The sequence below is a fragment of the Alteromonas sp. 76-1 genome (assembly GCF_900654235.1).
Classification (GTDB): Bacteria; Pseudomonadota; Gammaproteobacteria; order Enterobacterales; family Alteromonadaceae; genus Alteromonas; species Alteromonas naphthalenivorans.
Window position 1 is genome coordinate 2,767,653 of record NZ_LR136958.1, and the last position, 115,343, is coordinate 2,882,995.

101 protein-coding genes (2 of these 101 cut by a window edge) are annotated in these 115,343 nt (G+C 43.5%); 48 read left to right on the plus strand and 53 right to left on the minus strand.

What is annotated here, in order from left to right; genetic code table 11:
* The 3 genes from ALT761_RS11985 to ALT761_RS11995 all read right to left on the minus strand — a co-directional run.
* On the minus strand, positions 1 to 903 hold the 5' portion of the coding sequence (locus ALT761_RS11985; RefSeq protein ID WP_129738987.1) for an AMP-binding protein. The gene continues 777 nt to the left of window position 1, outside the view; the window shows 903 of its 1,680 coding nt (coding positions 1–903); it begins with the start codon at positions 901 to 903; the stop codon falls past the left edge of the window.
* Between the two features lie 266 nt (positions 904 to 1,169).
* The gene (locus ALT761_RS11990; protein WP_129738989.1) at positions 1,170 to 5,351 is read right to left on the minus strand and encodes an EAL domain-containing protein; all 4,182 of its coding nucleotides are present in this window, start codon (positions 5,349 to 5,351) and stop codon (positions 1,170 to 1,172) included.
* A 112-nt stretch (positions 5,352 to 5,463) separates the two neighbouring features.
* Positions 5,464 to 6,771 (minus strand): ribonuclease J, encoded by a 1,308-nt coding sequence (locus ALT761_RS11995; RefSeq protein WP_442858127.1) that lies wholly within the window; start codon positions 6,769 to 6,771, stop codon positions 5,464 to 5,466.
* A 166-nt stretch (positions 6,772 to 6,937) separates the two neighbouring features.
* Here ALT761_RS11995 and ALT761_RS12000 point away from each other — a divergent pair, with 166 nt between their 5' ends.
* On the plus strand, positions 6,938 to 7,585 hold the full coding sequence (locus ALT761_RS12000) for a YceH family protein (protein WP_129738993.1): 648 nt from the start codon (positions 6,938 to 6,940) through the stop codon (positions 7,583 to 7,585).
* Here ALT761_RS12000 and ALT761_RS12005 read toward each other — a convergent pair.
* The 4 genes from ALT761_RS12005 to ALT761_RS20635 all read right to left on the minus strand — a co-directional run bounded on the left by ALT761_RS12005 (position 7,582) and on the right by ALT761_RS20635 (position 9,377).
* Positions 7,582 to 7,812 (minus strand): DUF2789 domain-containing protein, encoded by a 231-nt coding sequence (locus ALT761_RS12005; protein ID WP_013783682.1) that lies wholly within the window; start codon positions 7,810 to 7,812, stop codon positions 7,582 to 7,584. The genes ALT761_RS12000 and ALT761_RS12005 overlap by 4 nt on opposite strands.
* Before the next feature lie 65 nt (positions 7,813 to 7,877).
* Positions 7,878 to 8,228 (minus strand): DUF2750 domain-containing protein, encoded by a 351-nt coding sequence (locus tag ALT761_RS12010; protein WP_057791259.1) that lies wholly within the window; start codon positions 8,226 to 8,228, stop codon positions 7,878 to 7,880.
* 13 nt (positions 8,229 to 8,241) lie between these two features.
* Positions 8,242 to 9,081 (minus strand): LysR family transcriptional regulator, encoded by an 840-nt coding sequence (locus ALT761_RS12015; protein ID WP_013783680.1) that lies wholly within the window; start codon positions 9,079 to 9,081, stop codon positions 8,242 to 8,244.
* Positions 9,082 to 9,209: 128 nt separating this feature from the next.
* Positions 9,210 to 9,377, minus strand: coding sequence for a hypothetical protein (locus tag ALT761_RS20635; protein WP_172602882.1), 168 nt, complete (start codon positions 9,375 to 9,377; stop codon positions 9,210 to 9,212).
* A 387-nt stretch (positions 9,378 to 9,764) separates the two neighbouring features.
* On the opposite strand from ALT761_RS20635, the gene maoP reads away from it, so the two are divergent.
* The gene (gene maoP, locus ALT761_RS12020) at positions 9,765 to 10,124 is read left to right on the plus strand and encodes a DUF413 domain-containing protein (RefSeq protein WP_126873397.1); all 360 of its coding nucleotides are present in this window, start codon (positions 9,765 to 9,767) and stop codon (positions 10,122 to 10,124) included.
* 269 nt (positions 10,125 to 10,393) lie between these two features.
* Positions 10,394 to 11,137: a PRC-barrel domain-containing protein gene (locus ALT761_RS12025; RefSeq protein WP_129738995.1), complete on the plus strand. Its 744-nt coding sequence runs from the start codon at positions 10,394 to 10,396 to the stop codon at positions 11,135 to 11,137.
* An 85-nt stretch (positions 11,138 to 11,222) separates the two neighbouring features.
* Here the strand turns inward: ALT761_RS12025 and ALT761_RS12030 are convergent, their stop codons facing one another.
* Positions 11,223 to 11,558 (minus strand): ArsR/SmtB family transcription factor, encoded by a 336-nt coding sequence (locus ALT761_RS12030; protein ID WP_172602883.1) that lies wholly within the window; start codon positions 11,556 to 11,558, stop codon positions 11,223 to 11,225.
* A 188-nt stretch (positions 11,559 to 11,746) separates the two neighbouring features.
* Between ALT761_RS12030 and ALT761_RS12035 the strand changes: the two genes are divergently transcribed.
* Together ALT761_RS12035 and ALT761_RS12040 are read left to right on the plus strand one after the other, a co-directional pair.
* Positions 11,747 to 12,097, plus strand: coding sequence for a rhodanese-like domain-containing protein (locus tag ALT761_RS12035; RefSeq protein ID WP_129738997.1), 351 nt, complete (start codon positions 11,747 to 11,749; stop codon positions 12,095 to 12,097).
* Positions 12,098 to 12,170: 73 nt separating this feature from the next.
* Positions 12,171 to 13,106, plus strand: a complete 936-nt coding sequence (locus tag ALT761_RS12040) for a LysR family transcriptional regulator (protein ID WP_129738999.1) — start codon at positions 12,171 to 12,173, stop codon at positions 13,104 to 13,106.
* Between the two features lie 73 nt (positions 13,107 to 13,179).
* Here the strand turns inward: ALT761_RS12040 and ALT761_RS12045 are convergent, their stop codons facing one another.
* Complete coding sequence (locus tag ALT761_RS12045; RefSeq protein WP_129739001.1) at positions 13,180 to 13,785, minus strand: exopolysaccharide biosynthesis protein; 606 nt, start codon at positions 13,783 to 13,785, stop codon at positions 13,180 to 13,182.
* A 9-nt stretch (positions 13,786 to 13,794) separates the two neighbouring features.
* A complete protein-coding gene (locus ALT761_RS20640; protein WP_172602884.1) occupies positions 13,795 to 13,938 on the minus strand; it encodes a hypothetical protein in 144 nt (47 codons plus the stop codon).
* 422 nt (positions 13,939 to 14,360) lie between these two features.
* Between ALT761_RS20640 and ALT761_RS12050 the strand changes: the two genes are divergently transcribed.
* The 9 genes from ALT761_RS12050 to ALT761_RS12090 all read left to right on the plus strand — a co-directional run bounded on the left by ALT761_RS12050 (position 14,361) and on the right by ALT761_RS12090 (position 22,023).
* A complete protein-coding gene (locus tag ALT761_RS12050; RefSeq protein ID WP_129739003.1) occupies positions 14,361 to 15,692 on the plus strand; it encodes a sigma-54-dependent transcriptional regulator in 1,332 nt (443 codons plus the stop codon).
* Positions 15,693 to 15,710: 18 nt separating this feature from the next.
* On the plus strand, positions 15,711 to 15,935 hold the full coding sequence (locus tag ALT761_RS12055; RefSeq protein ID WP_126873402.1) for a hypothetical protein: 225 nt from the start codon (positions 15,711 to 15,713) through the stop codon (positions 15,933 to 15,935).
* 4 nt (positions 15,936 to 15,939) lie between these two features.
* Entirely contained in the window at positions 15,940 to 17,454 is a 1,515-nt protein-coding gene (locus ALT761_RS12060) for a sensor histidine kinase (RefSeq protein ID WP_129739005.1), read from the plus strand.
* The gene (locus ALT761_RS12065) at positions 17,444 to 17,896 is read left to right on the plus strand and encodes a response regulator (protein WP_013783668.1); all 453 of its coding nucleotides are present in this window, start codon (positions 17,444 to 17,446) and stop codon (positions 17,894 to 17,896) included. The genes ALT761_RS12060 and ALT761_RS12065 overlap by 11 nt, the downstream gene beginning before the upstream one ends.
* A gap of 156 nt (positions 17,897 to 18,052) precedes the next feature.
* Entirely contained in the window at positions 18,053 to 20,038 is a 1,986-nt protein-coding gene (locus ALT761_RS12070; RefSeq protein ID WP_129739007.1) for a response regulator, read from the plus strand.
* A gap of 255 nt (positions 20,039 to 20,293) precedes the next feature.
* A complete protein-coding gene (locus ALT761_RS12075) occupies positions 20,294 to 20,611 on the plus strand; it encodes a hypothetical protein (protein ID WP_013783666.1) in 318 nt (105 codons plus the stop codon).
* A 3-nt stretch (positions 20,612 to 20,614) separates the two neighbouring features.
* The gene (locus ALT761_RS12080; RefSeq protein WP_129739009.1) at positions 20,615 to 21,127 is read left to right on the plus strand and encodes a hypothetical protein; all 513 of its coding nucleotides are present in this window, start codon (positions 20,615 to 20,617) and stop codon (positions 21,125 to 21,127) included.
* A 56-nt stretch (positions 21,128 to 21,183) separates the two neighbouring features.
* Positions 21,184 to 21,441, plus strand: coding sequence for a hypothetical protein (locus ALT761_RS12085; protein ID WP_129739011.1), 258 nt, complete (start codon positions 21,184 to 21,186; stop codon positions 21,439 to 21,441).
* Positions 21,442 to 21,471: 30 nt separating this feature from the next.
* Complete coding sequence (locus ALT761_RS12090; RefSeq protein WP_129739013.1) at positions 21,472 to 22,023, plus strand: CC0125/CC1285 family lipoprotein; 552 nt, start codon at positions 21,472 to 21,474, stop codon at positions 22,021 to 22,023.
* A gap of 80 nt (positions 22,024 to 22,103) precedes the next feature.
* On the opposite strand, the gene yfbR is transcribed toward ALT761_RS12090, so the two are convergent.
* Positions 22,104 to 22,757: a 5'-deoxynucleotidase gene (gene yfbR, locus ALT761_RS12095; RefSeq protein ID WP_129739015.1), complete on the minus strand. Its 654-nt coding sequence runs from the start codon at positions 22,755 to 22,757 to the stop codon at positions 22,104 to 22,106.
* A 255-nt stretch (positions 22,758 to 23,012) separates the two neighbouring features.
* On the opposite strand from yfbR, the gene ALT761_RS12100 reads away from it, so the two are divergent.
* Both ALT761_RS12100 and ALT761_RS12105 read left to right on the plus strand, forming a co-directional pair.
* Positions 23,013 to 23,189 (plus strand): DUF1328 domain-containing protein, encoded by a 177-nt coding sequence (locus tag ALT761_RS12100; RefSeq protein WP_041452796.1) that lies wholly within the window; start codon positions 23,013 to 23,015, stop codon positions 23,187 to 23,189.
* A gap of 54 nt (positions 23,190 to 23,243) precedes the next feature.
* A complete protein-coding gene (locus ALT761_RS12105; protein ID WP_083820183.1) occupies positions 23,244 to 23,438 on the plus strand; it encodes a hypothetical protein in 195 nt (64 codons plus the stop codon).
* Between the two features lie 63 nt (positions 23,439 to 23,501).
* On the opposite strand, the gene ALT761_RS12110 is transcribed toward ALT761_RS12105, so the two are convergent.
* The 7 genes from ALT761_RS12110 to ALT761_RS12140 all read right to left on the minus strand — a co-directional run bounded on the left by ALT761_RS12110 (position 23,502) and on the right by ALT761_RS12140 (position 32,047).
* Complete coding sequence (locus tag ALT761_RS12110) at positions 23,502 to 23,717, minus strand: hypothetical protein (RefSeq protein ID WP_013783659.1); 216 nt, start codon at positions 23,715 to 23,717, stop codon at positions 23,502 to 23,504.
* A 1-nt stretch (position 23,718) separates the two neighbouring features.
* Complete coding sequence (locus tag ALT761_RS12115) at positions 23,719 to 26,745, minus strand: DUF349 domain-containing protein (protein WP_129739017.1); 3,027 nt, start codon at positions 26,743 to 26,745, stop codon at positions 23,719 to 23,721.
* Positions 26,735 to 27,028: a YeaC family protein gene (locus ALT761_RS12120; protein WP_129739019.1), complete on the minus strand. Its 294-nt coding sequence runs from the start codon at positions 27,026 to 27,028 to the stop codon at positions 26,735 to 26,737. The genes ALT761_RS12115 and ALT761_RS12120 overlap by 11 nt, the downstream gene beginning before the upstream one ends.
* A complete protein-coding gene (locus tag ALT761_RS12125) occupies positions 27,025 to 27,354 on the minus strand; it encodes a zinc ribbon domain-containing protein (RefSeq protein ID WP_013783656.1) in 330 nt (109 codons plus the stop codon). The genes ALT761_RS12120 and ALT761_RS12125 overlap by 4 nt, the downstream gene beginning before the upstream one ends.
* 198 nt (positions 27,355 to 27,552) lie before the next feature.
* The gene (locus ALT761_RS12130; protein WP_129739021.1) at positions 27,553 to 29,211 is read right to left on the minus strand and encodes an alanine/glycine:cation symporter family protein; all 1,659 of its coding nucleotides are present in this window, start codon (positions 29,209 to 29,211) and stop codon (positions 27,553 to 27,555) included.
* Positions 29,212 to 29,312: 101 nt separating this feature from the next.
* On the minus strand, positions 29,313 to 30,443 hold the full coding sequence (locus ALT761_RS12135; protein WP_129739023.1) for a M14 family metallopeptidase: 1,131 nt from the start codon (positions 30,441 to 30,443) through the stop codon (positions 29,313 to 29,315).
* Positions 30,444 to 30,601: 158 nt separating this feature from the next.
* Positions 30,602 to 32,047, minus strand: coding sequence for a glyceraldehyde-3-phosphate dehydrogenase (locus tag ALT761_RS12140; RefSeq protein ID WP_013783653.1), 1,446 nt, complete (start codon positions 32,045 to 32,047; stop codon positions 30,602 to 30,604).
* 147 nt (positions 32,048 to 32,194) lie between these two features.
* Between ALT761_RS12140 and ALT761_RS12145 the strand changes: the two genes are divergently transcribed.
* Positions 32,195 to 33,064: a DUF2989 domain-containing protein gene (locus tag ALT761_RS12145; RefSeq protein ID WP_232043445.1), complete on the plus strand. Its 870-nt coding sequence runs from the start codon at positions 32,195 to 32,197 to the stop codon at positions 33,062 to 33,064.
* Positions 33,065 to 33,244: 180 nt separating this feature from the next.
* Here ALT761_RS12145 and msrB read toward each other — a convergent pair whose 3' ends face one another.
* The 5 genes from msrB to malQ all read right to left on the minus strand — a co-directional run bounded on the left by msrB (position 33,245) and on the right by malQ (position 42,003).
* The gene (msrB, locus tag ALT761_RS12150; protein WP_129739027.1) at positions 33,245 to 33,643 is read right to left on the minus strand and encodes a peptide-methionine (R)-S-oxide reductase MsrB; all 399 of its coding nucleotides are present in this window, start codon (positions 33,641 to 33,643) and stop codon (positions 33,245 to 33,247) included.
* 86 nt (positions 33,644 to 33,729) lie between these two features.
* Positions 33,730 to 35,283 (minus strand): NADP-dependent phosphogluconate dehydrogenase, encoded by a 1,554-nt coding sequence (gene gndA / locus ALT761_RS12155; RefSeq protein WP_129739029.1) that lies wholly within the window; start codon positions 35,281 to 35,283, stop codon positions 33,730 to 33,732.
* Positions 35,284 to 35,395: 112 nt separating this feature from the next.
* Positions 35,396 to 37,483, minus strand: a complete 2,088-nt coding sequence (gene glgX / locus ALT761_RS12160; protein WP_013783649.1) for a glycogen debranching protein GlgX — start codon at positions 37,481 to 37,483, stop codon at positions 35,396 to 35,398.
* 8 nt (positions 37,484 to 37,491) lie between these two features.
* Positions 37,492 to 39,693, minus strand: coding sequence for a 1,4-alpha-glucan branching protein GlgB (gene glgB, locus ALT761_RS12165; RefSeq protein ID WP_129739031.1), 2,202 nt, complete (start codon positions 39,691 to 39,693; stop codon positions 37,492 to 37,494).
* 114 nt (positions 39,694 to 39,807) lie between these two features.
* The gene (gene malQ / locus ALT761_RS12170; protein ID WP_129739033.1) at positions 39,808 to 42,003 is read right to left on the minus strand and encodes a 4-alpha-glucanotransferase; all 2,196 of its coding nucleotides are present in this window, start codon (positions 42,001 to 42,003) and stop codon (positions 39,808 to 39,810) included.
* A gap of 240 nt (positions 42,004 to 42,243) precedes the next feature.
* Here malQ and gap point away from each other — a divergent pair, with 240 nt between their 5' ends.
* Both gap and ALT761_RS12180 read left to right on the plus strand, forming a co-directional pair.
* A complete protein-coding gene (gap, locus tag ALT761_RS12175; RefSeq protein WP_013783646.1) occupies positions 42,244 to 43,239 on the plus strand; it encodes a type I glyceraldehyde-3-phosphate dehydrogenase in 996 nt (331 codons plus the stop codon).
* A 191-nt stretch (positions 43,240 to 43,430) separates the two neighbouring features.
* Positions 43,431 to 44,285, plus strand: coding sequence for a D-hexose-6-phosphate mutarotase (locus tag ALT761_RS12180; RefSeq protein WP_129739035.1), 855 nt, complete (start codon positions 43,431 to 43,433; stop codon positions 44,283 to 44,285).
* A 129-nt stretch (positions 44,286 to 44,414) separates the two neighbouring features.
* Here ALT761_RS12180 and ALT761_RS12185 read toward each other — a convergent pair whose 3' ends face one another.
* The 5 genes from ALT761_RS12185 to zwf are packed head-to-tail and all read right to left on the minus strand — an operon-like array spanning position 44,415 to position 50,045.
* Entirely contained in the window at positions 44,415 to 45,062 is a 648-nt protein-coding gene (locus tag ALT761_RS12185) for a bifunctional 4-hydroxy-2-oxoglutarate aldolase/2-dehydro-3-deoxy-phosphogluconate aldolase (protein ID WP_129739037.1), read from the minus strand.
* Between the two features lie 3 nt (positions 45,063 to 45,065).
* Positions 45,066 to 46,019, minus strand: a complete 954-nt coding sequence (locus tag ALT761_RS12190) for a glucokinase (protein ID WP_129739039.1) — start codon at positions 46,017 to 46,019, stop codon at positions 45,066 to 45,068.
* Positions 46,016 to 47,845: a phosphogluconate dehydratase gene (gene edd, locus ALT761_RS12195; protein ID WP_126873423.1), complete on the minus strand. Its 1,830-nt coding sequence runs from the start codon at positions 47,843 to 47,845 to the stop codon at positions 46,016 to 46,018. Before edd ends, ALT761_RS12190 begins: the two co-directional genes overlap by 4 nt.
* Positions 47,846 to 47,854: 9 nt before the next feature.
* The gene (pgl, locus tag ALT761_RS12200) at positions 47,855 to 48,547 is read right to left on the minus strand and encodes a 6-phosphogluconolactonase (protein ID WP_013783641.1); all 693 of its coding nucleotides are present in this window, start codon (positions 48,545 to 48,547) and stop codon (positions 47,855 to 47,857) included.
* A gap of 1 nt (position 48,548) precedes the next feature.
* The gene (zwf, locus tag ALT761_RS12205) at positions 48,549 to 50,045 is read right to left on the minus strand and encodes a glucose-6-phosphate dehydrogenase (protein ID WP_126873413.1); all 1,497 of its coding nucleotides are present in this window, start codon (positions 50,043 to 50,045) and stop codon (positions 48,549 to 48,551) included.
* 297 nt (positions 50,046 to 50,342) lie between these two features.
* Here zwf and ALT761_RS12210 point away from each other — a divergent pair, with 297 nt between their 5' ends.
* From ALT761_RS12210 to ALT761_RS12225, 4 genes are all read left to right on the plus strand, one after another.
* Positions 50,343 to 51,194 carry a MurR/RpiR family transcriptional regulator gene (locus ALT761_RS12210; RefSeq protein ID WP_126873424.1) on the plus strand — a complete coding sequence of 284 codons (852 nt, stop codon included), beginning with the start codon at positions 50,343 to 50,345 and terminating at the stop codon, positions 51,192 to 51,194.
* Positions 51,195 to 51,610: 416 nt separating this feature from the next.
* Positions 51,611 to 53,047, plus strand: a complete 1,437-nt coding sequence (gene pyk, locus ALT761_RS12215) for a pyruvate kinase (RefSeq protein WP_062087417.1) — start codon at positions 51,611 to 51,613, stop codon at positions 53,045 to 53,047.
* Positions 53,048 to 53,233: 186 nt separating this feature from the next.
* Positions 53,234 to 54,118 (plus strand): 5'-methylthioadenosine/S-adenosylhomocysteine nucleosidase, encoded by an 885-nt coding sequence (locus ALT761_RS12220; protein WP_129739041.1) that lies wholly within the window; start codon positions 53,234 to 53,236, stop codon positions 54,116 to 54,118.
* 159 nt (positions 54,119 to 54,277) lie between these two features.
* Entirely contained in the window at positions 54,278 to 55,330 is a 1,053-nt protein-coding gene (locus ALT761_RS12225; RefSeq protein ID WP_129740629.1) for a DUF2891 domain-containing protein, read from the plus strand.
* Positions 55,331 to 55,373: 43 nt separating this feature from the next.
* On the opposite strand, the gene ALT761_RS12230 is transcribed toward ALT761_RS12225, so the two are convergent.
* Positions 55,374 to 55,736: a hypothetical protein gene (locus ALT761_RS12230; RefSeq protein WP_232043446.1), complete on the minus strand. Its 363-nt coding sequence runs from the start codon at positions 55,734 to 55,736 to the stop codon at positions 55,374 to 55,376.
* 370 nt (positions 55,737 to 56,106) lie between these two features.
* Entirely contained in the window at positions 56,107 to 56,718 is a 612-nt protein-coding gene (locus tag ALT761_RS12235; protein ID WP_129739043.1) for a BON domain-containing protein, read from the minus strand.
* Between the two features lie 294 nt (positions 56,719 to 57,012).
* On the opposite strand from ALT761_RS12235, the gene ALT761_RS12240 reads away from it, so the two are divergent.
* The gene (locus ALT761_RS12240; protein ID WP_129739045.1) at positions 57,013 to 57,999 is read left to right on the plus strand and encodes an endonuclease/exonuclease/phosphatase family protein; all 987 of its coding nucleotides are present in this window, start codon (positions 57,013 to 57,015) and stop codon (positions 57,997 to 57,999) included.
* Positions 58,000 to 58,053: 54 nt separating this feature from the next.
* On the opposite strand, the gene ALT761_RS12245 is transcribed toward ALT761_RS12240, so the two are convergent.
* From ALT761_RS12245 to ALT761_RS12255, 3 genes are all read right to left on the minus strand, one after another.
* Positions 58,054 to 58,635 (minus strand): hypothetical protein, encoded by a 582-nt coding sequence (locus tag ALT761_RS12245; protein WP_129739047.1) that lies wholly within the window; start codon positions 58,633 to 58,635, stop codon positions 58,054 to 58,056.
* 85 nt (positions 58,636 to 58,720) lie between these two features.
* Positions 58,721 to 59,311, minus strand: a complete 591-nt coding sequence (locus ALT761_RS12250; RefSeq protein WP_129739049.1) for a hypothetical protein — start codon at positions 59,309 to 59,311, stop codon at positions 58,721 to 58,723.
* A gap of 214 nt (positions 59,312 to 59,525) precedes the next feature.
* Positions 59,526 to 59,762 carry a hypothetical protein gene (locus ALT761_RS12255; protein WP_129739051.1) on the minus strand — a complete coding sequence of 79 codons (237 nt, stop codon included), beginning with the start codon at positions 59,760 to 59,762 and terminating at the stop codon, positions 59,526 to 59,528.
* Between the two features lie 141 nt (positions 59,763 to 59,903).
* Here ALT761_RS12255 and ALT761_RS12260 point away from each other — a divergent pair, with 141 nt between their 5' ends.
* The 8 genes from ALT761_RS12260 (at position 59,904) to ALT761_RS12300 (ending at position 68,383) form a co-directional block, all read left to right on the plus strand.
* Positions 59,904 to 61,313, plus strand: coding sequence for an ATP-binding protein (locus tag ALT761_RS12260; RefSeq protein ID WP_129739053.1), 1,410 nt, complete (start codon positions 59,904 to 59,906; stop codon positions 61,311 to 61,313).
* Positions 61,313 to 62,002 (plus strand): response regulator, encoded by a 690-nt coding sequence (locus tag ALT761_RS12265; RefSeq protein ID WP_126873418.1) that lies wholly within the window; start codon positions 61,313 to 61,315, stop codon positions 62,000 to 62,002. The genes ALT761_RS12260 and ALT761_RS12265 overlap by 1 nt, the downstream gene beginning before the upstream one ends.
* 122 nt (positions 62,003 to 62,124) lie before the next feature.
* A complete protein-coding gene (locus ALT761_RS12270; RefSeq protein WP_129739055.1) occupies positions 62,125 to 63,129 on the plus strand; it encodes a YHYH protein in 1,005 nt (334 codons plus the stop codon).
* Entirely contained in the window at positions 63,129 to 63,524 is a 396-nt protein-coding gene (locus ALT761_RS12275; protein ID WP_129739057.1) for a hypothetical protein, read from the plus strand. The genes ALT761_RS12270 and ALT761_RS12275 overlap by 1 nt, the downstream gene beginning before the upstream one ends.
* Before the next feature lie 270 nt (positions 63,525 to 63,794).
* Complete coding sequence (locus ALT761_RS12280; protein ID WP_129739059.1) at positions 63,795 to 64,697, plus strand: glycosyltransferase family 2 protein; 903 nt, start codon at positions 63,795 to 63,797, stop codon at positions 64,695 to 64,697.
* A 31-nt stretch (positions 64,698 to 64,728) separates the two neighbouring features.
* The gene (gene gntA, locus ALT761_RS12290; RefSeq protein ID WP_129739061.1) at positions 64,729 to 65,394 is read left to right on the plus strand and encodes a guanitoxin biosynthesis heme-dependent pre-guanitoxin N-hydroxylase GntA; all 666 of its coding nucleotides are present in this window, start codon (positions 64,729 to 64,731) and stop codon (positions 65,392 to 65,394) included.
* Between the two features lie 37 nt (positions 65,395 to 65,431).
* Positions 65,432 to 66,019, plus strand: coding sequence for a DUF1989 domain-containing protein (locus ALT761_RS12295; protein ID WP_129739063.1), 588 nt, complete (start codon positions 65,432 to 65,434; stop codon positions 66,017 to 66,019).
* 231 nt (positions 66,020 to 66,250) lie between these two features.
* Positions 66,251 to 68,383 carry a response regulator gene (locus tag ALT761_RS12300; RefSeq protein ID WP_129739065.1) on the plus strand — a complete coding sequence of 711 codons (2,133 nt, stop codon included), beginning with the start codon at positions 66,251 to 66,253 and terminating at the stop codon, positions 68,381 to 68,383.
* Positions 68,384 to 68,503: 120 nt separating this feature from the next.
* Here ALT761_RS12300 and ALT761_RS12305 read toward each other — a convergent pair whose 3' ends face one another.
* The 4 genes from ALT761_RS12305 to ALT761_RS12320 all read right to left on the minus strand — a co-directional run bounded on the left by ALT761_RS12305 (position 68,504) and on the right by ALT761_RS12320 (position 77,215).
* A complete protein-coding gene (locus ALT761_RS12305; protein ID WP_232043447.1) occupies positions 68,504 to 69,463 on the minus strand; it encodes a WYL domain-containing protein in 960 nt (319 codons plus the stop codon).
* A gap of 209 nt (positions 69,464 to 69,672) precedes the next feature.
* Positions 69,673 to 70,260, minus strand: a complete 588-nt coding sequence (locus ALT761_RS12310) for a hypothetical protein (RefSeq protein ID WP_129739067.1) — start codon at positions 70,258 to 70,260, stop codon at positions 69,673 to 69,675.
* A gap of 14 nt (positions 70,261 to 70,274) precedes the next feature.
* A complete protein-coding gene (locus ALT761_RS12315; protein WP_129739069.1) occupies positions 70,275 to 74,297 on the minus strand; it encodes an ExeM/NucH family extracellular endonuclease in 4,023 nt (1,340 codons plus the stop codon).
* A gap of 347 nt (positions 74,298 to 74,644) precedes the next feature.
* On the minus strand, positions 74,645 to 77,215 hold the full coding sequence (locus ALT761_RS12320) for a M1 family metallopeptidase (protein ID WP_129739071.1): 2,571 nt from the start codon (positions 77,213 to 77,215) through the stop codon (positions 74,645 to 74,647).
* Positions 77,216 to 77,706: 491 nt separating this feature from the next.
* Between ALT761_RS12320 and ALT761_RS12325 the strand changes: the two genes are divergently transcribed.
* A complete protein-coding gene (locus ALT761_RS12325; protein ID WP_129739073.1) occupies positions 77,707 to 77,949 on the plus strand; it encodes a YdcH family protein in 243 nt (80 codons plus the stop codon).
* A 96-nt stretch (positions 77,950 to 78,045) separates the two neighbouring features.
* Here the strand turns inward: ALT761_RS12325 and ALT761_RS20800 are convergent, their stop codons facing one another.
* The gene (locus ALT761_RS20800; RefSeq protein ID WP_129739075.1) at positions 78,046 to 78,297 is read right to left on the minus strand and encodes a hypothetical protein; all 252 of its coding nucleotides are present in this window, start codon (positions 78,295 to 78,297) and stop codon (positions 78,046 to 78,048) included.
* A gap of 568 nt (positions 78,298 to 78,865) precedes the next feature.
* Between ALT761_RS20800 and ALT761_RS12335 the strand changes: the two genes are divergently transcribed.
* Positions 78,866 to 79,243 carry a phosphate ABC transporter substrate-binding protein gene (locus ALT761_RS12335; protein WP_129740633.1) on the plus strand — a complete coding sequence of 126 codons (378 nt, stop codon included), beginning with the start codon at positions 78,866 to 78,868 and terminating at the stop codon, positions 79,241 to 79,243.
* A gap of 118 nt (positions 79,244 to 79,361) precedes the next feature.
* Here ALT761_RS12335 and ALT761_RS12340 read toward each other — a convergent pair whose 3' ends face one another.
* The gene (locus tag ALT761_RS12340; RefSeq protein ID WP_129739077.1) at positions 79,362 to 80,387 is read right to left on the minus strand and encodes a LacI family DNA-binding transcriptional regulator; all 1,026 of its coding nucleotides are present in this window, start codon (positions 80,385 to 80,387) and stop codon (positions 79,362 to 79,364) included.
* A gap of 138 nt (positions 80,388 to 80,525) precedes the next feature.
* Between ALT761_RS12340 and manD the strand changes: the two genes are divergently transcribed.
* The 5 genes from manD (at position 80,526) to ALT761_RS12365 (ending at position 87,701) form a co-directional block, all read left to right on the plus strand.
* The gene (gene manD, locus ALT761_RS12345) at positions 80,526 to 81,743 is read left to right on the plus strand and encodes a D-mannonate dehydratase ManD (protein ID WP_129739079.1); all 1,218 of its coding nucleotides are present in this window, start codon (positions 80,526 to 80,528) and stop codon (positions 81,741 to 81,743) included.
* A gap of 43 nt (positions 81,744 to 81,786) precedes the next feature.
* Entirely contained in the window at positions 81,787 to 82,923 is a 1,137-nt protein-coding gene (locus ALT761_RS12350) for a Gfo/Idh/MocA family protein (RefSeq protein ID WP_129739081.1), read from the plus strand.
* A 14-nt stretch (positions 82,924 to 82,937) separates the two neighbouring features.
* A complete protein-coding gene (locus ALT761_RS12355; protein WP_129739083.1) occupies positions 82,938 to 84,728 on the plus strand; it encodes a sodium:solute symporter family transporter in 1,791 nt (596 codons plus the stop codon).
* Positions 84,725 to 85,609 carry a hypothetical protein gene (locus tag ALT761_RS12360; RefSeq protein WP_129740634.1) on the plus strand — a complete coding sequence of 295 codons (885 nt, stop codon included), beginning with the start codon at positions 84,725 to 84,727 and terminating at the stop codon, positions 85,607 to 85,609. The genes ALT761_RS12355 and ALT761_RS12360 overlap by 4 nt, the downstream gene beginning before the upstream one ends.
* A 316-nt stretch (positions 85,610 to 85,925) precedes the next feature.
* Positions 85,926 to 87,701, plus strand: a complete 1,776-nt coding sequence (locus ALT761_RS12365) for a putative bifunctional diguanylate cyclase/phosphodiesterase (RefSeq protein ID WP_129739085.1) — start codon at positions 85,926 to 85,928, stop codon at positions 87,699 to 87,701.
* A gap of 74 nt (positions 87,702 to 87,775) precedes the next feature.
* Here the strand turns inward: ALT761_RS12365 and ALT761_RS12370 are convergent, their stop codons facing one another.
* The 5 genes from ALT761_RS12370 to msrA all read right to left on the minus strand — a co-directional run bounded on the left by ALT761_RS12370 (position 87,776) and on the right by msrA (position 92,758).
* Positions 87,776 to 88,813 carry an alpha/beta hydrolase gene (locus ALT761_RS12370; protein ID WP_129739087.1) on the minus strand — a complete coding sequence of 346 codons (1,038 nt, stop codon included), beginning with the start codon at positions 88,811 to 88,813 and terminating at the stop codon, positions 87,776 to 87,778.
* Positions 88,814 to 88,933: 120 nt separating this feature from the next.
* On the minus strand, positions 88,934 to 90,247 hold the full coding sequence (locus tag ALT761_RS12375; protein ID WP_129739089.1) for a beta-propeller fold lactonase family protein: 1,314 nt from the start codon (positions 90,245 to 90,247) through the stop codon (positions 88,934 to 88,936).
* A 180-nt stretch (positions 90,248 to 90,427) separates the two neighbouring features.
* The gene (gene mobA, locus ALT761_RS12380; protein WP_129739091.1) at positions 90,428 to 91,060 is read right to left on the minus strand and encodes a molybdenum cofactor guanylyltransferase; all 633 of its coding nucleotides are present in this window, start codon (positions 91,058 to 91,060) and stop codon (positions 90,428 to 90,430) included.
* Between the two features lie 128 nt (positions 91,061 to 91,188).
* Positions 91,189 to 91,977 carry a substrate-binding periplasmic protein gene (locus ALT761_RS12385; RefSeq protein ID WP_129739093.1) on the minus strand — a complete coding sequence of 263 codons (789 nt, stop codon included), beginning with the start codon at positions 91,975 to 91,977 and terminating at the stop codon, positions 91,189 to 91,191.
* A 187-nt stretch (positions 91,978 to 92,164) separates the two neighbouring features.
* Positions 92,165 to 92,758, minus strand: coding sequence for a peptide-methionine (S)-S-oxide reductase MsrA (gene msrA, locus ALT761_RS12390; RefSeq protein WP_129739095.1), 594 nt, complete (start codon positions 92,756 to 92,758; stop codon positions 92,165 to 92,167).
* 314 nt (positions 92,759 to 93,072) lie between these two features.
* On the opposite strand from msrA, the gene ALT761_RS12395 reads away from it, so the two are divergent.
* Positions 93,073 to 93,501: an OsmC family protein gene (locus tag ALT761_RS12395; RefSeq protein WP_013783601.1), complete on the plus strand. Its 429-nt coding sequence runs from the start codon at positions 93,073 to 93,075 to the stop codon at positions 93,499 to 93,501.
* A 125-nt stretch (positions 93,502 to 93,626) separates the two neighbouring features.
* Here the strand turns inward: ALT761_RS12395 and ALT761_RS12400 are convergent, their stop codons facing one another.
* Both ALT761_RS12400 and sodC read right to left on the minus strand, forming a co-directional pair.
* On the minus strand, positions 93,627 to 94,130 hold the full coding sequence (locus tag ALT761_RS12400; RefSeq protein ID WP_129739097.1) for a thioredoxin family protein: 504 nt from the start codon (positions 94,128 to 94,130) through the stop codon (positions 93,627 to 93,629).
* A gap of 191 nt (positions 94,131 to 94,321) precedes the next feature.
* The gene (sodC, locus tag ALT761_RS12405; RefSeq protein ID WP_129739099.1) at positions 94,322 to 94,867 is read right to left on the minus strand and encodes a superoxide dismutase family protein; all 546 of its coding nucleotides are present in this window, start codon (positions 94,865 to 94,867) and stop codon (positions 94,322 to 94,324) included.
* A gap of 385 nt (positions 94,868 to 95,252) precedes the next feature.
* Between sodC and ALT761_RS12410 the strand changes: the two genes are divergently transcribed.
* Positions 95,253 to 98,399: a ligand-binding sensor domain-containing diguanylate cyclase gene (locus ALT761_RS12410; protein ID WP_129739101.1), complete on the plus strand. Its 3,147-nt coding sequence runs from the start codon at positions 95,253 to 95,255 to the stop codon at positions 98,397 to 98,399.
* Between the two features lie 115 nt (positions 98,400 to 98,514).
* Here the strand turns inward: ALT761_RS12410 and ALT761_RS12415 are convergent, their stop codons facing one another.
* Positions 98,515 to 98,967: a Spy/CpxP family protein refolding chaperone gene (locus tag ALT761_RS12415; RefSeq protein WP_013783597.1), complete on the minus strand. Its 453-nt coding sequence runs from the start codon at positions 98,965 to 98,967 to the stop codon at positions 98,515 to 98,517.
* A 181-nt stretch (positions 98,968 to 99,148) separates the two neighbouring features.
* On the opposite strand from ALT761_RS12415, the gene ALT761_RS12420 reads away from it, so the two are divergent.
* The 4 genes from ALT761_RS12420 (at position 99,149) to ALT761_RS12435 (ending at position 103,978) form a co-directional block, all read left to right on the plus strand.
* Positions 99,149 to 99,862 (plus strand): response regulator transcription factor, encoded by a 714-nt coding sequence (locus ALT761_RS12420; protein WP_013783596.1) that lies wholly within the window; start codon positions 99,149 to 99,151, stop codon positions 99,860 to 99,862.
* An 8-nt stretch (positions 99,863 to 99,870) separates the two neighbouring features.
* Positions 99,871 to 101,214, plus strand: coding sequence for a sensor histidine kinase (locus tag ALT761_RS12425; RefSeq protein ID WP_129739103.1), 1,344 nt, complete (start codon positions 99,871 to 99,873; stop codon positions 101,212 to 101,214).
* A 297-nt stretch (positions 101,215 to 101,511) separates the two neighbouring features.
* Entirely contained in the window at positions 101,512 to 103,383 is a 1,872-nt protein-coding gene (locus ALT761_RS12430; RefSeq protein ID WP_129739105.1) for an FAD/NAD(P)-binding protein, read from the plus strand.
* A gap of 127 nt (positions 103,384 to 103,510) precedes the next feature.
* Positions 103,511 to 103,978: a CreA family protein gene (locus ALT761_RS12435; protein ID WP_126873011.1), complete on the plus strand. Its 468-nt coding sequence runs from the start codon at positions 103,511 to 103,513 to the stop codon at positions 103,976 to 103,978.
* A gap of 72 nt (positions 103,979 to 104,050) precedes the next feature.
* Here ALT761_RS12435 and ALT761_RS12440 read toward each other — a convergent pair whose 3' ends face one another.
* A complete protein-coding gene (locus ALT761_RS12440) occupies positions 104,051 to 104,722 on the minus strand; it encodes a nitroreductase (protein ID WP_126873010.1) in 672 nt (223 codons plus the stop codon).
* A gap of 186 nt (positions 104,723 to 104,908) precedes the next feature.
* Positions 104,909 to 105,841: an exopolyphosphatase gene (locus ALT761_RS12445; RefSeq protein ID WP_126873009.1), complete on the minus strand. Its 933-nt coding sequence runs from the start codon at positions 105,839 to 105,841 to the stop codon at positions 104,909 to 104,911.
* Positions 105,842 to 106,122: 281 nt separating this feature from the next.
* On the opposite strand from ALT761_RS12445, the gene ALT761_RS12450 reads away from it, so the two are divergent.
* On the plus strand, positions 106,123 to 107,532 hold the full coding sequence (locus ALT761_RS12450; protein ID WP_197724978.1) for an 8-oxoguanine deaminase: 1,410 nt from the start codon (positions 106,123 to 106,125) through the stop codon (positions 107,530 to 107,532).
* A gap of 36 nt (positions 107,533 to 107,568) precedes the next feature.
* Here ALT761_RS12450 and ALT761_RS12455 read toward each other — a convergent pair whose 3' ends face one another.
* The 4 genes from ALT761_RS12455 to ALT761_RS12470 form a co-directional block, all read right to left on the minus strand.
* A complete protein-coding gene (locus ALT761_RS12455; protein ID WP_129739107.1) occupies positions 107,569 to 108,531 on the minus strand; it encodes a nucleoside hydrolase in 963 nt (320 codons plus the stop codon).
* Between the two features lie 10 nt (positions 108,532 to 108,541).
* Positions 108,542 to 109,723: an MFS transporter TsgA gene (tsgA, locus tag ALT761_RS12460; protein ID WP_197724979.1), complete on the minus strand. Its 1,182-nt coding sequence runs from the start codon at positions 109,721 to 109,723 to the stop codon at positions 108,542 to 108,544.
* A gap of 100 nt (positions 109,724 to 109,823) precedes the next feature.
* Entirely contained in the window at positions 109,824 to 110,879 is a 1,056-nt protein-coding gene (locus tag ALT761_RS12465) for an MBL fold metallo-hydrolase (RefSeq protein ID WP_129739109.1), read from the minus strand.
* 117 nt (positions 110,880 to 110,996) lie between these two features.
* The gene (locus tag ALT761_RS12470; protein WP_129739111.1) at positions 110,997 to 112,136 is read right to left on the minus strand and encodes an FAD-dependent oxidoreductase; all 1,140 of its coding nucleotides are present in this window, start codon (positions 112,134 to 112,136) and stop codon (positions 110,997 to 110,999) included.
* A 333-nt stretch (positions 112,137 to 112,469) separates the two neighbouring features.
* On the opposite strand from ALT761_RS12470, the gene ALT761_RS12475 reads away from it, so the two are divergent.
* The gene (locus ALT761_RS12475) at positions 112,470 to 114,404 is read left to right on the plus strand and encodes a methyl-accepting chemotaxis protein (RefSeq protein ID WP_129739113.1); all 1,935 of its coding nucleotides are present in this window, start codon (positions 112,470 to 112,472) and stop codon (positions 114,402 to 114,404) included.
* A gap of 85 nt (positions 114,405 to 114,489) precedes the next feature.
* A protein-coding gene (locus ALT761_RS12480) for a hypothetical protein (protein ID WP_232043449.1) crosses the window boundary here: on the plus strand, positions 114,490 to 115,343 show its 5' portion. The gene runs 661 nt beyond the window's last position; 854 of the gene's 1,515 nt are visible here — the first part of the coding sequence; the start codon lies at positions 114,490 to 114,492; its stop codon lies beyond the right edge, outside the window.

The following is a 115,343-nucleotide window of genomic DNA, read 5'->3' on the forward strand; positions in this document are numbered from 1 at the left end:
TACCAGCTTATTAATAATAGGAATTTTCAGTAAGGTATCGAGCTTTTTCTGTGGCATTTTAGCCAACACGCCCATCTGGAACTTAGTCCAAAGGCGAGGTACAGAAATAAACAAGGTAGGTTCGCAGTGAAGTACATCACGTTGGAACGACGATAACGTTTCAACAAAGTGAATTTTGCCACCACTGTAATAACTTGCCAATTCAACCAGTACACGTTCGGTGATGTGAGCAAGAGGAAGATAGCTTAGAAGCCTATCGTCACGGTTGACGTTAAGTTGCTCTAACGATTGCTGTGCAGCCCAACAAATAGTGTAATAACTATGTACTACCCCTTTCGGCTGACCCGTACTGCCTGACGTATAAATAATTGTCATGATGCTATTCATATCTTGAACAGGCGAGTCATCTATTGGCGAACAATCGATAAACTCTTTCCATTGCTGCTTAGTAGCGATATTCGGATAAGGAAAGGCAACAGTATTATATTCAGCTGGAATAGAGGCTACTTGCTCTGCAGTATTATCTAATTTGCCTACGAATAATAATTGAACGTCGGCGTGCTTGAGGACGTATTGTACGGTATCAGGGCCAGCAGTAGAGAAAATTGGCACGGAGACGTGCCCTGCCATCATAATACCTAAATCGGTAATGAACCATTCGGCACAATTTTTCGAGAAAATACCGATACGGCTACCCGCAGGCAATGCCATTTCTTCAAGGCGTTTTGCCACGCGGCGAGCTAGGTTACCCACCTGCTTCCACGTATAATTTTGATATTCACCATTAACAGGCTGAGTAAGGAAAACGTCGTCCCCACTGGTTTGTTCCCAGTGGTACAACATACTTAATGGCGATTTAATCACTTCAGTGCTGTTTGCATTTGCTGTCATGTCTAGCGGCATAGGTCACTCATATGTTGTTATAATGTAGCTTATTTTTACAATCATTTCACAGATCTCTAATAAGCCTTATTTTCAGATGAATAACAAGCTTTTTAAACGGACGTTTACATTTCATGCGATGAATGACGTGGCATAGCGCCTGAAATTTAGATTTCTTATAGTTTAGACTTAACTTCTATGATGATCTAATACGCGTTAATTTTAAGCAAACACGCATCTCCTCATCACTTTAAAAGTTAACAATGCACTTAATCAGCAAAATGCACTCACCATTTTTTATTCAGGTAGGGGAATAGTTCGCTGCTAGGCATAGGTTTAGCGTAAAAGTAGCCTTGGTGTAAAACACATCCTTTCTCAGACAAACTTAACGCCTGCTCTTGAGTTTCTACACCCTCAGCAACACTCAGCATATTTAAGCTACTAGCAAGGGTTATAGTGGTGGTTACCAAAGCATCATTCGCATTGCCTGGCGCCATATCGTCAACGAAGCTTTTATCAATTTTAAGTACCGATAGTGGGTAACGTTTAAGATAACTTAGCGACGAGTAGCCAGTGCCAAAATCATCTAACGCTAGAATAAAACCTGCATCAACAAAGCGCTCAATTTGACGCAGCGCATTGTCACTATCATCCATCAACACACCTTCTGTAATTTCAAAACGAAACGCTTCTTTTGGCAGATTGAATTCTTTTAGTAACGAAAAAACACCTTCTAAATCAAATTCGGTTTTAAAATGAAGGGCGGATAAATTGATTGAAACGAAACCGGTGAAGCCGTCTTCATACCATGTAGCAAGGTCTTCGGCAGCCCTGCGCATCGCCGCTCGAGTGACTTCAATGATATACCTTAGCTCTTCTAGTACAGGAATAAAGACGTCAGGGTAAATGGGGTTACCATCAAGCTCACCACGCAGTAAAAGTTCAACCCCTACCGTGTTTTTGTCATGGGTATTAATGATTGGCTGGTAGCAATTGAAAAAACTGTCTTCAGAGTAAGCCCGTTTTATTAAGTTCTCTGTGATGAGCCTTTGTTTAGCCCTATCGTTCATGTCTTTTGTGAAATATGTGAAGCCACTTAGCGTGTCTTTCTTTGCAGAATACATGGCCACATCAGCTTGCTTAATAAGTTCGGCGGGCTCTGTGGCATCGTCGGGGTAAAAGGCAATACCCACACTGCATGACACTCGAAGCACTTCGTTAGCCAGCGAGATAGGTGTTTCAACCGACTCGATTAACTGTGCCACAAAGGAGGTTAGCCCATCCGTGGTTTCCATGTCTTCAATGACGATTACAAACTCGTCGCCGCCCAAACGCGCTACAGTACCTGCATCAGATGCTAGGTTACGCATTCTATTCGCCACGACTTTAAGTAGCTTATCGCCATAATCATGACCAAGTGAGTCGTTAATACCTTTGAAGCGGTCTAAATCGACAAATAACACTGCTACATGGGCACTTTGTTGACGCGCCCCAGCAATAGCATGTTCTAGTCTGTCCAACAGTAAGCTGCGGTTAACTAAGCCGGTTAGGCTATCGTAATTAGCTAACTTTAACAGCTTACGTTCTGCATTTTTTTGTTCAGTAATATCAGACACCACAAGTAGATAATGATCAGCTTGCTCATCTTTTTCGTTCCCTTTAACCGCGCTGATGTCTATAAGAACGTCGTACTGTTTTGTATCAGCACCTTCAATAACCGCTTCGTCTTTCCAGAACTCTCCCCCTTTAAGCTCAGAGAGCTTGCCAGATAGCTGCCATTCTAATGTAGGATAACGGGTGAAAAGCCTATCTATTTGCTTGTCTAGAGACTCTTTGGTGTTGAAATTAAATACGTTTTCAAATGCAGGGTTTGCAGCTACAGGCACTTTATTTTTATCAAAAATAAGTACCCAGTCGCGGGTTTGTCGAAACGCATCGCTAAAAAGCAACGCTTGCTGCTGCGCTTTTTGAAGTCGAAATAGATGACGCTGGCGTGAAACCACGTACGCAATAATCATCAGCAGTATTAAGGTGAAATACGCTGCATAAGCAAAGGGCGACCGCCACGGGACATAGGGCATCTCAAACGTTATAGTGGCGGGTAAAACGTTATATTCCACACTGCTGGCCAATGGCCCCACTGTGAACCGATAACGACCTGGCTCTAAGTTAGTTAAGGTAATTTTATCGTCTTCTGACACACCATCACTAACCACTTGGTTGTTGCGTAATAAGGTGTAGTGATACTTTGCTTTACCCACTCCATTCATCGACAAGGATGAAAAGTGAATGGTCATTCCGTAATCTTGATAATCCAAAGTGATACTCTGTCCGTTTAGATTACCCAGTGGAAGCCGTAATTCCCGGGAATCTACGCTAACGTCTGTAATTGCGGTCTGTCTGGAAATAAGATTGGAGTTGTTGCCTATCTGTTTCAGCAAAGCGGGTGAGAACACCACGACGCCGGAAGTAGAGCCGTAGGCGAGTCGCCCATCTATGAGCTCAAGTGATGCACCTTGATTAAATTCTGACACCGATAATTCGCGGCCATAAATAAAGTTTTGCACTTGGGCTGAGGCTGGTGAATATCTGTGCAACCCAGAATGCGAACTAAACCAAATGTCCCCATTACTGTCTTTTTGTAGACCGTAAACGATATTAGAGAGCAACAAATTACTTTCGTTTAAATTGTAAAGCGGCTCAAAGGTATCAGCATCTACACCTAATAACCCGTACCCGCTAAAGGCGAGCCACAGCACACCTGTGTTATCGATAACCCACGACGTTATCGACCGTTCATTCGCTCGTTGTTTTTCTGAAAAGCGATATACCAACTCGTGCTCTAGGGTAACTGGGTCGACCAACCATAAACCGCCAACCATGGCGAGAAACAGACGATTATCGTGATAAGGAGAGGCACCTAAGAAGCCAATGGAAAAATTGATATCGAAGATATCCTCGTCCAAATCGATAATATCTAACCTTTGCGCGTCTAAGTTATAGCGGTAGTAATGATTACCAACAAAATATAAGTCGCCGTCAGCACCGATGGTAATACTCGAGTTCCATGCATTGAACACATCGCTATCAAAAGATGATTGCAATGGTGGTATGGTCAATTTCCCTGTGCTGGGGTCGAACAACCGAATACCCATGTATGTTTGCACAAACAACCTTCCATCGCCTGCGGGAACTAACTTTTCGATTAGCCACTCTCTCTCGGCGACGAATTCACTATCAGAGGTAATGAACTGTTCTGATGTGCGCGTATTTAGGTTGAATCGATTCAGCCCATTCTCGGTACCAATCCACAAGACGTCCTTATCAGTTTGCGCTAAAGACCAAACCACACTGTCGCTTAGCGCGGTACTCTTGTCATTTCGATTGTTTTGAATCGCATAAATTTCGGCGCTTTTCACACCAAAATACAGTGCCCCCGCATAGACCGAACTTAACCAGAGATTACCGGCATAATCGGTTTCAATATCAAGAATGCGTTTATTAGAGAGTTCTGTTCTGCCGTTATGTGGCTCAAGGATGTGTTCACCCACCCACTTGTTTTGGCTAAGTTGTAACTCAAAAAGACCTTCGTTGGTGCCAAACCAAAATGCATTATCGTCACGTTGTTCCATCGTCCAAATGTTGCGGCTTCTCACTACTCGCTGGAATCCCGAGGGCTTACCACTAACAATATGCGACAACAACTCACCTTTCGTTGTCTGAAATAACCCATTAACCGTACCTAGCCAAATTCTACCTTGTGCGTCGTGCATCAGAAATTTGGTGTTTAGGTTATCTACATCGGGTTCAATCCCGTTTAAGTATCTAACGGGGATAGCTGTTGCATCGGCATTGGATAAATCGAAGGCATCTAATCCATCACTAGTAGCCAGTAACAGCCAGTTGTCTACAACGATAATATCTCGAATGAAATGCCGCTGAGCAATCAGTTCGTCACTAAGTGTGAAGATTGTCTCGTAAGACATGGTGTTAGTGTCAAAACGAACGACTTGCTCAGGCATGGCAATGAATAAGGTAGTTTCATTTTGCCAAAAAAACTGACTCACATCCTGAAACCAATCTTCTTGGGTAGAAAAAGGCAACGCCACTTGTTTGGTGATGGCTTGGGTGTCGAAATCAAGACGGAAAACACCCGACGCGTACGTGCTTATCCATAATGCTTTGTCAGTTTCTAAACTAATTTTGTTTATAGATGCATTAACGAAAAGATCGTTCGGGCCTTTTATGATTTTTGTTCTAACGCCATCCCAACGTGCTACGCCGCCATCAGTGGCTATCCATACAAAGCCATCTGCATCTATCGCGATATCGTTGACAACGTCTTGTGGAAGCCCATTTTTAGTGGACAGCGATTGAAATACGGGATTTGAAAGACGGGGAGACTCAGCGTAGCTAACAGTGCTAACGAAACAAACAGCAAATAAAACTGAGATTAGGTACCAGCGCATGACAACTCGTTTGAATGAATCGTTATTATTATTTGTTATAGTGTATCAGAATGTTTGAGTAAATTGCAGCCAGTACCATTAAGTTACTGAGACTCGCTTCCGTTTAACTTCATTAGTCTTGTTGGACAGGAACTCGCCCAGTATTAATAACTTGCCGCCGAATACTTGGTTGAGGTGCTAGGCGATACAAATCACCGTTTTGCCCCACGTAGTGTTTTTTCACCCCACATTCTTTAGCTATCATCGCGTGGGCTTTTAAGTGAACCTCTTCACCGTGTACAGGAATAGCAATTTGAGGTTTTACCCAGTGATACATGAGTTTAAGCTCTTCGGCGCACGGGTGACCGCTTGCATGAATGGGCAGTTGGCTGTCTTCGCTCATTATTACTTTAACACCTCTAGCACTAAGCACACCGTTTACTCGCTTAATACTGTCTTCGTTACCTGGTATAGCAATAGCAGAATAAATGACGGTATCGCCTTTATCTAACTGTAAATGGGGGTGGCTGTCGTTAGCAATTCGAGAAAGTGCTGTATTTTTCTCGCCCTGACTACCCGTTGCCACGGCAAGCACTTCATTTGGTGGTAAGTACCCTAAGTGAAACGCATCAGCTACTGGCAAATCTACTGGCCAAATGTCTTGCTGGCGGGCAATGCTGTACATATTGATGAGGGAACGACCGTACAGTGCGATGTAACGCCCTGTTTTTTGGGCAACCCTAGCAAGGGTAATTAGCCGCGCGATATTACTCCCAAAACACGTAACGACTACCCTGCCCTGCAGAGGTTTAATTGTACTCAACAGACCGTCGTAGCAATTGCGTTCAGATATTGAGAAACCCGCTTTCGTTGCATTGGTAGAATCTCCCACCATGGCAAGAATACTTTCCTCCCCTAGGGCGCGATAGGTATTACTATCAAAAGGCTTACCGGTAATTGGCTGGGCGTCAATTTTCCAGTCGGCAGTATGTAAAACCGTGCCCGCCGATGTGGCTATTTTTAACGCATATGGTTCGGGCAACGAATGGGTTACCGATAACCAACTAACATCAAAGGGCCCTAGTGTCAGCGTTTGCTCAGAAGCTATCTCTACTATAGGTACTTTATTGATCAATTTTGTTTGTGCAAGTTTGCGGCGCAACACTTCGGCAGTAAAAGAGGTGGTATAAATGGGGCACTGAAACCGCGCCCACAGATAGGGCAATGCGCCCACGTGATCTTCATGCGCATGAGTGATAACAATACCGGCAATATTTTCTTTTTGTGCTGCAATGAAGGTGGGATCTGGTGCAACTACCCTATGATGGGTTTGCTTGTTTGTGCCAGAATAGCGATAAGGCGGAATAAGCGGTTCGTCGAATGATACCCCGCAATCTACCATTAACCACTTGCCGTCATGCCCATACAGGTTCAGGTTCATGCCTATTTCCCCAGTTCCCCCTAAGGGTAAAAACCAAAGTTCCTCTTTTTTCGGCGTTATCAAACCTTAACCACTCCTTTAACTGCTTTCAGGTTAGAATATAAAACTTCCATGAGAGTTGTTACTATACTTTCATACGTAAATACTTAAAGACCGAATATTTATCATGACCACGACGTTATCTGAAATGGAAGCACGTGTTATTGGTGTATTACTTGAAAAGTCAGTGACTACGCCTGAACAATACCCTTTGTCCCTTAATGCACTCACCAATGGATGTAACCAAAAAAGTAACCGATTGCCCGTCACCCAGTTAACTGAAGACGAAGTCATTAAAATACTTGATGGATTGAAAGGTAAACGAATTGTTCAAGCTTCATCTGGCTATGGTAGCCGAGTAGACAAATATTCCCACCGTTTTTGTAATACTGAATTCGGCGACATAAAACTTAGCGACCATCAGCAAGCCATTATCACCGAACTTTTACTTCGAGGGCCGCAGACCCCTGGCGAATTGCGAGGGCGGTGCCAGCGATTAGCGCAATTTGCTGACATCAGTGACGTAGAGGCAACCATCAGCAGCTTACTTGCTTACCAGCCGGATGCGCTTATTTACTCGTTACCAAGAGAGTCTGGTAAAAGAGAGATACGCTATAACCACACATTTTGTCAGCTAGGTGAGAACAGCAGTGCCAGTGAAAGCACAGACGACGATACCGATACCGTTGAAACACTGAAGGCGGCTCTACTTCAAGTAAAAGCCACCCTTGCCGACCTAGAATCGAGAATTAATGATTTAGCATCAGGCGACTAGTGCAAACGTACGTTGAGTTGGTCAATAATTTCAGCCCAATCAGCGTCGTCTTCGATAGCCGTTTTCAAGAAATCCGCTTGGCTTTCAGACCAAAACGGCGCTTCGAAAATATGTTGGCTCTTATTTAAGCCTTTGTGCGTTTCAATAAAACTTTCTATCGCTTCATCGCTACTAGCTAGCCCTAACTGTTCAAACAAACTGCTCATAGTCGGTTGTTCAGTAAACATGGTAGCTCCTCTTCAATCATGATAATCCGTTAATATTGAAACGCTAGAAGCAAATGATGGGATCATTAAATTTGCTGTGCAAATTCCTCTGGTTCCATCACTTCGCCTTCTTCTCCTGGTACCGGACAAACCATAACCGTAAGATTGTCTTGTGTCATGCCGCCCACCCATTTGGTAAGAAAGTCTTTAGTTGAGATTTCCATCGCTTCACAGTCTGACCAATCTTCAGTTGCCCACAGCAAAGCAAGAGATGATTCTGGCCATACAGGAATGCCATCTTCATCGTCTGTCGTTAACATCACGCAACCATGTTCATCTTTAAGAATGAAAAGCTTGCCCGAGGTTTTAATTAGTTCAACGCTGGCTTCTAAGCGTTCGAACGCATTCATTTGTAATAATGGGTGTTGAGTCGTCATAATTTTCTCTTTGCTATTTGGCTGGGTGTATGGCCGATACACTTGTAATTAAGGCTTCAAGCCCTACACGCCTAACTTGTTTCATGGTGTGAAGGTAAACTTTCATGGTGATACCTTCTAAAGGCTGTATTAGTGAAATTGCGATAGTTGGATCAAGTTGATTTACCGCTCCTTCAGGGAGTACAGCAACACCACCTTCATATTGTAGGTTATTAAGGGCTAAATTGAGTGAGTTCGTACGCAGTTTAGCATCACGAAGCTGAGGGTATAACGTCAGTAACAAATCTCTGGCTTTGCTACCCCAGTCAATAGCGACAAACTCTGCCGCGTCTACCACATTACTACCTTCACCAATTCGGTATAACCCTAATTGGTTTTCTAATAACACTTCACTTTTAACTTCTTCTGACTTGAGCGGCTCGGTTGAAAACGCCAAATCGGTTACCCGTTCGTGTAATTGACGAGACAGCCCATCAAGTGAGAGTACTTCTGCTTTAACAGACCAGTCGGGAAAGGTATTGTGAAGGTGACTTAAGGTGGTTGGCAGCATTAATTCACTGGCTAATTGCGTTGCCCCGCACACTACGTATTCAGAAGATTGAATTTGCAGTTCTTGCTTGGCTTCATTTAACGTGCTGCATAGCTGACGCGCATACGGCAACAGCTTTTCACCAGATTGGGTTAGCTGAATACTGTTGCGCTGGCGTATGAAAAGCGTGGTATGAAAGTATTCTTCTAACAACTTGATCCGCGCACTTACCGCAGATTGCGTTAAATAGAGATTTTCAGCTGCTTTGCCAAAATGTCGGGTTTTTGCAACTTCAATAAATGTGGTGAGAAAGCGTATATCCATGCTTCTTACAAAACCGATAAATAAGTGATTGTAAACTGTCACAGATGATACGGCATGTAAACACAAAAGCACAGCAACGCACTGCTATAAAAGCAGTGCGTTGTATTTATTTTCAACTAAGAAGCGTATTAACTACCTTCGTGCATTAAACGGCGCTGTTTCTCTCGACGTTGTAAGTCACGATTTTGTTTGTTTTTTACGCTTTGGTGGCGCTTTGTGCCCACCTTCTTGGTGTGAAAGTCTTCCTCTTCTACCGAGTCCAATTCTTCACTTTGGTAACGATAGTCTTTACTCATGTCTATCTCTAGGTTATTGCCACGTCGTCATTATTGTCTTGGCACCAAAAATAGAAAACGAATTTTTATCATCGTTGCGACAATAATTTTTTATAGTGGGTTTCATTCACGTATTTCGCTTCATCCCTTCAATTCCCCCACGTCCAGCCACCTTTTCACTGCCGAATCCAAAAAATAAAAAATTATATCTTATTCATGGCCTTAGATAAAAATAGAAGAAAATATCTTTGGAAAAATACACTTTTTACACCCCATAAATTCGTACATATTTACACTTTGTGTTTTCCAACAAAATTTTTTATTGATAAGGAAAAAATGTTTTGTTTTATGTTCTGATTCTTTTGTCTTAAAAGTTCGCTTGAAGACAACTCAATGCTGGGTACAACCATGAAAAATTTATCAATTCGCGTTTCTCAAAAACCTTTTATAGATAGACAAAAATTTCCTTATGGCTTTCGAAAATCTGGCGATTTCAGTATTGGTGAGGCAGATATACTAACCGGTTATGGAAAAACCCTGCTGGCACTGGAATGCGGAGAGTTAACACCAGAGACGGATGATGAGCGTCATTTTGTAGATTTTGTTAGTGGTAAAGTGGATGCTGACAATACTATTGAGCGCACCTGGGCCAAGTATGTACGCTTATCTCGAGGCAAGAAGCACTTCTACACGTTGCATAGCACCGCTGCGAGTAATCAGTCAGACTACGATGAAGATTACAGTGACGAAGCATTTGACGTAGCGTAATTTTGCGTTCGATTTATGTATAACCAGCTCGGTGGAAATCGTGCTGGTTGCTTTTACTTGTGATATTTCCCTCGCTTTTTGCCGCTTTGTTGATCCATATCTAGATTGCGTCCGAACAAATCTTTGCATATTTGTAATGTTCTAACAGATGGTTCTATATTAATAACTTAGCTTTGTGAAATTGCTATTTTACGCAAACCACGCTGTTGAGAAATAGTAGAACAATATCTAATGAATTACCCAAGCCTGAAGGCAAAGGAGGCGCAGCGATGATGGTGTCATATAAACAAATTAAACATTTTTCAATTCATGCTACCGATAAGGACATAGGCGGCGTACGAGATATACTTTTTGACGATAAAGATTTTGTCATTAGATATGTAGTTGCCGATACGAATACATGGCTTCCACTTAGCAGGAAAGTGGTGATATCACCTATTTCAATCACCCGATTGGATCAGGAAGAAGAAACCGTTGATGTTTCCATGACCTCAGACACGCTTAAAAATAGCCCATCTATTGACGAACACAAACCGGTTTCTAGAGAATTCGAAGAAACACTATTTCGTTACTTTGGCTATGGCTATTACTGGATTGGTCCTGGTGCGTGGGGCGATTTCGCTCACCCTAATCAGCTAGCGGATCCTGAGTTAGCCGCTATGGGTAAAGAAGAGTTAGACAATAAACCTGAAAATCACTTAAGAGCTTGCGGCGAGGTCAGTGGCTACGAAGTGGCAACCCAAGAAGATAACGTTGGGCACATTAGCGATTTTGTGTTTGATATTGAAAGCTGGCAAATTCAAATGCTAGTGGTAGATACAAACAATTGGCTACCGGGTGGTAAAAAGCTCGCGGTACTGCCATCAGACATCAAGAGTATTGATTGGTCTTCCCATAATGTCTCTGTCGACCTAACCCATGAGGGATTGATGGCTAGACCGGAGGTTGACCTTGATAAACTAGGCGACGCTGCATACATAGAGGCTTTAATAGCGAACGCGAAACTTGTCTAGCGAGGTAGAGTGCCTGTCGAGCGCTAGCGGTTAACTACCTTTAAATAACTTAGATTTAAGTAATCTCTGTTTAAATGAAACTAGGTTAATCATTCTGAGCGCAAAAGAACTTGTGAAGCAAACCGATGGTTTGTTTCACTCTTTCGTCGGCTAGTCGATAGTAAATAGTTTGTCCGTCACGGCGTGTAGCCACCATTTTAGACTCTCTTAATAGTGCCAGATGCTGAGAAATCACAGGCTGAGAAACGTCTACATGGTCTAACATCTGAGTAACAGATAACTCTTTGTCCACTAAAGAGCATAAAACCATTAAACGGGTTTTATTCGCCAACTGCTTTAGATAGAGCTCGGCTTCCATTGTATATTGAGCCATTTCACTCGTATCAACAGATAGATTATCAACGGCAAGATTATCAGTCATAACAACTCACTTATAAATTTACGTAGACAGGATACCAACCCGCCACCTTATACTAAAGTATACTACTATAGCAGCGAACGCCAAAACTCAATGTCACTTTTTTATAAAATATATAATGAAAGTAGGTGGTAGAAAATATAGCGATTTCCTTATATAGTAAACTCATCATTATTCTTCAAGGTGCTTAAATGTTAATCGATATCACTACTAGACTTGCCAATATCCCTTTTCCCCTTCGTTGTATAACAGCGAAAGAAGCGATGCAGGAAATATCTTCTAATCACGGTTTATTACTTGATGTTCGTGAACCCGCAGAGGCAGCATCTAGCCCTGTGGAAGCAGCATTAAATATTCCTCGTGGCATACTTGAGATGAAGGTTATCGAAAAATGTAAAGATGCCAAGTTTCCCATCTATATTCATTGCGCCTCAGGCATTCGCGCCAAATTAGCTGCCGAACAGCTAATGCACATGGGGTATGACAACGTGAGCGTAGTAACCTGTTCAATAGGCGATATTAAGCAAGCCACCGACGCATAAGCGCTGACAGCCTCAGGCAGCTTGTGGTATAACCGCACTATACAGTGACGGAATAATCGATTAGAGCTCGCGGATGTTAAAATCTACATTAGAACAATGGCGCATGTTTAAGGCAGTGGTAGATGCTGGAGGCTTCAATCAAGCTGCCGCATTAGTGCATAAGAGCCAGTCTAGTGTACATCACGCGGTTCAAAAGTTAGAAAATGCTATTGGCGTTGTACTGTTTGAAAACAGTGGGCGCAAGGTAAAGCTATCCCCTCAAGGGGAGTTAATGTATCGGCGAGCGGCGTTCGTTTTAAATGAAGCCCAGAAATTAGAAGCGGTAGCGGCTAGCTTACAAGCAGGAACCGAAACCCTTCTCCGTATCGCCGTTGATATCATTTTTCCATCCGATTTACTTTATAATGTATTGAGTAAAGTCTCTGATGAATTTCCTCTGCTACGTATCGAGATTGAAGAAACTGTGTTGAGCGGCGCAAACTCTTTGCTTGATAGTGGCAATGTGGATATTGCGATATCACCCTTCCCCTACCCCGGCGGATTCAGTGAAGATTTGTGCGAAATAGACTTTGCTGCCGTAGCACATGTTGATCACCCTCTGCACGCACTCGACCGCGCCTTAACACTAGAAGATTTAAAGTCACATCGTCAAATAGTGGTAAGAGACTCATCTGCTGAGCGTAAAGTTGATGCTGGTTGGCTTGGCGCCGAGCAGCGCTGGACGGTTAGCCATATTAGAACGTCGGTAGATATGATTTCTCAAGGACTTGGATTTGCTTGGCTACCTATCGCTATTATTAAAAAAGAATTAGAAGAAGGGCTATTGGTACCACTACCTCTTGGTAGCAATGGCGGTTTACGCCGCGCAATGCTTTATCTCACATTTGAGGATGGTGATGGCTTAGGACCAGCAGCCAGAAGCTTTATCGGTGAACTTAGATATCAATCGATGCAGCTTCCTTCTGCCGATGGCATGCTTGAACAATGCGTAGAGTCTATACAAAGGTAACGTAGGCAATAGCAATTTACTTATCGCGAAGCTCTACGTAACGCATTGACCTAATAATAAAAACCCAGCAGCCTTAGCCGATACCTAGCGCTATCTGTTGGCCACCGTATAAAAATCCAAATAAGGCGATAGATAGCCCAAATAGTGCTACTGCGCCGTCATCCGTTGCCATACCAATAGCCATAATCAATACAGCAAACGCTGGTATTAAGCCCATAAAGGGCACTAACTCTAGTGGCACCATCAACAAACCACACGCAGCACAACTTAGTGCTATAAGCGAACGGAACACAGGTTGGCGCATAAAAAACCAGCGCGGCATTAAGAAACGGTCAAATCGCACCGCCACAGGTTTCATTTTATTTACCAAAAATTCTATTCGCTCTGCATCCATTTCAATTTTCATAATGGTAGCGGGAAGCCACGGATGACGTCGACCGAGTAAAATTTGCATTGCTATCAGTAAAATTGTCACACCGGTAATGGTGGGTACACCAGGAATAGCCCCTATGGGCGTTGCCGCAATAAACGCAGGCAGAGCCAACATGGGGCCAAATCCCCTTTTTTCCATTGCATTCCAGAACTCGGAAAACGCCATGACGTCGGTGGTGTTTTTAGGCTGCATTTTTCCCAACAACTCATAAAGTGTCATTGACCTTGCGCCAGTTTCCTTAAACATTTTCATTCCCTATTTATGGCTTAAGACTAATGCCTTATTTCCATCGAAACCTATGCGTCTTGGGTGATAGCGAAGCGCAATACGCTTTTGGTATTCCATCAAAAATTCAATTAGGTCAGCAATATCACCGTGTACAACGCTTTTATTTTTCACTAACTCAACCGTAAAAATCTGAGATTAATTTTTCAGAAGAATTCTCGTAAGCGGTGAATTTTCGCGTTCGGTTGCAAAGCGACTATGCGATAAATAATGCGATAACTGTGCCACTGAAGTTATTCGCCGTTCAAATTTATGCATTTTGGTAGCGATCGGCACAATATGTGCTTTATTAGCTAAAGATATGTCATTGTGCGGATTGTATTTAGCTAACCCCTTTTAAGTGATGCGAGGATCGCATTATGAGGTCAGCCCGAGATATTGCTGCGCTTTTCAACCAAAGTTGAGTATGAATGCGACAACGTCTACGTTTGAATGTAATAATGCACAAATAATTATAAAATCAGGTCAATTTACCCCCCAGTGCGCTGATCTAAGCAATCAGGAAGGGATTGATCATTTAAAAAAGGGATATTCAAGTGTTAACTGTTTTGCTTGTAGATGATGATGCCGAGTTTACCGAGGTGGCCTGCACTATTATTGAGTTTCTCGGTCACGAAGTGCTAACTGCTGCCACATTAGGTGAAGCGCGTGACTGGTTAAAGAAAGAAACTTTCGATCATGTATTACTTGATTTCATGTTGCCAGATGGCAGCGGTGCGCACTTGTTCGATGAACTTAACGCGCTTCCCAAACGCCCACGCATTACCCTTATTACCGGACACCCATCGGTTAAAGGCGTCATTAAAGGTTTGTGCGGCCCCAATATTGATTACCTTGTTAAACCTATTCAACGTGAAGACATTGAAGCAGTATTAACAGGAAAACCTAAAGTCGCTGAAGATACCAGCGAAAAAATTGAAAAGCATTTCGATTTGCTTATTGGCGAATCTGCGCCAATGAAAGAACTTTATAAATTAATTGAAAGAGTGAGCAGAACGAGTGCCAACGTTATGCTACTGGGCGAAAGTGGTGTAGGTAAAGAGGTGGTTGCAGCTGCTATTCACCGCGCGTCACAAAGCGAAGGCCCTTACGTAGTGACTAACTGTGGTGCCTTTTCAAAAGAATTAATTGGTAGCGAACTATTTGGCCACGAAAAAGGTGCCTTTACTGGTGCAGTTGGCCGCAAAGAAGGTGTTTTCGAACAAGCTGAAGGCGGATGTTTATTCTTAGATGAAATCACCGAAATGCCTATCGATATGCAGCCAAATTTACTACGCGTATTGGAAAACAAAGTGGTTATCCGCGTTGGCGGTACTAAAACTATTCCGGTTAATTGTCGCGTGGTGTCAGCCACCAACCGAACCATGGAAGAGATAGCGCAAAGCAAAGTGTTGCGTGAAGATATCTACTTCAGACTTGCCGTATTTCCAATCACCATACCCACGTTGCGCGAGCGCAAAGAAGACATTCCTTTGTTAGCGAAAACCTTTATTGAAGAATTTAATAAAGACAATGGGTCTAAGTTTAGTTGGCAAGAAAGTCAGCTAAATACATTACAAGCCTATGACTGGCCAGGTAACGTTCGTGAATTGCGCCACTTTGTTCATCGTGCAGCCATTATGAGCGACCCGACAAAACAAGTAATAGAGCTTCCTAAAACGATTGAGTCGCCTTTTGCTAAAAAACAAAGTACAGCGCCAGCACTTCAAGCGGGACGTACTATTGAAGATGTCGAGAAAGAACTTATTTACGCCACGCTTGAGAAGGTAAATGGGAATAAAACCATGGCCGCTGACATGCTCGGCATAAGCACCAAAACTTTATACAACCGACTTCACGCGTATGGTGATTTGGTCAAAGAAGACTAGTAAGGCAGGACAAAAGTTATGACTGAAGATGAGTTTGCCCGATTAAGCACTTATGTACACGATGCACGCAAACCCCTAAATCGCATTTCTATGCAAGCTGAATTGGTAAAAATGGCGCTTAATGGCGAAGTTCCCGCCCAAAAAGCGATGGCAGCATTGGATAAGATAATAACCAGTGCTAAAGATTGCAGTGACTCCCTTTCTGAAATGACTTCAGATTTTGGCGACACATTATTGGATTGATGTAATGCTAAACAAAGTTTTGTCTTCGCTATACAGCTGGGTAATCATGGTGGTATTCGTGATTGCTATTATCACTGCGAATTCATTTTATGTGGTGCAAACCCTTGATGACTTATCAGCATTGGAAGCGCGTTTATTTACCACTAGTCGCGTGATAAGCGCGGTGAACAAGTTGCACGTGGCCGTATTGCGCGCCGAATCTGGTCAGCGTGGTTTCCTTCTTACTGAAGATGAAGCTTATCTGGAGGAGTACACACAGACACTGAATAACTTCACTGCCCTTGCCGATGAAGTTGAAGTGAGCGCGCTTGCGTCTGATTTGCCGGAACAATCAGAACGGATTGATAAGCTACTCGCCCTAACCCGCGTTAAAATTAACGGTATGGTACGTATTGTAGAGCTAGTTAGAGTGGGTGATTTAGATCAAGCCTTCACGTTGCTTGAAAGTGATAAAGGTCTTGATTTATATAACGACTTTGAAAACATGTTCGAACGCATTGATTCCTCAGAAAGAGATATTCAAGGTACGCATTTAGCTAGTTTGATGAAGCTAAGACGTGACTCAGTGAATACGCTACTAATTTCATCAGGTACCACCCTGTTTCTTATTATCTCAATCTTCTTGTTGTTAAAAGCCAACATTCGAGAAAATGAAAAGCATAAAGATACTCTGGTAGACGTTAATGAAGACCTAGAGCATAAAATATCTGAACGAACCCAAGAACTACGAATTTATGCCGATGAGTTAGCTCGCAGCAACCGTGAACTTGAAGACTTCGCGTTTGTGGCCTCTCACGATCTCCAAGAGCCGCTTAGAAAAATTCGCGCCTTCGGTAACCGATTAGACTCTGGCTACAAAGATGTGATGGATGAACGTGGACAAGACTTCCTTGCCCGTATGCTTAACGCAGCCGAGCGTATGTCTATGTTGATTTCTGACCTTCTGTCTTTTTCTCGGGTTTCTACACGGGGTAAAGACTTCGAACAAGTGAATGTCGGTGACGTTATTGATGGTGTACTAGGTGATTTAGAAATAGCCATTGAGGAAAAAGGTGCCAACGTTATTGTGCAAGACATTCCTACTATTCGCGCGGACAAATCACAAATTGATCAGCTGTTTCTAAACTTATTGTCCAACGCGCTAAAATTTCAAACCGCTGATAAAGCACCTCTTATTGAAATTATAGCAACACCACCAAGTGAAGCTGATATGAAAGACATACTGTTAGCCGATGAGTATGACTGGATAAAAATTCAAATCTCAGATAACGGCATTGGCTTTGAACAAAGTTTTGCAGAAAAGATTTTTGCCCCGTTTCAACGCTTGCACGGAAGAAGCGAATACAAAGGAACAGGGATTGGCCTAGCGGTATGCCGGCGCATTGTTGAACGACACAATGGTCAAATTTCGGCAAAAAGCTCGCCAGGGGAAGGCGCAACCTTTACTATCCTTCTGCCAACAAACAGCGAGCCTTTTGGCTCTCTAAATAATCATGGAGATATCGCACATGACGCGTAAACAAACCCAACCAATTAATATCCTTATGGCAGATGACGATGAGGACGATCGTCTATTAACTGTAGACGCACTAAAAGAAAGCCGTGTGTTAAACAACTTATTTTGTGTTGAAGATGGCGTGGAGTTGCTTGAATTTTTACGCCATGAAGGTAAATACACAGATGCTAGCAAAGCCCCCCGCCCTAGCCTAATTCTGTTAGACCTTAACATGCCGCGAAAAGATGGCCGAGAAGCGTTACAAGAATTAAAAACCGATCCTAAATTACGTGGGATCCCAGTGGTCATCTTAACGACATCCAAAGAAGAAGAGGACATGCTTCGCGGATACGACTTAGGCTGTGCTTCATATATCACTAAACCTGTGAATTTCGAGGGACTTGTCGAGCTTATGCGCGCGCTAGGTCGCTACTGGATTGAGTTTGTAGAATTGCCACACGATTAGTCGAATCTTATTAATTCAATTTACGTAGAGATGAGTCCAATGTAGGACTCAGTAAGTTATTACTCATGCTGCACGGCGCTAACCATTAGTGCCGCTATGTGTTAAAGCGCTTGTTATTTAGCGCTACGTTACGACCAATGTTTTATGGAGCGCACAGTGACCGAAGTTATCCGGGTTTTACTGATTGAAGATGACGAAGATGATTATTTTTTAACATCGGATTATTTACTTCAATGTGAAGAACCCCGTTTCCAGCTTACCTGGGTAACCAACAGTGCTGACGCCATAGACGCGTTACAGCGTCGAAATTTCGACTTGTGTTTACTCGACTATCTACTTGGCGCAGAAAACGCAGTAGACGTATTAGAAGTGCTTAAATCAAACCAATTCAATCTTCCTGTTGTTATTTTAACCGGTCAATCAGACTCACAAGTTGACGAATTGGTGATGCGAGCGGGTGCAGCCGATTACCTGCAAAAAACAGAAATCGAGTCGCCCCGGTTTATGCGCACCATTCGCTACGCCATGGTTCGACGAGAGATAGAAAACGAGCGATTAGAAAGACACAAAGTTGAACAACAGAACAAAGCGAAAGATAAATTTCTAGCTCATTTAGGCCACGAACTTCGCACCCCGCTTACGTCTATTTTAGGTTACACAGAGCTGCTATTAGACGACAAAGGTAATGACCCTTTGGCCCAAGAGCTGTCTATTATTTATTCCAATGGAAAACACCTACTTAGCCTGTTAAATGACCTTCTTGATATGTCTCGCATTATGGCGGATAAACTTGAGCTTAATATCAAAGAAGTGCATCTAAGCCCTTTCCTTACTGATATTCATTCATTAATGCGATTAGCAGCAAAAGATAAAGATCTTGTTTTCGATGTGATTGCAGAAACCAAGATACCTGAAGTGATTGAAACCGACCCTACCCGTTTGCGCCAGGTGTTAATCAACTTAGTCAGTAACGCTGTGAAATTTACCGATACTGGCGCCATAACCGTTACCGTAGAAGTTCGTCCTCCAGCACCAGGAAAAGCCAATGAAAGGCTACACTTCATTGTTGAAGATACCGGCATTGGCATGCCACCGGATAAGCTAGAGAAAATCTTTCAGCCTTTCGAGCAAATCGAAGATATCATGCGTGCAAATCATGGCGGTGCTGGATTAGGTTTGGCAATAAGCCGAGAGCTTGTCGCCAAGTTAGGCGGAAGCATTAGCGTAGATTCGGTGTTTGGCAAAGGCAGTCGCTTTTCGTTTTCTATCGATCCAGGTGACATTAGCGAACAAAGCCGTACCCAACTTACACTTAAGCCACCTAGCAGAGCTGAAGCCAATAACTTAGATTTACAGGTTACTGGCAAGGTATTGATTGTTGATGATATTCGTGAGATTCGTCGCTTAACAGGTCATCTAGTCAGTCAATGTCACGCTACCGTCGCTTATGCAGAAAACGGCGTTAAAGCATTAGAGGCTGTTTTACAAGCCGAAGAAGATAACGAGCCCTTTCATTTAGTGTTAATGGATATTCATATGCCGGTTATGAATGGTATTGAAGCCCTTCATGCCATAAGGCGGCATAAGAGCAACGTACCTGTTGTGGCCGTTACCGCCGCGAGTCGCAAAGGGTTAAAACAATCTTTAATGGATGACGGGTTTAATAATGTTATTGGCAAACCTATTGAAAGGACGTCTCTCACAGAGGTGCTCGACCAGTATTTGGTGCGCTCTCAAGGTCCTGCCGTGTCGAAGATAGAAACCGTTAAAACAGTGACGCAAAGTACTCAGCCTCAACCGACGGCTAAAAAAATATTAGTGATAGAAGACGACGAAGACGCAGCTGAATTATTACAATTATTTTTGGTACATCAAGGCCACGATGTTATTACGGCCAATACGGGCGCAGATGCTATCGAGCGTATGAACGAAGTGGTATTTGATCATGTATTAATGGATTTAACCCTTCCCGACTACCATGGATATGACTTAGCCGCAGAGTTAAATCAAATTCAACCCAAGGCCAAGCTGGTTATTGTCAGTGGCAATGAGCCAGATAGAGATACCATGAAGCATTTAGGAGTTAGCCAGTCGCTCTTAAAGCCTGTGAGTAAAGAAGATTTAATCAGTGTGGTGTCATAAAAACAACACCTCACTAATAAGTTAGCTGCGACGAGTAGCTAACTTTTCCCTCCGCAAGCCTTTTTAACTTCTAACCGATTACGAAATTATTACACGGCCTACCTTGCAACTCTTACCTTAAATTGAATGCTAGCGTATCCGCCAAAACAAAACTAAAAATAAAACCTTAACAAATCAACAACTTAAATACTTTTCAATGTTGGTATAAGCGTTGCAACTCTCTATGTGCAATCTAGCAAACTTAAGGAGAGTACTATGGCAACACAAACTACTACGCCAAAAACAGCGAAAGTGAATAGCGTAACCGAGCCTAGTCACCCAGTCACGGATCAGTTAAAAGAAACACTTCATTCGTCAGTTGATAAACTGGCTGATAGTGCGGCCGTAGCTGAGGACAACATTCGTAATACGGCAAGTCGTTCTGCGGACAACATGTCTGAACGAAAGCGTTTAGCTGAGCAAAAATGGCAGTCATCTGGTGTACGCAAGTATGCTATCGAGAACCCACTAGCCACTGCTGGTATGGCATTCGCAGCAGGTATGTTAGTGACTTCATTATTTCGCAAGAAATAAAGCATGAAACCTTTACCAGATTTTCGTAGTGCCACATACACGCTGAGCAGCGAAAATCCGTTTCGCCTGACTTCTCCGAGAAGTCAGGCGACATTTCGCATTCCCAAGCAAAGTACATCTGGCGCGTCAACCGAGTCGTCTAACGACATTCCCCCAGACATTTCGTTTGAAGAGGCACTTGCTTCTTTTAAAGCGCTTTACGCACAGAAAAAATATCAAGGTTTTGCATTAATCGACCTGATTAACGCTGAACTTCAACTCATTACCAAGTCAATTTTTGTCAGTATTTTCGGCGCACTTACCGCATTTGCATTAGGTGGCTTTTGCTGGATTTTACTCAATTCCTGCATTGGCTTAGCCATGCACCATGCTGGCATGCCTGCACTAGTCATTATGATTATATTACTACTGGTTAATAGCGTATTAAGTGTCGTGGCATTTATGCATGCACAGAGTGCATTCCGTTTTATTAATCTAAAACGGCTTACCACATTAATGCAGTCTTTAACCAAGTAGTAGCAAACTCATTACGGCATTGCCGTCGGACAGCGTAAAACTAAGGAGCACTTATCATGAATATTTTTCTGAAAAAGAACTTAGAGGATATCAGGCAGTGTCAGCATAATTATTTAGCCCAAAAACATCATGCTGAAGAATCATTTGAGGAGGCTAAGCGAGATTGTCGTCTGCTTATGGGCAAACCTGAAGTATTATTAGGTATTGCTGCTGCTGGGGCTTACAAAGGTATCAATACTGACGCTCCAAAGAGCAAAAGAAATCAAGCTATTATGACTTTTGTGCGCACCACCGCACTTTCGTTCCTAAAATAATAGTCATTACAATTAATACTAGGAATTACCATGCGCTTACCAACAAAAATGAAAATAGCGGCTTTAGCATGCAGTTTATTTGTTACCGCTTGCACCACTACACCTGTTGCCTCGCCAACACCCTATAAATCGGCGGTCACTAAAGAAGGTTACGGGTATTCAAGCGTTCAACTAACTAACAACGAATACCGAGTATTATTCAAAGCTACAGATCGCACTCCAGCAGATGTTATCCAACAATTCGCATTACGCCGAGCCGCGGAACTCGCTAACAAACATAACTATGAATGGTTGGCTGTTATCAAAACCGACGTTGATAAAAAACCTGTCATGGCCAGAGCGGTAACCCACAGTACGGATGAGCCCCAACCATTTGCGACTAATCAGCAATGCACCATGTCAGGGTGTACCGAGGTGGCACAACCTGCACCAGGTCAAGGGCAGAACACGGTGACGCAGACACAGATTAACGACATTTATTTTTCTGTTCTGGTAAGAATGAGCAATACCCAAAGTAGTTTGGGAAAGAACGCTATATCTGTTTCAGAAATTCTCGCTGACCAAGTAGATAAGGTTAAGTAAGCGCGCTTCAAACAGAAATATTTTTTGATGAAATGACCGCCAAACGGCGGTCTTTTTGTTTACAGCGCATAATACTTTATTTAATTTTGCTCAGAATCTAAATGTAATGTGTTGGCTCGCTCTACCCAATCAAGATCTTTGGTTTGTTCATCCAAGGTCCCCTTGGCATCTTCTAAGAAAACCTTACAAAAGTACTCTACTGACTGAAACCTTTCTCGGTACTGCTTCAATTGCACTTCCATTTCGTACATGGCGTTTGAAAATTCTGAATTGGATTTCGACAACTCATAATCACATTTTAGGTACGCGCATAACACATCAGCGGCTTTAGCAAGTCGTACATGAATATCATCTTTATCTTGTTCTATTAAAGGCTGGTAACGCTTCTGTAGAGGCTCAGGCAAGGTTTGTATCAGCATTGCCTCAAACCTACGCTCGAGTTTTTTTATGGCCGCAGTAGTTTCTGGGTCGTGGTACTTTACAGGACTTGGAATATCACTCATACCAGCAATCTCGCTGCCTTCATGGAAAATAGCCATGGCAGCGACTCGATCGGGATCAACTGCTTCGTTGAACACGTCCGCAGCTATCGCACCTAACATGTGAGCGACCATAGAGGCTTCGTAGATGTGCGTAGACAACATCTCCTCTTGAAACTGTGCCATTAAAGGCCATCGCTTCACATTTCTTGCCCGTTGCATCAAACCTATAAATGCGGAGTGAGTTTTCGCCATTTTGCGCCCTTTAAAATTACCAGAGTTAAAAATTGATAGTAGCATTTGCACATCGGGAATGCTGCCTTGCTTCCTAAGCCCCCCGCTATGTAAAAAGTGCAAATGCTATGTAAACCTTGTTTAGCTAACGAAGACATTACCGCACAAAAGCAGTGAGATCTTACATCAAAGACATATAAATCATACACTTAACATTCAGGCACGGAGTTCGCATTAATAACTATGTCAGTAACGGAGCAAAAAGAGGATTTAGCTATGTTAGGTTGGGCAATTACTTTTTTCATTATCGCCATTATTGCAGCAGTTTTTGGTTTTGGCGGCATCGCAGGTGCAGCAACAGGTATCGCACAATTTTTATTCTTTGTGTTTATCGCCTTACTAGTCATTTCACTAGTCGCGAATGCCTTGCGCGGTCGGTCACCACGAGCATAGATTTAACACACATTTAGATATTTTTAGATACTTTTAGGAAACAGGAGAATGGACATGATCTCACAGAAATCATTATTGAAACTTTTAGCAGCTGGTACATTTGCACTAACACTTGCCGCATGCGGTGATAACAACGCAGAAGATGCAGGCGAAGAGCTAGACGAAATTGTAACAGATGCAGGCAACGCAGTAGAAGATGCTTGTGAAGATGTTAAAGAAGGCGCCGACGCCGAAGATAAAGACTGTTAATACTCGCTTTATCACGAGAAAAGCTGATGGACCTTGTCCATCAGCTTTTTTTTATACTTCTTTTTATACTTCTTCGCCGCCAAGCTCTCGCGCTAAATCGTCTAATTCTGATAGCGTTCTATCAAATTCATCTACCGCATACCGGTAAGATACCAACACGTGACGATCACTACGTCCAAACTTTACGACCAGTGAATCAACATCCATGTGTTTAACCGTGTTGATAAAACGATATGCCGTCATCTCACTGGCAAAACCAAATTCAACTTGGCTTTTCATCTTAAGCAACTACCTCTGGATTGTTATCCAATACATTTACTATACGTTCAAGTAAATGCGTTTCTTGGTCATTAACTTTCCCATGCGCAATCCAATCTTCTAGCAACTGCGCAGGAGATAGGCTCTCGCCCTTCTCTAGTTTCGCTGTCATCATGGTTAGCTGGACATTGGTTCGCATGCTGCTATCGCTCTCAGGGCTAGGCAAATCAGTAGCGGCTTCTAACGCCACGGTTAACCAATGTCGACTTTGTTGAACAGGTGTAGGTTTAGACAGTGCAGACTTCCATCGCTTTTTAAGCATGTCGGCATCATCATCACTGATGTTAGTAATGTCTCCTGCTCGCAGGCTCTCACTCAACACCGAAATAACCGATTGGGCACGTTGCTGTACCTTGCGAACCTGGCGCTGCTGAGCACGTATTTGCTGCTGCTTTTGAATACCGGTTATTTTCTTATCGAGTTTTGCACGCATTGCACCAGGCAACTCTTTCGCACGCGATTCGATATCCTGTATTGAAGTAGCAATCGTCGATTCATCAGATTCCGAGTCAATAGCATTCAATTGAGTAAAAAGAGTATTAAAGGTTTCATCAAATGCTGATGACTGTGCCTTACGTTGATCTTTTAAGCGTCCGAATAATGCATCGTTTGCTAAGCGAAACTCACGCCACAATCGGCTTTCATCACGCTTACCGGCATGGCCTATGGCTTTCCAACTGTGTTGCAGCTGCTGCGCTGTTTCAGTGGCGCTAGCAATATCTTCCTCTGCTAACAGCGCTGAGGCTTGAGCAACGAGTTGCTGCTTCGCTTTTTTATTCATCACATGCCACTGATTCACTTTAGTTTGCAGCGGGCTGATGGTTTTATTCCAACGTTGCTTTAACGACTCGTATTCACGCTTTTCAACCTGACCACACTCATGCCACTGCTTAACGGTTCTATCGAACAGTTTAGCCAGCACGGCTTCGTCTTGTGACAAATCGATGGCAGCAACTTGTTCAATTAATGACTGACGAGCTTTAAGCGCTTTTTCACGTTCAGCATCTAATGCCGCGTAATGCTCGCGACAAGGCTGAAACGCAAGTTCTAACGCGGCGTCGAAAGCATTTTGAAGCGCGTCATCGTCACTGCCAGCGCCTAACGAAAGCCACTGCTGACGAAGATAACGAATGGCTTCACCACGCTGTTTTATATCTTCGACGGGAGTTGAAGCTAATGTCTGCGCTTCCTCTACCAGTGCTGGTTTTCTAGGTGCTGCAATATAATCTTGCCAGCCTTCGAGATGAGCAATATCTTCGGCAGTTTTCTCAAAACGCTTAGCCAATTGTTTCTTTACATTCTCAGGCATAGATTCAAAACTTGCAGATAGCTTTTCAAACTTGGTAATAGCCCCGCGAAACTTACCTTGGGCAATTAAGTTATCAACCACACTGATTTGCTTTCTGCACTGGCGAAGCGCCTGGTCTACTTCTGCTTTTTTTGCTTGTTTTTTCTGACTGAAAATACGCGAAGCTGCATGCCAGCGCTTATTAAGGGCGCTTGGTACTGAAATAAGTTCATTGCGTAAGTCGTGATACTTTTCACTTAACGCTTTAAACTCGGCTTCGATTGAATCTGGGGCTTTATGGCTAACGTCATCATTTTGGACAGCGCTATTAACGGCGCTACTTTGAACGGTGTTATTTAGATTAGTGCCATTTTGAACAGCTTCGCCTTCAACAGATTTACTTTCAGTTGCATCAGTGTTTACAGCTTTGGCCGCTTCAACAGTTTGTTCTGTGAGCACTTTCTCTTTATCGTCTTGCCCACTTGTTACTGGTTCAGAAGGCGTAATTGCGGTGTGTTGTTGCTTAGCTTCTTCTGCAAGGGATTCTTCCGCAAGAGATTCTACTTGAGACAAACAAATCAGAAGCTTTTGACCGTACTGCTGTTGCATCGAAAAAGCTTCTAAACTGTTGTTTAACGAAGCTATTCCAGTACGTACTTCGTCAAGCAGTTTAGCGCTGCCACCTAATGAAGCCATGTGATCTGCGCTTACTTCTAATGCGCGTACCGACTCATTGACTACCGCTACATCAGCAAGGGTCGCCTCACACAAACGCTCACCATAGAGCCAATTAACTTGTGTAGTGGCATGCGATAAATGCTGCTTACAAAGGGCTTCAATTTCGGCTTTTTCTTTTGCCGCTTTTTGCGCTTCCCACTCAGGTCTAATACGCGATAGGTGACGTGATACCTTTTCGCTAATACGTGCGAATTTAGCGTCTACCGCCGTTTCATCTTCTGAACTCAATATCGATGAATCTGTCATTAAGTCATTATATTCACTTAACAATTCAGCTTGACGCTTGTCAATATCTTCAACGTCTGATTTATCAACCAGCGCTTGATATTTAGACAAACACAAAGTCACGCGTCGCATTAATTCAATAGGCTTTTCGGCTTGCGCTTTCAGTACTTGAAGCTTTGCAGCTATAGCGGCGTGAATAGCATTATCTCTGCATTTCTTTTCCAGCTTTTGCAGCACACTACTATCTTCAATAGTGGCCAAAATAGACTGTTGCAGTGCGTTATCTGCATGATGAAGAAAAATGGTTTGGGTAAAAGCTGGCTTATCGACTTTGTGAAGCAACGTCATGACAAGATTATTGTCTGCCAATAGACTTGGGTCATTGACCAATACAGTCTGAATCAATTCACCATTGGCACTTTCACGCAAAAATGACGCTTTTTCATTCGCGTTTATGGTTACATCACCCTGTCCCATCAAGGCTGCCTCAACGGTGCGTTCAGCAATTTTTTTCACCTTCGCATGGTGGGCGCTTTGTGACATTTTAAGCCACAATACAAACGTGTTTAGTTTGTTAAGGGCTGCAAGGCTGACATCAGCATTGGCATCGTTAAATGCTAATTCATGTAAAATCGTTTTGTCTGTGGGCTTTTCCGGCGACAGGTTTTGAATAGCTTCCAGTCGTTTTTCGGGATTCTGACTGGTGTGAGAAGGAGCAAAGAACCGACTAAATATCATCCTGTTTAAACCGCGCTATAGTGTTGTTATCATCTTCTTGCTTGGAAAGTGCACGTTTAAAATCTGATTTACTTTTATGCACTATTTCGCCGCTTTCATTAACCGTCATATGTTCCGACGATTTCTCTATTTTTGCTTGATACAGCATGACTGCCTGCATACAGCTGGCCTTCTGCTCTTCACTTAACGGCGTACCATCAAGCCATTTACCGGTTTCCACCGATTGACGCAGGCGTTCATACACCTCAGGCGTCATACTATTTAGTAATACTTCTATATTCATGAACGAAAACGTTTAATAAGTACAATTCTTACGCGGTTGACAAGATACCACACGAAGCCTGCAATACTGGCTACAATAGCGAGATTATGTTGCAAGTCGCCGGGCCTTGTTCCGCCCCAATACATAAAACCGAATCCCGCCACAAATATGATCATGGCAATAAGCGATTGATTTTGAATGCTCTGTAACTTTTTGAATTTTTGTAGATTTTTCTTACGTTCAATATCTTCTGAGGAAGCATCGCCTATCTTGAAATCACAATGTGGGCATATTTTTGCTTTGTCAGACGTTTTCTTATTGCACGATGGGCAGTCAACGAGTGCCATAATTTGCTCCTGTAGGAATGATGCAGAAATAACCAGGTAGCATTGGTTTTAGAGGTGAGTATTTTACGTATTGAAATGCGTATTGCAAAGCCTATTCAAAGGCAGATGAGCATTAATATAATTTAATTGAAATTGTGGTGTGAAAGCCAAACTTAAAAGGCTACCACGTTGGCCTGCACACCACGTTCACACTAGCGATTATTTTTTGTGTCTAGACCAATAATCGTCAACGGTTTCTTTCATTTCTTTACAGAGCAGCACAATACCAAATAGGTTAGGTAAAGTCATTACTACAATGGCCACTGCCGACAATGCCCATACCAAAGTGGTATCAGAAAACGCAGCCCATACAAAGCCAGCTACGTAGATAACCCGATATGGCATTACCGAACGGGGACCAAGCAAGTACGTCATCGCTCTATCACCATAATACGACCATGCAATGGCTGTAGAAAAAGCAAACAGCAGAAGCCCGATAGATACTATGTATTGCCCAAACTGCCCAAAGTAACCACGGGTAAAGGCGATGGTCGTTAGTGCAGCTGAGTGCACCAAGGATTTACCGCTCACTTCTAGGTTATCTCGTACGGGTTTACCCTCTTCAATTTTAAGTGTACCGGTAAATAAATCTTCGCTGCCTATGTTGTATTTAACATCTTCAGCAACTGAGCGTGAATTCAGTAAGGTAAATCCGTCGCTAACCGCAGTGCCGTTCACTACTGTGATGCTACCTGTGTACGCTGTTATCTCATTACCTTCTACGTCATTTAGGTAACCGTAAAGCTTATCGACATCGGCTTGATCGCTATCGTCATATTGGCCTTGAACAAAGAGCATGTCAGAACGATCGAATACGTTTTCATGCTTTTCTTTCCATACACCAGAAGACAAGATAACCAAACCAGTAACCGTACAGATAATGATGGTATCGATGAAAGGTTCAAGTAGTGACACCATACCTTCAGACGCAGGCTCTTTTGTTTTAGCCGCAGCATGCGCAATTGGCGCAGAACCCTGCCCCGCTTCGTTTGAGAACAAACCACGGTTTACACCACGGTTAAACGCATACGCAAGTGATGCGCCTAGGAAGCCACCTGCAGCAGCAGATCCTGTAAATGCATCTTTAATTACCGCGGTAAAAGAAGGAATAATATTCTCAACGTTTGCGAAAATAACCGCTAGTGCACCAATAAGGTAAATAACCGCCATTACCGGCACGACTCGCGCAGTAAAGGCTGCAATGCGTTGAATACCACCAAGGATAACGAGCGCTAGTAAAATGCCTAGCACGCTACCTACTGCCCAAGGCTCGAAACCAAATGTGGCTTCAATACTTTGCGCAATACCGTTACTTTGCGGCAAGTTACCAGTACCGAATGAACTCACTACCGTGGCAATGGCAAAAGCCACCGCTAGCCATTTCATGTTTAAGCGTCTGTCCATGTAATACATGGGACCACCCGCCATGGTGCCATCTTCGGTTTTCACACGGTATTTGTGAGAAAGGGTAACTTCAACGAATTTCGTAGTCATACCTAAAAAGGCCGTTACCCACATCCAAAATAATGCTGCTGGGCCACCTAAGAATATGGCGAACGCCACACCACTGATATTACCGGTACCCACCGTACCTGATAGCGCGGTAGTAAGTGCGCGAAAATGAGTGGTATCACCTGGGTCGCTCTCTTTGTCGAACTTACCGGTTACCACTTGCCAAGCGTGTTTGAAAAAACGAATTTGAGGAAATTTAAGGTAGATAGTGAAGAAAAGACCTACACCTAGCAATACGTAAGGAAACCACCCTGCGCCGCCTAAAAAACCATCCAGTATGACGAGAAAACTATATAACCCTTCCAAGGTATCACCCCTTTATTATCTTGTTGTTATGATTTCTATTATTGTATTTATTAATAAAGCCCCGATGAAAAGGGGCTTTTTTGTGATGCTAATTTAACGTATTAACCATTTAACTTCTTTACTACGGCATTTACGGCAATAAGTAAATCCTCACCTAGCTGTCTGCTGCGCTGAACAGACCAGCCATAAATTTCATCAGGCACATCGACATTGTCTTTGAATGGCATTTCAACGGTGTAAGACATGCAGTTAAACTTCTCACCTACTGCATTTGCTGCCACGGTTAGGTTCCCCTCACCTGGCGCGTCTTTATCGTATCCAAACTCATCTTGAAATTCTGGCGTTGCATTTAGTAGCGCATCTTTAAACGTATTTTCTAGCGCTTTAATTTCATCAGAATAACTTGGATTACCTTCACAGCCTGCCACAAAATTGTACGGCAGTGCTTCATCACCGTGCAAATCGACAAACATATCTACGCCTATGTTTTCCATTGCGTCCATGACATAAAGTACTTCTGGGCTTTTATCAGCGCTAGGCGTAGCCCACTCGCGGTTTAAATTGGTGCCTACCGCGTTGGTGCGCAAGTGACCCCGTGCGCTGCCATCAGGATTCATGTTAGGTACTACATAAAACACAGCGTTATCCAGCAATTGTCGCGCCAGTCCGTCTTGCTCATCTAGCAAACGGTAAATTAAGCCTTCCGCACACCACTCGGCCATCGTCTCACCTGGGTGCTGTCTGGCAGTTACCCATACTTTTTTCTTGTTCGGGGTTTCTTCTCCAATCACTAGCATGGACATATCGCGGCCATCTAGTGTTAAGCCTAGAAAACGATGTTCACATAGCAGTGACATTTGCGCATCGTGCACTAAATCTAAGTGCCTTTCATAGCTGTAAGGAATGAAGTAAGCGAAATAAACACTAGGTTGTTCGAGTGTCAGAGAGAATGTGAGGTTATCGCCATCAAACTCGCTGGGGATACGAAACCAGGTTTGGCGATCGTATGATGCAAGCACATTGTAGTCTTTCCAGCCATCTGGATACGCCGACTTTGCTAAATCAGTTAAGGTCATTGTGTGGGTAACAAACGTCTCGCCAACTAAGCGAAAATGAAACCACTGGGCAAACTCAGATTGATTATCTTTTGGAATGGCAAGACGGATGTCTTCAACCGATTCAGCGCTTAACACGTCAATGTTGCCGCTATCGAATTGACTAGAAATATGCATAAACTGTCGTTTCTCTTCTTAATTTTAGCGGTAATTTAGCATAGTCAGTAACACAAATACCATGTGCCAATGCGCTATTTATGCCTCTTGGCGGCACGGTTTTGTTTACACAAATAAAAAACCGACCCTAAGCGGTCGGTTTTTATTCAAATTGAATATTAAAGCGGCAGTGTGGGGAAACTAAGCCCTGCCATATCCCGAATAACACGCATTACCTGACAGCTATAACCAAACTCGTTATCGTACCAAACATAAAGGGTAAGACGTTTATCAGCCACAATAGTCGCTTGGGAATCTACCACTGACGCTGCGCGAGAGCCCACTAAGTCGGTAGAGACAATCTCTTTACTTGCGGTGTAATCGATTTGGTGTTGTAAGGTAGAAAAGAGTGCGGCATCCCGTAAGAATTCATTCACTGCTACTCTATCTGTGCCTTTCGCTAGGTTAAGGTTCAAAATAGCCAGTGATACATTCGGCGTAGGCACGCGAATAGCGTTACCCGTTAGCTTGCCAGCAAGCTTAGGGTAAGCTTTCGATACCGCTTTTGCTGCGCCGGTTTCGGTAATAACCATATTAAGTGGTGCACTGCGACCGCGTCTGTCACCCTTGTGATAGTTATCAATTAGATTTTGATCATTGGTGTATGAATGCACCGTTTCAACATGACCGTCTTCAATGCCATATTCTTCATCCAACGCTTTAAGCACTGGCGTAATCGCATTAGTAGTACAACTTGCTGCTGAAAGAATGGTGTCGTCTGGTGTAATCTCGTCATGATTTACCCCATGTACGATGTTTTTAATATCGCCTTTACCTGGTGCCGTCAGTACTGCTTTAGACGCACCTTTCGCTTTAAGGTGTAAACCTAAACCATCGCGGTCACGCCATATACCCGTGTTATCAACAATAATAGCGTTGTCGATACCGTATTGGGTGTAATCAACCTCGTCTGGGCTGTTCGCGTAAATCACTTGTATAAATGAACCGTTTGCTTTTAATGCATTACGCTCATGATCGATAGAGATACTGCCGTTAAATGGCCCATGCACTGAATCACGGCGAAGTAAGCTAGCACGTTTTTCCAAATCACCATCGCGCCCACCACGTACCACAATGGCGCGTAAACGTAGCTTGTTGTTTTTACCTTGGCGTTCTATCAACAAACGCGCTAACAAACGACCTATACGACCAAATCCATAAAGTACAACGTCTTGAGGCTTCTGATCGTCCTCTTTATCAATAACGTCGCCTAACTTCTCACTTAAAAATGCATTTAAGTCGTCGTTGTCTACCGCCGAACCGTAATTAAAGTCGAAGGCCAATTTACCAATATCAATTTGAGCAGGGGCAATCTGCATTTCGCTCAGCGCAAGTAAAATTGGGAAACTCTCCCGAAGTCGCAATTTTACTCCCTCGTGCAAGCGTACTTTGCGATGCGCTTTGATCACATCAGTTGCACTGGCATTTAATAAAGAGCGGCCATAAACTGAAATTTCTACTGCGCTATTTCGGTATAGCTTACCGATAAGGGGCAACATCATTTCCGCGTATTCCTGACGCTCTTGCCAGCTGCTTTGTAATTCCTGCTCAAACTGTTGGTTCATGTTTTTGCCTTTATCGACGTAAATTAACGGTATGTGACACGTCAGTTTTTTAATATTTTAGGGTACACTAGGTGAAGATTTCGTCTGACGGTGACGAGCAGTATCTTAAAGAAACAAACAAGGATGACCAAATTGTTGATAAATTTCATGAAATCAAAAAATCTGCCTGTTCTAGGCACTTTATTTAGTAATTTTCCAACAGGTTATAAAAATGTTATCACCACGCTATCGATGACCGTCATGCTGTCTGGATGTAGCGATTGGTTCGAACCCACTATTAGTGAAATTTGCGAAACCAACAGTGAAATGTGTTTAGATTTAAGTCTAGATGCACGTTGTCGTCACGAGCGGGCCGACATCATAAGGTTAAGATACAACCACCAAACAGATACCTCAGACGCGTTCAAATACCCATTATTATTAGCGTTTGAAGATTACTTGGTCTGCGTGGAAGAAGCACAGCATATTGAGCACATAAAACGTAAAGGCAAAGAAGCCACCCGCCTTAAGGGAGTCATTACTGCTCAACGCGAACTTACCCGATTAGCCCGCGAGACTAAACGTTCCCTTGACCCTTACCTTTCTTATTACCACTGGTCTCGTCACAATGACAAAGAGGCGTTTCACCGGTTTGAGCGCTACGCCGCGAGCAACAAAGTTAACGATCCTGAGTTACTTATTTCTTTGGCCTCGGCGCAAATTAAAACGGATCCTGAGCGCACAATTAATACCTTGTATAAAGCACTAAGCCTATACAAAGATGCAGATGACATAGACAGTGCGGTGTACTTATCATTGGTGTCGTTAGGTACGGATAGAGAAAACTATAGAATGGCTTATGTATGGCTAGGCGTAAGCGAACACTTTGACGAAAACATCCCCTCAGCTAGAAGAGAATCAATTGGCCAAAAATTTAATCTTCCGGTTGATATTTTAGACAGCGTGGTTAGTGATATTGTCTCTGCCCTTGATAACAGCCAGTTCGATGCGAGTGCACTTAAGCTATATAGACTGTAATAATGAAAATGAATTACATTTTTTTCGTCAAAAATAAGTGCTAAAAAATGAAAAAATCCGCCAAACATGAGCGGATTTTTTCATTTTTTACGTTAAGGAAACTACTGCTGTGCATTTTTTGTTCGACTGTTTACCTTGCGAAATATTTTTTACTTGAAGAAATAGATTCAGTGCTTGTGCCTAGCCTTTTACCACAACGTCACCATTACCTTTAAATGTCAGTGAAATTGAATTCACGCAATAGCGCTGACCGCTTGGCTCTGGGCCATCTGGAAACACGTGCCCCAAATGAGAATCGCATTGTTTACAGAAAATCTCTACACGGTGCATACCGTGCATATTGTCATCTCGGTAGCCAACATTGTCGTTTTCAAGTTGCTGAAAAAAAGAGGGCCAACCACAACCAGCATCAAACTTAGTTTGTGATGAAAACAAATCCGCTCCACAGCACTTACAAACATAAGTACCCTCTCGGGCTTCATCTAACAATGCTCCGGTGAATGGTCGCTCTGTCCCGGCATTGCGGCACACTCGGTATTCTTCTTCAGACAGCCTTTCTTGCCATTTTTGCTCAGACATCGTTTCTCCTAAAATTCATCCCTTAAAAAGAAAAAAGGTGCGCCAAAAGAACCTGGCACACCTTTCAATTTAGTACAGGAACCGTGTTAGCGTTTTATAGAAGTTTGCGGGCGTTGGGGATCACTCCATTCTAAGTGATACTTTTTACCCGCAGGCTTATCTATACGTTGATACGTGTGGGCACCGAAAAAGTCCCGTTGACCTTGTAGCAAGTTAGCTGGCAGCACCGCCGTTCTATAGGAATCATAGTAACTTAGTGATGACATCATAGCAGGGCATGGAACGCCTGCAATAGTGGCTTGCGCAATTGACTGACGCCAATCAGATTGAAACTCTGAAATCTGTTCTGCAAAGAACGGGTCCATCAGCAGGTTCGACAGTTCTTCGTTGTTTTCATAAGCCTTAGAAATAGACTGTAGGAAAACGGCACGAATAATACAACCTGCGCGCCAAATTTTTGCTATTTCACCAAACTCTAATTGCCAACCATGCTCTTTGGCAGCAATAGCCATTAGCTGGAAGCCTTGCGCATATGCACAAATTTTAGAGCAGTATAAAGCTTGTTCTAATTTATTGATGATGTCTTCTTTTTGCTCATCAGAATGAACCACAGGTTCAGGGCCCGAAAGTACTTTACTTGCTGCCACACGTTCATCTTTCAAGCTAGAAATGCTGCGCGCAAATACAGCAGACGTAATGGTTTGCGCTGGGCTACCAACTTGCAATGCACTTACCGCAGTCCAAAGACCCGTGCCTTTTTGCCCTGCTCTATCTAAAATGACGTCGACAAGAGGCTGCTTGGTATCTGGATCAAGTTGATCGAGCACTTCGGCGCTTATTTCCATTAGGTAGCTATTTAGCTTACCTTCATTCCAACGTCTAAATACGGCTGCAATGTCAGAAGGCGACATTTGCAATGCTTCGCGCATCACATGATAGGTTTCACAAATAAGCTGCATATCAGCGTATTCAATACCGTTGTGTACCATTTTCACATAATGGCCTGCGCCAACTGGGCCAATATAGGTGGCACACGGCTCACCTTCTAATATGGGTTTACCTGGCACGAAACTCTCAAGAGGTTTACCCGTTTCAGGATCGACCTTAGCGGCAATCGCTTTAAGTACCGGCTCAATACGGGTCCACGCATAAGGGTTGCCTGATGGCATTAATGATGGCCCAAAGCGCGCCCCTACTTCACCACCAGAAACCGCAGTAGAAAAGAAGATAAACTTGCCTTTGTATTGCTCTTCCCGTGCAACAGAGTCTGTCCACAAGCTGTTACCGGTATCCACCACGATATCGTCAGCATGAATACCCGCATCAATAAGATGATTACACACATGGTCGACAGGGTCGCCGGCAGGAACAGAAAGAATAATAAGATGAGGGGCTTTTAGTTTGCTAAGTAATTCGGTGTAAGAGCTACAACCTTCAACGCGAGGTTCAGCGTTGGCATCTCGCTCACTGGCGTCTTTTGCAAGAATAGCATCGACCTTATGCTGGTCTAAATCGAAACACGCTACTCGATAACCGTGGTCTACCAAGTTCATTGTAAGGTTATTACCCATTACACCTAAACCGATAAAACCAATATCACACGCTGTTGTGGCGTGCTTATTTCCACCTTCATTTTGCATAGAAAAACCCTCACATTCAGATGGGAGAGCATAATACCACCTGTACCAATAAAGAACAGCATACCGTGGCAATATACGTTCGGTATGCTATTTTTTTCGTCAGAGGTAAAGCTTACGAGGTAAATTCGTTAAAACTAAACAAGGTAAGAGACTTACCCGCTTGTAAAAATACTTTTTGAATACAGATTTTGGGTTGCTCGCTGAGAGAAGCGTAGCGAGTATCTAAATGCAAAGTCCAGCCGCCTTTCGGTGACAAACTGGGCAGATTAAACCTTACGTCGTTGTCACTGGCATTTACACACATAAACCAATGCTCTGGGGTTTGTTCACCTACCGCGCACCCTCTAATTTCAACACCAAAAGCTTTATTGTGTGCCGCGTTCCAATCTTCAGAGGCTTTATCGGTGCCGTCAGGTTTGAACCAGTTAATTTGGCTGACATTTTTCGATAACGAGTAATGGTCGTCTTCTAGCTTTATCTCGCTTAACAAGGTAGAACCTTGCTTTAAGCGAATGACATACTGGCAAAAACTAAGGAAATCTTGCTGACGCTTGTTCATTTCCCATTGCGTCCAACTGATTGGATTATCTTGACAGTAGGCGTTGTTGTTACCGTTTTGCGTGCGACTTAGTTCGTCGCCCCCTAAAATATGCGGCGTGCCTTGTGAGAAAATAAGCGTGGCGAATAAATTCCGCTTCTGGCGTTCACGTAGTGCCAATATATTTTTATCTTGGGTTTCACCTTCAACACCATAGTTAGCTGATAAGTTATGCCCGTGACCATCACGATTTTCTTCTAGGTTAGCTAGGTTATGGCGATCAGCGTAACTCACTAAATCATGCAGGGTAAAACCATCGTGGTAGGTGATGTTATTCACCGATGTGGAAATATGACGGTAGCCTTTATGAAATAGGTCGCGAGACCCCATAAAGCGAGTAGCAAAATCAGCCGCTAAACCTTCGTCACCGCGCCAAAACGCGCGCGCAGTGTCTCGGTACTTATCGTTCACTTCTAGCCATGGCGTGGGGAAGTTACCCACCTGATAGCCACCAAGCCCAATGTCCCAGGGCTCAGCCAGTAAAACGGTTTGCTTTAATACGGGGTCTTGCCCGATGGCGCGAATTAACCCAGCATATTTGTTATAAGCTTGAGGCTCTCGTCCAAGGGTTACCGCTAAGTCGAAGCGAAAACCATCTACGCCGATAGTGGTTGCCCAAAAGCGCATGGCATCAAGTATGAGTGTCATCATGTAAGGATGTGACGTATGCACAGTATTACCACAACCAGAGTGGTTCGAATAAACCAACTCTCCCCGCTTAGTTTGCTCTAGCAGGTACGCTTGATATGGGCAGAAACCTTTGTAAGACAAAATAGGGCCGCCTTTACCGCCTTCTGCCGTGTGGTTGTAAACCACATCAACAATTACCTCAAGCCCCGCTTTATGGTACTCATCAACCATATGTTTAATTTCGGCCAACGCATCTTTGCTGGCATAGCGAGGTTCAGGCGCGAAAAAGTTAACTGGGTTATAGCCCCAGTAATTCGTTAACCCTTTTTCCGTAATGTAAGGCTCTGGCATAAAGGAGCACATTGGCATGAACTGAACCGTGGTAATGCCTAGCGCTTTTAAGTGGGCAATCACCGCGGGGTGGCTTGCCCCAAGGTACTTACCTCTGTGTTCTTTTGGCACATCGGGGTGTAACTTTGTTAACCCTTTCACATGCGCTTCATAAACAATACGTTTGTGTTTCGGGATCTCGACCTTGCGAATAACACTTTCAGGGTAATCGGCGTCTGCCACCACCACACACTTAGGCACCATAAATTGCGAGTCGAATTTATATTGCCTAGCATCCCAATGAATGGGTCTACTTAGTTTTTTTGCATAAGGGTCAATAAGTAGCTTATCGGTAGGCACACCATGAAGTTGCCCTTCCCCACGTTCTACTCTGTAGCCATATAAATGACCTGCTTTTACATTGGGAAAGAAACCATGCCAAATATCGCCGCTTTTTTCAGGCAGCAATATTTCTTCTATAGGTTCTTCGGTATCGTTGTGAAAGAGACATAACGCCACCGCTTTCGCATCTGGCGCATAAACAGCGAAGTTGCACCCATCATCATAAGGCGTAGCACCTAATGGAAACGCTTCACCTAATAAAACATGGTTTACCTTTGTGACGTTCTGTTTCGCGTCCAACGTAATTCCTATTTCGTAATGTAAAATACAGTAGATAAAGGGGGTAAATTAATACTGATCGAGTGGTCTCGGTTATTCCATGCTACCGGCGTGGGCGTGACATGGCTGTCCACAGGATAATCGCTACCCCAAAATACCTGACTATCGGTATTTAGTGCAAGCGCCAACTCACCGGCCCCATCTACCCCTACGCGGTAATGTTCTCTTGGTATAGGCGTAAAGTTACAAATCACATATACTTTTTGCTTACCATCTAGCGACGTGCGAACAAAAGACACCACGCTTTGGTCAGCATTTTCATGGTCAATCCAAGCAAAACCATGATGACTGTGATCTTGTTCGTACATAGCTGGAGTGCTGGTATAAAACTGATTCAATGCTTTATATAAGCTTTGAATACCTCTGTGCTTTTTATGTTCCAGAAGGTGCCAATCTAAGCTGGTGTCATGGTTCCATTCTTTGCTTTGTGCAAATTCATTGCCCATGAAATTTAACTTCTTGCCAGGGTGCCCATACATAAAGCCAGCATAGCACCGCACGTTAGCGGCCTGCTGCCATTCGTCACCGGGCATTTTGTGCAATAAGCTGCCCTTGCCATGCACCACTTCATCATGAGAAATAGGCAACACGAAATTTTCGTCAAAGGCGTAAACCATGCTGAAGGTAATTTCACCATGATGGTAATTACGATAAGCAGGATCTTTGGCCATATACGTTAGCGAGTCGTGCATCCAGCCCATATTCCACTTAAAGCCAAATCCTAACCCACCTTCAAACACAGGTCGTGATACTTTCGGAAAGGATGTGGACTCTTCGGCGATAGTCATGGCGTCAGGATAGTGTTTATATACTTCTTCATTCATCCAGCGAAGCAGGCTAATGGCTTCGTAATTTTCATTCCCGCCATCCACATTCGGGATCCACTCGCCTTCATTACGGGAATAATCGAGATAAAGCATAGAAGCAACCGCATCTACTCGTAATCCATCCACGTGAAATTTGTCTAACCAGAATAACGCATTAGCAACCAAAAACTGACGAACGGTTTGCTTGCCAAAATCATAGATGCACGAATTCCAATCTGGATGCCAGCCTCGTCTTGGATCTTCATATTCATAAACATGGCTGCCATCAAAGCGAGCAAGACCGTGCCCGTCTTCTGGGAAATGAGCGGGCACCCAATCAATAATTACCCCTAAATCAGCTTGGTGGCACTTATCGACGAAGTATTTAAATGCATCAGGGTTACCAAAACGGCTTGTTGGCGCAAACATGCCCACTGGCTGATAGCCCCACGAACCATCAAACGGAAACTCGGAAACCGGTAATAACTCAAGATGGGTATAGCCCATCTCTTTTGCGTAAGAAATGAGGTCGTCGGCCAACTCTTCATAAGTTAAATAACGCTGACCACTGTCTGCATCGGGGCGCTTCCACGAACCTAGGTGCACTTCGTAAATACTCATAGGGTTGGCGTATTTATTTTGTTTACGAGATGCTAGCCATGCATCGTCGTTCCATTGGTACTTATCGTGGTTAAATATCTTTGACGCATGAGAAGGGTACTGCTCAGCACTAAACCCTAGAGGATCGGTTTTGTGCGGTAGTTCATGCCCGTGGGCATCTTTTATTTGATACTTATAACGTTCACCTTCGCCTAGGTTTGGAACAACCAATACCCAATACCCCAATGAGGTTTTTTCCATTGGATGTAAGCGTCCGTCCCATTGGTTAAAGTCACCAATTAATGAAACTGAAGAAGCGTTTGGCGCGTACACGCAAAAACGAGTGGCAGCGAGTGCCTCCCCTTTTTCAGGTGTAATAGTAATGAGTTGAGCACCGGCTTGGTGATACAGATTTTCTGGTTTGCTGTCGATGTAATGCACAGCGTGGTATGCATTATCAAGAAATTGATAAGGGTCACAATAGGTGTAGCTATCGGCTTTATTGTGGATAGTTACCCAATAAACCTGCGCACTTTGGGCCTTTGTAATTTCACCCTCAAATAAACCAGCTTCAGTGAGCGGTTTCAGCATAACCTTTGGCAATGCGGTATCTGGCCAACTTATTTCGATGGATGATGCGTCTGGACGCCATACTCGAATCTTAGTTTTACTTCCTGTTTCAATTGGCCCAAGAACGGAAAACGGCTTAGAACATGTTGCATGCTCTAATTGCTGCGCTATCTGCTTTATCCGCGTTACCTGCATCTGCTACTCCTATTAAAAACCCGCAAGAAAACGCGGGTTTACTGCCCTAATATTAGGCAAGGGCGCGCGTATTTGCACGCCAACATATTCACTTTAAAAAATGAAAATTATAACTTAAGCACTCGCTTGTTTACGTGCTTGCGTTAATTGAGCTGCCAACTCTGTTATATCATGAGTCTCGAAAATAGCCTCAACATTCTTGGTCAGCTTTCTACGCCAGTTAGGGTACTCATTGAAAGTACCTGGAATATTTACGGGCTTGTCCATTTGTAACCAGTCTTCTAGCTGCAAGCTTAACAAAGCACTTGAGCCACCAGCCATATGCACTTGCATCCCTTTGCTAAGTTCGCCAGTCATGCCAGTAGTATTCACATCGCTTCCAACATTGTCAGGAATTGAATGATGACCGTGTAATGAATCTAATATTGACTGTTTGTTTGCATGGCGATCGGCATACAAGGTTTGTAAAATATCGTCTGTTGGATAAAGACCAATATCTTTGCCGAGCGCCAGGTCAAGACAATGCCAGTAACCTATAAGCGTAGGCATGTCGTGTGTAGTAAGTGTAGACATAGACTGCACAGGGTAATGGCTTGGCGAGAAGAAACCGCCATCTTCTGCTTGCTCAAAAAAGAAAACGCGGTAGGAATACACACCGTTGTCTGCCAACTTACTGCGAATCTCTTCAGGCACAGTGCCTAAATCTTCACCAATCACTAAGCTTTGGTTACGATGACTTTCAAGGGCCAAAATACCCAATAAATCATCAACAGGGTAATACACATAACCGCCCTCTTTCGCATCATCACCTTTCACTACCCACCACAAACGCAGCAGCGCCATTACATGATCGATACGAAGAGAGCCTGAAGACGCCATATTGGCTGCAAATAAATCGATGATTGGCTGGTATGCCTGCTCGTATAGCTTACGAGGATCCATAGGAGGAAGCCCCCAGTTTTGCCCCAAAGGCCCTAAAATATCAGGCGGAGCCCCTACGCTAGCGTTAACGCAATATAAATCTTTGTTACCCCAAATTTCAGCACTACCTTCACTTACCCCTACCGCAAGGTCTCGATACAAACCAATGGTCATACCGCACTCGGTGGCTTTGCTGCTTGCCGCTTCTAACTGTTGCGCTGCTATCCATTGTAAAAATAGGTAGAACTTCACATTACCAGCATTCGCCTTTTTAAATTTCGCAACAGCAGGGTTATGATAATCTTTGTATTCTTCAGGAAATACAGGCCAGCCCCAGCAGTCTTTTCCTTTCGCTTTCAAATGTGACTGAAGCGCATCGTATACCGCCAGCATATCTAGGCTTTCACCACCTTCGGTAACAAACGCTTTAAATGCTTTATTTTGCTTGGTATTTTTACGAAGATGGCGAGCATCGTAGACATCAAACACTGCTTTCAACGCTGCCAGTTTGATATGCGCGACAGCCTCATAATCTACATGTTCTGTTTCACGGGCATGGCTCAACGTTTTTTGGAATTCTTCTGTATTCACCACGGCTTGAACACTGTCATCATCAAAGCCTTCAATAGCAGAAGCATCAATGTACAAGTAGTTTAGCCAGCGGCGAGAACTAGGACCATAAGGAGAACACGCATTTGGATTAGCTGGGTAAAGTGCATGAATAGGATTAAGCCCGATAAAATCAGCCCCTACACCTGCCGCTTTCTCAATTAGCGTTGCAAGGTCGGTGAAATCCCCTATTCCCCAGTTCTTTTCACTGCGCACACAATAAAGTTGCACGCTCAAACCCCAAATCTTTTTACCCGCGGCAATAGGGTCTGGGGTATAGCAGGCTTTTGGTGCAACAATAAAACGTGACTCTGCAAATTGATCATCGTCAGCACTTAACGCCATGGTGTGATAACCCAGCGGTAAGTTAAGTGGCAAAGACACCACGTATTCATGGAACTCCACCTCATCGATGTGCGCCATGGTCGTCATTTCTTGGTCTACCGGTGTAAACGTATGCTTTTCAATTTTTCCGTTTTCACAGTGAACTGTAATGACATGTTCATCGTTTACAAGCTCTATAGGTAAGCGCACAACGATAACAATAGCCTCATCGCTACGAACCACTTGAACAGGGTTCAGAGGAGATAACCAAACTGAGCTAATGTCGTCTATAATTTGCGATTGAATCTTTTCTTCACTGGCGGTGTCATAACCCAGCACGTTAAGTAATTTGGCTTTACTTGACTCTGCGATGGTTGCTGGTTTGCCCCATGCGTCGACGTATTGAGTCTCTATTCCACGCATTTCAACCAGTTGTTGCAGAAGATCTTGTGTCATCGTAACTTGTTCCTGTATTCCTGTGAGAGGCACGCTTAATTTGCACTAAGCAAATTTGCTTATACGTACAAAATATTAACATTATTCTAGAAACAGTCGCGCTATGAAAACTGAATACGATTGCATAAGCTGTTGTTCGTAATTTTCCAACAGTTTAGCGTTTTTGTTTTGCCAATTATGGCATTTTGATCCATACTTTACGTAATTTATTTTCATATTCAAAAATAATCGAGGTACGTCATGACAATTCGCATCGGTATTAACGGTTTTGGTCGCATTGGTCGCTTAGTAATGCGTGCGGCTGCTGCCCGTGAAGACATCGAAGTAGTTGCTATTAACGACTTATTAGATACAGATTACATTGCCTACTTATTAAAATACGATTCAACGCACGGTTTATTCGACGGTGAAGTTACAGTAGACAACAACGACTTAGTTGTAAATGGAAAAACCATCCGCATCACATCAGAAAGAGATCCTTCAGACCTTAAATGGAATGAAGTAGATGTGGACGTGGTAGTTGAATCAACTGGCTTATTCTTAACAAAAGAAACTGCTGCTAAGCACATCGAAGCGGGTGCTAAGAAAGTGGTTATGTCTGCACCTTCTAAAGACGACACGCCAATGTTCGTTATGGGTGTTAACGATGAAAGCTACGCGGGTGAAACTATTGTTTCAAACGCATCGTGCACAACTAACTGTTTAGCGCCTCTAGCGAAAGTACTTAACGATAAGTTCGGTATTGTAGATGGCCTAATGACAACGGTTCACGCAACGACAGCTACTCAGAAAACCGTTGACGGTCCTTCTATGAAAGACTGGCGTGGTGGTCGTGGCGCTGGCCAAAACATCATTCCATCGTCTACTGGTGCTGCAAAAGCAGTAGGTAAAGTTATTCCTGCACTTAACGGCAAGCTAACAGGTATGGCTTTCCGCGTACCTACGCCAAACGTTTCAGTGGTTGACCTTACTGTTAACCTAGCAACACCAACTAGCTACGACGCTATTTGTGCGGCAATGAAAGAAGCATCTGAAGGCGAGCTTAAAGGTATCATGAGCTACACTGAAGACGCGGTAGTATCAAATGACTTTATCGGCAACGCCAATACATCAATTTTTGATGCAACAGCGGGTATTGCACTTACCGACACATTCGTAAAAGTTATCTCTTGGTACGACAACGAATGGGGCTATTCAAACAAAGTTCTAGACTTGGTTGCTCACATTTCTAAGTAATCAGGTTTATCAATAACGGCGACTTTGTTGATCAGTTATTGAGTACATTGTTAATAGACTGAAAAAAGGTGCGAATACTATTCGCACCTTTTTTGTTTTCATTGCACAATAAGCCATTATTAAATGGTAATGCGAGACCTTGTGGAAATCTCGACAACGGTACAATCAGCACGTTGCTTCATGGAGGATTTATGTCAACAGAATCATTGCAAGTTAGCGAATCAAACGGATTGACGTTTTTAGAGGTAGATAACCACCTCGGTTCAGCAAAAATCAGTTTATTTGGCGGACATGTCTTATCTTTTATTCCAAAAAAAGATGGCCAAGAACGCTTATGGGTAAGCCCCCATGCCTACCTTAACGGTGAGCGCCCCATTCGTGGTGGAATACCTGTATGTTGGCCATGGTTTAGTGATGACCATGGTAAAGCGAAAGGTGAGCTGCCTGCCCATGGTTTTTTGCGTACACAAGTGTGGCAATTAACTTCATCAAGTGAAGATGAAACTGGCACCCATATTACGCTTACCCCGTCCTTCACTCGTGCGGAAGGGTTTGAACATGACTGTGCGGTTACCCTTTCCATTACTGTAGGTGACACTCTCAGCGTATCGTTAATAACAGAAAACACAGGCGTAGTGCCATTTACTTACAACTGCGCGTTACACAGTTACTTCCATGTTGATCATATTCAAGCCGTTCGTCTTGAAGGTATAACTGGCGACTATAAAGATAAACTGGACGACTGGGCGATAAAACCCACACCTGAACTTTATACTTTTACCGGTGAAACTGACCGTATTCATATGAACGCGGTTGATAAGGCGTCTATTGTAGTAAACGATACCCCTTTCACCGATGTTGGTTCAACAGGCCACGATTCATTGGTGGTATGGAACCCATGGCAAGGCGCTGCGTCAATTTCTGATATGGATCCGTTCGGGTACAAACATATGGTTTGTGTAGAGTCGTCTATTACCCAAGGCAAGACGCTACAGCCAAGTGAGTCTCACGCCATGGTGCAAACGATAACGCCTGTGTTGCGCTAGCGAGCCGTTTAACGGCTTAAATAAAGTAATACGCTAACGACCCGTTTATTGGCTTGAATAAAAAAGCCCTGATAATAAGTGACGTCATATCAGTCACCATTACCGGGGCTTTTTTTAAATGTTTTTTAATTAGCTGATGTTGGCACCCGCAACGGCTTCTTTAGCAAGTTGCGTAATACGATCCCAATCACCTGACTCAATCGCATCGTCTGGCGCTAACCAAGAACCACCAACACAAACAACATTTTTAAGGGCTAGGTAATCATTGTAGTTACCTGGGCCAATGCCGCCAGTTGGGCAGAATGTAAATTCAGGGAACGGGCCACTGATCGCTTTAATCGCTTTCACACCACCAGACGCTTCAGCTGGGAAGAATTTCATATGGGTGTAACCCGCGTCTTTCCCTTTCATCAGTTCAGACGTTGAAGAAATACCTGGGATAAGTGGAATTTCTGCTTCCATACCCGCTTTTAGCAAATCAGCTGTCATACCAGGGCTAATTGCAAATTTAGCGCCCGCTTCAATAACCGCTTTAAGCTGCTGTGCATTCGTTACTGTGCCAGCACCAATAAGAGAATCAGGCACTTCATCAGCAATACGCTTAATAACGTCGATAGCAGCAGGCGTACGAAGAGTAACTTCTAATACTTTAATGCCACCTGCCATAAGGGCTTTTGCTAGCGGAACTGCCTTTTCCACGTCGTTGATAACCAATACAGGTACAACAGGGCCAGCAGCAAAGATATCAGCTGGCGAATATTTCCATTTACTTGTCATAAATCAGCTCGCAGTATGTTGTTGAAGATAAGCAGCTGCACCTAATAAGCCGTGATCAGGCTCTGCTATCAAATAAGTAGGAATATCTTTCACATAGCGCTTCATCTGCCCTTTCGCTTCGAAACGGGCTCTAAAGTCACTATTTTGAATGAATTCAGGGAAACGGTTTGCTATACCACCGCCAATGAAAATACCACCTGTTGTGGCCATATTTAACGCCAAATTACCCGCAAAGCTGCCCATAATTCTGCAGAACTGCGTTAAGGTAGCGGCTGAAATATCACAGGTACCGGCTAATGCGGCTTCTGTAATTTGAGCAGGTTCAGCGAATGTAGCTTCTTTACCTGCATCTTGTGCCAGTGCGGTATAAATATTATGTAATCCCCTGCCAGACATTACTTCTTCAGCAGAAGCGCGGCCGAAGCTTTTTTGCAGGTGACGCCATACCACAACATCAGTTTCATCAACAGGAGAGAAGTCAACATGACCGCCCTCGCCGTCTAGGGTTTGCCAGCCTGTAGAGGTCATCGTGATATGCTCTACACCCAAGCCTGTACCTGGGCCAAATACCGCAATGTTACCACCGGCTTTCGCCGTGCCATCGCCAATTTGAACCACTTGTGAATCACTTAAAACCGGTAATGAATGTGCCACTGCGGTAAAATCGTTAATCACAAATAATGAATCTAATTTTAACTGCGAGCATAGCGCATTCTGCGAAAACGCCCAGCTATGGTTTGTCATCACTACTTGGTCGCCCAATACCGGGCAAGCAATACCAATACACCCTTCGGTGAATTGGTATTCAGGCATTTCAGCAAAATACTGTGAAATTGCCAAATCGATACTGGCAAAATCATTACACATGTATTTCTTTATATCGGTTACACCTGTTTCGGTAACCCGAGCTACGCGAATGTTAGTGCCCCCTACATCGGCCACAAACTTCTGGCTCATAGCGCCTGCTCCTGGTTGTAGAACAACGAGCATGCACCTTCTTCAGCACCGGTAAGGATAGCACGCATGCCGCCGAACATTTCTCGGCCCATTCCAATATGGTGGTGACCAATATCGGCAGGTTTCGCTTCACGGGCTTCAAGGGTAGCTTCATCAACGTGCAACGTTAATGCGCCTGTTTCTGTATTAAGCTCAATCAAGTCACCCGCTTCTACTTTTGCAAGCAAACCGCCTTTATAGGCTTCTGGGGTAACATGGATTGCGGCTGGAACTTTACCTGAGGCACCAGACATACGTCCGTCAGTGACCAAGGCCACTTTGAAGCCTTTGTCTTGTAACACACCAAGAGGGGGTGTTAAACGATGCAATTCTGGCATACCAATAGCCGAAGGCCCTTGGAAACGAACTACAACAATGCAATCTTTGTCTAAGTCGCCCGCTTTAAAGGCAGCGTCTAAGTCGAACTGATCTTCAAACACAACCGCTGGCGCTTTAATAGTGCAATGTGGAGTGCGAAGCGCTGATGTTTTAATTACACCGCGACCAAGATTACCTTCCAGCACACTTAATCCACCATCTGGTTTAAACGGCGTTTCTACTGTGGCGAGCACTTCTTTGTCTAAAGACTCGGTAGGACCGTCACGCCATTCAAGCTCACCGTCTTTCAACATTGGCTCTTTGGTATAGAAGTCTAGTCCTTCACCACAAATAGTATTAACGTCGTTATGCAACAACCCAGCATCTAGCAATTGCTTGATAAGCAATGACATACCGCCAGCAGCTACAAAATGGTTGATGTCGGCAGAACCGTTAGGGTAAATACGAGTAAGTAAAGGCACAGCATTAGAAATATCTGAGAAATCATTCCAGTTAATGATGTAACCGGCTGAACGTGCAACAGCAATTAAGTGCATGGTGTGGTTTGTGGAACCACCTGTTGCTAGCAAGCCTACTAAACCATTCACAATGGCTTTTGCGTCAACAATATGACCGATTGGACGGTACGTATCGCCCAAGTCAGTAATACGTGTTGCTTGAATAGAGGCCGCTTTCGTTAGGGCATCACGAAGCTCTGTACCTGGGTTTACAAACGAAGAGCCAGGTAAATGAAGGCCCATCATCTCTACCACTAGCTGGTTAGAGTTTGCTGTACCGTAGAAAGTACATGTACCAGCAGAGTGATAAGACTGAGATTCAGCTTCAAGTAGCGCATCACGCCCTACTTTACCTTCTGCATATTCTTGGCGAACACGCGCTTTCTCTTTATTCGGTAAGCCAGAAGGCATAGGACCAGCTGGCACAAATACTGTTGGCAAGTGACCAAAGCTTAACGCACCCATTAATAATCCAGGTACGATTTTATCGCAAATACCTAGCATAAGGGTTGAGTCGAACATATTATGCGAAAGCGCAATAGCAGCACCTTGGGCAATATTGTCGCGGCTCATTAAGCTCAAATCCATACCGGTTTGACCTTGAGTAACACCGTCACACATAGCGGGAACACCGCCAGCAAACTGAGCCACACTGCCTACACTTTTTACTGCATCGCGAATAATCGCAGGATACGTTTCGTATGGCTGATGCGCTGAAAGCATGTCGTTGTAAGCAGATACAATCGCCACGTTTGCTTTTGTCATCGAGCGCAGATCAGATTTATCTTCTGTTCCACAAGCCGCGAAACCATGAGCTAGGTTTCCGCACGAAAGCACACCGCGGTGAGGACCTTGGCGGCGTGCGTGTTCAATTTTTTCTAAGTATGCCTTACGGCTGTCTTTGCTACGCTCTATAATACGCTGCGTAACTTCTGCAATTCTTGAATCCATCATTGTCTCCTATGGCGCCCACATCAAGGTTACCGGGGCTCTGTTTACCACGGCCGTGATGGGCTTTTGCGCTTCGGTAGCATTATCCAGTGCATCAAGCAGAACCTGCTTTTTCTTATCACCGGTTAAATGCAGAAAAATATGTCGACTGTTTAGCAACGCCGGCAACGTAAGTGAAATACGTTGATGGGGTGCAGTTGTAGGTTGTACAGCAATACATGTGCGGCCACTGTTCATGCTCAAGCCATCATTGACTTGTTCAGAACAGGGGAATAGTGATGCGGTATGACCGTCTTCACCCATGCCTAAAATTAGCGCATCAAAAGGCTGGGACATACTTGCAATCGCTTTTTCAGCAGCATTTACGCCTTCGCTAGCATCAGCAACATCGCTTTTTAATTCAACGAAATGTGCTGCACTGGCTTTATTTTGAATAAGGTTCGCTTTTACTAAACTGGTGTTACTGGCTTCATGACCTTCTTCCACCCAACGTTCATCAGCAAGGGTTATATCTACCTTGTCCCACTCTATGTCGGTTTCGCTCAACTGCTTAAACAGCGCAAGAGGCGTTCTGCCGCCACTCACCACAAGCGAAGCACGCCCGCGAGTTTTAATGCCAGTTTTAAGAATGCTCACTAAGTCTTCAGCAAAGGCTGAGGTGAGCGCATCGGGTGTATCGAATGAAAGAGTTGTTAAAGCCATATTATTTCTTCTTCTTTACCGTTTTGCTTTCGTACCAACTGCGATTCGCGCGTGCCAAAAGGCCAATTGAATCTACCGGTCCCCACGTACCTGCCTGATAAGGCTCTGGTGGTTCATTAGACGATTTCCATGCTTCTAAAATTGAATCAACCCATGTCCAGGCTTGTTCAATTTCATCACGGCGAACGAACAGCGCTTGATTGCCTAGCATGACTTCAAGAAGCAGCTTTTCATAGGCATCAGGAATACGATCGTCAGCAAAGGCTTCAGAGAAGCTCAAGTTCAATTTTGATTTTTGTAAATCCATAGAGCCAGAGCTGGTTAAGCCAGGCACTTTGTTCATTACGGTAATTTCAACACCTTCATCAGGCTGAAGTCGAATTACCAGTTTGTTAGGTGGCAAGTTTTTAAAGCTATCGCCAAACAAGTTGTGTGGCTGACGCTTAAAGTAGATAACCACTTCACTGACTTTCGAAGGCATACGCTTGCCAGTACGAAGGTAGAACGGAACACCCGCCCAACGCCAGTTATCAATCTCTGCTTTAATAGCAATGAAGGTTTCCGTTCTACTTTGAGTGTTAGCACCCTCTTCTTCCAAGTAGCCTGGTACTTCTTCACCTTTAACAAAACCTGCTGTGTACTGTCCACGAACCGTGCTATCGCTAATGTTCGTTGAATTAATCGGGCGCAGCGCTTTAAGAACTTTAAGCTTTTCATCACGAATGCTGTCAGCATCCAGTGTTGTAGGTGGCTCCATGGCCACTAAGCTTAAAATTTGAAGCAAATGGTTTTGCACCATATCACGCATTTGACCTGCGTCGTCGAAATAGCCCCAACGGCCTTCAATACCTACCGATTCTGCAACTGAAATTTGAACATGGTCAATACAGTTGTGATCCCAGTTGGTCGCGAAGATAGAGTTAGCAAAACGAAGTGCAACAAGGTTAAGTACTGTTTCTTTACCAAGGTAATGATCAATACGATAAATTTGTTTCTCGTCGAAGTATTCGGCAACTTGTTCGTTGATCACTTTTGACGATTCAAGGTCATGACCTATTGGCTTTTCAAGTACCACACGCACACTCGAGTCGATGATTTTACAACCGTGTAAACCACGACAAATATCGCCATAAATAGAAGGCGGTGTTGCTAAATAACACACCATGGTACGAGCAGGGTCAACATGGTCTTCTAAAACGCAGTAGCTAGCGATATCTTTCATATCGACACATGCATAATGAAGACGCGCTTTCATGCGCTCCCACGTTTGTTCACAAAGCTCTTTATCACCAAACTTAACTAAGTTTGTATGCACCTCAGCGATATAGTCTTCTAATTCCATTTCGTGGCGAGCTACGCCAACAATCGTTGTGTCTGGGTGGATAAGCTCTGCTTTTTCAAGCTGATATAATGACGGCAGTAATTTGCGTCGTGAAAGATCACCCAATGTGCCAAAGAGCACGAAATCACAGGGTTCGTAGGAATTTTCCAATACCATTTTCGTCGACCTTTTAAATGTATGTGTGAAACTAACGTGAGGTAGACGTACCTTCTAACGCCATCCACGTGTTATTAGCATATAGTTAACACCAAATGTAGTAAAATTACAACTTTTGGAAACTATTGAATCTCATTTCTCTATATTAACGGGTTAGTACCCTAACTTGGCCCCTTTTGTTCCCCAGAAATGATAAAAAATGTCAAAAAATTACATTTTTCTTGTCACTTCCGTCACATTGGGTACTATGAGTCGGGTAACCTACATCAATTTTCCCTTACTAATTGCTATTTCTGTATGAATATTTTAGAAAAAATTACACAAAATAAAGCGTCATTCAGCAAATCAGAACGAAAAGTGGCTGATGTGATCCTTGCGAATCCGCAAACAGCTATTCACTCGAGTATAGCAACCTTGGCCAAAATGTCGGATGTTAGTGAACCGACAGTTAACCGCTTTTGTCGACGTTTAGATACGAAAGGCTTTCCAGACTTTAAACTTCATTTAGCACAAAGTCTCGCAAATGGAACGCCGTACGTAAACCGTCATGTTGATGAAAACGATGGGCCTGAAGATTATACCAACAAAATCTTCGAATCGACCATGGCTTCTCTTGAAGTTGCGCGACAGTCTGTAGACGTGCAAGTGGTTAATCGCGTTGTAGATTTGTTAACTCAAGCACAAAAGATATCGTTTTTTGGACTTGGCGCATCAGCCTCTGTGGCACACGATGCACTAAACAAATTTTTCCGTTTCAATGTGCCAGTGGTCTACTTTGAAGACATTTTGATGCAGCGCATGAGCTGCATGAATTGTTCTACTGGCGATGTTGTGGTGCTTATCTCACATACCGGCCGAACCAAAAGCTTGGTAGAGATTGCACAGATTGCCCGCATGAACGATGCAACGGTGGTTGGTATAACGTCAGCCGACAGCCCATTGTCACATGAATGTACGTATGTATTGTCGCTTGAGGTGCCGGAAGATACTGATATGTATATGCCAATGGCATCACGTATTGCGCAACTTACGCTCATAGACGTGCTTGCTACAGGGTTCACGTTACGACGCGGTAATAAGTTTAGAGAGAATTTAAAGCGGGTGAAAGATACCTTGCGCGGTTCTCGCTACGAAAAGCGCAACGAATAAGTACTGCGGCTTCACGCATTCGAGTTAGCCTACCAATACGTGCATTGGTGCCTAACTCGGCTTCGCTATACTTGTAATACTTCGGTAAATGCCCCGCTCCCTACTCTCTTCGGTAATTAACCACATTTTTTCGCCATACCTGCTACCCTAGTTAAGTGGAAACAAGCTTAACTATTGATTATTTAAAATACAGAAAAGGCAGTGGATGGCATTAACACTCTATTATTGAGATGAATGACGCAACTGGTCGGCTCAGTTCCCATTTCTTCATCTTTCATTCACATTTATGTCAGATTCATCTACTATTCTGTAATAAAATTACGTAAAGCGATTACAGGTTAACCTTTGTACAAAATACGCAGGCTAGCCATATATCTACTTGTGCTACATCACTTAAAAATTGCGACGGACTCCTAATGACCAGAAGAACGAAAATTCTTGCAACGCTTGGCCCTGCCACTGATTCACTCGAAAAAATTCAAGAACTAATTGCCGCCGGTGCGAACACGGTTCGTATGAACTTTTCACACGGCCAGGCGGAAGATCATATCGAGCGTGCGAAACGCGTAAGAGAAGCGGCTAAAAACTTAGGTAAGTACGTTGCCATTTTAGGCGATTTGCAAGGGCCAAAAATTCGTGTTGCTCGTTTTGCTGAAGGCGCGGTTAAGTTGTCTATTGGCGATAGCTTTACACTTGATGCTGAACTAGACCGCGATGCGGGCGATGCCAAGCAAGTTGGCATCGACTATAAAGCACTACCTGATGACGTAAGTGCTGGCGATATTTTGTTACTTGATGACGGTCGTATTCAACTTAAAGTCACCGGCGTAGAAGGCCGTAAAGTATTAACAGAAGTAACTGTTGGTGGCAAATTATCAAACAATAAAGGCATTAACCGTCAAGGCGGTGGTTTATCTGCTGAAGCCCTTACTGAAAAAGATAAGAAAGACATTATCACGGCTGCTGAAATTGGCGTTGATTACCTTGCGGTTTCATTCCCTCGTAGTGGTGAAGATCTTAATTACGCAAGAAAGCTAGCTGAAGAAGCAGGCTGTTATGCAAAAATCTGCGCCAAAGTAGAGCGTGCTGAAACAGTAGCCACTGATGAAGCTATCACAGACATTATCAGTGCATCAGATGCGGTGATGGTTGCTCGTGGTGACCTAGGTGTTGAAATTGGTGATGCCGAGCTAGTGGGTGTTCAGAAAAAGCTTATTGCCCGTTCACGCCAGCTTAACAAAATTGTGATTACAGCAACGCAAATGATGGAATCGATGATTGATAGCCCTATGCCTACGCGCGCAGAGGTTATGGACGTTGCCAACGCGGTACTAGATGGTACAGACGCGGTTATGCTTTCAGCTGAAACTGCAGCAGGTAGCTTCCCGATTGAAACTGTTCAAGCGATGGCGCGCGTTTGTGAAGGTGCCGAGACGCACCCTAGTGTTAAAATTTCTAAGCACCGCATGGATGAGCTTTTCTCATCTACTAGCGAATCAATTGCGTTGTCAGCAGTATACGCAGCAAACCACCTACCCAGCGTAAAAGCTATTGTAGGGTTAACTGAAAGCGGCAACACGCCTAAGTTAATGTCGCGTATTACTACCTCACTGCCTATCATTGCGATGTCTCGACATGAAGGTACATTAAACACTATGGCCTTGTTCCGCGGTGTTAAACCTGTTTATTTCGATTCATCGAAAAGCGAACCTGGTCAGTTGAAATATGATGTCGTTGCAGCACTTAAAGCCAAAGGTTTAGTGCAAAGCGGCGACAACATCATTTTGACTTATGGTGATGAAATGGAAAAAATTGGTGCAACCAATACGCTTAAGATTGTTGAAGTAGAATAAGCGTTATTCGCACTTAACAGTTTTTTAAAGGCAGCTTGTAGCTGCCTTTTTTTATGCGTATTCAACGTTCTGTATCACGGGCACCTACTGCCTATACACATTGTAATTCACATACCAAACTGGTAGAAATGAAAGGTGTCTTTCACTTGTAGTTTTACTTACCACGCTTACTTCAACGGAATAATAATGAAAATAACCGCTCCTCTTTTTTCCGCGCTTTTTGCGCTACTTTGCTTTAACAGCATGGCTGAATCATCCATGAAAAGTGTAATAGTAGCCGCTTCTGAAACGCCATTAGCGCCAATCATGATTCAAGGACCCATGCCAATTGAAGCAGAGTACTTCGCATCACTTTTAACCGACGTTCGTATTGAACATTCAGGTAACGCCACCTTCTATTTAGGGACGTTAAACGGGCACCCTATCGTGGTGGCCAAAACAGGAAAAGGCTTAGAGAACACTGCTGCGGCAACGGCTATAGGTATAAGTCGCTACCAACCAAGAATCATTATTAATCAGGGTACATCCGGTGGGCACGATCCTAAGCTAAACGTTGGTGATATCGTATTGGGCGAAAAAAGCGTAAACGCGAGTAATTTCAAAACCCCTAAGCTACAAGCGGGCGAAGGCTCTCGTCCTCTTACGTGGATCCCAATGGACTTAATGGCGTCAGAAGGCAGTGCGGGTGAAGGTGATAGTGCGTCAGATGCTGAAAAGATTCGCTTTTATGCCGGTGACGAAACCTTACTTAAGCTCGCGATGTCGTTAAGCAAGGAACACAAAAGTGGAAACGTTGTGAAAGGCACCATCGGCAGCGGTAATTTTTGGAATAACGAAATTGACCGCATTGCATGGCTTCACAAAAACCTAGGTACCAGCGTAGAGGAAATGGAATCAGCATCAGCAGCGCAAATTGCCCATGCTTATGGCGTACCTTTTCTTGGCATTCGTATTCTATCAAACAACATTACCAATCATGGCGAGTATAACCCTAACACGGCAGAGGCTTGCCAAGTGTTCGTCAAAGCCGTTGTTGAGGCGTATATCGCGTCATTACCAAAGCCTTTATAACCGTCTTAAAGACTAGCCTTATTATTTGCCGCCGAGTTATTTTTACCCTCGAAAAAAACTTGGCACTTTCATTCTTAAAAACACATTGGCATTTATTTTATGAAATTGACTTTGCTCCCTAAGCTTATACTCGTTCTCACCCTAGTTTCACCATCACTGATGGCGAACACAGCCGACACAAAGGCCTCATCGAGTGACTTAACGGTAGTAAACCGTTTTGCGCAACTTGCTTTAGCCTGTGTTCATAAAGAGTATCCAAATATTATAAAACACATGATGACAGGGGCCGAACATGTTAAGCCGCCTAAACAGCTATATCCCGCGTTTTACGGCTGCTTTGATTGGCACTCGTCTGTGCATGGCCACTGGTTACTAACCCGAATCGCCAGTCAATATCCAGAAACGCCACACTACCAAGACATTGTAAAACACCTCGATACCAGTTTTACCAAAGAAAATATAACGGGTGAAGTCGCTTACTTTAACCGTGAGGGTACAGGTACAAGCTTTGAACGTCCCTATGGGCTTGCTTGGTTTTTACAATTAACCAGTGAATTACGTGAGTGGAATTCACCCGAAGCTAAACGGTGGCTAACCACCCTACTACCACTTGAGAAAAAAATCGTCGCCAACGTAACAGATTGGCTCCCTAAGCTTTCATTTCCTATTCGAGTGGGCGAACATAGTCAAACCGCGTTTGCATTCGGGCTTATGTTAGATTGGAGCCGCACGGCTGGCGATGTTGCATTTGAAAATTTGCTTACCAAAACCATCACAAAGTTATATGCCAATGACGTGAATTGCCCGCTAGCTTACGAACCATCAGGCCAGGACTTCTTATCACCGTGTGTTGCAGAAGCTGACTTGATGCGCCGAGTATATTCAAGCGAGCGTTATGCAAAATGGCTGTCTGCTTTTTTACCCAGCATTCCTATTGATGGCGATGGTTCATGGATAAACGTAGCCACTGTAGTGGATAAAAGTGATGGTAAACTTGCGCATCTAGATGGTTTAAATTTAAGTCGTGCATGGATGCTTGAAGGTATTGCCTCTGCATTGCCGTCAGACGATAAGCGTGTTGTAGCAATTAACAGTGCAGCACAATCACATAAGGTAGCGGGAGTCGATGCTGTGATAAACGATATGCATTATATGGGAAGTCACTGGCTTGGCAGCTTTGCTACTTATCTGGAAACCCAACGCGGGCTTTAAACCACTTACTAATACTAGATTAAATGAAGCAGAGTTGGCGAGCTTAGATGCTCGCAAACTCTGTAGTTGTTGAAGTAAACTGTGTTTGGTGATGGACTAAAATGTTCTTTGCGCGGTCGATTAAATCATCACGCTTAAATGTCCAATTACGTAAGTCCGCCTGCTTTGCTTCTGCAAGGTAAAACTCAATACGTGTTTTACGTAATAAATCTCGCTTCTGAGATACATCGAACTCGGTCTGAGCAAGTATGCGCTCTATTTTTACGATAGTGGCGTGATGGGCTTTGTTTGAATCATCAGCGTTCGCTTTACCTACATAAGCCATGTTATTTGTTAACACACCTGCAAGTACAATAAGCAGTGAAATCAACACACCTGAAACTAACCAATTTAATACTTTCATCATTCACTTCCTTTTATACTAACTTGCTTTTATCCATGTAAGAACGCGTTGGTTCTAAATGACTACTGCACGTTGTAACTTAAAAACTTAATTACAACTTGTATTGCACATTGTGTTCCAAATTTCTTACTGCTACCTGATTACCGCGAAGAGTATACGCATCAAGGGTTAGAAAGAAAATTCGTCAAAGGTTGTAAGACAAAAGTTGTAAACTGGATGGGAAAATACTACATGTTGCTGCGAAAAAACGGCATGTCGAAAAAAGCGCAAATGTCACTTCACAACTCGATATATCGCGTTATTATGGAATTCTAGGGTTTGTTAAACATTAAAAAAGGGGCCAATTGGCCCCTTTCGTCTCACTAATAACTGCTTAGTGTTTCATTGCTGTTTCAGTGATAACTTGCAAATTATCTTCAACATTTTTCACATCTGAAGCGTTTTTCGCTATTTCGACAGCAAGTTGACGCTCGGCGTCTGAGTCTACGTTACCCGTTAGTGTAACGTTACCGGCTTCAACATCTACATCAATGTCGAAACCAGAGATGTCGCTATCCATTAATAGGCGAGTTTTAATAACAGTAGCAATTTTGGCATCAGTAAGCGTGCCCGTTTGCTCATCATATTCGGATTCAGCATCATCTGACATGTCGCTTGCCATTTTATCCATGTCTTTCTCTTCAACAATAGAAAGCTGGTTGTCTACTGACACAACACCGTCGATATTTGAAACTAACTCTTCTGCTAATTTCTTATCAACTGAATGATCTACTTTACCTGTCAGAACAACGTTACCGTTGTTTACGTCTGTATTGATATCGAATGAATCAAGGTTGCCGTTGAATAGTAGTGTTGCTTCGGCTTTGCCGTCTATCCACGCATCCTTAGCGCCTTTTTCCCATTTGTTATCTGTCTCCATGTCACCAGCAAAAGCTGCAGTTGTCATCGAGGTCGCTACAAGTATAGAAAGTAATGTACGTTTCATAACAGTTCTCCTTTGTTGAAACTCACAATAGCTAATGCGAAACTCGAGCCAACGCAGCAACCGACTGATTTATAACAACTTAATTCACTTTCACTCTAATTATCACTTGTTAACATCTCTGCAAACTTTTCGACCTATGCGCATTTTTTACTTACATCTTGCCCAACCGGAACGAAAATTGAATATTCATTAACCAATATACTTATTATTAATCGAGCAATAGCCGAGTTTGTCTTGTTTAAAGAGTTCGCAAGCAAGACAGCAAAGCAAAAAACAACTTAGTCAGGAACGACAATGAATATTTTACTGAACACCATGGCGATATTGCTTATCGCTGCCACTTTAGCCCCTTCACTCCCGTCGAAGCATTGGTTGGTTAGGGTATGGGAATTTCCACGGCTACAGTTACTTGGCTTAATGGTGATAGTGTTGATTGCCCGAGGGGTTATGTACCCATCGGATTTCTCCGCTTTTAACACGCTTATCACCGCATTGCTTTATATTGGATTAATTGCCTGCGCGATTTACCAGGCTATTTGGATCTTGCCTTATACCTTCTTTTATAAAAAGGAAGTGGTTAAAGCATCTTCTCAAGATGCTGGTGAGAGTATTAGTATTTTATCTAGCAATGTCTTTATGCCCAATGAAGATTACGACAAGCTATTAAAGCATGTGCGTGACACCAATCCAGACTTCGTCGTTACTCTTGAATCTAACAAGCGCTGGGAAATAGCCCTATCGGCATTAAACGAAACTCATCCTCACCAGCAGCATTGCCCTTTGGAAAACCTGTATGGCATGCATCTTTACAGTAAATACCCACTGAAAACGGCCAAGCTCAACTATTTAGTAGAAGATGATGTGCCCTCCATGCTTGTCACTATCGATATGGAAGGACAAGATGTGACGCTTTACTTCCTTCATCCGAAGCCACCTAGCCCCACTGAGAACAAAACGGCTAGGCCCAGAGATGTCGAACTTACAATGGTAGGCCATGAAATAGCTAAAAAAGACGGGCCTATAATAGTAGCTGGAGACTTGAACGATGTAGCATGGTCGCCTACTACCAGAAAATTTAAGAAAATAAGCGGTATGCTTGACCCAAGAATAGGACGTGCATTTTTCAATACGTTTCACGCCCACTACCCACTAGTTAAATGGCCATTGGACCATGTGTTTCATTCGAGTCACTTTATGCTGGAAGACATTAGAAAACTGCCTGATATTGGCTCAGATCACTACCCGCTGCTAACGCGATTGAAGCTAAAGCCAAAAGCCTGAATGCAGAAAGTAAAAAGCCGCTATAAAGCGGCTTAATATTGAAAAGGCTTACAACTAGGTAGGCACACGACGTATTGGAACGGACCTAACTGCTTTTGTATTGTGATTTACGCACCACATTACGCTTTCGCATGCTTCTTCACGACGCTTAAAATGGGCAAGACCAATAAGTTTGTCTTCTCGCGGCCACACCGCTTGTTTCAAAATAGCGGTATCGGTTTCGCTAAGTGCGCTAGTATCTAAACTCATTTCAACCGCTTTTTTATTGGGTTTAATCAATGAAGGTTGCGCATCGGTAATAATACTTTTTTTGACGCACACGTATTCACGCAGAACAGGATCTCGTACCACACCTATATAGTCGTCATCGCAAATAATGGCTGGCCACCCTTCAGAAATTCGGCTTTGCCAGAACATTACGATTGTGAAGGCCACTAAAACAAACAGGGTTAAACCAATAAATTGACTATCTAAATCTGGTGCAACAGAAACAATTATTCCTACTAATGCAGCAAATAATATCCACCCACCAAATACCCTTCGCATGGCATTAGGTGAAATACCCGAAATAACACTAACTTGTTTTAACTGGCTTTTTTCATAGTTGCGAAGTTCAACTACCGATTCAGAGTTCACAACTCTCTCCACTTGATTTTTACTCACTTTATATAGATATGATTACGCTCACAAGTGAACCATAGTTTATTATACTAATTAAGATTTACGCCGACTTAGGAAGTTCCGTAGACAATTGACATATTTCAAAATGCATCGAGTCTGCAAGGTTATCTTGCTGACGACGTAATTTTGTCAAGATCACAGACGGCTCTGGCTCTCCAAAAAAGAACCATTCAGCAAAGCGCTTTCCAAGCCCCCCACTCCGTAACTGATAAACATGCACTACATAGCGGTAGCCATTTACGTAAGCATCTTGATAAGCACGGCTTTCATCTACTGACGTCAAACCGCCTCTTGGGTGAATAGCAAAGCTTTTCACCCCCGCGCCTCGTTTTGTTAAAAACGATATTCCCGCTTCAGTTACACGCTTAATCGCGGCCTGTTTAAGTGTCTCTAGCGAAATATGCAAGTAAGGCACATCAATTTTACCGAACAACCGACATGCATTCGGGCATCCTGGCGCTAGCCCCACAGAAAAAGCCGTGTGGTCACGTCCTTCCCAAGGGCGGATCCATACGTAAGGGCTAACGTGAACATAAAGTTCAATACCATCACACTGGACGCTAAATACGTCTGGAACCTCTGAATTTCTGGCGTTTACTAGTTCGTTAAGGCGCTCGTCACTGTATTGCATACTAGGCCTCCAATAAAATATTTTAAGCCAATGCGCTGTGAAAAAACTTACTAACGGGGCGCGCTAAAAATACTTGGCTTAATGATTGACTAGTATGCCATATTTGGTATTTTTTTGTTAGAGCGTTCTGTAATAACAAAGCAGAAACTGACGGTGTATTGTTACACTGCCAGTTTACGTTTTTGGATGGGTATGGAAATGATAAAGCGGGGAATTAGCGCTGTTCGCGATGATTTTCAGGAACCGCTACCAGTTGCTCCTCAACCATCTCACAGGTACCTTCCACGCTGTCACCGCGGCGGGTTTCAAATGAGACCGAATCTCCCTCAGATTTATCTTCACATGCTTCAATAGCTTCAGGTGGCGGTCCATTCGGACGGCCCTGTTGGGCAAATGCACTTAAACTTCCAGTAATAAGTGTGGCAACGACTACAAGTTTTAACAATTTCATGACTTTTCCTAAGAAGATTAACTAACTCACATTCAGCATACGCGTTAATTGTGCAGATACAGTGTAGAGAACATGTAGAAGTAAGGGAATAAAAGCAGAAACAATTGTGAGCAACGCACAAGGATAGATATACTCAGCAGAATGAAACTATCCCATAAATTACTTGTTATTCTTGTCGGCTTTACCTGTGTGTCTTTGTCGCTTTCATTAGCACTTGCACGATGGAGTTTCGAGCAAGGCTTCAATGAATTCATTCAAAATCAGGAACGAGAGCGCCTGATGAGTTTAAGTCGCGTGCTTATTACACAATACCGCAGCAATAATAACAGTTGGGATAACATTCAAATAGAGAGTGTAGCGCCTACTGGCATGCCTCATCGACGCCCTGGAATGCGACCTCGACCTGGTGGCTTCCCTCCCCCTAGACATCAAATTGAAGATGTATCTGCCGGTCCGCCTACATTACTCATTAATGCGTCTGGGGACGTCGTATCGGGGCAAGCGTCGTATGAAGACGAAAACGAACGAAATGAAGTAAGCGTAAAGCTCGAATTTAATGGCCAGATCATAGGTCGGCTTATCAGTTACCCGCCTAAGACACCAGATTCTGATGTGGCTCGCGCTTTTTCTGAACAACAGCTGCAAGCCATTATCCTTATAGGCCTTTTGTCGCTTATCGCCTCGCTTATACTGGCATTAGGCGTTACGCCGCGCATGCTAAGCCCTTTTAAGGCTATATTACAAAGCGTAAAAGGCCTAACTGCACATCAGTATAAAACCACCTTGCCAGAAAACCGTCCTGATGAATTTGGCGAGCTGATGCGGCATATAAACACATTAGGAAATACCCTTGAAGCGCATAAAAATACCAAAAGCCAGTGGCTAGCAGATATCTCTCACGAACTTCGTACACCTCTCACCATTTTGTCTGGCGAAATTGAACTGATAAAAGCAGGGATTCGACCTCTTGACCAAAAACAACTGGCGTCGTTTGACCAAGAGGTCTCACGCTTGTCTTTATTGGTTGAAGATTTATATCAATTATCACTATCTGATATTGGCGGGCTTTCTTATCATTTCTCGTCAGTGGATTTGAGCCAAGTAATCTTGCAACAAAGCGAAAGCCTTGCGCATATTTTTGATACAAAAGGGCTTACCTTCACCTTTACCTGCCCACCAAACATCACCATTAACGCCGACCACCAGCGCTTGAAACAGCTTATGCTTAACCTGCTGGTTAACGCATGTGAGTATACCGATGCGCCAGGTACCGTGGAGTTGGTGGTTTCAGATCAACCTTCATTTATCGTTATTATTGTTCAAGACTCAGCGCCAAGCATTGCGAAAGAAAATGCAGCGGCATTATTTGAACCTTTGTTTAGAGAAGATGCCTCACGTAGGCGTCGAACACAAGGTGCTGGCCTAGGCTTATCAATTAGTAAACAAATTATTGAGGCCCATGGTGGCAAAATTAGCGCGTCAGTTTCGTCCCTCGGCGGCGTTAAAATTACGGCAGAATTGCCCAAATATTTCACTACGGATAATAACTAATGACACCGCACAAACATGTACTCATTGTTGAAGATGAAGATAAAATTGCGCAAATTTTAGTTGAATTTCTTGCCTTGGAAGGATTCACATCTACCGTGTTAAATGAAGGCACACACGTGGTTGATACGGTAAAAAAGGAAGCTCCGTCGGCCATTATTTTAGATAGAATGCTGCCCGGTGTGGACGGACTCACCATTTGCAAATCGCTACGTAGTTTTTCTATGGTACCCATAATCATGTTGACCGCCCGAGTCGATGAAATAGACCGACTTATTGGTTTAGAAGCAGGTGCTGATGACTATGTTTGTAAACCTTTTTCAGCACGTGAAGTCGTAGCACGGATACAAGCGGTTTTGCGGCGAACCACGCAACAAACCCAAACTGAGTTGTCATCAGAAAAGCTTACTTTTCGCCATATTGAATTGGATATGTCTCGGTTTGAATGTGCTGTGGATGGCAACATTATTGAGCTTACACCGGTAGAATTCCGGTTATTGAAAACAATGATGACAAAACCTGGCGTAGTCTATTCCCGCGACCAGCTTATGGAGCTTGGCTATGAAGATGGCAGAGTGGTAAGTAACCGCACCATCGACAGCCATATGAAAAATCTTCGCCACAAATTAGCGACGGCAGAACACATCAGCCCTATTCACGCGGTATATGGCATTGGCTACAAAGTACAGTAGCCTGTGATACATCTTCATTAAAGCCCCTTCGAACCTGCACAGAAACTGCACATTTTAGCGATAGTCTTGGAATTGGTATTTCAATAGACATTCAAATCTAAAAAACAGTTCTGAGGCCACATATGAAGACGTCATTCTACGCACTACTCATGCTCGTGCTACTGGGCACATCAGCATGCTCTGATAGCGATAATTCCGACAGCACTTCCACGACACAGGATAGTGATACGTCCTCTGGTTCAGATAGCGATAGCGACACAGACAGTAACATTGTTGGTCCAAACCCTGACTACTTTCTAGCTGCGGGTTTGGCCGAAACAATTACCACTACCTCTTGTACGCTTACAGATGGAACCACCACCGATTGCTACAAGGTTGTTATCAACGGTGCTCCTGCAAATACAGACATAGGGCCTTTCTGCCCGTCCACTATTACTGACGATGCCACCCAAGGCGGTATATGGTTTGACGGAAGTGGCGAGGTATATCAGCTGGAAGGGCAATTCTTTGTGGACGTAAAAACTCTTTATGGCGATGACTGGGAATTATACGATGAAGATACTGGCGAAATTTTCGTTACAAATACTCAGGTAGCCTGTGAAGCGGCAGCCCGTCCTGACGTAGCCGAAGAATATCAAAATCACTGTGTAGAGTGCTCAATTAGCTACTATGACGGTGGTATGCAACAAACCATTTTAATTCCAGTCACGCCAGTCCCTTTATCAAACCCCGAGTCTATTGGTGCTGACTTGGGCGTTTCATTAAACGGTGTAGTGATAGCAGGCCCTGCCCCCGTCTCTCAAATATTAGCCGCGAACACCATTGCAGCGTTTGACGATTGTGGTGGCCACGTGAACCCCGCTGAAGGCTATCATTATCACGCATCCTTAGGCTGTAGCGAAGTGGTAACCAGTATTGATGATCATGCCAATCTCATGGGATATGCCCTTGATGGCTTCGGCATCTACGGCATGTTAAATGCCAATGGAGAAGAAGACTATGATCTTGATGAGTGTAGAGGCCATGAAGACGATACAAGAGGCTACCATTATCATGCAGCAAGTGCGGCGGAAAACATGTTTATAGGCTGCTATCAAGGTGCACAAGGCAGTATAGAGGTAAATTAATGACGTCTGTAGGTGTAAAATCATTCAAGTCACTACCCGGAACATTACCTTTACTCTCATCGGTAACGTTACTAGCAATGGCATGCTCGACGACAGTTTTGGCCCACAGCGGTCATATTCACAACGAAGCATTTGAAGCCTGCGAAACAAAAACTAAGGGCGAGGCATGCAGTTACCTTGTAGCCAACACGCAGCGTTATAAAGGAAGCTGCCAAGTTTTTAATTTAAAGACCTTGTGTGTTCGAAGTGAGCCCATCGAATATTTACAAACAGTACCAGATGAAATTGAGATTGAAGTTAAAACAGACCAGGTAACTACACACCAGATAACTATAGACCAATTAGGCACTGTGAAAACCAGTAATGTTAATGCAGCTAACATCCCCTCTCAGTAACCATTAAACCCTTTCCCAAATGGGGCATTCGCCCCCATTTTTACACTGTGAAATAGATTCACACTAAGTGAATTCTTTGCAAGCCTAAACACTGGCATCCTCCACTAAAAAAAATAATATCCAAACTTTTCAATATATTAGACTAAGGTCTAATTATTGCTAAGTTACCTGCAAGTAAGCATTACAGATAAGACAGTTAATGCGACGTTTGATAACAATGACAGTAGTTAAGCTATCAAACACTCACCAAAGGGAAATTAGGAGGTTCACATGCATTCACCCGTCAGCGTTGTCACGATAGTAAAAAGTCGTACAGAAAAACTCTGCAGGCTTATAGAGCAGCTTGAGTCATGTAACCCACTCCCCGATGAGCTTGTCATCGTTTGGATGTGTTCTCCTTCAACGCTTTCATTAGCGAAAAGTGAGAAGTTTAATATCGTACATAAGTTTGTGGCTAACGGGGCATTACCGATTGCTAGAGCACGCAATCGCGGCTTACAAGAAGCTAAAAGTAATCTTTTAGCTTACCTAAATGTTGATGCCATCGTAGATAAAAACTTCATCGCCAAGGGGATGAGCGCATGGTGTCCAGGTTCAGTGGTATTTACCAAAGTGACATTCGTTCCAGAGTCACAATGGACCTTTCCCCACGACACCTTATGCCATATTAAAAGCCAAGAATTACCAGACGAAGATAATAACGAAATTCCGTCAAGACAACAGGAAGATGATCATGGAAAGTTTAGTGACGATAGCATTTGTTCTACAGTGTTTTTTATTAGCAAGACAGATTTTAAGAAAACCGGCGGTTTCGATGAAGGTTACGACGGCTTCGGACTAAATGACGAAGACTTTTTTACCAATTGCCGTTCACTGGGTTTTTCATTAAACCAAATCGAATTGCAGACTTTTGCGCCAGAGCGCCCCAATTACCGCTGCCCTATTAATCACCTTCTAGATTTTGTCAGAAACGCCGAGCGTTACCACGCAAAATGGGGCGTTAACCCTTGTATCGATGTGCTAAATGCATACGCAGAAGCCGGTTATATTAATGAAGATTTTGAAACCGCCGGTATTCATGTTTTGCAATTGCCAAAGCGCGAAAAAACGCCTTCTGAAAACGAAATGTCTTCGCAGGAGCACGATACAGCGTTGATTAAGCAATCGGCTTAAAAATCGTGGGAAGACTGTTCAAGGAGTGAGTATGTCGATTTTAAAACCTGATTTAGAGCAAAAAGTATCAGCTTTTATCAACCAAGCCGATTACCCCTGTGTGGGAGCCAAAACTGCGTTAAATAAGGGTAAAATCACTGTAAAGCAGTACGATAATTTTCGATGCGACACGAATGACACCGACATCTTGACGGACATCTACGACTTCATTCATCGCTTTGAGCTTGATAAAGATATGTATTCCTCGCTGGTACTTACTTTTGAACAACCAGAAATTTTGAGTGAGGTTGTTTTTGATAAATTGATGTGGCGCAAGCTTCAGCAACTTCATGACATCGACACCTGTATGCACGACTGGGATAACCAAGTAGACGAAAATCCACATAGCCCTAACTTTAGTTTTAGTTTGGGCGGAAAAGCGTTTTTCATCATTGGACTCCACCCCGGTGCGAAGCGAAAAAGCAGACGCTTTGAGCGCCCCTCGCTAGTGTTCAACCTTCACGAGCAATTCGAACTACTTCGCGAACAGGGAAAATTTGAAGATTTAAGAGACCACATTCGTCAGCAAGACGAAGTCTTCTGTGGTTCAAAAAATACCTTGTTGCAAAATCATGGTGAGCAATCAGAAGCATATCAGTACAGTGGAAAGCAGCAACCTAAGCGTTGGCAGTGTCCTTTTCATGCAAGTCAAAACTAATCTACATTAATTCAAATAGAGAAATAAAGAGGCAGCAATGCGACAAACCATTCAACCAAGAAGCGGCACAGCATTCACTATTAATAAAGGTGAGCGGCTAAAAGTTATTGACCCTGAAGGGGAACAAGTTGCCGATTTATATGCTTTTAACGCCCACGATAAAAATGAGTTTATGTCGTCAGGCCGTTCGCTAGATTATAACGAAAGCACCCACTTTAAATCAGGATGTAAGCTTTACTCCAACGAAAGTCAGGTGATGTTTGAAATCATTGAAGATACGGTGGCAGAACACGATTTTCTTTTAACCCCTTGCAGTGTGGATACCTTCAAACACTTTTATCCCAGTGAAACACCGGTACCTGGATGCCATGGCAACTTAGTGGCCGCATTCGCTGAGTTCGATATTCCTGCACATCATATTGGGACTACATTCAATACCTTTATGAACGTGGACGTAAGCTCTGAGGGAAAAATTGCCGTGCTACCGCCTACGAGTAAAGCCGGTGACTACACTATTTTTGAAGCAAAAATGGACATGATTGTTGGTCTTACCGCATGCTCTGCGGGCGAATCGAATAACTTTCGCTATAAACCAATTCAATTTGAAATTTTGCCCGCTTTATAAGCAAAATTTGAGACCGTTAAACTTGCTCTCGTTGAGAGCAAGTTCGCCCTATCATCACTTTAAATCCGTTTTACCCTCTATTTTCAACATTGCTCCCTCCATTCAATATAGTGCGCTTCTCATCAACTTTTTCTAAATTTAAAAAAAGCTTAGCATTTAGTCCTTTAGGAAAATTGCGTAAATGCTTGGTATCAATTATCTTTTAGGTACTCTAAGAAAAACATTATTTTTATGTCCATTCGCATACGGTACACGCTAGCGCTGCTTCTCATTGCCTGTCTTGTCACGGCATCTGTATTTACAATGCGAACAATGCTGAACAATCAGCGTCTTGATGCAGAAATTATCAATATTGCGGGGCAGCAGCGAATGCTCTCTCAACGCATTGCCCTTCTCGTACAAAAAATAAATGCCTGTGGTGAAGACAGCGCATCGTCTACCGACATCCTTGAAGCGGCCATCAAGACCTTTTCAAGTAATCATCAAAAACTTATCTCTTTGCCTTCTTTACCAGACTCTATCTCTAATATGTATTTCGGTACTAGCCAGCTTGATGCAAAGGTTAATCAATATATTGCACAAGCAAGGGCACTTGTGAAATCCCCCCAATGTTCGTCCTCAATTGTTATTACTATAGAACAAGCCACCAGGCTGCTAAAGCAACTTAATAGTGTGGTTTATATGTTCGAGCTAGAGGCGAAAAGTAATGTTGATGCGGTCTCCTCTCTTGAGTTCTATTTGTGGCTTGCCACTATATTCTTGCTAGGGGTTGAAGCTTTTTTCATTTTCGCGCCTATGGATAGAAAAATAAAAAAGACAATACAGCACCTATATAAAGCCTCCGAAAAAGCAGAAACAGAAGCGCAAAAGGCCCAGGAAGCCAATAGAGCTAAGTCTGAATTTCTATCAAGTATGAGTCACGAGTTACGTACCCCAATGAATGGGCTGTTTGGCATGATTGAGCTCGCGATGGATAACCCAAGTAAGAGTGAATATTACTTAAGAAAGGCCAAAACCGCTGGACGGCAATTGCTTACCCTTATTAACGATATTCTCGATTTATCAAAAATTGAGGCAGGAAAAATTGTCGTTGAAAAAGGTCCTGTCGACTTGCTCCAACTGCTTGATGAGGTGGTATCTATACAGCGTATTTATTGCCAGAACAAAGGCTTAGATTTTCATTATAACAAACAACAAACGCTAGCGCCTATTATTCAAGGTGACATCACCCGTATTGCACAAATCTTACATAACCTATTGAGTAACGCCATTAAGTTCACCGAGTCAGGTAGCGTAACCTTATCGGTTAGTCAGGCTGTCACGGCGAGTAGTAATACCTTGCTGTTTTCGGTTAAAGATACCGGTATTGGTATTGATTCTGATAAATTGTCGACTATCTTTCAAAAGTTTGAGCAAGCAGATCAGTCAACTACCCGCCATTATGGGGGAACAGGACTAGGGCTTAGCATCGCCAAAGAATTAGCGCAATTAATGGACGGTGATATTTTAGCTAGCTCCACCAAAGGGGCGGGAAGTGAATTTACTCTAACGCTTCCGGTGGTTGAAGAGTCTTTGCCCGTTATCGAGGTTAAAACCGACGCCACATTGCAATGCGCTATTGTGGACGACTTACTGACAAGTCGAGAATACCTAGAACACGTGGTTGCCGCCATGTCGCTTATTCCAACGTCGTACTCAAGCGCAAAGCACTTTTTAGACGATACGCCCCATAATTACGATGTTATTATTCTCGATTTGGCGATGCCAGAGATGAGTGGCGTTGATTTGCTACGAGAATTAGTAAAATTAGATATATCACCGTTTCCAAAAATCATTTTGATTTCAGCAGAACTTGAACTATTAGACTGTGAACAAGCCATAAAAGACGTTATATGGCGATCACATGCAAAGCCGATCATCCGCAAAGACTTAGAAATCGATTTACAAAATCTAGTGTCTAAAGCCAGCAAGCCAGCCGGCTTCCCTATTAAAGCAGCGCCTAGATTGCGCATTCTTATTGCAGAAGACAATGACATTAACGCAGAAATTGTAAAAGCAATGCTTGAAGGCGAAGGTTATAAAATTGTACATGTAAAAGATGGTGAGCAAGCCGTTGCAGCCTGTGCCAAGCACTTGTTCGACTTCATATTGATGGACTGCAACATGCCCGTAATGGACGGTATTATGGCCGCTAGCATCATTCGAAACGAATTAAAGATAAACACCCCTATCGCAGCACTTACTGCCAATGCTTTCCCTGAAGATAAAGAAGAATGTTTAAATGCTGGCATGAATGACTTTCTTACCAAGCCATTAAATAAGGAGTTGCTGCTCTCTAGGATTAAGCAGCTTACTGAACGATAATTTAAAGAACCAGTCCGGGAAACCAGTAACGAAACCAGTATCAAGCATTCAAATAACCCCGTTTACATCCACGAGAACCAGCCCAAGCAACTCAAATAAAGGCAGGGCCGTAAAGTCACATTACTCGTAGCGTTTTTCCTCGCCAATATACCCAGGCGCAATGGCAAGGTTATCGGTGTTTTCCAGTGTTTCTTGATTACGTAACCATAGCTGGTACTCACCCGTTCGCAGGCTAGCATGTTTAGTACAATCTACATTCCACCGGCGCAGTAAGTAGCCTGCCATAGCAGCGCGCACTTCAAGATGAAGTACCCCCTCCTCCATACCGTAATCAAGCTCAATGGCAGTCGGATGGTTTATGTTCTTCGGATGCGGCACAACTTCCAAAGCTATTTTTCGCTGCCACGCTTCATCAGCAAGGCTTTGTTCGCTTAATGCAGGATCGGCCTTTAGTGTCACTTTACTAATGCGGGTTAACACGAAATCTCTGAAGCTTCCGGTTTTTCTATCAAAGGCGCGTACGTGCCAACGCTGACCATTATCCACAATACTGTGAGGCACCAATTCACGGGCTCCTGAGCCACTTGAAAGCGACGTATAAATAACACTAACTGCTTTGTTATTAACAATAGCTTGCACTAGTTTCGCCACTACATAAATATCAGGTACATTTAGCGACGACGCACTTTCTACAGGAAAATGAATATCACCGATGGCATCGAAGCCATCAGAAATATCGTTCGCTAACTTCACCAAGGTTCTTCGAGGGTCGTGCTCGAACAAAGGCACGAACGAATCGGTTTGAAAATAACGCTTTTCTCTGGCGTCATACGTAAGGTTATTTGGGGCTAACACTTTGTATAGGCTGAAATCTCGAGAGCCTGCGGACAAGCCCACTTCGAAACGACCTATAAGATCTTGGCGATAAATCGCCCCTTTAAACAACAAACAAAAATCGATATAAGCCAACCGCTGACGCTGAGCAAAGCTGACGGTATCAAGACTTGCGTTTTCTGAAGGTGAAGCATCCCTAAGGCCGAATTCTCGTCCTTCATTACCTAGCATTTGGGTGGCAGACATATCATTTCCATTTAACTGTACTTTTAACCAGTGTGGTTCATTTTGAGCGCACTGTAAATAGAAATTTTTTCGTATTTTTTTGTTATTGTCTTCACAAGAAACCTTAACTGATTTAGCGAGTATCAAATATAAAAAACCCAGCAGATGCTGGGTTTTTATTAACATGCTTAGTAATAAGCGTGTTGAGTTACATTGCTACGATATCTCGATTAGCGACGAGCCTTAACCCGCGATACCGCCATACCGAAGCAAGCAAGTAATGCTAGAACACCAGTACTTGGTGCTGGAACCGAGGTCGCTTCAACAGAAAACGCAGTTGAGGCCGTTGATACCGGCGCGCCTACAAATGAACCAAACTCAGTAACACTAGCCGTAAGACCGAAAAGCGCATCTGAAACACTGCTCAACGCGGTGAACTCAAGCGAGAAAAGTTCGAAAGACGTTAGTCCAGCCTGAAGAGAAAACAGGGTAGAAGTGAACCCAGCAGACTGTATAGAATACGTACCAGACCCTACTGGGAAAAGGCCACTCAAAGCCCCTGCCCCCAATTTATCACCAAACATAATCGAACCAACGTTGTATTCTAGGCTTGTAGCATCTGCCATCAATGACATAACAAAACCACTAATGATTGGTTGAGCCAAATTGCTACCTTGTAATTCGACTATATCAATCCAAACATTAGCAGTGACGGTGTCACCCACATTGTAAGACGTTTGGTCGGTACTGATGTTAATAACCGCCGCTTGCGCACTAAAACCAACTAATGCAAATAAACCAATAATAAATTTTTTCATTTTTTAATTCCTACTTATTCTACTGCACAACCAGCGCGGGTACACATGGTCATCAAGGCATTAAGGTCAAAGAAATTAACCATGCCATCATTATTAAAATCATTCGCCAAATCGCTCGCGCCACCTGATAAGAACAAGCCGTAGAACGCCATAATGTCGTTGTAATCTACGTCATTGTCACCATCAAAATCGCCAGGTTGACCCGCATCTGGGAAGTTAAGCACTACCAATACTGGGTCGTGATCTGAAGAGCGATATGCATCAGCGCCGTAATAATCAGTGATTTGCGCGTCAGTTTTATACTCTTCGTTGTAATCAAATACACGAGGCTCATCTGCGTTAATGTGCCATACCGTCGCATCAACCACATATTCAGTTAAGCTAGGACTAGATAATGCGTGGTCTAGGTAACCTAGTTCGCCGCCAAATGTGTATGAGTATGCCGAGTCGCCACCAAAGGTGTTAACTAGGTTGGTATAGCCAGCACTTTCAAGGGCCAAAATAGGCTCTTCTGCTGCATACGCGTTTAAGTCACCCATAATTAACAAGCGGTCAGATAAGGTATCGCTATTGTTTTCTACAATGGCAACCAAACCGTTTGCTGCATCGGTACGCAATGCGTTCCAACAACCTTGGCCATCACCTGAATCGGCATTATCACCGGTAGCACTTGAACAACTTCCTTTCGATTTAAAGTGGTTTACGGCAAGGGTGAATGCTTCACCGTTGGCGTTCACTGTAAATGATTGAAGCAGTGGCTGACGGTTACCATAGTCAAACGGTGACTCAGACGAGGTAACGGCGTTACCAAATGGTGTGACTACTGCAGGCTTGTAAATCATGCCTACTGCAATTTCGTCGGTACCTAATGCTTCACTGATTGACACATAGCTATAAACATCACCGCCCATTTCAGCATTAACCGCTGCGGTTAACGTTGCGATAGCAGAGTCTTCACCGTGACCATCATTTTCAACTTCTACAAGACCAACAACATCTGCGTCCATTGCTGCTAGTGCTGCAACAATTTTCGCTTCTTGGCGAACCAATTCGAATTCATTGGTAGCACCACGAGAGGTTGGGAAGTCTGGTCCATTGAAATAGTTAAGTACGTTAAAGCTAGCCACTTTTACATCGCCGGTTAAGCCGATTAACGGGTAAGCCGTACGTGCATTGGTGCGAACTAATTCTAAGTCCATTACCGGTAGCAATTGATACTCGCTGAACGAGAAATGCATTACACCTGTGAGGTTTTCAACTGTATCGCCTAAACGTAGAGGGTTAGCATGCGTTAGCCCGCCCACAGGGAATGGGATACCATCTAGGTTTTGGCTATTTGAAGCATCATCTACCAACAATGTATTGAGGGCATTTTGTTCCGCTAAAGCTATCGCTTCAGCTGTGCCAGCAGGATATTGGTTAGTTGGGATCATCACCCGCTCAGAGCCCACGTTAAACTGTCCGTAACGACCTAAGTTATATACGTCATTGACCAGCAACGATTGGGTAAAGGTAATTTGCATACCTTCATAGGCTTCAAGGTTGGTACCTGTGTTAAATGGCATACTAAGTTCGGTATATAGAATACTTCCACCTGCGCCTAGCACTTCAACAGCACCTGATAATACAAACTCTGTTAAGTCGTTGTATTCAACCACATCACCTTGCAATCTCACTAGGTCGCCTACCGCAGGGTAAGTATCAAGCGAGGTGGCATATACGAACACACCTTCAGATGTCGCGTCGTTGCCATCTGAATCAGCCGCTTCCTCTTGAACAAAGAAACCAGACAAGTCTTCCGCTACTTTGGTCACTACCGCTTCAATGATTACGGTAGTATCAGCAAGTGGTGAAGCATCACCTTCGCCCTGCAGTTCACTGATAAGCACCAACTCAACTGTTGGGTCTACCGGATCTACTGGGTCGACAGGGTCTGTCGGATCAGTTGGGTCCGTCGGATCGGTTGGGTCAGTTGGGTCGACCACACTGCCATTATGCGAACCAAAATAATCGTAAGTGTTTTGGCTGTAGCTATCCCACTCACTGTCTGGGTCAAAAGCAGCGTTACGTGTTGCATTACCTTCAGTAATTGAAGCTTTACGCACCAGGGTTACATCTTTACCCCAGTTGGTTTTTACGCCAAACGTACCAACAGCATCAATGGTGACATCACCGTAACTTAGCTCGATGTAATCGTCACCGTTGAAGTTCATTACAAAGCTACTTAACGTAGAGCCTGTAGTCAGCGCATCTTCAGCGCTAGCATGACTAAAGGTAGCCACGGCACCAGAGGCTAACGTGCCGCTAAGTTCCAATACTTTCTCGTCACCTACGCTGGTAGCGCCATTTGAAAGTAGTTTAAGCTTATAGTTACTTAAATCTACTGCCTCAGTTGAACCATTGTAAATTTCTACCGCTTTGTTAAAGCTGCTGCCTTCAATGTATTCAGAAATGAAAACGGCGTGGCCTGAACCTGTACTTCCGTCAGTGGTATCATCACCTGAGTCACCAGAATCTTCTCCCGTATCACCGCCATCTGAATCGCCAGCGTCTGTACCATCACAACTTGCATTGAATATTAGTGAAGCAAGCTCAGGCTTGTCGATAAATGGGTTACGGTTACCTTGGAATTCAAATACTTTGCTGTTTCTTTCGAGTTCGAATTCGTCAACAGGGTCGCTTTCATGCCATTGTAAAAGAACACAAAGTTTGCCGTGGGCAGCTTCGTCAGTGCTGGTCAAACGGTCAACCAATACCAAGTCTTCTTCCGACTCGCTGCTGTCACTGCCATCGTAACGTACGTCCATGTAGAACATAGCGCGTGCTACATCACCCTTCACTGAGTCGCGAGGTTCAAAAGAGTCACTATCAATGCTGTTTGCTGGCGCTTCAGATAGTGCACCATCACTGAAATCAAAATCTAGATTGCCGCGAGAACCGTTTACCGAAATATCGGTAGGACGTAGGTGATGAATATCTGAATATGCGGCTAAGCTGCTACTAGAGAAACCGTGACTGTTAGCCCATACATGTTCTCTGTTCCAATTGTCTTGGTTACTGCTTTGCGTGCCGCTACCGTTACTGAATTTAGCTAACGATGTTCCCATGTAGAACAACACGACATTGTCTGGGTTGGCAGGGTCTTGATCGGTGTCAGTTAGGGCCGTCCATGCTTCTGAATAAGAAAGCTGATGGTGATCGAGTGAGATAATATTCTGCGCCAGCGCTTTAAGTGTTTCAGCGCTTTCATTATTCGTTATTGCTGTATCAAGCTGCGCATAATAATCAGCTTCAACATAGTCGCTGGGCAATTTAACCGCGGTTAAATCAGGGCAGTTAAAGCAGGTTTCGGTTAAGGTACGAAGTGTGTCTTCAGATGTTTCGCCATCATCGCCGCCTTCACCCTCTCCTTCAGAGCCGGTTGAACCTGATAAAACAACGCTGTTTACAAAGTGGGATTCTGTCCCAGCATTGTTCTTCATAGCTAGTTTTATTTGAACCGTGCTTGCATCAGGAATAGCAGAATTAACGGTTACACTAGTATAATCATCTACAAGAGTATGGCTGTCTGTACCTAAGTCGTTGGTGACTAGAACGAACTCTCCACCATCAACGGAATACATTACGTCAAAGTAATCAGCAGCTTCTTGCGTACCACTTTCTGATACTTCGACATCAAGCTGCAAGTCAGTTAAGCCATTTACGACAATAACCTCAGACACCCACACGGCATCGCCATCTACGTCGCGAGCACTTAGTTGGCCGCCATCGACCTTAAACCAGTCAGTAACCGCACTTAAATCAGTGTCTGTTACATCAATACTCCAGCGTGATACGCCATCCATATCAATAGTAACAGTATCTCCTCCAACCGCTCCTTTGCCATCTAATGTGGCTGCGTCGAAGTTTTCTTCCCAAATTACATCTGATAAAGCGTTAAAAGAAAGTGGCAGCGTTAACACACTACCCAATATTAATTTCACGCACAAAGCTGACTTACTCAACTTCGCTCGCCCTTGCCTACCCAGTTCCGCCATGTTGTTATCGTCCACTTTTTTTTAGGAACGTATAAAATTATATACTTGCGTATACACAGCAAGAACTTGTGCAAAATAATATCATATTTTTATTTACATATTAAAATCATAAACTTACGCCGTTTAAATAAGTTTATTTTTTGTTTAACTCAAGTGTACTTTGGTACAGGTAAAACTAAGTGTGTAAATTTTGTGCAAATACTTAGGTCGTCATAAAACTGAAGCTTACCGCCTTCTTTTATGACAATTTGAGGTCGAAAATAAAAAAGAGGCTGCCGGATGGCAGCCTCTTGCGTTGAGTCACAGTAACACTGTTGATTTATATAGATATTAATTAATTCTTATGTTTAGTTTCCATATTTGGCTAAGAATTTATTAAAGTCTTCTTGATATGTCGCTTTTAAGCGCAAGCATTGGTTCGACTCATCCAACATAATGTCGAAACTACGCGCCATACCTTCATGCTTATCTTTGATTGGCGTGTAAAACGCTTTAGCCATATCTAAGTTTTCGGCACTACAGGTAGTAGATACAAATTCAGGCATACGAGATATATGGTAATCAGGCATCTTTGCAATCAAGGCATCAAGGTTCTTGTCTAACCATTTATACAATGCAGTTTTGAGCTCTAAATTACGCGATACTCTTACCAACATGTAAAGCGTGTTGGCTGGCGTAATATCATCGGTTAATGCTAAATCTAGCATTTTGTTTGCCGTGGCTTCATCAGTGTAGCGCATGGAATAAAGCAAGGTACGTTTAACATTGGGTAGTTGCGCTTCTTTGAATGCAGCCACCAACGTATCGTAGAGATCATCTTCAGTATACTTCGTGGTGATACCTATCGCGGTGCCAGCAATACCCGCAGGAACTGCACTGCTATCTTTAATATATTGCTTGGCTATCAATTCACTCTTTTTAATCAGTGCTTCGTTGTTTGCTCTGTTTCCGAGCAGGCTATAAAGCTGATTACGTAGGCTAATAACACTCTCCGCTTCGCCACTAGTTTGCTCAAGGGTAAGCTCATTTAATAAAGGTAAGTACTCTTGGTTCAACAACGCAGCATAGTTCGCTCTATTGTCGTCGTTAATTAAGTAGTCAAACTCACCCAAAACGCCTACCGCGGCACGTTTAACGACAGGGTCGTTGTCTTTCGCCAATGCGGTTAATACTGGCATTATGCTATCAATACTTACCTTGCCCGCGTTAAGTAATGCTTGCATGTTATACAACACATTTTTCTTTTCGCGGTTATTAAGCACTTTTAAATCGCTAAGTAAGTTAGCAAGTTGCTTACTTGTAATTGCCCAGCGGAAATAGCCTGTTGCGTTGTCGTTAGGGAAAACCCAGTCAGCTTCAGCAAGTTGAGGCAATGTGGTTTTGGCTTTATCGATAAACACCACTTCTTGCTTTATCTTGCCATTTACTTTGTAAGTAAGTTTAAGTGGAACAGCCCAAGTTTGTGCTTCTACGGTTGCGCCTGCGTAATGAAAACGTTCCTGCGTAATCGTGCCGTTACCGTCTATAGAAATAAGAGGGTAAGCAGGCTGTTCTAAATAGGCTTTCATCATGGCACTTAAATTAATGTCTGATACACCATCAAGAGCAGCCCATAAGTCGTCAGCAACCGTATTGCCCCATGCATGGGTATTCATATAGTTACGTACACCTTCACGGAACTTTTCGGTGCCAATTAACGACTCTATCATTTGCAAAATAGACTCGCCTTTTGAGTAGTTAAGCCCCAAGCCATCCATTACATCAGGCTGGGTACGAACCACTTTTTTCACCGGTTTAACGGTAGGGCTAGCATCGGCACCGAACGCAGATTCTTGCACGATACGATCGGCAAAATTAAGTTCTGGGTAAAGCTCCATCATGGTGTAGCTGGCAGCCCACGAGGCAAACGCTTCGTTTAGCCATAAATCGTCCCACCATGCCATGGTAACTAAGTTACCAAACCATTGGTGTGCCAATTCATGTGCAATAACGTTAAGCGGGCCTTTACGTTCTGTTAAACCAGGCTCATCTTCTAATAATAATAAGCTGTCGCGATAAGTAATTAGCCCTACGTTTTCCATCGCACCGTGCGTAAAGTTAGGCACTGCAACAAAATCGAGTTTTTTGAAAGGGTATTTAATATCGAAAAAGTCTTCTAGCGTAGCTAAAATTTCAGGGGTATGTTTCACCACAAATTTTGTTTTATCTGCATAGCCTTTAGGCACGTAGATTTTACCAGGTACCGACAAGCCTTCTAACTCTGCGCTATCGAACGGCCCTACGGTATAAGCAATTAAGTAGGTTGGCATAGGTTTGGTTTTTTCAAACTTAACCGTTTGCATGCCTTCGCTAACATCGCGGCTTTCAACCGGCGTATTCGATACCACCACTTGTTTTTCAGGCGCTGTGATTGTCATTTGGTACGCTATTTTAAATGCAGGTTCGTCGAAGCTAGGAAATGCTTTGCGTGCATGCATATCTTCAAACTGCGTAAATAGGTAGTTTGATTCTTCAAAACGAGATAAATACATACCATCAGATGAGGTATTCACCTTGCCTTCGAAGTCGATTACGAGGGTATATTTGCCTGGTGCAATGTCAGCCTCTGCCATACCCCAATTAATATTGTAATCACCCTCTTCAACATTAAGTGCTATCACGCGCTCGTTTTGAATAAGCTCGGCATGCGTGATCGAAAGGTCTTGCTGATAAAAGCCTACCTTTTTGGTTACCGTATTAACGGTGACGTTGATACGAGTAGAACCCGAGTAGTGTGGTGCGTCGGGATCTAGGTTTAAATGAATGTCTTGAAAGGTTGGCGTTACGGAAGATGGTAAGCGGTATTCAACATCTTTTGCTAACACTTGAGTCGTTAGCAGTGCCAAAACACAACTAAACAACGTTATGATTCGTCTCATATATTATAATTCCATGTAGAAAGGGAACTGAGTTCCTGAAGCCGGAGCATTGCCCCATGTATAATCTCGTGGGAGCATAATCAGGTTTGTCGAGGCACGCAACCTGACTAGTCGCAAATGTTTTTAGAAATTGTTACGAGAAATGTCTAGCCTAATAGTTTGTGCATTCAGCGTGCTATACACGTATTTCGCCTCCTATTTCTTTCTCTTAATTTCAAGATGTAGCGGTAATTCGCCGCTTACGTCAAATCCTATCTTCAATAAAAAGCATAAACAGTATCCACAGGTTTACCGATTATTAAGCGCGTCCATCGCTGTTAATCTCTTATTGGCAAGTTAAACACATTTAAAGAATGAATTAGCAATTAAAGCAATCAGAGTAATACGACATGGAAAATCAACGCAATTGGAATGATCTAGTCGTAGCCGGACAAGATATTAACTAACACTACTTGAAACATTTTAGTGAACAAAAAATTTAGGAGCACATTATGTTAGGTGAAAACCACTCGTTACAATCTGACTTTCCAGAATACAAAGCCGCTATTGAAAAATTGGTAGAAAGCGACAGTACGTTTGCCAGCGAGACTAAACAATACAACGCGTTAGATGAAGAAATACGCAAGCTTGAGCTAAAAGGCGGTCCAACCAGCGACGAAACGCTACATCAAATGAAGCATGACCGCGCAGTACTTAAAGATACTTTATATGAAAAATTACAGGCTGCGCAATAGACTTGAAAGCAGGCTTTACTATTGAATCAAAGATTTAATAGGGTAACCACCCTTTTTAAATAGTGATAAAGCGTTAACCTCTCGAACGCTTTATCACTACTTCATATTAACTTTCCCACCGATAATCTTAAACGCAGGCGCCCCTCTTATAATAGTTTCTCGGGCAAAATGCTGATCGCACCCAGGGCATATTCCAGGTGTAGTTGTATAATCATCAACAATACGTTCTTTGAAACATTTAACCAGTGCGCCCTTACCGCCTTTTCGATATTTGAAAATAGGCGCTTTGCATTTCGCACACGATATCTGCACTGTTCGAACTGGCCCTTTTTTATTCGGTTTTGCCATATCTCCCACTTTTATTAATCAATTGGCTTACGACAAGGGTGAATTTGAACCGCTGTAGCGGTAAAAAGAAACCTTTCTATATGCGTTAATCTTAGGTAATACACCAACATACAAATCTACTTTGTTCAATATCAGCCTGACATAAATGGCAGTTCGCGAAAACTTCACCTATTATTAATTATAAGGAGCCTATCCTATACTTATATTTAGTTATTTGTATAAAGTGTTTAGTTTAGTGATAGTTAACATCGACTTGCCACAGCGCCAGCCTGCTTATTTTTGTGGCTTAAGGAAGGAGGCACATTAACGTTCAGTACAGAAGGTTTGAGATTTTTCGTGAACTTTCACTGATAATACTTAGAACTTATACTATTCTGGGTTCGAAGAGTGAATTCAATATTATCGCGCCTAGCAGGATACATGCTGGATTCGACGACACAGACGCAACGGCGCTATCGACTAATGCCTTACGATAGAGCAATCGCCCCCTGCAATAGCAGTATCTTTAGATTTAGTATTTTAAGGAATAATGAAAATGAAAGCGAAAGCGGTCCTATTACTTGGTTTAATGTGTGCACTTCCTGTAAGTGCAGCAAACGTCATTATCGTTAGTGCAAAAAATAGTTCGGGTATTGACGCCGAAGCGGTGAAAAGAATCTACCTTGGCAAAATGAAAGCATTTCCTGACGGTAGCAAAGCACTCCCTTTAACATTTGAGCAAGGTAATGATGTTCGTGGTGCCTTCAACACGGGCGTGTTAGGAAAGTCAGAAAGCCAATATTCTGCATTCTGGTCTAAATTAGTTTTTACTGGCCAAGGAACGCCTCCTGAAGAGGTATCAACACAAGAAGAAATGCTGCAACTTGTTGCTGATAATCCAAACACTATTGGCTTTGTGGATGAGAGTTTAGCGAATGACTCTGTCACCGTAGTTGGTAGCTTCTAACTAAATAAGATTTTGCAACAAGAGCGCTTTTAATCATATTGAAAGCGCTTTTTTATTTGCCATTAAGTATCAAGTAAATTCTACGCCCCACTGTAAAATACACCTATTCCACTCGCGTTTACTGCCCACTTTTTTTCTTAGGGCTAGCGCAAGATTCTCTTTGCGTTACTGAACAGGAAATCATGATTTTTTGTGAATGCCTGTCTTTATCTTCTATCAATTCAAGAAGCAGTTGGGCAGCTTCCTTTCCGATAATGTAAGGCTCTTGCTTTACTACCGTAACCGGTACTTTAAAAAACTCCGTCATGGGAATATCATCAAAACCTAACAAAGAAACATCGTCAGGAACACTCACCCCTTCTTGGTTTAAGTGCGCTAAAAGTTCGGTAGTAATAGCAAGATGCTGAGTAAAAAACGCCGTAGGCGCAGCATCTGATTGAAGAATTGCCTTTGGCGAGTGTTCAAACCCTGTTTCTCGTTGCCAGTACTGCACTAACGCTTCATTGTATTGGATACCATGCTTTTCGAGTGCATCGGTGTAACCTAAATAACGCTCATTCCTCGATTTAACGTTCTGGTATTCCTGCGTCACAAAGCAAATTCGCTCATGCCCTAATTTGATTAAATAGTCTGTGGCATCAAAAGCGGCTTTGCGGTAATCAGATAAAACAAGGTTCTTCTCGCTGCCATCATGTTCTAATTGCACGTGAACTATAGGCAAGCCCTTATGAATATACTCTTCAATAAGGCCATTGTTTTTACCTGATGAGGCGATAATTATTCCGTCAACTTGCAACTGAAATAACGCCTCTAACGATTTGGCTTCTACCTCGGGATCAAAATCCGTGTTGTAGATAAGTGCGTTATAATTCGCTTTTTTACAGAAGTCGTCCACACCGCGAATGGTTCGGCTGGTATCAAAACCGGTAATATCCCGAACAATCACCCCTATTGTCTTGGTCTTGGTAGTTTTTAAGCCTTGAGCAAAGCGGTTAGGCGTATAATTTAATTCTTTAATGGCCGCCCGAACTCGAAGTTCGGTCTCCTTCGACATATAGTCGAAACGCCCATTAATGTACTGAGATACCGTACTGTTCGACACTTTGGCTAAGCGCGCCACATCCGCCAATTTCACTTTTTGCATAGCTTCTGCGAAAAACCTGTAGCTTATCGCACCATTGTTAACAATTTGTTGACATTATGCATTTGTATGCTAGTTTTAGTCAACTAAAACGTTTTACTAAAACGTTTTATGTCCTCATCCAAAGCAGAGGGAAGACTGGTGAAGATTGAAGAAATTAAGGTATTTGTATGCAGCCCGGGACGTAATTTCGTTACCGTGAAAGTTATTACAGATAGCGGAATTTACGGTATAGGCGATGCAACGTTAAATGGCAGAGAAATGGCGGTGGTCACCTGCATTGAAGAGCATATTGCGCCGTGTTTAATTGGCCGTGATGCACATGACATAGAGGATATTTGGCAATATCTTTATAAAGGCGTTTATTGGCGTAAAGGCCCTATAAATATGGCCGCCATTGCGGCAATTGATATGGCACTGTGGGACATAAAAGGCAAAGCCGCTAATATGCCCGTTTATCAATTACTGGGTGGAAAAAGCCGTACGGCAGTTACCTTGTATGCACACGCTAGTGGCGACACTATTGAAAACACTATTGATAAAGCGCAAGCGCATATTGACGCAGGGTTCAAGGCCGTACGTTTGCAAGCCGCAGTCCCTGGATTAGGGGTGACCTACGGCGTACTTGGTGATAAGAAAGATTACTTTGAATTACAAGGCAACCGCCCGCTTCCCCCAGAAGAACCTTGGTCTACACTAAAATACTTTAATATGGTGGAAGACCTTTTCAAGCAAGCTCGTGCTCGCTTGGGCAACGATGTTCATTTACTTCACGATGTGCATAGCCGACTAACGCCTATTGAATCTGCTCGACTGGGTAAACTATTAGAACCTTATAACCTGCTATTTCTTGAAGACGCTTCAGTGGCTGAAAACCAAGAAAATTATAAGGTGATTAGGCATCACACCACTACCCCACTGGCCATTGGTGAAACCTACAACACCATCTGGGAATGCAAAAACCTGATTCAAGATCAGCTTATTGATTATATACGTGCAGCTGCTACCCATGCTGGCGGTATAACCGGCCTGCGTCGTATTGCCGACTTTGCCAATATCTATAACGTGAAAACTGCGCCTCACGGGGCACCAGATTTATCTCCAATATGCTTTGCTGCCCATATGCATCTGAATATTTGGGCGCCTAACTTTGGCATTCAGGAATTTGTTGGGTTTGGCAACGAACAACTTAACGAAATATTCCCCCATCGCTATGAAGTTAAAGACGGTACGGTTGCCATTTTAGATGCACCCGGTTTGGGCGTAGATTTTGATGAATCTGCGGCGCAAAAATACCCTTATAAACGCTCTTATTTACCCGTGAGCCGTTTAGAAGACGGTACGGTATGGAACTGGTAATGAGATATTGCGCTGCAACAACAGATACGACAAAGGAAAGAACATGAGTAACCCTATTAAGGTATTAATTCAAGGTACTGGATTTGCGGGCCAAGGACATGCAGAAGCGTTTAGGTATGCAGGTGCAGAGGTAGTTGGCATAGTGGGGAGAACCCCTAGTGTAGTGGAAAATGTAGCGAAAGAGCTTTCAATTCCTTATTTCAGCACTGACTGGCAACAAGCACTTAAAGACTGCAAGCCAGACATAGTCTCTATTGCCACCCCCGGCGGCGCCCACGAAACGCCCATTATTCAAGCTATTGAATTTGGCTGCCATGTATTCAGTGACAAACCGCTTTCTACCACTGGTGATTCGGCTAAAAAACTTTATGAATTAGCGAAGGAGAAAGGGGTTAAAACCGCCTTTGCTTCAAGCTTTCGCTATATGCCACACGTCATTCATGCCAAACGTTTAGTGGAAGAAGGAATGATTGGTGAGCCACTAGAAGTTGAGTGCATTTCTCATTTCAATTTAGAGCGTGATATTCCTTTTGGCTGGTCTCATCGCAAAGAAGACGGCGGCGGGCGCTTGAATAACAACTTTACCCATAAGCTTTCAATTGTAACCTCTATTGTGGGCGAAGAAATTTTATCCATTATGGGTGAAGTTCGAGATGATTTGGGTAAAGCCCCTATTGTTGAAGGGGTACATAACTTCAAGAAGCGCCGCGACTTTATACCTAGCGATCTTAATGATCCTACCCTTAAATGGGGCGACTCGAATGTAGAGTGGTCGTACACCGTACTTGCACAGTTAAAAAGTGAACTAGCAGCAAAGCCTGTCTCTGTGTTGTTCAAACATGGCGGTTTACAACCACGTTTTAACGAAGACCATATTGTTGTTTACGGTAGTAAAGGTGCTATCTACATTAAAGGTCATTATGCCAGCGGCCCCCTTTATTACTATGACGAAAATAAACAATGGACTGAGTTGCCGCTACCGCAAGACATCATAGACAACACGCCCGAAGGCGAAGGTGATACAGAACGCAATTGGCGCTATTTAATTCGCGAATTAGTGAACGATGTGAAAGGTGAAAATGTTTCGCCTTATCAGACCTTTAAAGAAGGTGCGCAATACCAGCAACTTATCGATCTTATTCGTCGAAACGACAATTGGATAGACGTTAGCCAACTGTAATTAAAGGGTGTCCCATGGTGTATGAATATCTGGTTATCGCAGGATACTTCTGCCTGATCCTCGGGATCGGGTTTGCATTTAAATCGATGGCGAAAAACTCCACCAGCGACTACTTTCGTGGTGGCGGTAGAATGCTATGGTGGATGGTAGGTTCAACGGCTTTTATGGCACAGTTTTCTGCTTGGACCTTTACCGGCGCAGCAGGGAAAGCCTTTAGTGATGGCTTTGCCATCAGCCTAGTATTCTTCGCTAATACTTTTGCTTATTTTTGTGGCTGGCTCTATTTTTCGGCGCGCTTTAGGCAAATGCGTGTGGACACCCCTACTGAAGGTATTAAACGTCGCTTCGGAAGCCAGAATGAGCAATTCTTCTCATGGGCACTGATTGTATTTAGTATGATAAACGCTGGCGTGTGGTTAAACGCGCTTGGTGTTTTCTCTAGCGCCGTATTTGATGCTGATATTAGTATTACTATTATTACCACCGGTCTTACCGTGCTGTTTGTATCGGTATTGTCTGGTGCATGGGGCGTGGTAGCGTCTGATTTTGTACAAACACTCATTGTGGCAATTATCTCAATAGCCTGCGCCATTGTAGCCCTCGTAAAAGTAGGTGGGCCTGTTGCACTGGTAACCGACTTCCCCGTTGATTTTGTGATGGGGCCAGACATGAACTATGGACTACTCCTTGTTGGTACCTTTGTTTTCTTTTTGGCGAAGCAACTCATCACCATCATGAACCTAAACGACTCGTTTCGGTTTTTAAACGCAAAAGACACCATAAACGCACGTAAAGCGGCATTGCTTGCCATGGTTTTAATGGGTGTGGGCAGTATTGTATGGTTCATCCCTCCGTGGGCATCGGCCATTCTTTACCCTGATGCGGCTACCGCCTATCCAGAGCTAGGTAACAAAGCGGGCGATGCGGTATACCTTGTGTTCACCCGAAATGCCATGCCGCTAGGTACTGTAGGTTTATTACTCGCGGGTCTATTCGCAGCCTCGATGTCATCTATGGACTCTGCACTGAATAAAAATGCGGGAATTTTTGTTCGAAGCTTATACCAGCCGTTATTACTGAAAAAGCAGAAACAAGTTTCGGATAAACATCTGCTGAATGTTAGCCGTTTAGTGAGCTTTATTAGCGGTATTATGGTTATTGCGGTTGCGCTGTTCTTCAAATCATTAAAGGAGCTAAGTTTATTTGAGCTAATGATGAACGTATCTACCATGATTCAAGTTCCCCTGCTTATTCCCTTAATATTTGGCTTGTTTATCAAAAGAACGCCCCAGTGGGCACCTTGGGTTACTGTGGCTATAGGCCTGACGGTTTCTTGGTTAATGATGAATGTATTCACACCTGAGCTTTTTGCTAGCTGGATTGGGCTAGAACAAGCACTTACTCGTCGTGAGTCAATTGACCTAAATCTAATGCTTATTATCGTTGCTCAACTGGTGATTACCGCCGGCTTCTTCTGTGCAACCGCCTTGTTTTACAACCCCGAAAAAGACGCACACAAAGCAGAGACTGAGCGATTTTTTGAAGATGTAGAAACACCGGTGATAGCCGATTTTGAGCAAGATGACTACGACCGCCAACAACGCAATAAACTGGGGGTGATGGTTATTATCATGAGCGCAGGCATGCTCGTTATGATGCTTATTCCCAACCCATTGTGGGGACGGCTTATGTTTTTAGGTTGTGCTGTCATTATGCTAGCCATAGGTTTACTGCTTAAACACAGTGCCAAAAAAGAGCCTACTACTGCCACTTCATCGTTGAGTAAAAAACCATGCTTAGAATGACGCTATTTGCTGCATTAAGAAACCAACCTTTCCTGTGTTCATCAAGTCTACAAACATTAGCGCAATGGTTAGGCACGACGCTGGTTTCACTATTGCTTTTAGGTTGTTCAATGAGCCATCAAAGTGGCAAAGTAAGCTTAACTGAAGGAATGGATGAGTCGGCTGGGCCTGTACCTGCCTATATTATTTCAACACCGTCGGCGACTTACTATCTTGAAAAGCACGGTGGCGGGCTATCGAGTATGCTCGATAAAGACGGGGTAGACTGGATTGGTTTTAACAACATCAAAGGCTCTGGCCACAAAGGGGAATACCGTGGCTTTCCAAATGCCATTCATAAGCAAGATGGTAGTTATTTTCATGCTATGAATGCTGGTACCGACAAGGCCAATGGTGAAGTGCTTATTGAACATCAGAACCATGTTCGTATTGCATTTACTTCAGCAAACGGAAAATGGGTAGGCCAATGGGATTTCTACCCTACCCACTGTGATTTCACAATGACAACAGTAAGCCCCGGTTATCATTATTGGGTGCAATATGAAGGAGTGCCTGGCGGTACTATGGATGACACCGATTTTTGGTTTAATTCTGCTACTGACATACGCCACCCAATAAATGATTCACACAAAGGCGATTTGCCCAGCCCTGAATGGTATGCCTTTGGCGATGAATCATCTCCCCGAATGATTTTCTTGCTAAATCATGATGATGATACCCATCCCGATAATTACGTAAGCCGTCCTCACATGACCGTACTCGGATTTGGTCGCCAAGAAAAAAACAAGTTTTTGAATACACCTAAAACGTTCTCAATAGGTTTTATAGAATCGGTTGAGTATGAAAAAGTATCAAAAGACGTGGCCACTATATTGAATTGAGTGAGGGAGTAAGAGAGAGTAAGAGAGTAAGTGAATGAATAAGAAACGGTTCAAGACCATCGATAACACATTCCGACACTGAAAATAAGTATAGGAAGGCAGCTCAAGGTATTATTACAAGCGCTGGAATTAATCCCCCCTAGCGGGAAAGTGAGCTATTATCAATATATCTCATCATGCCTTTAATCACTAAAAAGAGCTTACAATTCCTAATTTTGCGTTAACTATAGATAAAGACGCGTTTAATCAAATACGTCGCCGCAGACTCATGCAAATTTGTGGCGTGTCTGCTCTCGGGTTGGTGACTTCCCTTTCTGTGGCTCGAAATATTACCTTTTTTATTATCGCCGCCGGCCTTACCTGCTTAATTGCTGCGTTTGTGTTCGCTTATAAGCAAAAAGTACTTGCCTCGGCTTCTACCTTATTAGTGTCATTATCAACGATGTTGTTCGCGCTAGCGGCAACTGGAGCAGGGTCATTCGACATCGCTATTTTGGGTTACCCTACCCTGATAATTTTCGCTGCTATTTTAGGCGGTGTTGGCTTATTCTTGACGCTGCTTTCTTTCATCACCTTGCAATGTGTTCTTATTGTCGGGTTGTCGCTCCAAGGTGTTATTACCCCCCAGATTCCTTCCACTAGCTGGGAGCACCTAATTTTCACACTAGTGATATTTATCGTCACAGGTTTTAGTGTTTACATTTTAGTTCGTGATATCAAAGAGTTAATGACATCGCTTCAGGGCGAAAATATAAAAGTGGCGCAAAGTCGTACGCAAATTCAGCATTTAGCGCATCACGATAGCCTAACAAACTTACCTAACCGGCTTTACGGTGAAACCCTGTTTAACTTATCGCTTAGAGAGTGTGAAGAAAGTGGACAGTCATTAGCATTACTGTTTATTGATTTAGATAATTTCAAACCAATTAACGATGCTTTAGGCCATGCGGCGGGCGATCAGTTGCTTAAATCACTTACCGAACAGCTCAATGAAATACTTTTACCCAGACAATATCTCATCCGCTTCGGTGGTGATGAATTTTTGGTTATTGCTCCGTTCAACCCTCAAAGCGATGAGTTGACGTCCCTCGCCAATTCTTTGATTGGGCAATGCGCGTCTGTTTTCGATATATTTCAAAATCAAGTCACGGTTTCGGCCTCTTTAGGTACGGCTAGCGCGCCAAAAGATGGTACTGATTTTAAACAGCTATGCCGTAAAGCTGACATCGCCATGTACAAAGCGAAACAAGATGGTCGCAATACCTACCATCATTATGATGAAAGCTTAGACAAAGCCAGCGAAAACAAGTTTAAGATGCTTCAGCTTCTGCGCCCAGCGCTAAGCGAACAACAATTTGAGCTTCACTACCAGCCTATCGTAGATTTAAAAAGTGGCAACATTAACACCTTAGAAGCGCTATTACGTTGGCCTCAACCTGATGGCAGTATGATCCCACCAGACTTATTCATCCCCTTAGCAGAAAGTAGCGGCTTAATTAATGAACTAGGTAGCTGGGTAGTACGCCAAGCAACCCAATTTTGTGCCCAATTGCGCAAGCAGGGACATTCTGACATACGTATTGCGGTGAATTTATCGGTGATGCAATTTAAAGACGGTCAGCTTCAACGCACCATAGAAAGTGCATTGTACGAAGCGGGCTTACCTCCAGAAGCACTAGAACTAGAGTTAACCGAATCGTTGTTGATTGATGAAACCGAGCAAATACAAAAGCAACTTGCCTCACTAAGCAAGCTTGGTATTACTATTGCCATCGACGACTTTGGTACTGGTTATTCTAATTTAGGTTATCTTCGAAACTTTAACGCCTCAAAACTTAAAGTAGATAGGTCTTTTATTAGCCCGTTATGTTTCTCTGAGCACGATGAGTCTCTGGTAGGCGCAATTATTAATATGGCAGCCAGTTTAGGCTTAAAGACGGTTGCGGAAGGGATTGAAGATGACGAAACCTTGCAAAAGCTACTCTCACTTGGCTGCGACATTGGGCAAGGCTATTACTGGTCTAAACCATTGCCCGAAAACGCGTTAATAGAATATTTGTTAAACCGTAACACTTTATCTGGCGGCTTTTAGCAAGTGCCCGCCTTTAACCGAATTCTGTTACGGAACCTGTGAGTTCAGCACTCTTAATTAAAGCGCTACACGCATTAATTAAAAAGCTGCTTGATCCAATTAACAGATAAATTCAGCACTTCTTTCTTTTTGCTCTTGTTCGGTTCATAAACGTTGAATATATGGTCAGCGCCACCTAGATAATAGGCATCTTCACTAACCGCATTACTTGCCTCAAAAATGACTTTCTCATGGGCAGGTAAATAATCGTTAGCGCCTCTTATCGCTAACATCTTTCCTTCAAAGTCACCTAAGTTGCGAATAGGGTTGTAACCTAACATTCCCACTACGTGCTTACGGGTCAGGGTCAAATCAACCCAGCTTTTTATCGTGCTTTGCCCCTCTTCTAGCGCTTGCCTTACTTCCTTGAAGTTTTGCGTATTCGTAACGACTTCATTCGGGTTTAGCGCTGTAGACCACAGCACTAAACCTTCAAATGCTTTAGGGTGCGTGCTGACTAATTCCATAGCCGTCGCGCCACCTAAACTAAACCCGACCACTACCAGCTTTGTACTAGGATATTGCGCTTGCAAATAATCTAACCCGGCCTGAGCATCTTCTACGCGACTTTTAAAGGTACTCGATAATGTATAGTTACTTGCTTCACGCTCAGCTTCACCTCGAACATCAAACCTAACAGAGGCAATGCAATGCGTACTTAACTGATGGGCCAAATCTTTATATAAATCGCCTACTTCGTCTTTTTGCCCTGCCCAACCGTGAATTAACAGTACTGCGCCTTTTACATTAGCATTTGAATCGTTTTTAGCGGTGCAACTAGGCTTTTCTAGCACCCCTTTGGCACCCGAACTCAAGTTTATCTTTTGGCTAAAGTTTACGTTTTGGCTTGAGGCTGCAGAACTGCTTAGGCTTTGATTATTCTCAGCTACCTCTGTTTTCGCATCAGCCGCAGCGCTTAATAGCAATGCGCTCGATAACACGGTCCGTACTAGCACCGAACGTAATGACACCGAACGTAATAGCACTACATTTAATAGACAAGACCAAAGGCCCACACTTGCACTACCCCTAACTCTCACGCGGTGTGATTTAACGCTTTGCTGTTGAGCCATTATTATCCTTATTACTGCTGCTTATTATTATCTGGCTTAGCGGTTATGTTCTACGCTAGTGCCCAACGCTTGCGTCCAACGCTTGTACCCAACGCTTGCGCCCAATGCTTGGACCTAGCGCTATTGATTAGTCTCAAAGCCTGTTAATACAAACTTTTGCACTCGTCGACCGGTACTGACTTCCGAGGTGTACAGGTTACCCTCGCTGTCAGCTACCACACTATGCAGCCAAGTAAACTGACCTGGGTAGCGACCAGGACGGCCAAAACTGCCCAATACTTGATAGTTCTCGTGTAATAAAATCCAAATGCGGCCATTCATCATATCGGCCACGTACATGTATTTATTATCGGGCGAAAACGCGATATCAGAAGCTGTCCCTAAGCCGCCGGTTTCGCCAGCGACTATCACGTCTTGCACGAAATTAACCGTACCGCTCTCATCAGCTTTGAATACTTGAATTCGATTATTCCGTCTGTCGCACACATATATTCTGCCGTCAGTTGCTTGGGTAACACAATGCACAATATCACCAAAATTTTGCGCTTGTGTACTAGTAGCACCGGCATTCGCTGTGGCTTGAGAAACATCGAATGCGCCTTCTCGCGTGCCGCCGCCAGGTGCAGTGCCGTATGCTCCCCATAATTGGTCAAACTCGTTAGCATCTGTGTTAAACGCTGTCACGCGTTTATTAATGTATCCGTCGGCAATAAAAACTTTATTGGTTTGGGTGTTATGAAAAATATCGGCAGGGTTGCCTAACGTTGATTTACTTAAGTTACCATCGGTCTTTCCGCGCGTACCAAACTGGCGAATGAATTCGCCTTTTTCAGTAAAGTTAAGCACTACGTGGTCACCATCACCATTTCCACCTAACCATACCGTATTCTCATCATCCACATATAATCCATGGACAGTTGCTGGCCACTGGTTTTCGCCATTTATTGAAGGTGAGGTTTCAGGTCCGCCCCACGCATTCAATAAGTCACCTTGTGGGGAAAATTGTAAAACATGAGGAGCTGCTTCACAGCATAGTCCCATATTGTTGGTAAGCCCCACATCAAGTTTACTTAGTGAATTTGGGCGGTGTAGCAACCATACGTTATCGTTTTTATCTACAGACAACCCTGGTACTTGGCCAATTATCATCGTTTTCGGCATTGTAGGCCAGCTAGCATCCACACTAAATTGAGGTACTGGGTGGGTAACATTTGCTTCAGGGTAACGCTCAACATTTACCAAACTGGATGGTGGTAATTCCTGATGAAATTGACTATTCGTTGAGGCTTGTTTTTTAACGCTAGTTTGGCCCTCGGTGCCTTCAGCACTTGCAGCACTTGCGACACTCACCGAGAAAGAAACAACGACGCTGCTAATGCACAAGCCAGTTATCTTCATAAAAGATTTAGCGCGCGGTAAAGAGATACTAAGCATTGTGTTAACCCTTAAGAATATTGAACGAGCAATATTTAATTTGGTGTATTGATAAACTTGTCTAACTAGCGCTCTAGCACAAGCTCGTTAGTTACAAGCACTCTGATAATAAACGTTTAAATCATAAGCCAACTGATCATTAAACACACTAACAAGTACGTCATGTTCGTTAAAGTGTCGTTAATTTCCGGCCAGTGATAGCAATTTTTTTGCGGCATCCCACTGTGCTGGTGTATTCACATTGGTCAGTCGCGAATTATTTTTAGGTGTTACTTCAATTGCACCAAAATTTGTACACATTGTATTAACTGAGCGTTGGGGAACTTTGCCTTTAACCACATCATCAAGGTACTGACGAACCTCTGTAGTCAACGGCAAATACAAGGGTAAATAGTGGTGAGAAAAATACGCGGGTCGTTTCGCGCTGGTGCCTTCGTTAATAAGCTGCTCTAAATCTTCTGTGCGCAATAAAGGCAAATCGACGGGCGTGATAATCAATGCATCAGCTTTGCTTTGAATAGCAACAGAATATATTCCGCCCAGAGGCCCAATATCGGCGACTACATCATTGAACACCTCAAATTTATGAGCACAATTATAAGCGGAATTATGAGCATAGCGATTAGCATCATTAGGCTGAAAACTAGCGCTGCTGGCTTCATTTCGACTAATCAATAAACGGTTAACAGGTAATGAAGAAACTAAATCCGCTGTGTAAGTAAGCATATCGCGCTCATCTCGTTTCAAAAGCGCCTTGTCTTCGCCCATTCGACTTGAAAGCCCACCTGCTAGTACTACACCATCGATGATCATATCACTCCCTTTCCTTTTACTACTCTAACCACAACCTCGACAACCTTATCACGCAATTAGCATGGGCATAATCAGATATATTAAGCGAAGTGATAACGCTTAAAGACTCAAAGCATTTTCAACCGGCGCTAGTTTTGATTGGCTATTGTTTCAAACCGCGCATCTATTTGGCGGCGCTCGCCGGACTGTTCAATAAACGCTAATGCCGCATTAAATTTATCGATGTGCGCTTGTGCATTTTCAAGCTTTCTAGAAACAATGTAATAGAGCGGAATAGTCGCTACAGGAATGTCGATAATATTAACATTGTCCAATACCTCAAAGAGCGCTGAATTATGGTCTCCTTGCAGGTAGCCATTGGTAAAGCCTACTTCGCCCCACCCTTTTGATACTTGAACAATACACCCTCCTGCATCAACCGCTCTTTGAACAGAAAGTTTATAAGCTTTGATAAACGCCGCCTGCTCACGACTCAAGCTATGGCCATAGGGCAAACACAGGCGAGCCCCTGTCACATCAGCCAATGTATTCACTGTCATTTCTTTTGAGGTATAAATATGTACGGGAATTGAATTAATTTGTTTAGAGTAAATAAATGACTTAGCTCGCTCGTCGGTATAAACATAAGGGAACGTGCCTTGATACTTACCCTCAAGCGCCCATTTATAACCGCGCTGCCACGGTAAAACGTCTATATATATGGGAGTATTCATATGCTTGAAGACAGCTTTTACTAAGGAAACAGACCAACCACCGTCTAGCGCATTTTTATCAACATAGGGGAAGTAGCTTGCACCAGTGGTTAACAGCGTATCGCTATCTAACGGCAGCGGCTTTTGCTTTTGTGCAGCCACACTAAAGAAAGGTAAAAATCCCAAACACAGGAAGATAAGCCCTACTACACCGCACTTTTTCATGTACTACTTCCAGCCGTTTTGATTATTTCATCGCTACTTAGGGTTAAACAACGACTACATATACTTTGAATTAACTATAAAGAAAAAATAACGTGATAAAAATAAAAACTCAGCAATGCCGCACAAAGCAGACCTGTGTTTAAGTTACCAGCAGCATTGCATAATATTGATGACAACAGGAAAACTGCTAAGACTTACCCGTCGCTTTCTCACCCCAAATCTCTTCTAAGCGCTGATCGCGACCACAGTTCCAGCGGTAAAGCTTGTAACGCACAGGGCTTTTCTTATAAAAATCCTGATGGCCTATCTCATCACCTTTAATAGGATAAAACGTTGATGAATCTAAAATAGGTGTAACCACTGTTTGATTTGGAAATTGCGCTTTTACCGCATTTTTAGTGCCTTGCGCAATGGCTCGTTCTTCTTCATTAGCCACAAACACGGCACTCAAATAACTGGGGCCTTTATCACAAAATTGCCCTCTTGCATCGAAGGGGTCGATATTCACCCAGTAGTGGTCGAGTATTTCTCGATACGACACTTTGCTTTCGTCGTAGGTTATCTTCACTGCTTCATAATGCCCTTTATGGTTACCGTTATAAGTAGGGTTGGGCACGGTTCCTCCGGTAAAACCCGAGACCACATCGGTTACGCCCTCTAATTTTTCAAAATCAGATTCCATACACCAGAAACATCCACCAGCCAGAACAGTCTCCTCAGCAGTGGCAATTGGGGCAGCGATAAACGTGCTTAACAATAATGCGGGCAAAAAAGCTTTCATTAATAACCTTAAAATTAATTATCGAAGACAAAATATACGGTTCACTAATACAGAACGGATTAAGCCTAAGAAACTTTCATTTTCAGTCTCATTATAATTGCAGGTAAAATTTTCATTTAGCCCTGTAACCTACACGTGATGACACCACCATTAACGTACTACGCCAGTGGCGCTTACTATCATCAATTTGACGCTATCGCCCGCATGGTCTTGGCTTGCAGGAAATGAGTAACAACGGCAGAGCACTTGCATCGTTACGTTTTTAAACTTCAAACTGTAAAACCAGTTTGGTCAAAAACGTAAGGAAATAGCAAATGAGCATAGTTAAATCAGGCAGTGCGGCATACAAACCTTTAGGCAAACAAGGCAAAGGCAGTATTTCTACCGAGACAGGCGCATTATCTAATCAACCCTACGGATTTAATACACGATTTGAAGATGGCAAAGGTACCAACCCCGAAGAACTCATAGGTGCAGCGCATGCTAGCTGTTTCACCATGGCCTTATCTTTTGCATTATCGGGCGCAGGCTATGATGACGGGGAGTTAAATACTACCGCTAAAATCAGTTTAGATAAGACAGACGATGGTTATGAGATTAGCCAGTCAGCGTTAAGCCTAGAAGCTAGCGTTGAAGGTATTACCGAAGATGAATTTGCTAAAATTGCTCAGGAAGCAAAAGATAACTGCCCAGTTTCGCAGCTTTTAGATACGAAAATCACCCTTGAGTACACGTTGAAGTAGTCGTCTTCTTCACGCCGCTATTCAATTGTAGCTTTAGGGCTTAGCACTTGAATTAGGTTAGTGAAAATAATATAGCGGATTAGTCAGCAGGCTAACGAAGGCCTGCCGCTTCTTTATCCGCTATTTCACTCCGCCGCTGCCGCTAACGCCTGTAAATCTTGGGTTAAACTGGTTTCTGCACGCTCTACCACTCGCCCTATTTCTTCACCATCGCGCATTAATATGAAGGTAGGCGTATATTTAAGCTTGTGCTTTTCTGCCACCCCTTCCGGATCGCTCTTTTTCCTATCCACGGCGAATAAAGTAAATTGAGGCACATCTAACCCACTAGCATCTAGTGTTTTTAAAAGTCGGGGCACTTCCCTTTCACTGTCATGGCACCATGCGCCAAACAATATGAGTAGCGTATCGTCTTCTATAGCAGATACTGCTTTAATCTCAGCGTCGCTAGGTTGATACGACTTATATTCGTCCATGAAGGCGGGATACTGGGCAAGCAATGCTTCACCACTCATTTCCCCCACAACATCTGGAATGTCATCTGCACTCATAGCATTGGTAGAGACCATCACTATTAATACAGCTAATATTGGCTTTAGCACACTAGACATGAACTTATCTGTAAACACCTTATCTCTCCTTAACAGCGTATAGCCGTATTCAATAATGCATTGAAGTAAAACGCAAGCCTGCTGATCTCCAACTTTTCCTTTTCAAGCTTGCCGTCTTAAACTTTTGCTAGAGCCCAAACACAAAAAAAGCGGCATTTCTGCCGCTTTAATTAACAATGTTACTAAATGATAATACCAGTGTCAGTACTCTATTTACCGATTACACCGCAAGCCACTCGCTCGCCGCCACCGCCAAGTTTGGCCGGAGAATCTGAGTAATTATCGCCACCGGCATGAATCATAATGGCACGCCCTTCGATGTCTTCAAGCTCTAATTCTGGTGCGAAAACAGGCTGTGTGGCATTACCATTTTCGTCAACATACAAGGTTGGTAAATCACCTTCATGACCTTCTTCAGACCAAGGTACACTGTGGCTACCCGTATTTTCAGGGTCGAAATGCCCACCCGCAGCACCGCCTAACACTTTTTTGCCATCTTTCATCGCTGCTGAACAATCGCCGTTTTCATGTACATGAAAACCGTGAATACCTGGTGTAAGCCCTGATAACTTCGGTGTAAAGACCACACCATCATCATCGTAGCTACTTACCATTACGCTACCGATAGCTTCGCCTGTTTTAAGATTATTCATCATAATCTTTTTCCCTTCATCCTCATGATGACCAGCGAAACTACTTGCGCTCAAGGCTAGTGAGACTGCACCTACCACAGCGGTTAATGTAAGCTTTTTCATAGCGTTCTCCTTCTCTGCTTAAAATTCGTATGACTGAAACCCGTAAACGTGGAATTGTTAGACGAGCTTGCATTACGACTTAACCTTATGAGGAGCATTATTTGCACCACTAATAGCCAGCCCGTTATAACCAACTGAAAAATAAGAATTAGTAGAATTTCTATTGTTTAATTATTAACGCCTTATTTGAACAGGTGTAACGATTTAACGGATGATGTGTAATCTTTACGCAAACCAGCGCCTATTCAATGTAGCCTTCGTTAACTCTGTTACCGCTTCTTTCTCGTTGCAACACGAATAACAACGCTTTATTCTCAAGATACAAAATGATTTAGTGCATCACTATGCATTGGGTTAATAGTAACGATTAACGTGGTGCGCTACTTTGTTAACTAGAGTTTATAATTTGTGTCGCGCTTTATCGGTGCTGTCATTGTTCTTCTGTATCCCCGTTTTAGCTACCACCAGCTGGCATACGCTTCATCAGCCTACGTTTTATACGCCTCTAGCCGAGACCTCACTCATTGACGGCCCTATCCTTTCGGTATTGGAAACTAAAGACGGGTTTATTTGGTTGGTTGATTCCAAAGGATTATGGCGGTGGGATTCCCAGTCATTGAAAGCGGTAACATTTGAAAATAAGCAAAGCGATACGCCTTCGCCGCAAATTCAAGCCACCTTTGCTACAGACAATGGTGAAGTATGGGTAGGCACTCAACAAGGCCTTTACCGTTTACACCAAGAAAAACTTCAACTCTTTGCTTATGAAGAAAGTTTGCTTTCGAAAGTATCAATCCTTCACCTTAACGTCACCTCGGTTGCCAAGAATAAAATTTTTGCTTTTACATCAGATAGAGCCTTGTTCATTTTTAATGATACAACGAAAAAACTATTGGGGTTTGAACTGCCTAATAGAGCGAGGATCCACGCACTTCATGTAGATGACAAGCAGCAGTTGTGGGTTGGCTCTGAACAAGGATTGTTTCATTTACCGCTTGTTGATATCGCCAATAGTGGCATAGAACATTCTTTGCAACTGGTAGACGTTGGCAGTTATAAGCAACCTCGTATCAGTAGTATTATTTCGACCGCTTCAGGCTCCCTCGTGGTAGGAACTGCCGACAAAGGCTTGTTTGTCAAAAATGACGATGCACCGTTTCGCCAATTCGCGTTAGGTAACACGACATCGCCTTGGCTTTTCACAATGAGCGAAATCAAACCTGATTTGGTGCTGCTTGGCACTTTTGGCCAAGGCTTAATAGAAGTGAATATTAAGACTCATGAAATCCGCCAGTTTTCGCATAACCCACTGCAACCTGCCTCACTTGCTGACGACAACATTTGGTCTACCTTTACCGATAGCACGGGGTTGGTATGGATTGGCACTGGGCACACCCTGAACATTTTTGATGCTAATAACCAATCCGTAATTAACATTTTTGGTGGTGCAAATGTTGATAAAAGCTTGAGTAACCGAAAGGTACATTCGGTGCAGTCTCATGATGGCGAACTTTTAGTGGGCACGGGTAACGCCGGAATCGAAATACTATCTCCTATAAATGGCAAAACAGGGCAGCTGTGGGAAACATCAGAAAATCCCGTAGAAACCTTACATGCCGCTAAAAATGGAGATGTATATGCTTCAAGCAACTTTGCAACAGTGAAAATTGACTCTGCCACTAAACAAAACTTTCCACTGGCAGTCGGTATACGTAACCCTTCAACATTTACCACTGCTTTTTTATCGACCGAGACGAGTTTGTGGCTAGGCGGCACAGACGGCTTATGGGTGCGACACAAGGGTACAGAAAAACAAATCGAATTTGCTAACAGTATTAACGAGAGACGTATCGCCTCATTGGCCATTGATGAAAGTCGCTTATGGATTGGCACGTGGCAAGGATTGGTAAAGGGCGATATTCACATGGGCCAAACTATCAATTTAGCGACAACCCAAATTACTCACCCCATTTTAAAACAACAATATATATCAAGTTTATTCGTTGACGAAAAAGGTTACCTTTGGGTCGGAACGGGCTCTGCAGGTGTATTTGTTAAACCTCAACAAGCTGATTGGATTCAAATAGAGAGCGCTAATGGCTTACCTGGCAATAATATTGCTGCTATCGCAGGAGAAAATGCAGATCATATTTGGGTGAGTACGACTCGAGGCATTGCGGCAATAAACCGCAATACCTTTGATGTCACCCGCGCAGCTACCGCACCAAGTATGGCCAATGCGCCTTATGCACATTCAGCGGCGACAACGACAGGTGAGAACGACATTGTTTTTGGGGGCGTTAACGGCTTAACCATTATTGACAGTGCTAATTTTACGTTTTCGAGGCCGACTGTGCCCATAGTGCTTACTGATATAACGTTGGTTAATCAGGACGATAGCATTGAATCACTGGGGCTAACTGCGACTGATTTAACCGTTCCTCCGTTAGCAAAACGACTTACTTTCGAATTTGCCGCGCTTGATTATCTTACCCCTGAACATACCCACTATCGCTATCGCGTATTAGGATTGGATGGAAACTGGGTTCAGGCAAATGCTGAGCAACGTTTAGCCGTTATTACTATGCCACAACCTGGCGACTATACTTTGCAAATTGAGTACTCTTACGATGGGACCTTGTGGGAAAAAAATGCATTGCATCGGCAGTTACTTGTTATGCCAGCGTGGTATCAAACCCTGCTAGCAAAATTTGTGGCTATTGTATTTTTATGTATCGCCGTCTACCTAGGTCATTTATTGGGAGTAAGACACCATAGACAACGTCAGGCATTTTTAAAAAAGCTCGTAAACGCGAGAACGGCTGAATTGTTGGCCGCGAATAAACAACTAAAAGAGCAAGCCACAGCACTGAAAGAGGCTAGCTTGACTGATCCCCTGACCGGGTTACACAACAGACGCTATTTAGCACAACACATTGAGCGCGACATTGCCCTCGTGCAGCGTTATTACGAAAACTGTGCACAAACCTATTCTATTCCCAAAAACCAGCACGACATACTGTTCTTCGTTATCGATTTAGACCACTTTAAAAACATCAACGATACTTATGGACACCAGGCTGGTGATAAGGTTTTAGTAGAAACTCAAAATCGCTTAAAGCATATATTTCGTGAAACTGATTACCTTATACGCTGGGGAGGTGAAGAGTTTCTTGTCGTCGTCCATAACACCCCTAGAGAAGATGCCTATGTGATGGCTGAGCGAGTAGTGGATATTGTAGGTTCACGCGCGTTCCAACTTTCAGAAGGTACACAAAGGCATGTTACCTGTTCAATTGGCTATGCGGCTTACCCGCTTTCTCAACAGCATTATGATATTTTTGATTGGCAAACCACAATAGGCTTTGCTGATACCGCGCTTTATGGCGCGAAAAATAATCGCCGCAACACATGGATGGGCTTAACGTCTATTCCATCAAGCACAGACCGAAAGGCACTAGAAAAGGTTGCCAAGGCGCCTTCATCTATTTTCACCTACGCGCAAGTTCAACAACCTACGACACTGCAATAATAAAAACACCGAGTTTTATTTTACTGAATATAGAAAGCCGTCAACGAAAAAGCCCCCGCTCGTTGGGCTTTCCAACTGCGGGGGCTTTTATTAAAAACAATTGTCTATGTTACGACTAACTGTTTCTTTCTCGCTTGTCGCCGCGCTTGCCACGCTTTTCTTTCATCGATTCGAACTTTTCTAGCTGTTCGTCGGTTAGAATTTCGCTTACTTTGACACGTACATCGGCCATTTTAAGGAAACGTGCTTTCGCTTTTTCGGCTTTTAGGTTTGCAAGTTCATTTAGGTCTTGCTCGTAATTAGCGTCTGACGGATCGAGTGCCTTAAATTGCGCTCTGAACGAATCTTCGCTGCCTTTCTCTGGGCGGTTTGCTTTGCGCTCCGCTTTAAGTTCAGCCTTCAGTGCTTTTAGCGCATCTTGCTGCTCGTCAGTTAAATCTAGCACTTTCGTCATTTTGTGTATGGGGAAGAAGTCAGGACCTTTACGATCATCAGAATGTTTACCACCTGCATAAGCAGTAGTGGCGATACATGCACTCAATAAAACACCGGCAATTAATTTTTTCATCTTAATATTCCTACTTGTTTTGGTCATGATGCTGCATGACATGGGGAAACGTTTTGTTTCATCAGTTTTGTTTCATCAACGGAGCTAAGTATGCATAAACGATTCGATAAGTAGGGTTAAGCTAGTGTAAAGTTCGGTAAAGTTGAAAAGTCCTCAAAATAAAACGGTTAATCTCTATTTTATGGAAAATGAAAAATACAAAATCTTACTGGTGGATGACGACGCAGAACTTTGCGCGCTACTTAGTGAATTCCTGCAAACCGATGGCTTTGCAGTTGAAACCTTAAATAGTGGCGATGCCGCCGTTGCCCGCTTATTGCAAAGCGATGAGTTCGATACGGTAGTGTTAGATATTATGATGCCCGGTATGTCAGGCCTAGATGTATTGCGAAATGTGCGCGCTAAAAAACAGACGCCTATTCTTATGCTTACCGGTCGTGGTGATGACATAGATAGAATTCTTGGCTTAGAAATGGGTGCCGATGATTACTTAGCGAAGCCTTGTAACCCGCGTGAACTTGGCGCGCGTATTCGCGCCATTATACGCCGGACCCAAAATGGCAATGCGCCAACCCAAACGGTTGTGCATGCTGAACTTCACGGCATTGTGCTTGATAGCGGCGCTAGAACGGCGCTTGTCGATAACACTCCCCTGCCTTTAACGGGCGCAGAGTTCAATGCGCTAAGCTTGTTAATGGAACGCGTTGGGCAAACCATCACAAAACAAGAAATGACAGAAGAAGTGCTCAATCGGCCGCTTGAAGCTTATGACCGTGCCATGGATGTACACGTAAGCCGAATACGCCAGAAGCTGACTGCGGTAGGTATAAACGACGTGATTAAGTCGGTTCGTGGTGTGGGTTATCAAATGCTAACCCCACCAGCACAACAGTAAGGTATAGCATGAAACGTTCAGAGGTTTGGCATTCAATAAAACAGACGTTTGGGTTTAAACGCCTGTTTTGGCGAATATTCCTTACATTCTGGGTAGCTAGCTTACTCGTGATGACTGCCACGGGATATGTACTGGTTAGCAAATACACGTCTGATGAATATAGTCAGCGTTACTTTAATGGTGTAATTAGCCAAGCCGAGCGCATTGTATGGCGTTATGAGCAAGACTTAGCTAGCGGGAACGTACCCAAAGGCAAGATAAAAGACTGGATAAGCCATAATGTCAGACATCGTAGCGATCTCATTGCTATGCAGATATCAGATAACACGGGTAGAACCATCTATCACTATCGTATGAATAAGGTGCCTCAAAGGGATCGCACAGTAAAATTAGTTTATGGCCTATCTGCACTGCCCTATCGCGTTGAAACCCGTTTACCAGAAGCGCCTCGCATTTATAAACAAGTACTTTACCGGTTTCAATCATTGCAGTTCGTTTTTATCTTTATAGCTTCTGCTATTGTCAGTGCGCTATTAAGTTGGGGGATCGTACGCCCTATTAACTTCTTAGGTGCGTTTAGTCGCCGTTATGCCGACCAACAAGAAGTTGCTACGCTGCCTAACGCCATTCTGACTCGTGGTGATGAACTGGGCGACTTAGCTGCCGATATTAGCTTTATGGTCAATAAAACGCATCAAGCTGCCACCAATCAGCAACAACTGTTGCATGATGTTTCTCATGAACTTCGCGCGCCGCTGGCTCGTTTGCAAGCATCAGCAGCCATTATTGAGCAGCACACGCCAGATAGTCGTCACGTAAAGCAAATTCATAATGATTGCGTTCGTATGGATGCACTTATTCAACAGATTTTGGATTATTCAAAGTTAGAAAAAGGTAACCCAACCCCAGAAGCGTGCGATATTAACGCCCTGTGTGAACGTATAGCCGATGATATGGCAGTGCATTACCCGGGCATTCCACTAACCCTTAACTGCGAGCCCAATGTAACAATTTCGGGTTATGCAGAAGCCCTTCATCAGGCACTGGAAAACATTATTGGCAATGCCTGTAAATATTCATCTCGCGGTGAATTGGTTGAGGTGAGCACGGAAAAACGGAGTAACACGGCTGTAATTACCGTGCGCGACCATGGTCCTGGTGTTGATAGTGAGGAAATAGAAAAGTTGCTTCAACCTTTCTACCGTGCAGGCAACCAAATGCATACATCAGGATTCGGACTAGGGCTGAGCATTGCGAAAAAAGCCATTGAAAAACATAGTGGAAGATTACAAATGACTCGCCCTGCCGATGGTGGTTTACGGGTTGAAATTGCGTTGCCGATAAATCAGTAATCCACCACGTAACATCCTCCGACTATTCAATATAGAACCTTGAAACCAGATTCAACCCTGATATAAATCAGTACTTTTTAACCGCCCCCCTACAGCCGAGTTAAAAGTCAGTACAGTGCAGCTTGAAAATAAGGCATATAACCTGCTTATTTATGATGACTAGCTAACTTATTCCCCGTGTTTGCCGATGTGAATAGCCTGTGTTGGGTGCTTGAAGTACAGGTTCAACAACACCGTGGAGATAATACGTTTCTAATAAATAGCGTGCTTTGTTCGTGCTTTATTAAGGGTAGGATGATGATGACAAAAACAAGGATTGCGTTAATTGGTGGCGGCCCCAGCGCCCTTTCTATTCTAAAAAAAGCATTGCGCTTTTGTTTTCAGCAACTGGATGATAACGATAGTGTAACTGGCAGAGCATCGCCTCACTTAACCTTCGATATCTTTGAGCGAAATACCGCCCTAGGCAAAGGCATGCCTTACAGTAAAGATGGGGCGTCGTGGGAACATATTACCAATATTTCATCTGATGAATTGGCTCCGTTTGATGAAACCCTGCTTGAATGGTTGCGTCAGCAAAGCACAGAGTACCTCGCGAAATATCAAATTGAAAAAACTAAACTGCATGAAAAACACGTGGTGCCCCGATTGCTCTTTGGGGAATATTTACAGGCCCAATTTTGTGAGTTAATTGGCAGATGCCGTGCAGCAGGGATACACGTGAACGTGCATCTTCAGTGCAACGTTTTGGACATTAAACCCACCACTGCAGATGAAAGCAGCCTTGAGCGTAGTAATAGCCTTGAGCGTAATCACAGCCCTGAGCGTGGAAGCAGCCCTGAGCGTAATCACAGCCCTGAGCGTCAAAACAGCCCTGAGCCGATAACCAGCGAGAGCCACACTGGTATCAATATATTAACTGACAACGGGTGGGTAACCGGATTCGATAAAGTGGTGATCTGCACTGGTCACATTTGGCCCAAAACCCACGAAGGCAAAGTAAAAGGGTATTTTGATTCTCCCTATCCGCCCACTAAGTTGCAGCAAAAATATAACCATACAATAGCGCTTAAAGGCAGTTCCCTTACTGCTATTGATGCAATTCGTACGTTAAGCGAAGCTAATGGTGAGTTTTATCAAACTGATGACCAACTAAAATATCGTTTATTCGACGACGTACCAAATTTCAAAATAATCATGCATTCGTTAGAGGGCTTATTGCCGAATATTCGCTTTCACTTAGACGACCCGCTAGTGTCTGATGAAGGCATGCTAAGCGAGCAAGAAATTGCTCAACATAGGGCTGATAACGATGGTTTCTTGAGTTTAGATTTTATTTTTGAGCAAAACTTCAAAGCGGCATTAAATAAACTGGACGCTGTTTTTTATCAAAAAATAGCGAACAAAAACATAGAGTCATTTTGCCAATGGATGCTTGATTCTCGTAAAGCGTATGAGCCCTTCACCTTATTTAAAATTGAGTACCTGCAAGCTGAGCAGTCGATTAAGCAACAGAGCACATTACAATGGAAAGAAGCCCTCGCATTATTAAGCTTCACGATAAACCACCCCGCTAAGTACTTTAGTGCAGAAGATACACTACGACTACGCAATCATCTTCTGCCTCTTATTGGCCTTATGATTGCGAATATTCCGCAATCGTCCGCGGCCCAATTACTTGCCCTACATGAAAGCGGCGTACTCGATATCATTGCTGTTGATAGCAGCAGTCGCTTAGAAATTGAAGGTGATGGCGATTTTCAATTTCATTATAAGGACGAGGACAACAAGCCTACTTTAGAAACATATAAAACTTTTATCGATTGCACTGGGCAGAAGTCGTTGCCAATAGACGTATTCCCCTTTAAATCTATGTTTGCAGATGCCGAGCCATTAGTCGCTAAAGTGCGGTTTAAAGATAAGTATCAAGGTAAAAAGCATCTAGCAGAGACCCCTAATAGCGTATGCAAAGGCTCCAACAACGAATACTATTTAGAAACAGGTGGTTTTGCTATTAACGATGACTTTCAACCCATTTTAGCCAACGGTAGTCTTAACGAGCGCTACTTTGTTATGGCTGTGCCGTATATTAGTGGGTTCAACCCAGACTATTCAGGTTTCGATTTTTGTGATCAGGTGGCAGAGCTGATTGTGAATAAGCTTAAGTGAATCAATAAAACGATGCACCACCTATGCTAGAGTGCTTGTATCATTTGGGAATAAAAAATCGTTTTTTAAGTGAATACCGTATTAGTGGTAGATGCACTATTAGAACGTGCTTTAAAAGGATATAAAAATGAAAAAGATAATTGCCGTGATGGTCGCGGTAGCCAGCTTAGCCGCGTGCAGCGATAATGAAGTAGGAGATGTGTCGTTAGGCGTATTCACCACAAAAGATATTAAGTTAGACGCCATGCAAGACCCTATCGTAACAGGCGTGACTTGCCATATCTCTAGTATTGAAGCGAATTTAGATGTGTCAGACCCTTCCGATAGCTCTATAGCTTGTCGTCAAACCGGTGAAATTACCGCTCAAATGCTAAGAGATATCGACAAATCCGATTCGGGCGACATCATTTTCAGAAAATCGAAGAGCATTTTCTTCAAGAACATGAAAGTAAGACGCATATTCGACGCCAAGTCACAAACCTTGATGTATCTTTCGTATTCTACAAAAGAAACATCAGGAAGTTATAAACATAGCTTGTCGACAGTACCTTTATGGGGAACGGCGGCCTACGGTGTAATTACTAACGAAGATTAACCGCCGATTGCTACTCGTCAATTGCTGGCCGTCAAAGATTAGCTAGAGACGTAATTTACGTTTTATTTAGAACTAAAAACCGTGGTACGTGACGAATTCTTCGTTGTCGGCACGTACCGACCTTACCTCGTTAGCAGCAAAGTTTTCATCTGGGTACCCTAGCGCAATACAAATCATAATGGCTTCAGAGTCTGGTATTTGCGCATGTTTATGCACTACATCAGATTGCATTATGCCTTGGCCGTTAATTACGCAACCAAGCCCTAAATCCCAAGCTGCTAATACAATACCGTAAGCTAAAGAGCCTAAACCAAATTGCGTGATACCTGCAGGCTCTAGGGCTTTATCGTAAGTTAATACCAATGACACGGGCGCATCAAACTGCCTAAAACCACGCATCATCCAATCCATACGTTTTTCTTTGTCTTCTCTGGCTATGCCCATTACATCGAATAGCTGCATGGCAACATCACGCTGACGTTGCTTATGAACGCCGTCATAGTCTTCTTTGTAAGGGAAATCTCTGACGTACGGCGTACCGGCTAATGTTCTTTCAGTATTACCTTCACGAATTTTATCAAGCACATCACCCGCCACTGCATGTATTTTCCACGTTTGGGTGTTGTAAGACGAAGGAGCCCATTTCGCTGCGTTAATAATGGCATCCACGGTTTCTTTAGTGACAGCTTGTTTGGTAAAACCACGTACACTTTTACGTGATGCAGCAAATTCAGCAAAATTCATACTTACTTCCTATCTCAGTCATTACACTCAATTGTTAAAATAGAGTAAACACAGCTAGATAGGTATGCAATAAGCGGTAACCAGATATTGGATTGTTTGTTTTTATAGATATGTATTCGAGGGAAAAGTCAGGGTGTGTTGCCAATGATTTTAACAACACCCCTACCGAGGTTTTATTAGTATGGATTAACCATCTGAAGTGATAGTGTCAATTATCTCGTCTAGAACAGCTTCCGCTCTACTAGTTTCTACTTGGCACGTACCGGCATTCAAGTGGCCACCACCGCCGTACTTAAGGCATAGTTCACCGACGTTTGTATTTGAAGTGCGGTTGGTGATTGATTTACCAATAGCGAAAACCACATTTTGCTTTTTAAGGCCCCACATTTTGTGAATTGAGATATTGCAATCGGAATACATCGCATAAATCACAAAACGGTTGGTCGCGTAAATGGTTTCTTCTTCGGTTAAATCGAGCACCACAAGGTTCTTGTGAACGGTTGCACATTTGGCCAATTGCACTTTCGCTAGCTCATTGTGCTCGTGATACAAAGCTACACGCTCGGCAACATCTTCCATTTCCAAAATTTCTTCAATACTGTGATCTTTACAAGCATCAATTAATTTCATCATTAACTGATAGTTCGAGATTTTGAAATCACGGAAACGCCCCAAACCAGTTCGGGCATCCATGATGAAGTTCATCAACACCCAATCGGTTGGTTCTAGTATTTCTTCTTCGGAAAATTGCGCGGCATCTCCTTTATCTACGGCTTCCATCATATCAACAGAAATACTGGGAAACTTTTCTGCGCCGCCGTAATAGTCATATACCACTCGCGCAGCAGAAGGTGCCTCAGGGTCGATTACATGATTTTTAATGTCACTCGCGTTTCGAACTGTTTCACTAAGATGGTGATCAAACGCAATATGACAACCCGCCACATAAGGCAGATTAGTGGTTATGTCATTCTCAGTAATGTCTATTTTGCCATCTTGCATATCTTTAGGGTGCACAAATAAAATATCATCGATGAGATCTAAATCTTTCAATAGCACGGCACAAACTAATCCATCAAAATCGCTTCGAGTAACTAGTCTAAATTTATTATCGGGCATGTGGTTTCCATCTCTTCATTAAGCTGCTGCTTTTAGTGTAACAGTTAAAATGAAGTTTAGCGTAATACCACAACAGTACAATTATCCCCTCGCAGAAGCGCTTTAAATCGAACCTAAAATGCATTAGCATTACAATTCTACATTGCGTTAATCGTTGATAGTCTTTGTTTATTAGCAGTGTTAATTAGCAAAGACTTGTAACAACAAACGCCCCCTGGATCAGCAGACAGGGCATAACTGAGCTGGCATCTTTAATTTTTATTATTTTATGGAGCCAAGTTATGTCTGAATTATCGCCCTTGTTTAAGCCTCAAAATAAACCTCAAGATAAGCCATCATCTACATCTAAAGCACTTTGGATTAAAAACCCGCAAGCTGTTTTTACGGGTAACGAGTTAGATGCCGCAGGCGGCATTGTGGTCCAAGGCAGCAAAATCGTTGAGCTTGTTGGTGCTGGTCAAACACCAGTAACGCCTATTGATGAAACAGAAGATGCCTCTCAATTGGTGATGCTTCCGGGGCTGATTAATACGCACCATCACTTTTATCAAACCCTCACCCGCGCATGGGCACCTGTGGTTAATCAGCCGTTATTTCCTTGGCTTAAAACCTTATATCCGGTTTGGGCAAAACTTACCCCGAATGCGTTGTCGCTAGCCTGCGATGTGGCGTTAGCTGAATTATTACTGTCTGGCTGTACTACCACTACCGATCACCACTATTTATTCCCTACCGGCATGGAAGATGCCATAGACGTACAAGTAGACTCAGTAAAACGTATGGGCATGCGCGCCCTGCTTACTCGCGGTTCAATGAGCTTGGGTGAAGATGAAGGTGGCCTGCCTCCTAGGCACACCGTGCAAAGTGGTGATGCAATACTTAAAGACAGTCAACGGCTAATAGACACCTACCATGAGCGTGGTGATGGCGCGTGGATGCAAATAGCCTTAGCACCTTGCTCTCCCTTCTCTGTTACTCGAGAAATTATGGCCGACAGCGCACAACTGGCGAAAGATGAAGACGTGCGTTTACACACCCATTTAGCTGAAACGCTAGATGAAGAAGATTTCTGTTTAAAGATGTTTGGCATGCGTACCGTCGATTATCTAGAAAGTGTGGGCTGGTTAAGCGATAGAACATGGTTGGCTCATGGTATTCATTTTAACGAAGATGAAATTCGCCGTTTGGGTGCGGCCGGTACAGGCATAACGCATTGTCCGGTTTCAAACATGCGCTTGGCCTCTGGCATGTGCCCTACCCTTGAACTGATTGAAGCCGGTTCGCCTATTGGCTTAGGCGTAGATGGCTCTGCCTCTAACGATGCATCGAACATGATGTATGAAGCCCGCCAAGCACTTTACTTACAGCGCTTAAAATATGGTGCAGCGAAAATTACCCCAGAATTAATTCTAGGCTGGGCGACTAAAGGTTCTGCATCGCTTATAGGCCGTAGTGACATAGGTGAAATAGCGGTGGGCAAACAAGCCGACCTGGCCTTTTTCAAACTCGATGAGCTACGTTTTAGTGGCAGTCACGACCCTATCTCTGCGCTGCTACTATGTGGCGCAGATAAAGCCGAACAGGTAATGATTGGCGGAAAATGGCGGGTAAAAGAAGGGCAAATTATTGGGTTAGATACCCAAACCCTAATGGCGCGCCACCGGGCAGTGGCGGCGCAACTCGTGAGTTAATCTAGAAACTTGTTAGGTAACTTAGCAACCCGTTAATCAAAAGCCGGCTTGGCTAAGTATGTCTTTATACTTAGCCAAATAAGCATCTACATCCACGTCTGAACAAACCGATTGCGCTGGACAATCTGCCCACTCATCGATAGGAAAACGCTTTGCTACCGTTTTTTGCATTGTATGGCCTATGGCAGGGCCTTCTGTGATCACACGAATAGGCCCTTCAACGGTTTCAAAAAGCTCTGGTGCTATCACCTGCATAATGGCTGATGAGTCGTGTACGTATATGCCATCAACTTGGTCTGTTTGTTGATGAAAGTTAGCGTAAAAACGGGTGATGTCATAAATAAAAGGCCCATATGTAGGCGAACACTCAGCAAGGCGTGCCAAGTAATCGTTACTCATTATCACCTTTTTAGTGACATCTAGCCCTACTACGGTTACCGGCCAGTCAGCGGTAAGCACTTCGTCTGCGGCATGCGGGTCGCCTATAATATTGGCTTCGGCATATGGGGTCACGTTGCCTGTATTACCATGGTAACCAAACGCACCGCCCATAATCACCACACGCTTCACTATATTAATAATTTCAGGGCATTTTCGAAGTGCCAGCGCTAAGTTAGTCATACGCCCTACCGCTACTAACGTAATTTCACCGGGGCTGGCTTTCACCTTTTCAATAATGTAATCGTGAGCGGCAAGTGACACTTCACTCGGTAACTCAGTTTCATCAATATCAACGTTACCCAAGCCGTTATCACCATGAACAAAATCGGCAGGCTCATCTACCGGGATAACTAACGGCTCTTTTGCACCACGGGCCACATCTGCGCTTAAATTAAAGCGCTTTTTAAGGTACAAGGCATTACGCGTGGCGGTGTCGATATTCGCATTACCGAAGCCGGTTGTAATAGCCAGCAAATCAATATCGGCACTTGCCTGGGCAAATAAAATCGCCATAGCGTCATCAATACCTGGGTCGGTATCAAAAATAATCTTTTCCATTTTTAATTCCTTACGCGTGGGCACGCAGCTCACGTTTTTCCAACAATAAACAAAAACCAAACACAAGCGCCACAAAGGTATAGCCAACCCATGTCATAATAATTGCGCTTTGTACGCCAAATAACTGCACCACCCAACCAGATAAAATGGGTGCAATTGTGCTGCCTACATTGCCACTAAATAGCAAAAAGGTGACGAGCACGGCGGGCGCTGACGCTAGTTGCTGAGAACCAACAGATATCGCAATTTTATATATGCAGGTTGTGGTAAACCCAAATAGGTAGCTAGTAAATAAAAACCAATCCGCAGAGGAAGCTAGCATAAATGTGAAAGTGATCAGGCTTGCTAACACGGTTACCAACATCAATAACGAGCGCTGCGGAATTTTATTCACGAAAATAGCGGCGGTAATTAATCCGAAAATAGACATACCCCAATAATTTCCAACGGCCTGCGCCGATACTTTTTCGCTTACCCCGAACGTGTGTTGTAAGTAATTTGGAGACCAAGTAAGAAACGTAGTTTGGGCAATTAAATAAGCACAAACGCCCAAGGCAATTAAACACACCCTAGGGGTCAATACCCGTTTAAATTGTGACAATGCCGATGCCGCATTAGTATCGTCGGCCTCAGTGGCAGGAAAGCGAACAAAAAATAAGGTTGCCCAAAGTACTAGTGCCAACGCCCCCACAGCCCCATAGCTATAAACCCAATCTATTTGAGCGGCAATGATTACGGCGGCTAAAGAGGGAAAGATAAACCCCGCGGCACTGAACGCGCAGTCGGTGGCTAAAAATGCCGAAGCTCTTTTTGCTTCATGATAAGTCTTGGATAAAACAACCGCCCCACCAGCAAGGCCACAACCACAGCCTACTCCAAGCCCCCAAAGCAATATTGCAAGCGGCCAATAGGTAGTAGGCGCTACCACGACCAATACCAGCATAATCGCCAAAAACAGCGTGTAATTAGCAATGAGTACTTGCTTCAGTGAATGGCGAGCGTACAAGAATAGTGATGCGAATGTACCGCACAGCGCGCCGCCAGTTAGCCAAGAAAACACGCCAACGGTTGCTGCCGGCGTGGCATTCAGCGAAGACGATACAGCATTCAAAATAACGCCAATTTGAGTGAGTAACCCCGACATTATCATGTAACTAACGAACGCTATTGCGGTAAGTAAAAGTCGATTCAATTCTTAGACCTAGGTGCAAGTAATACTCTTTTATACCGAGTTAGAACTGAAACAACAATGCTCTCCATAAAAATATTGACCATTTAGTCAAAAAATCATTTTATAACGCGAGCACTTGCCCTTGTTTCGCTAATATAAAGTTAAAGCCTAGTGCATTAGCACTTTCTAATTCTTGTGCAATAACAGCTCGCGGATCTGTGCCTCTCTTCAAGCTGTATTTTATGTGGCTAATGATAACCTTCATATTGCTAAGTTGTTCTTTGTCTTCCACCAACGCATGAAACTTGGTGAGCTCTTGCATCAACCATTTAGGCGTGAGGTGGCCAAATAACAGATTGTCAGGCCGTGTGTTGTCGAACGAGACTTCAATGGAAATACCTCGAAGGGTTTTATGCTGCATTTGCTTTGCGAGATAACGCCACACTGCATCTAGCTTTCCTTGCTTTTCTACTTCATCTGGCCCGGTATCACCAAAATACACAAACATATCGTTATTGTGCTCAATCACAAATGCGGTGGACTCTAACGGATGGCTTAAGCTGAACGGCGTTACTGTAAGGGCCGTATCTTTAATTTCTACCGTTTCCTCGGGCGCTAAGTCGATAACATCGTACTTATTTAACATTGGCGCGATGCCACGGTTGGTAAAATTGGCCCATGCCTGCCAATTAAAATAAGTATCGCTCATGGTTTGATTTACCGACGAAAGCGCATAAATAGGCTTGCTGCTATCATCCGGGGATGCAATCAAAAGCCCAGCGACGTGGTCAAGGTGCCCATGGCTAAGCAAGTAGGCTTTCACATGATGATGTAGAATATTACCATTTGGGTTTAACGCAGGGTCGGGTGAGGTAGTTAAGCTATCAAAAGCATTGTTTTCGAGCGCCACGTTAATGCCGTTCACTAAAGAGCCTGCGTCTAAGCTAATAAAGTTCTCGTCTTCTATGCTGCGTAATAAAAACGAACTTAGGTTTCCATCTTCAATACCGCCCGTGTCACCTAAGGTAATAAGTTCAAAAGCCGGTGACACAGTACTTGTTGATGTTTGAATGTTTTGCTGAACCTGCTTTAGGTTTTGGCTGTGTTTTTGCGCATTTTGATGAACCTGACAGCCGCTTACTATCAAAATAAGCAGTAAAGTACTTGTGAATTTCACGTATTTTCCAAATCTAGATGTTTAATTTTAGCGAGTCATTTCAAACTGCATATTTCTGTTTATGTTCTCGATATCGACTCACGAAATCAAGTTTCGCGTGCTTGCTAGCGGTTCTTCTTAAGTAATAGAAGAGAAGAAAGCTTGGCTTTCGCTGATGATCCTTGCCGTCTCGATAGGATCGGGCTCGGTAGTCCAATCGTTTAGCTTAAAGGTTCCACCTAATATCATATAGTCGTTTCTAGAGAACATGTATAAAACGTCTGAACCGCCACCTACCGTGAGGTAATCAACCGCGGGGTCTGGTGGTAACAATACCAACTGGCCTTTGGCTGGCATAATACCTTCATCGTTAAACAATGCTCTTGAGCCTAAACCAGTGCAGTTGAAAACAATGGGCTCAGCTAATGAGTGAATATCGTCTTGACTGGTAAATTCGTGTATCACAAATTCTCCGCCCGATAATCGAATATCAGTCACTAAGCGCCTTAAAAATGTGGTGGTTTCCACCAACATGGTGGCTGATGATGTGCAGTAATCGGTTGGAAATGGGTGCTGCTCTGGGCCATACACCTTTGTGTAAGGGTAATATTGTCTAAAACCCCCTTCACTTTCTGGCTTTTTATTTCCGGCGGTATATAGCTCTTTCCATTGAATGCCGTAATCCTTCCCCACCATCTTCGCAAAGGTGCTGTGTGCTATTTTTGCTGCTTGCTGCAATTGGGTTTTAAACACGCTGCTAGATATTAATGGGTCGTGCACACTGTATGGGCCCCATTCTCCACCTGCCACTTGCGAGGTGGTAAAGCGAGGCATCGCTTTGGTGTACAAAGTCACCTTCCAGCCCGCTTCTTGTAGTAAGCGCGCGGTGGTTAACCCCATGACCCCGCTACCGATAATAGCCGCTTCTTTGGTTTCAACATTAGCAACTTCATTCACTGCCAGTGCCGAAGAGCCCCAAGATAGGGAAATACCACCGCCCCCATGCCCGTAATTGTGCACTAATGTTTTATTCCCAAATGCTTCGCTTTTCACTACAAAACCTTCGGGCCTGTAAGGGCGATGCCCCACAATTTCAGTCACAATGTTATTAGCGGAGATTTTCGGGGCTACCATAGGCTTTCGAGAAAACGGGCGCTGAAACACGCGGTTTGTTGGGGTTTTGTTTGATGATGTAGCACACCCGGCAAGTGATGCAGCTATCGTACCTGCGCCAATACCTCGCATAAACGCTCGGCGTTTTAGTTTATTGTTCACCATGCCCATTCCTCGATTTGTTTTGTTCTGTTTTGTTTTTTTCAGGCTTCACTGCAAGACACTGGGTTTGTATTGCTAAGCAAAATGAAAGAAAGCAAAACACTTGCCAAGGAAATAGACATGGGTGGGCACTATACTTTCGTCTATACTACTATCAAGCACAACGTTTAAGGTTGATTCACTATTTTCTGTATGAGCTAAAAGAAGTTCAGCATTATTAGCTTTATGAGTTTGTTCAATCGCACTTACACGCTTACCGACTCACCATGAAGTATTCAGAAAACAAACGTGAACTACATAGCTTTTTGATTGTAATTTCAGATGTAAGAGGCAACTATGACCCCCCCTGCAACAAAGCCCAAAACTATTCGCAAAATTCTAATTCAATCTATCAGTTTAATGGTGGCAATAACTGGGCTAGTTATCTCTAGCTATTTGTGGTTTTCAATCAATTCAGATATTGAGCAACAAGCCATAGAGGAACGGCAAGAGTTAAAACACGAATTGTTAGGCTTGCTAGATATCACTGACAGCTTAATGAAGCAGCAAGTAGATGCTGCACTGAATGTCTTGGTCGCCAATACACAGCGCCTAGGGGAACCAAGAATTGTCAAAAACTCAGCTACCACTCCCTCGTTGTATTTTGGTGACACTCTAATTAATGATTCAAATGCGCTTGTGGATGAAGTGACTAGGCAAGTTAACGGTACTGCTACCGTTTTCGTTCGTGAAGGCGATGACTATAAGAGAATAGCCACCAATGTAACCAAGCCTAATGGTCAACGGGCAACAGGTACGCTGTTGTCTAAAGGCGGTTTGGCAATGAAAGCCATCAACAGTAAGCAAACCTTTGCTGGCCAGGTTGATATATTAGGTAAGCCATACATTACTGCTTATCGCCCCATCATAAGTAGCGCTAACGAGGTGATTGGCATTCTCTATGTAGGCTATAGCGCAGATATCAGTACCCTGACTAAAGCCATTAATAATGCCAGTGTGTTATCTAAAGGTTATGTGGTACTTAAAGATGATAAAGGCAGAATTCGCGCTCATAGCGACAATATTAGCGAACAAGAAATTAGCGCCAATGCTAATGAAACCTCAAGCTGGGACATTCAGTCTTATCCATTCGAAGCATGGCGCTACAGCCTATCAATTGGCTACTCTAAAGATGAAGTAGCCACTCGCGTTATGTCTAGATTAGGTATTTTATTGGTTTCACTTTTTGTCGCCTCTGCGCTACTGATTGCTATTTTGGTGTGGCTGATTAACCGTACGGTTTCAACTCCACTTAATGCACTAACCAGACGTATAAGCGATTTAACTGGCGATGATGGCGACTTAACGCAACGGTTTGCAACAGGCCACACAGAGGAAATTAATGATATCGGTAATAGCTTTAACCAGCTGTTAAACAAACTGCAGACCACAATCTTTGAAACGAGAAAATCCACTCAGCAAATTTCGGCGAGTTGCGTACAGCTTTCCGATATTTCCGGTCGTTCTAATCAAGCAGTATCTAAACAAGTAATGGAAACTGAACAGGTGGCTACGGCTATAGCAGAGCTTAACGCCACTGCGCAATCTGTCGCGCAAAGCGCTGCTACCGCCGAAACCCTTTCGGTAGAAATAACAGGGGTTGCAGGCTCTACTCGAGACTTAGTGGTAAATACATCAAATTTAGCGAAAGAACAACGCGCTGCATTAGTTGAAACGGCTCAATATTCTGACAACCTCACCCAACTTTCTAGCAATATTGGCAGTGTACTTTCTGTTATTGAAGCCATTGCAGATCAAACCAACTTACTGGCTCTAAACGCGGCCATTGAGTCGGCAAGGGCTGGTGAACATGGACGGGGGTTTGCGGTGGTCTCTGACGAAGTTAGACAACTGGCCGTGAGAACTCAAGAATCGATAAAAGAAATCCAGAGCAATATTTCTAAAGTGCAAAATGCGGTGGTTTCAGTTAATACCTCAATTACTGAATGCTCCACATTATCAGAAGATGTAGAAGCACAGTGTGAACGTATCGCGAACGAAATCACGAATCTAAACGACAGAATTGATAGCATTCGCAACACGAATATTGAAATGGCAAGTGTGGCAGAAGAGCAAAGCCAGGTAACCGAACAGCTGAGTGTAAATATTGAGACCATACGCGAGTCTGCACAAGACAGTGCACGCTATGTAGAAGAAACATCGAAATCGGCACAAACTACGTCTGACACCGCAGTATCAATAAACAAAGCGCTTAGTCACTACAAAGTATAAAAAGTAAACACGCAACTGGTGAATTAATACTAGATTGCACTAACCCATTACTGTCAATTCACCCCTAACTCACGCGGGCTGCTATATGGAAATAGTCAATCGGAGCAGTATTGAGAACGAGATACCCGATCTTCTTTCAGAGACATCGGTTTGGAGCTTAGTGCCTCATAAGGTTTCAGAACACAGTGCTGAAATTTGGACGGGCACTTTATTCCCTTATTTAAGAAAACCGGCGCTTAGCCGTATAATTGTATATATAAATAATACCGAGATAAGCCGAGTAGATATTACGCTAGATCAATGGCAACGCCCTTTTCGCCGCGTCAGCAAGCGATTTTATGTGCTTTTAACGCTGGATAACTTGCTGCCAAATCAAGAATACAAAGTGGTTTTTTTTCAACAACTAGAAGGCGATGCTCTGGATTACGCAGGCGATTGGCTTCTGTTAAAAACGGCTTATTTCAGTACCTTGCCTTTAGCACTTCCCACCAGCGAGACAAACGCTTTTACGGTTTCTTTAAGCAGCTGTTTCTATGAACACAAAGACTATGGCCAAACTGCTCAAGCCTTCAAAACGCTGTTCGCAAACAATAATAAGGTGTTTAAACCCGACATAAAGTTCATGGTAGGCGACCAAGTTTACTTAGATATTGGCGCTGACTCTCTTTCCCCGCTAACCAACGAAGTAAGACTTAGAATTGCCGATGACTACGCAAAACACTGGCAAGCACTAGGAAGCATGCTTTCTCGTGGCGGCACATGGATGCTACCGGACGACCACGAATATTGGAATGATTACCCGTTTTATGATGGCATAGTACCTACCCTATACATGTTGAAAATCCCTAAAATTCGCGCCGCGTGGAAAGGCGCATCTGAAGATGGTGTTAAGCGCATTCAGCAAACGAAAGCGCTGGTCGAAACCTTCACCATTGGTAA

Excerpts from the sequence above, each read along its gene's own strand:
- pyk (WP_062087417.1), top strand. The coding sequence starts at position 51,611 with ATGACCAGAAGAACGAAAATTCTTGCAACGCTTGGCCCTGCCACTGAT.
- ALT761_RS12320 (WP_129739071.1), bottom strand. The coding sequence starts at position 77,215 with ATGAGACGAATCATAACGTTGTTTAGTTGTGTTTTGGCACTGCTAACG.
- ALT761_RS12105 (WP_083820183.1), top strand. The coding sequence starts at position 23,244 with ATGATCTCACAGAAATCATTATTGAAACTTTTAGCAGCTGGTACATTT.
- ALT761_RS12140 (WP_013783653.1), bottom strand. The coding sequence starts at position 32,047 with ATGAACCAACAGTTTGAGCAGGAATTACAAAGCAGCTGGCAAGAGCGT.
- ALT761_RS12440 (WP_126873010.1), bottom strand. The coding sequence starts at position 104,722 with ATGAATTTTGCTGAATTTGCTGCATCACGTAAAAGTGTACGTGGTTTT.
- gndA (WP_129739029.1), bottom strand. The coding sequence starts at position 35,283 with ATGCAAAATGAAGGTGGAAATAAGCACGCCACAACAGCGTGTGATATT.
- ALT761_RS12190 (WP_129739039.1), bottom strand. The coding sequence starts at position 46,019 with ATGAGCCAGAAGTTTGTGGCCGATGTAGGGGGCACTAACATTCGCGTA.
- ALT761_RS12040 (WP_129738999.1), top strand. The coding sequence starts at position 12,171 with ATGTTAAAATCTACATTAGAACAATGGCGCATGTTTAAGGCAGTGGTA.
- ALT761_RS12055 (WP_126873402.1), top strand. The coding sequence starts at position 15,711 with ATGACTGAAGATGAGTTTGCCCGATTAAGCACTTATGTACACGATGCA.
- ALT761_RS12445 (WP_126873009.1), bottom strand. The coding sequence starts at position 105,841 with ATGCCCGATAATAAATTTAGACTAGTTACTCGAAGCGATTTTGATGGA.
- malQ (WP_129739033.1), bottom strand. The coding sequence starts at position 42,003 with ATGACACAAGATCTTCTGCAACAACTGGTTGAAATGCGTGGAATAGAG.
- ALT761_RS12090 (WP_129739013.1), top strand. The coding sequence starts at position 21,472 with ATGCGCTTACCAACAAAAATGAAAATAGCGGCTTTAGCATGCAGTTTA.
- ALT761_RS12355 (WP_129739083.1), top strand. The coding sequence starts at position 82,938 with ATGGTGTATGAATATCTGGTTATCGCAGGATACTTCTGCCTGATCCTC.
- sodC (WP_129739099.1), bottom strand. The coding sequence starts at position 94,867 with ATGAAAAAGCTTACATTAACCGCTGTGGTAGGTGCAGTCTCACTAGCC.
- ALT761_RS12435 (WP_126873011.1), top strand. The coding sequence starts at position 103,511 with ATGAAAAAGATAATTGCCGTGATGGTCGCGGTAGCCAGCTTAGCCGCG.
- ALT761_RS12350 (WP_129739081.1), top strand. The coding sequence starts at position 81,787 with ATGAGTAACCCTATTAAGGTATTAATTCAAGGTACTGGATTTGCGGGC.
- ALT761_RS12235 (WP_129739043.1), bottom strand. The coding sequence starts at position 56,718 with ATGAAACGTACATTACTTTCTATACTTGTAGCGACCTCGATGACAACT.
- maoP (WP_126873397.1), top strand. The coding sequence starts at position 9,765 with ATGAAAAATTTATCAATTCGCGTTTCTCAAAAACCTTTTATAGATAGA.
- ALT761_RS12145 (WP_232043445.1), top strand. The coding sequence starts at position 32,195 with ATGAAATCAAAAAATCTGCCTGTTCTAGGCACTTTATTTAGTAATTTT.
- ALT761_RS12375 (WP_129739089.1), bottom strand. The coding sequence starts at position 90,247 with ATGCTTAGTATCTCTTTACCGCGCGCTAAATCTTTTATGAAGATAACT.
- ALT761_RS12125 (WP_013783656.1), bottom strand. The coding sequence starts at position 27,354 with ATGGCACTCGTTGACTGCCCATCGTGCAATAAGAAAACGTCTGACAAA.
- ALT761_RS12425 (WP_129739103.1), top strand. The coding sequence starts at position 99,871 with ATGAAACGTTCAGAGGTTTGGCATTCAATAAAACAGACGTTTGGGTTT.
- ALT761_RS12340 (WP_129739077.1), bottom strand. The coding sequence starts at position 80,387 with ATGCAAAAAGTGAAATTGGCGGATGTGGCGCGCTTAGCCAAAGTGTCG.
- ALT761_RS11995 (WP_442858127.1), bottom strand. The coding sequence starts at position 6,771 with ATGAACCTGAACCTGTATGGGCATGACGGCAAGTGGTTAATGGTAGAT.
- ALT761_RS12470 (WP_129739111.1), bottom strand. The coding sequence starts at position 112,136 with ATGGTGAACAATAAACTAAAACGCCGAGCGTTTATGCGAGGTATTGGC.
- yfbR (WP_129739015.1), bottom strand. The coding sequence starts at position 22,757 with ATGGCGAAAACTCACTCCGCATTTATAGGTTTGATGCAACGGGCAAGA.
- ALT761_RS12035 (WP_129738997.1), top strand. The coding sequence starts at position 11,747 with ATGTTAATCGATATCACTACTAGACTTGCCAATATCCCTTTTCCCCTT.
- ALT761_RS20635 (WP_172602882.1), bottom strand. The coding sequence starts at position 9,377 with ATGAGTAAAGACTATCGTTACCAAAGTGAAGAATTGGACTCGGTAGAA.
- ALT761_RS12360 (WP_129740634.1), top strand. The coding sequence starts at position 84,725 with ATGACGCTATTTGCTGCATTAAGAAACCAACCTTTCCTGTGTTCATCA.
- ALT761_RS12270 (WP_129739055.1), top strand. The coding sequence starts at position 62,125 with ATGAAGACGTCATTCTACGCACTACTCATGCTCGTGCTACTGGGCACA.
- ALT761_RS12370 (WP_129739087.1), bottom strand. The coding sequence starts at position 88,813 with ATGGCTCAACAGCAAAGCGTTAAATCACACCGCGTGAGAGTTAGGGGT.
- ALT761_RS12015 (WP_013783680.1), bottom strand. The coding sequence starts at position 9,081 with ATGGATATACGCTTTCTCACCACATTTATTGAAGTTGCAAAAACCCGA.
- ALT761_RS12260 (WP_129739053.1), top strand. The coding sequence starts at position 59,904 with ATGAAACTATCCCATAAATTACTTGTTATTCTTGTCGGCTTTACCTGT.
- ALT761_RS12420 (WP_013783596.1), top strand. The coding sequence starts at position 99,149 with ATGGAAAATGAAAAATACAAAATCTTACTGGTGGATGACGACGCAGAA.
- ALT761_RS12085 (WP_129739011.1), top strand. The coding sequence starts at position 21,184 with ATGAATATTTTTCTGAAAAAGAACTTAGAGGATATCAGGCAGTGTCAG.
- ALT761_RS12060 (WP_129739005.1), top strand. The coding sequence starts at position 15,940 with ATGCTAAACAAAGTTTTGTCTTCGCTATACAGCTGGGTAATCATGGTG.
- ALT761_RS12030 (WP_172602883.1), bottom strand. The coding sequence starts at position 11,558 with ATGACTGATAATCTTGCCGTTGATAATCTATCTGTTGATACGAGTGAA.
- ALT761_RS12395 (WP_013783601.1), top strand. The coding sequence starts at position 93,073 with ATGAGCATAGTTAAATCAGGCAGTGCGGCATACAAACCTTTAGGCAAA.
- msrB (WP_129739027.1), bottom strand. The coding sequence starts at position 33,643 with ATGTCTGAGCAAAAATGGCAAGAAAGGCTGTCTGAAGAAGAATACCGA.
- pgl (WP_013783641.1), bottom strand. The coding sequence starts at position 48,547 with ATGGCTTTAACAACTCTTTCATTCGATACACCCGATGCGCTCACCTCA.
- ALT761_RS12240 (WP_129739045.1), top strand. The coding sequence starts at position 57,013 with ATGAATATTTTACTGAACACCATGGCGATATTGCTTATCGCTGCCACT.
- ALT761_RS12275 (WP_129739057.1), top strand. The coding sequence starts at position 63,129 with ATGACGTCTGTAGGTGTAAAATCATTCAAGTCACTACCCGGAACATTA.
- ALT761_RS12135 (WP_129739023.1), bottom strand. The coding sequence starts at position 30,443 with ATGCATATTTCTAGTCAATTCGATAGCGGCAACATTGACGTGTTAAGC.
- ALT761_RS12305 (WP_232043447.1), bottom strand. The coding sequence starts at position 69,463 with ATGTCTGCCACCCAAATGCTAGGTAATGAAGGACGAGAATTCGGCCTT.
- ALT761_RS12010 (WP_057791259.1), bottom strand. The coding sequence starts at position 8,228 with ATGACGACTCAACACCCATTATTACAAATGAATGCGTTCGAACGCTTA.
- ALT761_RS12045 (WP_129739001.1), bottom strand. The coding sequence starts at position 13,785 with ATGTTTAAGGAAACTGGCGCAAGGTCAATGACACTTTATGAGTTGTTG.
- glgB (WP_129739031.1), bottom strand. The coding sequence starts at position 39,693 with ATGCAGGTAACGCGGATAAAGCAGATAGCGCAGCAATTAGAGCATGCA.
- ALT761_RS12100 (WP_041452796.1), top strand. The coding sequence starts at position 23,013 with ATGTTAGGTTGGGCAATTACTTTTTTCATTATCGCCATTATTGCAGCA.
- ALT761_RS20800 (WP_129739075.1), bottom strand. The coding sequence starts at position 78,297 with ATGGCAAAACCGAATAAAAAAGGGCCAGTTCGAACAGTGCAGATATCG.
- ALT761_RS12075 (WP_013783666.1), top strand. The coding sequence starts at position 20,294 with ATGGCAACACAAACTACTACGCCAAAAACAGCGAAAGTGAATAGCGTA.
- ALT761_RS12230 (WP_232043446.1), bottom strand. The coding sequence starts at position 55,736 with ATGATGAAAGTATTAAATTGGTTAGTTTCAGGTGTGTTGATTTCACTG.
- ALT761_RS12475 (WP_129739113.1), top strand. The coding sequence starts at position 112,470 with ATGACCCCCCCTGCAACAAAGCCCAAAACTATTCGCAAAATTCTAATT.
- ALT761_RS12385 (WP_129739093.1), bottom strand. The coding sequence starts at position 91,977 with ATGAAAAAGTGCGGTGTAGTAGGGCTTATCTTCCTGTGTTTGGGATTT.
- gntA (WP_129739061.1), top strand. The coding sequence starts at position 64,729 with ATGTCGATTTTAAAACCTGATTTAGAGCAAAAAGTATCAGCTTTTATC.
- ALT761_RS12265 (WP_126873418.1), top strand. The coding sequence starts at position 61,313 with ATGACACCGCACAAACATGTACTCATTGTTGAAGATGAAGATAAAATT.
- ALT761_RS12220 (WP_129739041.1), top strand. The coding sequence starts at position 53,234 with ATGAAAATAACCGCTCCTCTTTTTTCCGCGCTTTTTGCGCTACTTTGC.
- ALT761_RS12450 (WP_197724978.1), top strand. The coding sequence starts at position 106,123 with ATGTCTGAATTATCGCCCTTGTTTAAGCCTCAAAATAAACCTCAAGAT.
- ALT761_RS12000 (WP_129738993.1), top strand. The coding sequence starts at position 6,938 with ATGACCACGACGTTATCTGAAATGGAAGCACGTGTTATTGGTGTATTA.
- ALT761_RS11990 (WP_129738989.1), bottom strand. The coding sequence starts at position 5,351 with ATGCGCTGGTACCTAATCTCAGTTTTATTTGCTGTTTGTTTCGTTAGC.
- ALT761_RS12110 (WP_013783659.1), bottom strand. The coding sequence starts at position 23,717 with ATGAAAAGCCAAGTTGAATTTGGTTTTGCCAGTGAGATGACGGCATAT.
- ALT761_RS12180 (WP_129739035.1), top strand. The coding sequence starts at position 43,431 with ATGTCAACAGAATCATTGCAAGTTAGCGAATCAAACGGATTGACGTTT.
- ALT761_RS12210 (WP_126873424.1), top strand. The coding sequence starts at position 50,343 with ATGAATATTTTAGAAAAAATTACACAAAATAAAGCGTCATTCAGCAAA.
- gap (WP_013783646.1), top strand. The coding sequence starts at position 42,244 with ATGACAATTCGCATCGGTATTAACGGTTTTGGTCGCATTGGTCGCTTA.
- ALT761_RS12295 (WP_129739063.1), top strand. The coding sequence starts at position 65,432 with ATGCGACAAACCATTCAACCAAGAAGCGGCACAGCATTCACTATTAAT.
- ALT761_RS12225 (WP_129740629.1), top strand. The coding sequence starts at position 54,278 with ATGGCGAACACAGCCGACACAAAGGCCTCATCGAGTGACTTAACGGTA.
- ALT761_RS12250 (WP_129739049.1), bottom strand. The coding sequence starts at position 59,311 with ATGCAATACAGTGACGAGCGCCTTAACGAACTAGTAAACGCCAGAAAT.
- ALT761_RS12415 (WP_013783597.1), bottom strand. The coding sequence starts at position 98,967 with ATGAAAAAATTAATTGCCGGTGTTTTATTGAGTGCATGTATCGCCACT.
- msrA (WP_129739095.1), bottom strand. The coding sequence starts at position 92,758 with ATGAAAGCTTTTTTGCCCGCATTATTGTTAAGCACGTTTATCGCTGCC.
- ALT761_RS12115 (WP_129739017.1), bottom strand. The coding sequence starts at position 26,745 with ATGATATTTAGTCGGTTCTTTGCTCCTTCTCACACCAGTCAGAATCCC.
- ALT761_RS12310 (WP_129739067.1), bottom strand. The coding sequence starts at position 70,260 with ATGAAAAAATTTATTATTGGTTTATTTGCATTAGTTGGTTTTAGTGCG.
- ALT761_RS12025 (WP_129738995.1), top strand. The coding sequence starts at position 10,394 with ATGATGGTGTCATATAAACAAATTAAACATTTTTCAATTCATGCTACC.
- ALT761_RS12280 (WP_129739059.1), top strand. The coding sequence starts at position 63,795 with ATGCATTCACCCGTCAGCGTTGTCACGATAGTAAAAAGTCGTACAGAA.
- ALT761_RS12335 (WP_129740633.1), top strand. The coding sequence starts at position 78,866 with ATGTGTGCACTTCCTGTAAGTGCAGCAAACGTCATTATCGTTAGTGCA.
- ALT761_RS12315 (WP_129739069.1), bottom strand. The coding sequence starts at position 74,297 with ATGGCGGAACTGGGTAGGCAAGGGCGAGCGAAGTTGAGTAAGTCAGCT.
- ALT761_RS12065 (WP_013783668.1), top strand. The coding sequence starts at position 17,444 with ATGACGCGTAAACAAACCCAACCAATTAATATCCTTATGGCAGATGAC.
- ALT761_RS12005 (WP_013783682.1), bottom strand. The coding sequence starts at position 7,812 with ATGTTTACTGAACAACCGACTATGAGCAGTTTGTTTGAACAGTTAGGG.
- ALT761_RS12455 (WP_129739107.1), bottom strand. The coding sequence starts at position 108,531 with ATGGAAAAGATTATTTTTGATACCGACCCAGGTATTGATGACGCTATG.
- ALT761_RS12255 (WP_129739051.1), bottom strand. The coding sequence starts at position 59,762 with ATGAAATTGTTAAAACTTGTAGTCGTTGCCACACTTATTACTGGAAGT.
- ALT761_RS12300 (WP_129739065.1), top strand. The coding sequence starts at position 66,251 with ATGTCCATTCGCATACGGTACACGCTAGCGCTGCTTCTCATTGCCTGT.
- ALT761_RS12080 (WP_129739009.1), top strand. The coding sequence starts at position 20,615 with ATGAAACCTTTACCAGATTTTCGTAGTGCCACATACACGCTGAGCAGC.
- mobA (WP_129739091.1), bottom strand. The coding sequence starts at position 91,060 with ATGATCATCGATGGTGTAGTACTAGCAGGTGGGCTTTCAAGTCGAATG.
- ALT761_RS12120 (WP_129739019.1), bottom strand. The coding sequence starts at position 27,028 with ATGAATATAGAAGTATTACTAAATAGTATGACGCCTGAGGTGTATGAA.
- zwf (WP_126873413.1), bottom strand. The coding sequence starts at position 50,045 with ATGGTATTGGAAAATTCCTACGAACCCTGTGATTTCGTGCTCTTTGGC.
- ALT761_RS12430 (WP_129739105.1), top strand. The coding sequence starts at position 101,512 with ATGATGACAAAAACAAGGATTGCGTTAATTGGTGGCGGCCCCAGCGCC.
- ALT761_RS12325 (WP_129739073.1), top strand. The coding sequence starts at position 77,707 with ATGTTAGGTGAAAACCACTCGTTACAATCTGACTTTCCAGAATACAAA.
- ALT761_RS12185 (WP_129739037.1), bottom strand. The coding sequence starts at position 45,062 with ATGACAAGTAAATGGAAATATTCGCCAGCTGATATCTTTGCTGCTGGC.
- edd (WP_126873423.1), bottom strand. The coding sequence starts at position 47,845 with ATGGATTCAAGAATTGCAGAAGTTACGCAGCGTATTATAGAGCGTAGC.